Consider the following 100,272-nt stretch of genomic DNA (forward strand, 5'->3'; position numbering starts at 1 on the left):
AACATTCAGGCAAAACCCCCAGAGAGCACAGAGCATCAGCAGATATGTTTAAAAAGAATTCTGAAGAGGTTCTTTATTGATTAATTTAGTTTCCATTTTTTGACGAAATGTTTGTAAAAGATAACTTAAGCTTATGGGCGAAGGATTAAAAAAAAATGTAAAAAATATTCCGTACAATATCTTATCTGTAAATTTGCCAAGGACGCATTTGAACAATAATACATACTTAAATTTAACATTACATTTTATACGTATGACACCGGACCTACTTTGTAAGATGACACTTAGCTATTTTAAAACACAGTTGTAAAAGTATAATATTATACAATGGGAATAAACTTGAATATTTTTGAGAAGAAAGAAGTTGAGAAAATAATTAATAAGGATAAACCAAAATATATTCTCCTAACGGTATGGGAACTTTTGCTGATGGGTTTGGTTGTCTATATACAATATTTTTTAAGAGCTAAAGAAATAGCTTATTCAGAAAACGAGACATTTTTATTAGGAACACTTCCAAGCTTTTTTGGTGCTGCAGCATTTGTTTCAGTTGTATTTATTTATCACAAAATATATAAAACCTTATTAGGAACATACAAACTACAAAAGAGCATCTATTTTTCCTTTGCATTTACATTTATTGGATTTTTTTTATGGGAGATAATACGAATGGGATTGTATCCGTTTGATATATACGATATTATCATGACCTTTGCTGGATGTACCCTATCAACTATTTTGATTTTTGCACTTTTTTATAAGAATATTAAACTGTAAGTGTTAAGTTATAACAACTTGCACCAACTAGTTTGCTTGCACAAGAACTTACTAAAATAAGCAGAATTATCAGTAAGGATTTTATACTATTAATATAATAGTAAATACCGATCCAGAGACCCATAAAGACAGTTGCGGGTTAGAATACAGATTTAAATCGAGGAAAATCTTTTATAGCAAGTAAATATAAAGAATGACCATTAAAAGAACAATAAGACCTGCAGGAATGAAAATATAAAGCTTAAAATTGTAAAGTTAAATTTTCATATTACAAATTAATTAGAAGAGTACAACACTTAAAAAAGTGCCGAAATTTCTGATCATTTATTTTGACATCGAATAATTATCATATTCTCCTTTAGAAATATGTTTAAGATTTATACGGTTGTACTTCATTAAATTTTCAGGTAAAACATTACTATGTCTAAATTTTTCGTTCATTTCAAACAAATAATAATCAGAATTAATTTTGATTATAATACCATCATTTTCTTTCTCATCTCCATTTACCACACTTCCCTTTCCAGTGTCCAACCACGTTGCAAAAAGAAACCGTAGCAAAACCAATAAAGATGCATCAACACTAGTATAACACTTACTGCCCGCATAAAAGCCATAATCTTGGCTAAACCTCTTAAATCATCCTCTCCCTGCATTGCTATTAATTTTAATATTTAGACGTGAATTTAAGGGTTCTAAGGAGTAACTATAAGAATGTAGTACTCAATGGCGGTGCATGGCATTACTTGGATAGATGTATCCGAATGTTAAAATAACGGAAGTCCTCCTCCGCTATAATATTCATTGGAATTTTTACATCTCTTTCTTTTCTCCATCATGCAATACTCTATAGTACCTGTTGTTTTCAATCAACAAGCCTTCCGACTTTTGGTTAGGGATGGATTTTGAATAATCTTTCGGATGTTTCACATCAATTCCTATCACTCTTTGTTAAATTTACCATTCACTTTGGACTGAAGTGTATGCCCCACCACTATCGATTTTGCATTAAACTGTTTTAATCCTTGCTCTACATCTTCTTGACTCAAATCATCTTTAAAATATCCTCTGTACCAAGCGATACCTTTGTTCGAAGAAATTAATAACTGCTCCAGGCTTTTTCCAGAATTAGGATAGTATGGTTTGTAGTAATTGTTGCGAATAATTTGATTTACTTCATCTAAATTCGTTTTGTGTTTTCCTAAATCTGGGTGTATTCCTCCATGTGCAAAGAGAATTCCGTTAATTTTTTCGATGGAATTTTTACTCGACATCCATTTTCCAAGAAACGAATTTGTGCAATACAAGTCGGTTTGTTGTTTCTTTAAGATAGAGGAAACTTGATAATACTTCGGAGAAGTATTATCAAAATTTCCTTGCATATTTTTCAACTCGTGATTTCCCAAAATATAATGGACAGTTCCGTTTTTTTCTTTTGCTTCCTGTTCTAATTTATAAATAAACCAAAGTACTTGTGTAGTCGAAAAATCTCTATCTACAAAATCCCCGAGTAAAACCAAATGTCCGTTCCCAAATGTCCAATTTAATTTTTTGTCAATTACTTTATTGGTAATCAAAAAATCGCGGAAAGTCTTAAAACCGCTTTCAATATCGGAAATCGCCAAAATTTTAGCATTGTCGTTATAAGTATTTGCCGGAATTTCAATTTTGCTATTGATGGTAAATTCAAAACGGGTATCATCTAATGGGAAATAACAATAAACAGCGATTTTTGAATTGGAAGCATATTCTTTTTGGTCTAAATAAAACCCTTTATCTTGATTTCCTCTGATATAATTTACCGCTATTACACTGTCATTTTTGCTAAATACATAAGGTCCATCTTTATCCCAATTCATCATTTCAGGGTTTTCTGCATAGCGAAAACTTGCACCGTGATACAACCCGAATGAAATGGTCAAAATTCCAAGTATTACAAATGTTGTAATGATATGTTTCAGATATCTGAAAATTCTCTTTTTCATAGTATTTTAATTTAATTTTCCGCAAACCTAAAAATGATGATATCGTTCTTAAAACCTTTGTGATAAACAACCTCCGTAGATTGATAAACAATATTTACAAGAACATAAAGTGCTTTCATCACTCGTTTTCATCATTTCAAAACCCAATCCTGATTGTTTGTCAACACGTTTGCAGAGGCTTATTTATAGTTGTAATATTGCTGTATGGTATTAATAAGAAGAAATATAAAATGGATTGTAACTGTTCTTTTGACAATAACAGCTGTCCCCCTTTTTATCACCACTTATGAAGTGATTTTTGCTGAAAGCAAATCAGTACAATTTTTAGGAAATTATCATCCGAAAGTTGTGTTTCTTGTGATTACTTATTATTTCTTCTTGTTAGGTTTAGGCATCTTTTGGGTTGTTAGTCAGCTTGTATTGATGTCCAAAATGAAAAACGAAAAATTAAAAGCAGAACTAATGCTTTTAAAAAGTCAGGTTAGCCCGCATTTCTTTTTCAATACGCTCAATAATTTATATGGTTTGGTGGCAAAAGACTCTAAGAAAGCACAAGACTTAATATTGAAACTATCGGATATGATGCGTTACAGTATCTATGAAGGAGAAAAAGAAACGGTTAGCCTTCAGGAAGAAATTGATTTTTTGAAAAACTACATCGAACTCCACAAAATGCGTTATCGTAAAGAGATTTCCGTTAATTTTATTTATGCTGTTGATGAAAACCGAAAAGTTGTTCCTTTGTTATTTATCATCCTTTTAGAAAACGCTTTCAAACACGGAGTTGAAAATTTGAGGAAGAATGCTTACATAGAAATGAACTTGTCAACATCTGAAAACGAGATCTGTTTTAGCATTGAAAATAATTATGAGAAAGCCGAAAGTCAATCAGGAATTGGCTTGAAAAATCTGAAAAGAAGGTTAGAATTAATTTATCCCAACCAACACGAGTTGGCTTTTTCAATCACAGAAAACGAATATCAAACTCAGTTAATTTTAAAACAATTATGATTAGATATTTAATTATTGACGATGAACATATTGCCCACGACATCATAAAAGGATATTGCGATTTACTGCCAAATATGCAATTAATGGAAAACTGTTATGATGCATTAGAAGCCTTTGAATATCTGAATAAAAACCAAGTGGATTTGATATTTCTGGATTTAAACATGCCGATTTTGAAAGGTTTTGCATTTCTGAAAACGTTGAAAAACCCTCCCAAAGTGATCGTAACCACCGCTTATCAGGAATTTGCCTTGGAAGGATACGAACACAATATTTCTGATTATTTGCTTAAACCATTTGGTTTTGAACGCTTTTTAAAAGCCATCAATAAGGCGTTTGATACTTCTGTTAGTCAAAAAGTTGTTATTTCAGAAAGCAGTATTCATTCAAATCGAATATTTGTGCAGAGCAATAAAAAACACATTCAACTGGAAGTTGAAAGCATACTTTATATTGAAGCAATCGGAAATTACACCAAAATACTAACCACCAATGAGAACATTACCATTCGTGAAAAGTTCTCTGCTTTTTTGGAGCAATTACCCAAAAACGAATTTGTACAAGTTCACAAATCTTTCGCAGTTGCAGTAAAACGCATTAATAGCATTGAAGGGAATGTTATATTAATAGGGAGCCATAAAATACCTATTGGCAAAATATACAAATTAAACATTCTTCAGCTCTTAAAGTAAAATTTATAACTTTGGACTTCTTTTCGTCCTTTCTTAGTTTTTACAAGGTTTATTTAATTTTTATACTTCAATATTTGTCGAATTGAAATCAAATGCCCGAGCAAAACCAAAGGAACGATAAAGGTTGGCAACCAACTAAAAGGGAAATGCAGTATGGCTATATTCGGTTGGTCAAAAGCAAATTTTTGTACAGGAGATGGTGCGGATAAGAAAGCATCTATCACAATATTTAGCAAAAGACCGAGACAGATAAAATTCCAAATCAAAATTAATTTTCGCCTGATTTTTCCTATAGTCAGAAAAAAGTATGCAATTATTGGTGCTGATATTCCTGCAAGTATATCAAAATTTCTTCCCTCAAAGGTCATCAGTTCGGGGATTGCTTTATTTAGAAAAAGCCAATACAAAACCAATTCCACAGGCACTCTTACTATATTTAGATAAGTAATATTTATTAAAGGTAAGCTGTCAATAAACTGTCGCCCTTTTTGATTTGAAAACAAGCCTATTATTGTCAATATTGCCGGTAAAATTCCAAATAATAAGATCTTAGGTGGAAAAAAATTAATATTTGAGCTATAAATATTTTGAAGTGTCAAAACAGCCTGAATAGCCAACCACAATATTAAGCCGATTAAAATTTTAGTTGAGTACTGTTTTACATTTCGGGAATTGGATTTTTTAACAGTCTGGTAGAACAATAGAAGTGTTACAACTGTTGTAAGTCCGAAAATAAACGGAATATATAAGGGCAGGTTTTCTAACATTTTGATTTTAAAATCGCAAGTTATAAACATTTTTTTTTAATTACCTTTTCATAAGGCAAGAAAACCTGAATAGACAGTTTATTACTTTTCCTTGTCTTTCCTTTTCTTGGTCATCTGATTTGCAAAGCCCTTCCTCCTCTCTGCTCTTTGCACTTCCTGTAATAAACCGCCTAATGCTCAATCAAAATACTTTCTATCTTTGTGCTTGATTAATATCTAAAAAGGGCGTGGTTCTTTCACAATAATTCATCTGCATGAGTGATATACATTAATTAGGTCTCTTCCTTTAAAAATCAACAGCCTAATTTACTGCTTAATGTTACTTGTTTAGTCCATTATCAGCAGAAACTTCATTTAACAGAAGCTACAGTCCCCATCACTATTCTTTTTGCTGATTCAGATGCTATTATAAGCCCCCCTACAAGCATAATTATGTCTTTCAGCACCAATCTTCCGGCTGCTGATAAATAAGGAAAACCATAGTGAGGTGTTGGAAAATCGCCACCCAATTGAGGTACAAAAACTTCCGGTGTAGTAATGAGGAATGAAAGTGTTACCAGAGACATAGCAGCAGTCAAAAGACCACCCCAAAAACCAATCTTAGGAAACCAAATACCCAGTAAAACCAGAATTCCGATTGTAATAATAACTGATCCCAAACCATAAGAAAAAATATAGGTGTTATTTTGATTATGCCAGTCTATATTTTTTTGAACTGTTTTGCCTTCCGGATTCTTGTAAAGGGTGTATTCTCCAATTTCCTTTCCTTGATCGTCAACTGTTCTTTTATCAGTATTATGATAAAAGAAACTCATAAAAGGACTATTGATTACAAATAGGACAATTCCGTCCGCTTCGTACGGAAAGGCTTTCAATCCACCAATCCATACCATCACTATAAATATGGCAATACGCATGAAATTGATAAATCTATTTTGAGAATTGATAAACAGGTTTAGAAATATTTCCATTATGAGTATTTTTAGAATTTTTTCAAAAATACAACAGTGCTACATGCTTAAAAATGGACAAATACGTTTATTACATAGATTTTTTAGCTACAATGGAAATGCCGACCTTTTCTCGAAAAGTTTTAGGGGATACGCCCACTTCTTTTTTAAAATACCTACTGAAATAAAACTCATCTTCAAAACCCAGTTCTGCTGAAATTTCTTTAATGCTTTTATAGGTTAGATGGAGGAGCTTTTTTGCTTCAAGAGTCAGACGCTCCTGAATAAGCTTCGAAGGAACTTTTCCATAATGTTTCTTTACTTTTTTGCTAAATACATTTACAGACAAACCATATTGTTCAGCATAGAAGGAAACTGATTTTGAAGTAGCAAAAGATGTGTCAAGCATTGCTTTGAAATTTAGAATGTCAGACTTGTTGGAAAGTATTATAATATTTTTGCTATCGATCTGTTTCTCCCTGCTAGATAGCGCAAGTATAAGTTGAAGGTATGACCTGACAACAGACAAATCATAATTTGTACCAGCATTACCAATTTTTTGAACCTTATCGAAAAGCGTACTGATTTCATCAAATAAAATATTATTAACAGCAATGTAAGGCTTATCGTATATGTTATTGAATAATATACCATTACAAGCAACTTCTGCCTTATGATATTCTATACAATAAAAATCACCATGAAACTGTAGAAAACGAATGTTTTTCAAATTTTTAGAACCCCAATTTAACAGTTGATATGGCGACAGAAAAAGTACATTCTTGCCTTGGATATCATACTCATTAAAATCAAGCGAAAAAGAACTATCACCGTCTATTAGAGCAATGAAGTAAGTAGGTTCATTGATTATAGGAATGGATTCGGAAGCACCGAAGCAGGATATTTTGATAGTAAAATCCAATAGTTAATAGCGTTGTATGTAATTAAGTAGCCAAATTTAATTATTTTGTTGAATGAACGCGCTATTGACTTTGTCTTTCTTTTTCTAAATACGCTTTCTTTTTTTTATTTTAAAGTTTGCACGACATGCTGTAAATTAAACGACTGTGGTGACACTTTAGATAGAACTTGAAGAAGCATAGCTATGATATTGAACTTTTTAAGAAGGTTATTAAAATGTAGGATAACCTCCGTTCCCATAAAAATTTATTAAATAAACATAAGGTTGGGCTTTAGATAAAATAGCAAAAGTTTTCAAACGCCATAAATTACATCAACACTTTTAATACCTCCTAAAGTTTCTGAAAAAAAAAGAAGAAATTTTTGTTGCTTCATATATTATATCGTAATATTGCAATATAATTATTTTTTACAATGGGAGCTACAAAGACTGACCACTTTACCGAACAACAGAACTCTATAGCTACGATAGCAAAAGCTTTAGGACACCCTGCAAGGATTGCCATTATAGAATATCTTGTAAAAGTAAACAGCTGTATTACCGGCGATATTGTGAACGAACTGCCACTTGCCCAGCCTACCGTATCGCAGCACTTAAAAGAACTGAAAAACGCGGGATTAATCAAAGGATCAATTGAAGGTAATTCTGTATGCTACTGTATTGACGAAAAGGTTTTTATTTTACTCAACCAATATTTCTCAAACATCATAGGTACAGTTACCGATCAAAACTGCTGCGCCTAAACTTGAATACAGCCAGCAGTAACAACTTTCATATAGAACTTGGATTTATACACTAGAAGTAAGTTACTTTAAAAAATTGGCAAAAAGTTATCGTAATATTGCATTATAACTATATATATTTAAAAATGAAATTATCTAAAATCAAAAAACTATTGCCCATATTAGACAATGTTGCATTTCAATTAGAAAACGGAAATTTTGTACCGGAACATTTTCACGTTACCGAAGTGGGACAAATCACTAAAAATTTTATTGATTGTGGCGGTGTAATCCGTACCGAAAAAGTAGTAAACTTTCAGTTGTGGAATGCGGACGATTTTGAACATCGTTTAAAGCCAACCAAGTTACTAAACATCATCAAACTATCTGAAGAAAAATTGGGTATTGAGGACGCTGAAATTGAAGTGGAATATCAGAGCGAAACGATTGGTAAATACGATTTGGATTTCAATGGAAAGACATTTGTATTGAAAAATAAAACAACTGCTTGTCTGGCTCAGGATACCTGCGGGATTCCTTCTGAAAAGCAAAAGAAAAATTTGGCTGAATTACCTGTAAACAATGCGAACACGTGTACACCAGGAGGTGGTTGTTGTTAATACAATTTTGACCGATGATACCGATAGCTGAAATAACAAAACTCTTTTTAAAGCTTGGCTTTATTGGCTTCGGAGGCCCGGCCGCACATATTGCTATGATGCAGAAAGAAGTGGTACTGAAAAGAAAATGGATGAGCGAACAGCACTTTCTGGATTTGTTGGGAGCTACTAATCTAATTCCCGGGCCCAACAGTACCGAAATGGCGATACACATTGGCTATGACAAAGGCGGTTGGAAAGGCTTAATTGTTGCGGGACTGGGCTTTATTTTACCAGCAGTATTCATTACCGGGATATTTGCCTGGGTGTACCAGAAATATGGTCAATTACCAGAAGTACAGCCCTTTATTTATGGCATAAAACCTGCAATCATCGCTGTTATCATAGGAGCTGTTTTTCCATTAGCGAAGCAATCTGTCAAGTCCACATTATTGGCAGTTGTAGGTATTGCTGTTTTAATGCTGTCATTATTCGGCATTAGTGAAATCTATCTGATGTTTGGAGCGGGATTACTGGCAGTGGCCTTGTATTACATTCAGGACACAAAAAATACGTTCCAGAGTTTTATCCCGCTCGCATTCTTACAAATTACACAAAGCTCCTTACTGTCTGAAACAAATACCAAATTGTTCTGGATATTCCTTAAAATTGGTGCTATTCTCTATGGAAGTGGTTATGTTCTTTTCGCCTTTTTAGATACGGAGTTAGTAACAACGGGCTTACTCACCCGGCAGCAATTAATGGATGCTATTGCAGTTGGGCAGTTTACCCCAGGTCCTGTTTTTTCTTCGGTAACATTTATTGGCTACCAGATTAATGGATTATCCGGAGCAGTTATCTCAACGATTGCAATTTTTCTGCCCTCATTTGTATTTGTTGCCTTACTCAATCCTTTGGTCAAAAAAATACGCAATTCAAAAGCATTATCCGCTTTTTTGGATGCAGTCAATGTAGCATCTGTTGCTATTATTACCGCCATTTGTTTTACAATGGGTAAAGAAACCATTACCGATTGGCGGACTATATTAATTGCATTCATCGGTGCGGTTGTGGTATTCAAATTCAAAAAAACAAACAGTGCATTTATTGTTTTAGGTGGTGCATTATTAGGTTACATTTTACATCAGTTTTAATTTAAAAATTTCATTATCATGTTTTCTACATTATCAAACACAATCGAACAATTAAAACCCGAAAACATCAGCGAAGAACGTAAAACCTTATTACAACCGCTGATAGATTTTGTACAGCAAAAATCAGACAATCATCAAGCAATAAATATCAATTTCATCTGTACGCATAATTCACGCAGAAGCCATCTGTCGCAGGTTTGGGCACAGGTTGCAAGTGCGTATTTCAATATTTTAGATGTACATTGTTATTCTGGCGGTACAGAAGAAACGGCCTTATTTTCAAAAGTGGCAGAAACATTGACTAATCAGGGCTTTAGCATCTTCAAAATAGCAGCAACCAATAACCCTGTTTATGCTATAAAGTACAGCGACAATGCTTTACCTGTAATTGGCTTTTCCAAAAAATATGACAGTCCCTTCAATCCTGTATCGGCGTTCGCAGCTATTATGACCTGTTCGCAAGCAGATGGCGGTTGTCCTTTTATTGCCGGGGCCGAAAAGAGAATTCCTATTACATTTGAAGACCCGAAAATCTCTGATGGTACAGATGAGCAATCGAAGATATATGCAGCAAGAAGTTTGCAGATCGCTGCCGAGATGTTCTATGTTTTTTCAATGATTAATAAGTAAGCGATGCAGCCAAAATTAAAATTCCTCGATCGTTACCTCACCTTATGGATATTCCTTGCTATGGCAATTGGTGTGGCTTTGGGTCATTTCTTTCCCAATATCTCTAATGTAACCAACAGCTTATCCGTTGGCACTACCAATATTCCGTTGGCAATAGGTTTAATATTAATGATGTATCCGCCATTGGCAAAAGTTGATTATTCCTTATTGCCCAGGGCATTTAAGGATAAAAAAGTAATTGGTATATCCCTATTGCTGAATTGGGTGATCGGCACAGTACTGATGTTCGGATTAGCCGTTTTGTTTTTACGGGATGAGCCCGATTACATGACAGGCTTGATACTGATAGGTTTGGCAAGATGTATTGCCATGGTAATTGTATGGAGCGACCTGGCAAAGGCCAATAGAGAATATACCGCGATGTTGGTCGCTTTAAACAGTATCTTTCAGATATTTAGTTACAGCTTTTTGGTATGGTTATTCATCAATGTGTTACCTGCAAAATTAGGATTAGCCAATTTTAATGTAAGTGTATCCATGAAAGATGTTACCGAAAGCGTATTCGTCTATTTAGGTATTCCTTTTCTGACAGGTTTTTTAAGCCGTTATTTTTTGATAAAATCAAAAGGTGCAGAGTGGTTTAATAGAAAATTTGTTCCAGCCATTTCCCCTATTACCTTGTACGCTTTGCTGTTTACCATCGTCTTAATGTTCAGTTTGAAAGGTGATAAAATATTGGAGTTGCCCATGGATGTAGTAAAAGTGGCGATACCGCTAATCATTTATTTTGTACTGATGTTTTTTGTAAGCTTCTTTATTAATAAATCTCTTAAAGTTCCTTACGACAAAAACGCATCCATCGCATTTACGGCTACTGGAAACAATTTTGAATTGGCAATCGCCGTAGCCATAGCGGTGTTCGGCATCCATTCGCCACAGGCATTTGTGGGTGTTATCGGTCCATTAGTAGAAGTGCCGGTATTGATATTGTTGGTGAGGGCGAGTTTGTGGTTGCAGAAAAAGTATTATAAATAAAATGCAAAACACTTTATTCTATTTTTGTAATTTGTCTAAAATTTAAAAATGCCGGAGCAATTGGATAACTACTACCTGACCAAAGAAGAGCCCAATAAAAGTTGTTTGCTAGCCTTACGGAGTATCATCTTGGGGCAGGACGAAAACATCACTGAGACAAAAAAATATGGGATGCCTTGTTTTTGTTATAAAAAGAAGATGTTTTGCTATTTGTGGACCGATAAGAAAACGGAAGAACCATATCTCCTTATGGTTGAAGGAAAATATCTTGACCTTCCCGAATTGGAACAAGGCAACCGTTCCCGCATGAAGATTTTCAGGGTAAATCCCAGTAAAGATTTGCCTGTCAAAAACATTAAAAAGATTTTGAAAGCTGCACTGGATTTATACAGGGATGGTACTTTAAGAATTAAGAGCTAAGATTTATAATAATGTGGCTTTTATTTTTATCTGAGCATAATTTATTAATAAGAAAATGGAGAGGGAAATTTGTTACTACGAATTCAGGTTTTTCTTTGTTTGTTTCGAATAATTTCTATAAAATAGTAACGATATACGATGCTTTTTTTACGGATATAAAAACTATTAACTTTTAACTTTGTTTTATGGAAGATTTACTGCACATAACCGAATTTATGTCATCACCTGAACTTGTAAAAAAATTATATGCACACAGTATAAAGAAAAACTACACAACAGGAAGCACCATACTGAATGAAAATGCCAATATCCGATCGATTCCAATTGTAACAAAAGGTATCCTTAAAGTATTAAGGACAGAAGAAGACGGAAGAGAAATTTTACTTTATTACATTAAAGCAGGAGAAAGCTGCATTATGTCTTTTTTAGGCGGAATGCATAATGAAACCAGTAAAGTGAAAGCTGAAGTAGAGGAAGACGCTGAGATCCTTTTTCTACCAGTTGAAAAAGTGTCATTGTTTATTAAAGAATACCCTCAATGGTTGGACTATATTTTCAGACTTTATCATAAGCGATTTGAAGAACTTCTGGAAATGGTGAATGCCATTTCTTTTAAAAAAGCAGATGAACGACTACTAAACCTTCTAAAAAAGAAAACAGAACTAACCCACTCTGAAACCATACACACAACCCACGAACAGCTGGCTAATGAACTGGGGACATCAAGAGTTGTTGTTTCGAGATTACTAAAGCAATTGGAAGAAGAAGGTTTTGTTGCATTGGGCAGAAATAAAATAACCTTATGTAACTAAAGTTGCACACAACTTTTAAAGACTGTTTAATTTTGCCTAAAACATCATTCAAAATGAACAAAGACTTAATCCTACGCGAAAAACTCGCCCTTGAACGAACCGTACTTGCAAACCAGTCTACCTTTCTGTCCTTCTTACGAACATCTCTGTATTTTCTTATTGCCGGTATTAGCATCAACAATCTGACTGCCACCGAATACGGAAACGTTATCGAGATTGTTTTTATTGTAATATCCCTATCGGTACTTTTTACAGGAATTCTTAACTATTCTAAGCAAAAAAAACGAATAAGTACCGCACAAAAACACATTGGAGATTACAAAATGGAATATTTAGAAAGATAATTTCCTTATGTAACAAAAGTTGCTGTATGAATGGATACAAGAGATGAAATTTGTACTATTAAATTTTAAGAGATGAAAATAGAACAAATTTATACAGAATGTCTGTCACAAGGTGCATATTACATTACTTCTGATGGTGAAGCTGCCATTATTGACCCATTGCGTGAAACGCAACCCTATTTAGACCGTTTGGGAAAAGACGGCACAAAGCTCAAATATATTTTTGAAACCCATTTCCATGCAGACTTTGTAAGCGGACATATTGATTTGAGTAAGAAAACAAATGCTCCTATTGTTTACGGAACAACTGCCATGCCGGAGTTTGAAGCCATTGTAGCAGAAGACAATCAGATTTTTGAACTGGGTAGTATAAAAATAAAAGTTCTACACACACCCGGGCATACAATGGAAAGTCGTGCTTTCTGCTGATAGATAAAAGCGGAAAAGAGACCGCTTTGTTTAGCGGAGACACTTTGTTTCTGGGCGATGTGGGCAGACCTGATCTGGCACAGAAAGCAGCGAATACGTCGCAAGAAGAATTGGCTGGAATGCTCTACGAAAGTCTGTACAATAAAATTTTACCCTTACCTGATGATGTTATAGTTTATCCGGCCCACGGAGCTGGCTCGGCTTGCGGAAAAAATATGATGAAGGAAACAGTTGATACATTAGGTAAGCAAACGAACTATGCTTTAAATCAATCCAGCAAAGCAACTTTTATTAAAGCTGTAACAGACGGACTGCTACCGCCTCCCGCCTATTTTGGCGAGAACGTAGCAATGAACAAAAAAGGTTACCGTAGTTACGACCAAGTGCTAGCACAAGGAATGAAAGCACTTGCAATAGAAGAATTTGAAGCAATGGCAGAAACAAAAGGGGCATTAATTTTAGACACACGAAACGACAATGATTTTTCCAAGAGCTTTATTCCGCAATCGGTAAACATTGGTTTGAGTGGTGATTTTGCACCCTGGGTTGGATCAATGATTGTAAATGTAAAACAACCGATATTGTTGGTAACCGATACAGGAAGACAACATGAAGCAGTTACACGCCTAAGCCGTGTAGGTTTTGACAACATATTGGGACATTTGAAAGGTGGATTCAAGGCATGGAAAAAAGCAGGAAAGAAAGCAGATAAAATGTTTAGAATTTCAGCAGAACAATTTGCGGTAGAATTTAAAATTGGTACAAGTAAAGTTATTGACGTTCGCAAAGAAAGCGAGTACGCAGCAGAACATATTGCAGAAGCCTACAACAGGCCATTGGAATATATAAACGACTGGATTAAAGACATTAACACACACGAACATTTTTATGTGCATTGCGCCGGCGGCTACCGAAGCATGATTACAGCCAGTATTCTGCAAGCCAGAGGGTACAGAAACTTCACAGAAATAGCAGGAGGATTTAGTGCTATTGCAAAGACGGATATACCCAAAACTGATTTTGTATGTCAAAGTAAAGTATTCGTATAAGTAAGAAACTAATTACATTAAAAGCAAATAAATGTTAGAAATTATCAAACAGCCCTGGCCTTGGTATATAGCGGGTCCGCTGATCGGTTTAACCGTACCGGCACTATTAATTTTAGGAAACAAGTCGTTCGGGATCAGTTCCTCACTTCGTCACATCTGTGCCTCGTGCCTACCCGCCAATATTCCGTTCTTCCAATACGACTGGAAAAAAGAAGTATGGAACCTGTTTTTTGTATTCGGAATATTTTTAGGAGGCGCAATAGCCATAAACCTATTGTCAAACCCTAATCCAATTGATGTGCATCCTAAGTTAGCCGAAGAGTTGACGGAATATGGGATCACCAATTACAACAATTTAATTCCTTTAGACATTATGAACTGGCAGTCGCTTTTTACACTTAAAGGTTTTTTAATAATGGTGTTCGGAGGTTTTTTAGTAGGCTTCGGAACCCGTTATGCAGGTGGCTGTACAAGCGGACATGCCATTATGGGATTGTCTAACCTGCAGTTACCGTCACTGATTGCCACGATAAGCTTTATGATTGGCGGTTTCATTATGGCGAATCTACTATTACCCCTTATACTATCACTCTAAACTAAAATCCAATGCAACAAAATAAAGAAACAAATAAAGCCTTTGAATTACATACATTAGATACAACATGTGTAACAGAAAGTACGTCTAACATTAAATTTAAAAACAATATAAAATATCTGATTGTAGGTATATTTTTCGGCATCGTTTTCGTAAAAGCAGAAGTAGTCAGCTGGTTCCGTATACAGGAAATGTTTCGATTACAGTCATTTCATATGTATGGGATAATAGGAAGTGCCGTTTTGATTGGTATGATATCCGTTTACATTATAAAAAAATTCAAAATAAAAACTATTCACGGAGAAACACTAGAATTCCATGCTAAGCAATTTAACAAAGGACAGATTTATGGCGGGCTGATCTTCGGTTTCGGTTGGGCTGTAACAGGAGCCTGCCCGGGTCCTTTATTTGCACAAATAGGAACAGGTGCAACCGTTATTGCAGTCACGCTTTTCAGTGCCATTGCAGGTACGTGGGTCTACGGGTATTTAAGGGAAAAGCTACCTCATTAATTGTGAATTTCATAACTAAACATATTAATTTTTAATTTCATTAACTAAGATATCTGCTAAAAGAAAACACATGGTTATTTAGTAACTGCTCATAAAACATATTAATAAACCTATTAATTATGTAATCAGGTTACAATCTAGATAAAAGTATTTTTATATACCAAATAAAAGTAATTACGCGTAATAAATAGGATAAATCTTTAGCAATAAAATTAATTAGTATATTTATACACTTATTATTATATAATTATTATATTTACGTAAAAATAGAGACTGTTACATTAGGTAACTAAACTAGAAGTATAAATGTTAACTGAAAAATTGTAAAATGAGTAAAGCAACCTTATTATTTCTAAACGCATTAAGCCTTTTGGCTACCATTGTTTTAAATTATCTATTGAACTCCGGTCTGATGAGCGGGGTCACAATGAAAACAATTTCTGACAGGTACTACAACCTTTTTACTCCAGCGGGCTATGCGTTCGGTATATGGGGTATCATTTATCTGCTTCTGGTTGCTCACATAATTTACACAATCTATCTTTATAAAAAAGAGATGAATACTTCCATAATAAATGCCACAGGAAAACTGTTTATTGGTAGCAACATAGTGAATATATTGTGGGTCTATTGCTGGTTAAATGATCTTATAATGCTCTGTGTAATCTTGATGGCTTTACTATTGTATCTGCTAATGAGAATTCTGATAAGAATCCAGTCGATCAAACGCCCTGTTTCCTTAAGGAATTTATTAATCAGCTGTCCGTTCGCACTCTACTCGGGCTGGGTTTCCGTAGCACTGATTGCAAATATTTCTGCTCTGCTTACCAAATTAAATTGGGATGGATGGATATTAACCGAAGTTGTTTGGACAATACTACTAATTATAGTTGCGGGAATAATAAGCATTTATGTAAGCTGGAAATATAATGTTGCCGCTTTCGGTATGGCCGTACTTTGGGGCATTTGTGCTGTAACTGCTAATAACTTTGGAAAAAACTTCAATATTACCCTTACTGGTATACTTACATGTATTGTAATTTTATCAGTATCCATATACATAATAACGACAAAAATAGACCCTGAACTAAAGGTCGATTGATTTGAAATTTAAAAATTAATATAAATTTTAATACAATTATTATGAAAAGAAGAACATCCTTTAAAAAAAATGCCGGCGCAGCACTTGCACTTGCATTCTTATCACTGACGATTTCATGCAGTGATGACAACATGCCAAATGTTGAACCGCAGCAAAAAACAATTGCTGCTATTGTTAGTGATAACAGCAGCTATTCCCTTTTAAAATCCGCAGTAGTCAAAGCCGACTTAGCCGAAACATTAAGCGGAACCGGACCATTTACTGTTTTTGCACCGAACAACGAAGCTTTCATGGCTTCGGGAATAACACAAGAGGCAATTAATAGTATGGCAGCAGCAGATTTAAAAGACCTGCTTCTTTACCATACGCTTACAAGCAAAGTGACAGCAGCTAATGTACCTGCCGGGCCAAATGCCGAAGTAACCTCCGCAAACGGGGATAAACTATATCTTACAAAAGATAGTAGAGGTGTTTTTGTAAACGGCTGGAAAGTAACTTCAGCTGATATGGCTGCTTCAAATGGAGTAATACACGCTGTGGAACGCGTTCTGATGCCACCAAAAGGTACCATTGTGCAGATGGCTCAAGCAAATGCAAACCTTACATACCTTGTTGCCGCAGTTTTACGTGCAAGCCAAGGATCTACAAATGTTGCACAAGTTTTATCTGCTGAAGGAAACCTTACGGTTTTTGCACCAAGCAACCAGGCATTTATAGATGCAGGTTTTCCCACAATTGCCTCAATACAGAGTGCAGATCCTGATACGCTTGCTTCCATCTTAACCTACCACGTACTTGCAGCAAGAGCTTTTTCATCAGATTTATCAAATGGTCAGTCTCTTACTACCGTAAATGGAGGCACGCTTATGGTTGCTTTAGGAAGCCAAGCAACAGTTAAGGGTAACGGTAATGAAATGCCTTCTGTAATCACATCTTTTAATATGCTTGCGACAAATGGTGTCATTCATTTAATTGACCGTGTTTTACTTCCTTAGTTTAATTTTTAATTGTTGATTAAAGGCAGGTATTTTAAAGATACCTGCTTTTATCTTATATGTAAGAATGCAAATATTTAAATAATTCTATAATGTTTAAAACTAATTAGATATAGAGATTTTGTGCAAGTGACACATTAGTCTTATAATACGTGAGCAGAAGATTCTTTTAATATCATCAATTCTTTGAAACAGACTGCTAATAATTCAGATATTCATATTTGTAGCAACAGTACATTTATACTATTCAATATTACGGCATTTACGGAATAAAAAAACTGAAAACGCAACTGCAACACCAGTATTTGTAATTAAAATATTTTAATACTAATTGAATTAGTATTAAAAAAAAACTCTACTTAACCGTCTAAACAATCAAAATTTAAAGACACTATCTTCTATCTGAATTTGCCTTAAGTAGAATGTATCCTGCAGTACCGGCTATTATTGAAGTAAGCAAAACAGAAAGTTTAGCTTCTGATACGAACAAAGGATTCTGAAAAGACAGTATGGAGATAAATATGGACATGGTAAAACCTATACCTGCCAACATACCTACACCTATAATGTGCATCCAAGTACTTCCTTCTGGTAACGAAGCTATGCCCAATCTGCGGCAAACCCAAGTTGTAAGCAGTATTCCCACAGGCTTTCCTAACATAAGTCCGAAAAAGATTCCCAGACCCAGCGGAGCAGTTAGTCCGTGCAACATTTCTGCCTGCAGCGTAATATTCGTATTTGCGAAAGCAAAAACAGGAATTATCAGAAAGTTTACAGGTTTAACAAGTGCATGTTCCAACCTTTCCAATGGAGACTCCACAGTGGTATCGTTGGTAGGAAGCGTCATTGCAACCATAACCCCGGCAATTGTAGCGTGAATACCCGAATGATGGACAAAATACCAGATAAAGATACCCGGTATAAGATATAAGTACGGATTTTTAACGTTGAAACGGTTCATCAGTATCAGAACAGCCATTCCCGCAGCTGCGTACCCAAGATACGATAATTCTATACCTTCGGAATAAAAAAACGCGATTACCAGAATAGCGATCAGATCGTCTACGATTGCAAGTGCTGCAAGGAAAATCTTCAGGCTTGCAGGAACTCTTTTATCAAGCAGGGATATTACAGCCAGTGCAAAAGCAATATCGGTTGCCATAGGAATTGCCCAACCGTGTATGGTTTCAGTGCCACTGTTAAATGTATAAAAGATAAGAGCCGGAACAACAGCACCGCCAACGGCGCACAAGATCGGCAAAAGGGCTTTCTTTGGCGAAGAAAGTTCACCTTCGACAATTTCCCTTTTTATTTCCAGACCAACCAGCAAGAAAAAAATTGCCATCAGCCCGTCATTGATCCACATAGATACGGAATAATTAAGATGAACGGATCCGCTTTCAAAACCAACAACAGTATCCAAAATATTCTGAAGACCTTCCGCCAGTGGAGAGTTAGCTACTGTAAGGGACAGTATAACACAAAGAAAAAGGAGTATACCTCCGAAATTATTTGATTTTACAAAGTCCTTGAACACATTCAAATTAATCTTATCGCTCATTTTACAAAGAATTTTTCATTTAAAAGTTCCTCAAAGATACCATTACCCTTTGAAAGTTTTCCTATTTATCTGTACTATCTCCTTTTACTTTGGAATTCCAATAGTCGGCGTTTTCGAGATTAAGCACAGAACTATCGAACTGCGGATCCTTACCGGCAGCTTTCTGTGTTTCATAATCACCCGCTATAGCAACAGCCTTTTTATAAAGCAGCAGGATGGCTATAAGATTGATCCAAGCCATAAGTCCCACGCCTATATCTCCCAATGTCCACGCCAATTTAGCAGATTTTAAACATCCGAGGCATACAGATCCAAGTATTAAAATCCTTAATGCCCATATACCGTACTTTACCTTTTTACCCTTTAACAGAAAATCGATATTCGATTCTGCAATATAGTAATAGGCCATGATGGTGGTAAAGGCAAAAAACATGAGGGCAACTGCAACGAATTCATTTCCAAAGGAAGGAAAGTGCACACTGACGGCGTTTTGCGTAAAAGCGGTGCCCGCTTCGACTCCCGGAATATTTTCCACTATAAAGCCCGAACCTTCATCAAGTACGTTGTACTGGTTGGTAAAAAGGATCATAAGTGCCGTAGCCGTACATACGAACAAGGTATCTACATATACCGAAAACCCCTGAACGAGTCCCTGTTTGTAAGGATGTGACACTTCAGCAGCAGCAGCAGCATGCGGAGCGGTTCCCTGCCCGGCCTCATTGCTGTATATTCCCCGCTGTACACCCCAGCTTATTGCTGCACCCACCATACCGCCAAAAGTAGCGTCGAGACCGAATGCAGATTTAAAGATCAGCGAGAACATCTGCGGAACTTCGGATATATTCAAGCCTATGATCACCAGCGCCATCACAATATAGGAAATCGCCATAAACGGAACAACTACTTCTGCGACCTTACTGATCCTTTTCACCCCGCCGATTATAATTAGCGCAAGCAGCAGGCATACAGCGATTGCTGTATGAAGGGTACTAAAATTAAATGCCTTTTCAACTGCCAGTGCAATACTGTTACTTTGAACGCTTGGAAGCAAAAAACCGCAACTTACTACCGTTATGACGGCAAACAACACTGCAAAAGGCCTGCTTTTCAAGCCTTTTAAAATATAGTATGCAGGACCTCCCCTGAACTCACCCTTACTTACTTCTTTATAGGTTTGGGACAATGTAGCTTCTATTACTGCAGAGGCACTTCCCAAGAAAGCGATTGCCCACATCCAGAAAACCGCTCCAGGCCCGCCCATCGCAATAGCTGTAGCAACACCTGCGATATTTCCCGTACCGATGCGACCGGATATAGCAAGCGTAAACGCCTGAAAAGAAGAAATTCCCTCATCGGATTTTTTAGTACCGAACAACAACCTGATCATTTCCCTGAAGAGCCTGACCTGTGGAAACCGCAGTTTAAAACTAAAAAAAAGTCCTGCACAAAGGCAGAGTATAACCAAAGCGTTACTCCACACAATCTCATTTATCCAGTAAACAATCGATTCCATTTATATTTATTTTTTACTGATCCAGCCCAATATCGTGTTTGTATTTCCACTATTCTCATACATGCGTACAGATAAAAAAAAAGCTGATTTGAACAAATATAGGCACTTTTAAACAAAATATACATTCCTACTAAAGGCAATCATCAAAATAACTTTAACTATCTTTTATAAAAAACATACACGCCAAAATGGATAAAACCGACAAAAAACAGTCTTTCTTAAGCCACCTTGAAGAGCTAAGGTGGTTATTTATAAGATGTTTCACAGGAATAGTTATCTGTTCGATCCTTGCCTTTATATTTAGCGACTTTATTTTCGACCAGATTATATTCGCACCGAAAAACACAGATTTTCCTACTTACACCATCTACAGAAATCTGGCTGAAACTTTAAGTATGGATACGACTTTGTTTGCTACGGAGTTCAATTTCGAACTTCAGAACAGAAAGATGGAAGGCCAGCTGTCCGTATTGATATGGACCTGCTTCAGTTTTGGCGTTATGGCAGCCTTTCCGCTAATTATGTTCGAATTCTGGAAATATATAAGCCCTGCTCTTTATAAAAATGAGAAGAAATACGGACTGCTTTTTTTATCATCTGCCAGCCTTCTTTTTTTTATCGGTGTACCTTTCGGATACTATGTCATCGTTCCTTTATCAATCAATTTCTTTAGTGGTTTCAGTATAAGCGATGTCATAGAGAACCAGATAGACGTAAATTCCTACATCTCATTGGTGCGTACTACCCTTTTAGCTTCCGGTGTAGTTTTTAACCTTCCGGTGATTATTTATTTCCTTTACCGCACAGGTCTGATTTCAACTGCTTTTTTAAAAGAATACAGACGGTATGCCTATGTGATTATACTTATTGCATCAGCCGTAATAACGCCGCCTGACATTTTAAGTCAGGTGCTTCTCTTAATACCTATGACTATACTTTATGAAGCCAGCATTTATCTGACAGGTACCTTTCGCTTAAAAACAGTATAAAACCGCTATACCAAATATTGAAACTTTAAAGATTAAGATCAACAAAGTAAATTTTCCGGTGTTATTTTACTAACATATCGCTAAACATTATATTTGCAAAAAAAATCATGAGATCAACAATAGAAATAAACAGCTACATAGAACCGTTGAAGAGCAGCCTGGCAAGACATACACTTTATGAAAAGATAAAAACCCTAGAAGACCTTCAGGTTTTTCTGCAAGTACATGTTTATGCCGTTTGGGATTTTATGTCGCTTTTAAAGGCGCTGCAATCAAAACTTACCTGTACAACAAGCCCTTGGTTTGCTTCACCTAACCCTGAAGTACGTTATCTTATAAATGAGATAGTGCTTGCGGAAGAATCGGACTTAACCCATGACGGTAAACGTTTAAGCCATTTTGAGATGTATGTGGAAGCCATGAAAAAGAGCAATGCCAGTACAGAAACGCTTGAAAAGTTTCTTGATACTGTAAAAGCAACAGACATATTCAGTGCGATAAAGTCAAGTGAACTGCACCCAAACATCAAGGAATTTCTCACATTTACCTTTGAAGTGATAGCAAACGGGAAATCACATGAAATTGCTTCAGCATTTACTTTTGGTCGTGAAGACCTTATCCCCGGAATGTTCACCGAGATGCTTAAAGAATTCAAAGCAACTTTTCAAGAAGCCGATTTAAGTGAGTTGGTGTATTATTTTGAACGTCATATCGAACTGGATGCCGATGAGCACGGTCCCATGGCTTTTGAAATGATTAGTATTTTATGCGGAGAAGATCCTGTAAAATGGGCAGAAACAGCAAAAACTGCCAAAGAATCGCTGGAAAAGAGAATAAAGCTGTGGGATGCCATCGAAGAAATGATTCAGCAACAATAAATCTTACTGGTTTTAAAACATTTAAATTTAAGTAAGTATTCTACAAGCTCAATTATATAATAACAAAAACCCGTGAATACGGGTTTTTGTTATTTATGCAAAAAGAGATACACTTAAAATTTAAAACCAAAACTAAAAAAAGTGGAATTCGGATTCTATTTTATCTGCCGCTTTCTCAGGCATATCATGCAAGCTGCAGAGCTGTCTGAAAATTAACGCAACCTGTGTAACTTCCTTTATAATTCCGTTGGCATCTTTTACACTGAACTGATCCGCAATTAAAAGCAGATCTTCTTTTGTAATTCCAGTCCGTTTTTTATTAACAGACAAAGCCCTTGTAACCCTGGTATAGTTCAGCAGGGCATCCAAAGGATATGTTAGATCGTACGCGGGTGCCAGATACCATCTGTCCTCCTGCTTATTATACATAAAAGAAAAATTCTTTAAATGGTCATCTGTATTTGCAAACACTAAATTAAAAACCATTCTTCTAAATAGCTGCCTAATATCTTTATGTGGAACCCGCAAGTCATTTGCCAGTAGGAAAAGATTCTCGTAAGAAGAATGCTCAGGTACGGTAAAGTCCCAACCAGTCATTCCTGAGGCGGTTAACACATGAATCTTTTCCCCCTGCTGCCTATCGAACCGTAACGTAGCAAAATGCTTATCTTCGATAAGTTTGGAAGGCATGATATCAATACCTGCAGCTACTGCCATTTTATAATAAATATATTCTACCTTTTCTTTTGAATACGTTTGATTTTCCTCAATACACAGCTTTATCAGGTAATGATTATACTCATTGGAAGTCACCAGATCACCGGGTATAAGATTGGCTGTTAACTTATGTTCTGAAATTAAAACTTTGGGTCTTGCCCCACCTGCAGACGTACCTATCTTAAAAATATTTAGCAAAGCGATATCTGTTAATCCTTTCTCTTCAACTGAAGTTTTCAAATCTAATACCTTTCGTACCACTTCGGTAATTTCACCGATGTTTATCCCTGAGCTCGAGTCCATTTCTTTTGCAGGAGCAAACTCCAAGGCGCCCATTGCTCTTTTCCCTACGTAGGTAAGCTGCTCTAAGGGTGATATACTTTTCAAGTCTTTACGGGCAGATTCCAACCATTCCCTAAATACGATATTCCCAAAATAATCAGGAAGCGAATCGGCAATCATGGGAGGCAGTCCTCTAAATGTTTCTCCTTCAAACTCTGAAAAAACCTGTACAATTGAAGTCCTTTTGATAATATAGGGAAAAAGTCTCTTGTAAATATTCAAAGCGAGAAATTCCGGGTTGTATTGAAAAGAAGCTTTTCTCCTGTTTTCATCATACCCGATCTTTGCAATTTCCACTCCTTGGAAATACAGTTCTATTACTTGATTTTCCGCCATAATTAATAAAGTGATTTATTTTCGTCCAGATTTCCGATTTCAGATAATATAAACCTATTCAATGATTTCATCTGATCAAAGTGCTGTATAACTTTCAACAGTGTTTCCAACGTTGCATTTTCACCGTTCTCCAAATTTGTAATGGTATATCTGGAAAGATCAAGTGCATCAGCTAATTCCTGCTGAGTTAACTTTTCAGATTTACGCATGCTCCTGCACCATTTTCCAATGGTAGTCTTCACCTCTTTTATCGTTATAAAATCCAACATAAAATGTTTGTTATAATAAACAAATATACAAAATATCAACAATAAGTGCAATATAATAAACATTTATAAAATAATAGAGATATGAAGAGCTATTAAAAATCAGAAAAGTACTTTGTAAAACAAGGAAAAGTTTATTTTTGCACCTTCACTAAATAAAAAATATCATGCAAGAACTAATCGGAAAAATCAACGCTGAAATGGCAGCGTTTAACGAAGATGCACAATTACAATCAGAAAAAGCAAACAAAGCAGCAGGAACAAGAGCCCGTAAATCAACTTTGAACCTTGAAAAACTTTTAAAAGAATTCCGTAAGATATCTTTAGAAGAATCAAAAAAATAATAAAAGCTCCCAATGGGAGCTTTTATTAATATAGGATCAACAGGAGACACAATTGCAAACTGACTTATGATTGTAAAATCATTTTTTCAACCTTTTCCTTCAGTAACTGAAATCCTCCAGGTTTGACTTTTCTTAAAATCTTCGTTCTTAAAAGATCTTCGAATTCAGATCGATGTACAGATGTACCTACTAAAAGGTTAACAATTGAATTATTTTTAATATGAAAAATGCTGACACATTATCAAACTTTATTAATATTTAAATAGCTAAAATGACCTGGTGTACGGCAACCATGCCACTGCTCTTTTAAATTGTAAATGAGAAAAGTGATTATAAGCAGTAATAATTAAACAAAAAAATATAATTAAAAAAAAACGTTTCTTGTAAAAGGAAAAATATATTCTTTGAAAATTTATTTTCCAACTACCTTTTTGCAACACATTGGCGATGTATCTGTCCCCAATTGGCAAGGGTTGCAATTACCGGTTTTACAGATTCGCCATATTCGGTAAGTTCATAACTTACCATCACGGGTTGTGATTTACCCACGGTACGTTTAACCAAAAAATTGACTTCCATTTCCTTTAATTCCCTGCTGAGCATTTTACCTGATATACCCTCAACTTCCCTTAGAATATCCGAATATCGTTTTGCACCAAACAATAAACAGGCTACAATTGAAATTTTCCATTTTCCGCCCAATACATACATTGCGTCATGCACGGCCCTTATAGAGTGTCTGCACTCTTCTGAAGAATGCGGTATTACTGTTTTTGTGGTTACCTGCATGTTACTATTACTTTTTGTTTGTTAGTGACAAAAGTATACAAATATTTTGCAACTTTGACAAAAATTAAAAAGATATGCAATTAATAGAAAACCTTAAGTGGAGGTATTCCACAAAAAAATTCAGTGACAAAAAAATTAGTGGAGAATTGATTGACCAGATTATAGAAGCCACCAGGCTTTCTGCATCTTCTGCGGGGTTACAACCTTTTCGCCTTATTGCAATAGAAAATGAGGAACTTAAGAAGCAACTTGGAGAAGGATCTTTTAATTCGCAAATTGCAGAGTCATCGCACTTATTGGTTTTTGCTGCATTTGATGGAATTACATTAAACCATATTGAAGAATACATTGAGCAGATTGCCCATGTAAGAGGAATTAAAACAGAAAATCTGTCGGAATTTAAAGTAGCTTTAGTAAATAATATACTGCAAAGAGAAAGACATGAAAATTTTGTATGGGCATCGAGACAGGCTTATATTGCATTGGGAACCGCATTAATTGCTGCTGCGGAACTTAAAATAGATGCTACCCCAATGGAAGGTTTTGATGGCGAAAAGTTTGACACACTACTTAACTTAAAAGAAAGAGGACTTAAAACTGTTGTTATATTGGCGCTTGGCTATAGAGACACGGAAAAAGATGTGTTTGCAGGATTTACCAAAGTAAGACTTGACAAACAAAAGTTTGTTACCTGTATAGAGTAAAACCTATCTACGTTTGAAATTATGAATGATACCAACAAAGTTATTGACTTATGAGAATATCGAGTTATTTTAATGCTATGGCTGCGCATTGACAGCAGTTAAAATTCCATCGTAATTAGACCGTTCCTTCCGCAAATGAATGTAGTATTACAGTATTGTTTTTATTTTATGGGAATGAAAAATTGGTACTAAATGAACAATTTAACCGCTGACCCGATAAATTGGGACTCTATTGTAATTTGCAGCAGGGATATTTTATTTTGAAATATTGATTTTTCGTTATCCAATAAGACACCTTCCATTAATAAAATGCTTAAAAATATCAATTAATACATTTGGGATTACAATCTAGTCTTTACTATTTATACTTATGGTTTGAGCTATTTAAATATTAAAGACGAACAATGTTCGTCTTTAATATAATGGATTTACTTTATTTAGAGCTTAAATAGAGACGTTTTGCAATTATAGCAACATTTTAAATATACCGCTTACATATTTGGCCTTAAAATCATTCCGCCGTCGATCAGGATTTCAGTTCCTTTCACAAAATTAGCCGCATCATTATCAGATAAATAAACAACAGCTTTAGCAAAATCTTCTACAGATCCCATTTTCTTCAACGGAATTTTATTAATCATCTAATCATTCAAACGTTCCAATACTTTTTCATCCAATCCGGGTTTGGTAAGTAATTCAGTTTTGATTGGTGCGGGGCTTACAATATTCACACGGAGTTTTTGCAATAAAATTTAAAGCTGCGTACTTTGCTGATAAACCGAGCGGTTTGGTTTCTTATTTTTTTTATCTAAAAAAAACTAAGACGACGTAAATGAATAAATCCAGAAGTGCTGAACACATTTAAATTTTGGTAACTATATACAATAATACACAAAAATCAAAATAACTTAATATGTCATTAAGAATTAGGAAAAACGGAGCTATTGTTTGTGGTGCTATGAGTTTACCTCAGGAAGATGATACTTATTTAGATGATAATATTCATTATTATTTGTCAGTTTTAACTGAGGCAATAGTACCTTTTATTTTATAAAAACAGCTGCTACAAGCCAATGATACCGGTATTTAGATAAAATTAAGACTTGTACGATGTAGCGGCACAACTATTGGAATGTTATCATTAGTTTTGAAGAAAAGAATTTTACACACTCATTGCTTTGGTAGGTTAATGAGTGTGTTTTTTATTCCGTTTATAAAATTACCTATTGAGTAAAAATAATCTGCAAGTAGTGTGACTGTAAAAATAAACACCCAGCTTATAGAAAAGCCGGGTGTTCAGTGAGATATTATTTAAACCTGTACTTGCATGTACAAATTTATTTTTCCTACGATTTTTAAAATCTTTAAGTTTTCTTCGCTATGACTGCGAAATCTTTTAAAATCTTCATTCAATTTTTGTAGCAAACCCTCCCTTATCAGCATTAAATCTGTTTCGGTAAACATTGTTTGTATAATTTTTTATAAATATACGTATTTTAATTTGAATTATCTTACGTTTTTTAACTTAATGTCTTGATTTTGTATAACAATTTTTGATATTCCTATTGAAACAACAGTCACTATCTTACATTTTACCATAAAGCAACAAGCGTTTGAAAGAATAAATCGCAGGAAATTTTGAGAATGTTTTTTCTATTCTTTTTTTGTATTCACCAATGAAAATTTCGGATTGTTCTTCTAATAGTCTTTCCATATACGGAATCAGTGCAGAACCAGAAATAAAATCAAATAATTTCTCAGCATCATCTGCAATGATCGGATATACTTTTTGAATAATCTGAATATCCTTTAGACCACCATCAAACATAATTTGCGCATATTCGTCAATGCTCAGCATCGTCGGTTCTCTTTTCCAACCGTTGAGGAACTCACTGTATAGTTTTTCCTGAACGAGTTCAAGAAGTATTATATTGAGAACATTGTGAGCCTGCATGGGCATTTGAATTGCAAATTGTCCGTTTTCAGTAAGATGTGAAATTAAATTTGGAAATAACTCCTCATGATTGTCTGACCATTGAAGCGCCGCATTGCTAAAAATAAGATCGAATTTTTGATTGTACTGAATAAATTCTTCTACAGAAGCCAATTTGAAATCCAGTTTTTCAGTTTTAAATTGTTTACTTTTCGCAAGCATTTCCGCAGAAGAATCAATCCCGATAAAATTCGCATTATCAAACTTTTGTGAAAGAATATGGGTTTGTTCGCCTGTTCCGCAGCCTATATCAATTGCAGTTTTAATATTTTGTGGAGAAATAAATTCAGTCAAATCAAAAAACGGTTGGTAGCGGATGTTTTTAAACTGGTTGTATGTTTCAGGGTTCCAAGGCATGGTATACGATTTTAGGATTAGACGATCTTACTGTACAATATACAAATTTCAACTCAGTCCAAATATAATATGGTGTTTGATTCTATTTATTGGTCAATTATTTTTTAATTTAAAAGCAACTTGAATTATTAATGTTTTTATATTAAATCAGCAGATAGAGATGAATCGTTCAGTGATTCCATACCCAATTAAAAAATTCATATCGTTTAGTTAATAGTACATTTTATTTTTAATGATACTAATCTCCATGTTTTCTACTTGTCTGCCCGTTTGTCAAGCAAGGGGTGACAGCAAACTGCTATTTTTAGTTTGGATGTATTGGTTCTCGACTGGGCTAGAACTGACGTGGGGTTGTTTATATGTGTGATGTTAGGTGTTAGGTGTTAGGTGCGGGATGCCAGATGTTATGTGCCTTGTCAAGCAAGGGTTGACAGCAAACTGCTATTTTTAGTTTGGATGTATTGGTTCTCGACTATCGCTCGAACTGACGTGGATTTGGAGTTGTTGAGCTGTTTGATTTTTATATCTTGGAGATTCCGGAACAAGTCCGGAACAAGTCCGGAATGACAGTAAATAGTTAAGAAAATGGGCAGTTCGACAGGATCACTTACCGCAGAGTTCTCGACTGGGCTAGAACTGACGTGGGGTTGTTTATATGTGTGATGTTAGGTGTTGGGTGCCTGGTGCTAGGTGCGGGATGCCAGATGTTATGTGCCTTGTCAAGCAAGGGGTGACAGCAAACTGCTATTTTTAGTTTGGATGTATTGGTTCTCGACTATGGCTCGAACTGACGGGGTTGTTGAGCTGTTTGGTTTTTATATGTTGGAGATTCCGGAACAAGTCCGGAATGACAGTACATAGTTAAGAAAATGGGCAGTTCGACAGGATCACTTACCGCAGAGTTCTCGACTGGGCTAGAACTGACGTGGATTAGGAGTGTTAGAAATATTTGGCTTCGAGATCTCCATTGTTAGTAATCGATACCTTTCTGTTTTTCTCTTCTTTTACGCCCAGGCTTTATTTAACAGCTTGGAAGTCGTGACGCGAACCAAGCTACTTAAAGCTTAAATACCGCTTTTGATTCGTGTGGAATGAGTCATTGTGTTTTTTGATTTTAAGTGGAATTAGTAAAGAGGGAATTAAAAAAAGTGATTATGAATACTTAGTTTTGAGAATTAAGATTGAAAAAAGAATGCTATACAGCTTTGAAATCAAAAGTAAATTTTTGTGATGCTAAAATAAATTCTCCATTAATATTAGAGTGCGAGAGAAACTTCACACAGCCTACCCTAAATTAATGTTATATTTGCGAAAACATTTAAAATGAACAGAAAATTTATTATTCCGATTATCGGTATAGTTTTTTAATCTGGTTTTTAGCAACTTTGGCTTTCCGCATTGCCGGACAATATTTTTTATCACAGAGTCGCCAACTATACTTACTATCTATACTTACTATCTATACTTACTATCTATACTTACTATCTATACTTACTATCTATACTTACTATCTATACTTACTATCTATACTTACTATCTATACTTACTATCTATACTTACTATTCTTTATTTAACTTTAATTCCTGTATTGGCAGCAATTTCGGTTTTCACTTTCAAAAAATTCAAACTATCAGGACTGTACGTCTTCAAAGTAAATTAGACACTTAAGTGTAAAAACTAACTAGTAGTTTTTTAGAATTACATTAGTTTAAATAATGGTTATGGCGAAGTAATTACCTGCCAGAACCAGCATTACCAAACAAGCTAATATTATAAATGTATGGATAAGATAGGCAACCAGGCTTTTTAGAACCACCCATGATAATTTAACATGACTGAAGAACTGGCTGTTTGTCCACAAAATAAGCATAAAATCGAGCGTTATTAATATATAGTTCACCACCGAAATAAATCCCGGATGTGCTGAAAGCATATAAAATACCGGAAGAAACAAAATGTGGACTACCAGTCGCTGACTACTTTTAAAAGCTTCAAAGATAATGAGTTCAGAAAAGTTAAGCCAATTAACCTTAAATGCGGTTTTTGTTGCAAACGTGAAGACCGGTATTGTAAAAAGAACGTACCACGAATAATACTTCATTACCCGTTCCATATGATGTATGGATTCGCTGTTTGTAGTACTTATTATTTTAACATCTGCCAAATGGTAGATTAATGCATATACGGTTGCCAGTATTATGGAAAGTGACAAAGGACGAAAATGCCCTACCCTTTTACCTGCAATGTAATTGCGTATTTCTTCACCAGGTTTTTGAAACAGCCTTTTTAAAGAGTAACTGATACCTTTATCGTAATGCAGAATACCGTGCTCTACATCTTCCATAAGAAATGACCAATCGATTCGATGCGTTTTGGCCGACTGACCGCAGGTATTACAGTAATTGCCGGTAAAAAGGCTGTTACAGTTTTTACATATTTTTTCCATAAATGCTTTATTCCCGGGTTAGCTAACTTGAAAAGAAGATGTGCTTTTACATCTAGACCTTTTATTTACTGTACAACTACACTTTCTTTTATGTCAAAAGTACAGTTAGGATCTACTAAAGATACAGAAGCTATAACGGTGTATGATCCCGCCTTAGCATAAGTATGCGAAGTTGAAGTTCCTGTAACAGTTTCTGTTATTCCGTCACCATAGTTCCACTTAATTGTATTCTTTAAAGTATGCGTAGTACTGCTGTACGTAACGTTAAGGTTCACCGTTTTTGAATTTTCATTTGAAATTTCATGGTGCACATTTGCAAAGAGTGATTGCCCGAAACAATCTGCAACATGCTCTGACTCATCTTTACTACATGCGGTAATAAATAGAATCACTATAGAAAAAAAGCCAATTATTCTCATAATTATATATAGTTAGGGTATTTTTAACTGCTTCTATTCAGTAATCTTTTTGTATTCAAAACTTCCCAATTGAGGATATGTCATAATACGTTTTTCTGCAGTAAAATAATCAATCTGAAACTTTACTGGAATCAGTGCATTTTTAATTACCAGTTCTTTATTGTCTTTAGAAAGACTCCATTTTCCGTGATGTAGTTCGTCTCCGATCTTGCTGTCAAATTTTCCGTCTTCCATAAAGATCTGATATACCTGATCAGTCTTAAAATAGTCTTTAATATCTTTTTCTTTGTTGTTGTGAGTCCATTTGACCAACTGCCATTTACCGACAAGTTCTTTTGAAGTTTGGGCAGTTACCGTGCCTGCTGTTAGAAACAACGTCATAAATAATAATACTATTGTTTTCATAATATTTAGTTTTTAATTTATATTAAATATACAAATTATTATCAAAAATTGAGATATAACTTAAAAAGTTAATTTAAAATTTAAGTAAAGTTACAAATTATACAAATTTAACATTTATATAAAAATAAATTAACACATTATATTATGGGTGATAGTTTTATGCAAACATTTTGCTATTAGGAACCTGATTCAGGATTTTAAGAAAATGACCAAAGCAAAAATAATTTTTACCAGAAACCCAGTTATTAAGGTTAACTCACTAATAAAATAGTCTCTCTAGAAAGATACGAGCAATCTTAAAAAGTGAGTATATTCGTTAATAGTTAAGTTGTGCGATATTATGAATAACATTACGCTAAAAGAATTAATCAAAAAAATAAGATCAAATGAATTCGTATATTATAAAATTATTATTCACTATCTCAATTGTAAGTATATTAATGTCATGTAAAACAAACAAAATATTAACTGATACAAGTAAAACTTTAAATGATGCTGATATATATGTTGTAGGATACGAATATAATGATAGTAAGTTTGAATCTTCAATAGAAGAGATTGCAGACGAAGTAGGCATGAAACACGTAGCTAAACTATGGAAAAATGGAGAAGACATTGACTTAGAAAGCAATGAACTATATTCAGATGCAAAATCTGTAGTTGTAAACAACAATGATGTTTATATTGTAGGATCTGTTATACTTGATAATGAATATGTTGCAACTATTTGGAAAAATGGAAAAATACAAAAATTGACAAACGGTAAAACTGCTGCTCATACCAGTTCTTTGTTTATAGACAATAACAACGTTTATATTCTTGGTGCCCAATATAATACAAAAAATTATGCTATTAAGCTATGGAAAAATGGTGTTTATACTGATGTAACAAATGGTGAAAACCCAACGAATGATGCTTCGATTTTTGTATATAAAGGAGATGAATATATATGTGGACACGAACAAAGTGGAAATAAAAACAAACATTACAGAAATAACAGTGTAGCAAAAATCTGGAAAAACGGAAAACCACAAAATCTTAGCAATGGATTAAATGATTCTTATGCGCTTTCTTTATTTGTTGATAATGGTACCACTAATGTTGTAGGATATGAAATAGAAAATGATAAATATATAGCGAAATTATGGAAAAACGGAAAATCTCAGAATTTGTCTGATGCTTAAACAATTCCTTTGCAAGATCAATATATATTTGGAACAACAATACATATATTATTGGCAGTGAGAATATCAACGGTATTGAAGTGGCGAGATTATGGGTTAACGGAAAAGTACAATCTATTACAGATGGGAAACACCACGCTGTTGCGAATTCGGTTTTTGTAAAAAACAATACTATTTACATAGCAGGATATGAAAAAAATGACAATGATAGAGATGTGGCTAAATTATGGATAAACGGGGTGGCTAAAAACCTAACTGATGGTACAAAAAACGGATATGCACATTCTATTTTTGTTGAAATTAAAAAATAAAAAACGAAGCGTGTGCTACTAGTCTTGTTTTAAAATATGCATAGGAAGAACCAGGTGGCACAGTACAAACTTGAAATTGAAAACAAAAAAAACAGAATACCGCCATTTTAAAGAAAGCTACATAACCGAAACTATAAAAGAAATAGGTCTTAAAAGAACATTAAAGCAGACCTACTGCTGTTTTGACTATTGATCGAAACCTTACCAACAAACGACATTCGATCTGCTTTATAAAGAAACTGATCTATTGGATTACGTGGTTAAAGATCATTCGTTCTGCTTAAAAACACATTAAAATTGTGAATATCTATTTAAAAAACACCCTTTACTTCATCACTTTTAAACCTATCTTTGCCATCCTAAAAAAATAAAGAAATGAGTGCAACATGGTATGAATGTAAAGTAAAATATAGAAAGTTAGATGAAACCGGAAAACAGAAAGTAGTTACAGAACCCTATTTAGTTGATGCTTTATCTTATACAGAAGCTGAAAAGAGAATTAACGAAGAGATGAAAGCTTTTATTAGCGAAGAATTTAAAATTACCAACATTACTATGGCGAATTATGCAGAAATTCATCCATTTGAAAATGCAGATCGTTGGTTTAAATCTAAAATTTCGTTGTTGGCTTATGATGAAGAAAGCGGTAAAGAACGAAAAACTAATTTTTATTTGCTGATACAAGCCAATGACGTAAAAGAAGCCTTTGATAATACCATAATTATCATGAAAAACACAATGGGTGACTTTACCATTCCTACTATATCAGAATCGGCGATTGCAGATGTTTTTCCTTATTTTAGTGGAGAAGAAGGTGATGCAGAAAAATTAGAACAATTCAATAACTTAAAAAATGCCAATTTAGAAAACGATCAATGGAAAGAAAATAAAGATGCCGCATTGATTGATGCGTTAGAGGTTTAGAAAATAGATTATTTTGATACTTCTGAATCCTTAATAAAAAAGTTAAAATGATAATTTAAACCTGCTCTGTATCGATTTAAGAGCAGGTTTTAAAACTGAAAATAAAAAAATTTCTTTTTCTAATTACATAACTTCAATCACCAACTGACTATAAAATTACTTTTACGATTTAATAATAAACACAAAAAGTCAGTTACCAACCATTTTATTCTTTAACAGTAGCTTTTCCGGTAACGTTAAAAAATGTATAGTATAGGTTTATATATACCCCATTTGGAGCTGTACGAAGCATAGAGCTGTATATCTCTCGCCGGTAAGCCAAATCTATTCTTGCCTGACTGTTAAAAATAAATTGTACGGCGGGAGTTATATCCAAGAAAGATTTACCGTTTTCGTTTATGGTCTGACCAGCAAACTCCAACATTAAATTTATGTTTGTCTCCTTGAAATTTTTATATTTCTTTGGATAAACCAACCTACCGAACGAAAGAGTATAATTGGTAGCATTATTACCAAAAGAAACAGGGAAATCATGATCAGGATGATTATCTAAAGCTTGTTCATAACTGAGCGATGAACTGATTGCTAATTTTTTGATAAGCTTAGTTGCAATTATCCCGGCTTCATATCCTGTATTATGCCCTAATATTTCTATTTGTTCCTGATGTATGTCAGCTCTGTTAAAACTATACCTTCCATATGCAGCTATTCTGAAATGGCTATTTAAATCGTCTGTTGAATAAAAGCGGTATTTAGCCATAAAGCTCCCTCCTTCTAAGTACAGTTGGTTGCTTCTATTACTAACAAATGCAGAAGTACGAACCATTAAATTTTTATCTAAACCGTACGTTATTTCGGGCATTAAGTGATAATTGTATCCCGAGACAAACTGCTCTTTAAACATAGACTGCATTAAATTGACCGCAAGTGATTTTGCAGGAACATTGCTAGCAGGATCTGTAATAACAAATAGCTCCTGGGCATTTAACCTTTGCAAAAACAACACTAAAAAAACAAAGACTATTTTCTTCATCAGTTTAATACTTTTACATGAAAGTCAGTCTCGTTTTCCTTTGAATACGATGCTATTTCTTTATAATTTTTTACTGCTTTTTTATATTCCTTATCGGTTAGGTATCCTTTATCTAGAACTTTAAATTTTGTAGCCTTCTGGCTTTTAGCTTTACCATCGATTATAATATAATTGTTTTGCTTAATGATATCTGTTGTTGTTACAATAAAACTTCCGACAAAAAAACCTGCTTTCTCAACTTTTTCTTTAAAAACTCTAGGAGTTAACTCGTTACCTTGTTTAAGGGCAACAGTAAAGGTATTTGTATTGAGATCAGTGTCAATTTTTTCTACTCCCGGAATTGTTTCCAGCTGTTTATAAATTGCATTGGAACACATTGAGCATGTAAGACCCGTAGCCTGTAACTCGATTTTTGACATTTGCGCTTTGCTTATCACAGTGCACAATAAAAAAAATGCGGTAAATAAGCCTTTTAGATTAGCGATTTTAATATTTTGATTCATATTCTTATATTTTTTATCAGACAGACAGCAAGGTTATAAACTGACATACAAGTTATATATCTTCATACCCAAGTGATGTCTATTAATGTAGATTAATTTAATTATAATTTAATACCCCTAAGATTCAGACTGCAACCTTCTGTTGTACTGGCAGCAAGCTGGTAATTTTGCGTACACGTCATCAGGTGCGTAATATTTATCGTTATCATACCCAGCCGACGCTATACGTTTTAAAATTTCTTCTTTACTGGTTTTCTGTTCGTCAAAAGTAAGGATGGCTGTTTTAGTATCTTTGTTCCAAACTACATTGGCAACATTCTCTACATTGCCCGCTTTTTCTATGGTTGTTTTACACATTCCGCAATTACCGTTAATATTAACGGTTTCTTTTTTGGTATTTTTAATTTGTGCAAAAGTGTTTGTTGCTGATAGTATTAAAGAAACTACCAGCATTATTTTTACTATTGATTTCATTTTGGTAAATTTTAATTAATGATATAATTAATAGAGTCGACAAAAGCTAAATTAGCTTTCGACCAGACATAATTATGGCTGTTAAATAAAAGTTTAGCCTATTTTTGGTGGTTGCCAAATAGAAAAATACCCCGAAGAATAGTAAGTATTTTTAAAGTCGAAATTTTGCTTTTCTGTATCTGCAAAATGGTCTTTTGTAATAAAATAACTACGGACAGGCACGCCAAAAAGGGATAACGATGTACCCGTTCCACATTTACAAGAACTGTCACTGCACTTACCATTGCAGTCACTTAAAGATTTGTCTTTTTTGCATTTTTTTGTTTTGCAACAAGATTTTTTCTCCGTTTTTACAGATGTTTTTTGCAAACAACATTTCTTTTCAATACCTGTTGCTTTTTTAGCACAAGCATAAGTATTGTTTGGTATTACGATAAATACCAAACACAATAAAATTGTAAAACCGATATGTTTAATCAAATTTTTCAATAAAACGAAGTTATAAAATTTTTCTTTCTGTATGACGGTTTTATATTTTATTTAATATTAACTCTAATAGAAATATCTTGTTTCGAGATCTCTATTCCAGTAACAGTTAGATTTCGTTTTTTTTTCTTTTACGTTCACGCATTATTTCGCAGCTTCAAAGCAGTGACTCGATCGCAAAGTCTGAACGAAGTTAATCTTACGGTTTGAAAGATCAAAAAGAAACAAAAGTCTCTTTTTAATTTTTACTGTTCGGGTTTTCCACCACCGCCGAACTGACGGGGGCGTTGCAGTTGTAGAAATATCTGGCTTTGAGATCTCCTTGTTATTGATAGATATATTTCGGTTTCTCTGTACTTTTACACAAAAAGTATCAACTACGAGCCTAACTGAATAGATCTGATTACTACACAAGATAAAAGCGAAGTAATCATGATAACTAAAACAAAATAGTTACGCTTGAATAAAAGTCTTTTTGTTGCGGCGATCTTTTAATCGGTCGAAAATCACTTTTAAAGCTACCAAACCGCAGTTCGGCAGGCTATTAGATTCAGAAAGTACAAAGTTCACGTTTTGCGTTTGGATAGAAATTTGTATTTTAGTTAAAGTTTCGGTTTAAAAGTGTCAACATCGCAAATTCTCGAAAAGTTAGCCGTCATTTCAACCAACAATACTCAACATCAAACTATGGAAAACAAAAAAAACAACATTGAGAGGATTAGCAACCGTTAGTTTTTTTGCCGACAATTTGCAGGAAGCAAAAAAATGGTATACCGAATTCCTAGGAATCGATCGGTATTACATTTTTCCCGATAAGGAAAATCCCGCTTATATCGAGTTTCGTATTGGAGATTTTGAACACGAGTTGGGTATTATTGACAAGAAATACCAGCCTAAGTTGGCTTCTGATAAAATAGGTGGTGCCGTTGTGTTTTGGCATGTGGACGATATAAAAAAAACATTTGAAAAGTTAGTAAAAATGGGCGCCACGGAATACGAAAAAATAACCGAAAGAGAAGACGGATTTATCACCTCTTCAGTTGTTGACCCCTTTGGCAACATTTTGGGTATTATGTACAATCCACACTATTTAGAGATTTTAAAATCTATGAACCGATGAGAACAGTAGCTCAAAAAATGGGTATCAAGGAAAAAACATCTGCCTATTTTGAAAACGCTCCCAAAGAAGCCGTTGAAGACATGCATCTACCTGAAATCAATATATCAAAAACCTTAAAAGGCGAATTTGATTACATTCACTTTTTTGCCAAAACACAGGCAGAACAGACAAAGATTTTTCCGAAACTAAAAGAGCATCTAAAGCTAGATGGAATGCTTTGGATATCATGGCCCAAAGGTGGACAGTTGGGCACCGACCTCACTTTACCGAAAGTTATTCAGATAGGTTACGAATTCGGTTTGGTAGAAAGTACCTGTTTAAGCGTTAATGACACTTGGTCGGCATCAAAATTTACACATCCGAAGAAAGGAAAAATATATAACAACAGCCACGCTAAATTAAAATCGAGAACAACGAATCGTTAACATGAACTGTGTAAAAGCAGAACTTATTGAGTACTTTTATAATTACATTAGTTTTAAATAACGGCAATGCAGAAGTAATTATCTGCCAAAACCACTATTACAAACAATATTATTAATGAATAATTAAAAAAATGAAAAGTTATTCTTTTAATGTGGTTATAGAAATAATTGGAATTAATCCTTATGTTCAAATACCAGATATCATTCTTACAGAGATTTTCATTCAAGCTGGTAAAGATAAAGGGCATATCCCAATTAAAGGAACAGTAAATGGATTACCTTACTTACAAACTTTAGTCAAATACAAGGGCATTTGGCGACTTTACATAAATTTAACTATGCTTAAAGATTCGCCAAAACGCATTGGAGAAACCATTGAAGTCACCATTGAATATGATCCGTCGGACAGGACAATAAAGCCACATCCTAAATTCATTGAAGCGCTAAACAATAATGAAATAGCAAAGTCAAAATTTGATAGTTTATCTCCTTCTGCAAAAAAAGAAATGGTGCGTTACATTACCTTATTAAAAACAGAGGAAAGTAGAGACCGAATAATTGAGAGAGCAATTAATTATCTGTTGGGAAAAAGTACCTTTATTGGAAAAAAAATGCTTAAATAAAGCGTATATCAAAAACCTCATTAAAAATTAATCTTAGAAAAAATTAGTTCATGTACTTGCATAAATTTGTAGAATTAGCAAAAGAATTTTTGATGTATAAAGGTTACAAAGTTGTTGGTACGGTTAATAATACTGTTGAATAAAACAGAAATAAATGCTTTGACCACTTCCCTATTCAACTGTCTCTAAAAATAAAAGTAGTACCAAAGTTAAGTTTGTTTTATCAATAAATAACATATTAAAAATCCTTTTATACTAAACGTCTACAACATTTTATAATTAAATTAAACCAACTTTTATTAAAAATTTTTTGTTCAAAACAAAATTACTATTACATTTGTACTATACAATTTGTATAATACATATTATTTAGTATGAAAAATGAATTAAAATTGACCGAACTTTTATCTTCTTGGGAAGACACATACAAAAAAGGACAATTAACCTTGTGGATTTTCCTTTCATTACAAGAAGGCACAAAGTATGTAGATGAAATAAAAGATTTTGTAGAGACCAAATCAAACGGAACCATTACCTGTGAAGAGCAAAGCTTGTACCGTGCATTAAGGAAGTACGAACTAATTGAAGTATTAAAACACGAACTTCGCAAAGGAAACAAAGGACCTGACAGAAAATACTATTATCTGACCGATTTGGGATCAGAACTTTTTAAAAAGTTCGTTGACAGAAACATCAATCTGTTTTATTCTGAAGAAATTAAAAAACTTTTAAAACCATAAATTATGAAAACGATCATACCCTACTTATTAAAGTTTGCTGTAGCAGCTACTTTTTTAACCATAGTATTCAGATATTTTTTAAGCTATGGTATAGATAACAAATCTGCAACTATCATTGCACTATCTGCAGTGTTTTATGGAACTGCTATGTTTATAAGCGGATGGTATTTTGGAAGAAAAGACGGAGAATACCTGCCCATTTACGATGTTGGTTTTAGATTTCATGCCACAACCTACCTTGTACACAACCTTATTTCTGTTTTGTGGTTCACTTTTAGCTTTAATTCTAACTATGAAAAATTGCAGATAATATACAGCACAGCATTAATCTGGGGAATACTGTTAATTCTACATTTGATCTTTTATTTGCGTGCAAGAAAAAAATCGATCAATAACCTGTATAAGGAAGACCTTTTTGATTAAATAATAAGTAAACAGACGTTACCAGCAATATCATATTGAAATGCAAAAGCAAGAAAGGATATCAATTTTAGAACTCAGTCAACAGTAATCGGGCTAATTAAATGTCAAAATATTTAACTAGCGTAGCAGTCTATCATTACAAATAAAGCTAAATTTGCTGCACCGGGAAAATTTTAGAAGATTTATAAATGAGCAAACAATATCAGATAACGAAGAGCTTTAACCATTTTGAATGGATCGACATCTGTAAACCGGATAAAGAGGAGCTGAAAAAAATAGCTGAAGCATATCAGTTGGATTATTTCCAGATCAAAGACAGTCTGCAGCCGGGTCACCTACCTAAAATAGAGATCCATGACCGATATACTTTTATTGTACTAAGGGCTTTCACTGCAAATTTTAAGACCGGAGCAAGCACCGTTCCCGAGCTTTCTAACAAAATTGCCTTTTTCTTTAATAAAGAAAAGTTGATCACTATTCATTCAACTGCGTTTGCATTCTTAAACATTCAGGATAAATCTTTCACTTCGGTAGAAGAGCTATTACTCCATATCATTTTTAAAATGGTTAATTCTTATGAGCAGCCTTTCGAAGAACTGGATACAAAAATAAGTGAACTTGAAAAAGTAATATTTTTAAAAGACTATACAAAAGTTTCTATTGAAAACCTTTACTTTTTGAAAGCGCAGGCACGCATTACAAAAAAACTGTTACAGATTTTTCAGAATGTAGTAAACCAGATTCAGGTAAAAGATGAGCAGAGAACAGCACAACAAAATATAAAAGACCATCTTTTAAGCTTGATACTTAGTTACGATGAAGTTCTGGAAGATGCCAATAACCTGCTAAATTCGTATCACAGTGTAAATGCGCAGAAGAACAATGATGTTATGAAGCTACTTACCGTTTTCTCGGCCTTTTTTCTGCCGTTAACGTTTATTGCAGGGATTTATGGTATGAATTTCGATTATATGCCAGAGCTTGAATGGCATTTGGGCTATTTTGCCACACTTACCGTAATGCTTGTAATTGCAATTATAATATTTCTTTGGTTCAAGCGAAAAAAGATTTTATAGGATGGTAAAATTGATGATTTGCATGTTTTAAAAACCGTTACAAAGTGAAAAATATGATTAGTTATTTTCTGACTTCAATCGCCTTAAAATAACATCACGTAAACGCTCTTCATTTGCATCGCCCCACATTCCCAACGCAGCAATTACAGGAATTACCGTTTTACCAAATTCCGTCAAACTGTACTCTACTTTTGGTGGCACAACCGCATAAATCTTTTTAGTAATCAATTCGTGGTCTTCCAATTCTTTCAATTGAATATTTAAGACACGTCTTGTTGCATCGGGAATTTTTCGTTGTAACTCACTGGGGCGCTGATGTCCTTGATCGATAAACCACAACAAACGGATTTTCCATTTGCCGTACAGCACTTCCCCTATTAAATCTAAACCACAATTCAGATTTGGTAAAATCTTTCTTTCATACATAAGACAAATGTAAACCTATGTTCCAAATTGTGCAATAGGGGAAAAATTTATCCCTATCTGAATCGTAATTCCGTACTTGTCCAAACTGTTTTTATACCTCAATTTTGCCCTATAAATAATTCTTAAAAATGGAACAATTTAATTTCAACAATGAATTATCGGGCAAAATTGCTTTGGTAACAGGCGGAACGAAAGGAGCCGGAAAAGCAATAGCAGAAAGACTTTTACAGGCTGGCGCAACCGTCATCATCACGGCAAGAAACGCACCCGAAACAGAAAACGGCAACCTGCATTTTATTACTGCTGATTTAAGTCAGGCAACAGATGCACAAAAAGTAATCAGTGAAGTACTTACAACTTATGGCGGACTGGATATTTTGGTGAACAACCTTGGTTCTTCAACCACTCCTGCCGGTGGCTTTGCTGCATTATCGGATGAAGATTGGGAATTGACCTTACAAGCAAATTTGCTTGCTCCTGTTCGATTGGACAGAGGATTTTTACCACAAATGATTGAACGAAAAAGTGGTGTTATCATTCACATCGCTTCCATTCAGGGTAAATTACCGTTGTATGATTCTACTTTGCCTTATGCGGCATCAAAAGCTGCTTTGATCAACTACAGTAAAAGCTTATCGAACGAAGTAACACCAAAAGGAGTTCGTGTGCTCACTGTTTCTCCGGGATGGATCAATACCTCGGCATCGAAAGCATGGCTGGGTGAAATTGCAAGAAACGCGAACAGTACGGTAGAAGAAGCACAACAAGGTGTAATGGATGCTTTGGGCGGAATTCCTTTTGGCAGACCTGCCGAACCAGAAGAAGTTGCTGAATTGGTTGGTTTTCTTGTTTCACCAAGAGCCAGTTATTTAACAGGAACTGAATTTATAATCGATGGCGGAACCGTGCCAACAATTTAATAATATTAAAAACTTAAAAAATGAACTTACCTAAAGTAATTGCAAAATTAACAGAAGCGCAAAACAATTTTGACAGTGTTGCTTATGCAGCATGTTTTACAGAAACTGCCGTTGTTTTTGACGAAGGCAAAACACACAATGGGAGAAAAGAAATAGAAAACTGGATTGACAAAGCCAATAGAGAATATCAGGCTACAATGAAGCCGTTATACTATAACGAAACCGAAAATATCTTATCAGCAGAAACTTCAGGCAATTTTCCGGGAAGCCCAATTGTATTGAATTACCATTTACAGATAATTGACGAATTGATACAATCATTGAAGATTACAGGATAAATTGAAATGGCTATCTTAGCCATTTCTTTTTGCTTAAGAAAAGAAGTTTTAAAATCACCACAAACAATAAAATCAGATCTAAGAGTGTCTTATTGTACAGCTATTGTAAATATGCAATCCGAAGAAAAAAAGGCTTTGCACAAAAACTATCACGACAACCACTATGGTTTCCCAATCCACGATGAAAACGAGTTATTTGGAAGATTAATTTTAGAGATCAATCAGGCCGGATTGAGTTGGGAAACGATTTTGAAGAAAGAGCAATCGTTTAGAAATGCTTACAGCAATTTCAATATCGAAAAAGTTGCAGCATATTCCGAAGCAGACAGAGAAAGGCTGTTGGCTGATGCAGGAATTATTCGCAACAAACTAAAAGTAAATGCCGCAATAGAAAACGCAAAAGCAATTCTTCTTTTGCAGAAAGAGTTTGGTTCTTTTGAAAAATGGTTAGCACATCATCATCCAAAAACCAAAGAAGAATGGGTTAAATTATTCAAGAAAACATTCCGCTTTACAGGAGGCGAAATTGTTAACGAGTTTTTAATGAGCATTGGTTACCTTCGCGGTGCCCATGATGATGATTGCCCTGTTTTTAAGGAAATTTTAGAACAAAAACCAATGTGGACGAAATGATCATTAGAAGAAAAGAAAGATAGCATTACAAAATTAGTACATCTTAATAGCAAACAACAATAAGAGCATTTTTGCATGCTCTTAAATCTTAATAATACTCTATTTACAAAATATCAGTCCCTCCTGCTCTTTTCAACTCTTTTTGGAGAAGAAGGGAATATGATATTTTTTATTTATTCTGATTCTACTTTTGCTGCTGCTGGCAATGCCTTTTAAAAAAACATATCACTAATTAAAATTAAATCATTTAATAACGATCTATTTTGTTTTCGTAGGACGAACTTCTACTTTACTTGGCAAAACATTTGGGTTCATTTTTAATAAGTCTACAATCATTTGTCCTAAATCTGAAGGCTGAATTTTCCATTCATCTGCTTCGTTAGGAATATGTTCGTTAAAGTGCGATGTTACAGAACCCGGCATAATGGTTGTGCACTTTATATCGTAATTACGCAAATCTAACATTGCAGCCTGTGTAAAACCAACTACACCAAATTTTGATGCATTGTAACCTGCCCCCTGTGCAAAAAAGTTTGTTCCTGCCAATGAGGCGATTGAAAAATAATATCCCTTGTTTTGTTTTAACTGTTCTACTGTTGCTTTAAGCGTATGGAAGGCTCCTGTTAAATTGGTATCTATCATGACATTCCAATCTTCCAAAGACATTTCGTCGACCGGTGCAAATTTTCCCAACCCTGCATTTGCAATAACAATATCCAACTTGCCGTAGGTAGCAATGATTTTTTCGACCGCTTTCATTTCATCGTCAAAATTTCTAACGTCTGATTTCAAAGCCAATATATTTTGATTTCCTAATTCCTCTTTAGCCTTTTCAACAGCATCGATATCTCTACCCGAAATTGCTACTTTAACTCCGTTTTCCAGCAATGCCTTTGCAATGCCAAAACCTATCCCTTTGGTTCCTCCGGTTATGTAAGCCACTTTGTTTTCTATATTCTGCATTTTTATCTATATGGTTTTAATTATATCAATATTTCATGTATTGTAAAGGTATCTAAATATTTACTATTAGTTCGTTAACCGGATATGTAAATAAAATAAGAAAGTTAAAAATATCAAAATTTTATATGCGCGCATACAAAATTAGTATCTTTGTACTTCATAAGTGTTTTTTTGGTTATTAAGAGGTTGTATGTTTTTTACTGCAACCTCTTTTTTTGTGATTATATTTCACCAAATAATTTGAGTGATTTATTTTCTAAACCGGAAAAAATACACAGCAACATATCTACGAAAAGCTCATGAGCAAAGCAAAAGAGAAACTTTTCTAGACGAAATTATCTATAAGTAAAATTGCTAATGAACTGGGATTTGAGCATTCACAGTCTTACGGTACTCTTTACAAATAGACAACGAGTATATCTCCATTGGAATTCTTGCAGTCTTTAATTGATTACAGCTAAAATCGTAGAAAATTGAATAAAAATATTTTATTTTAAGCACATATTGTTATCATAGTCAATTTTATATTTTTGTAAAATGAAAGAATTCAAAGACTTTAAATCTTATAATGAATACCTTGGTTTAAACAAACCTCTTGACAACGACATTGACGTTGGTTTTTACGACCCGCCAAATATGTTGTCGAAGTCGGAGCCAATTTCGGTGGATTTTTACAGAATTTCTATTAAAATAAATCTTGTCAATAAAACAACGCCAAATAGAGAACCGATTACTGCTGTGTTTTTCAACAGTCCTAATCTGGTTGTTCCTGCTGGTTGGGATGTGGAACCAACTTACAGCGGAATGTATCTGCAATTATCAAAGAAATTTATTGAAGAAAATCGTTATTTATTTAAAACGTATTTGGATTATGGACAACACGAAGCTTTGTATTTAACGAATGAAGAAGTGGATGAAATTGCTGCGGTTTTTAAACTGATGATGAAATATTACGAAAGCGAAAAACGAAATTTCAATGTTTTGTTGTCTTATGTAAATGTGTTGGTGTCGCTGGTAGAAGCGTATTATAAAAGACAATTTTCTACTGACCCAAAACAATACAATCACATCGTAACCGATTTTCAACAAAGCATTATCGATTATTACAATCAACCGGTTTCGCAACTTCCGAATGTGCAATATTTTGCAGATAAGTTAGGATTAACCGCAAATTATTTGGGCGATATTGTAAAACATTTTACACAGAAATCAGCTTTGGAAAATATTCACGATTATATGATTAAACGAGCCAAAGAATTATTGCTTGAAAATCAAAAAATGAACACAACCGAAGTGGCTTATGAATTGGGGTTTGAATACCCTAACTACTTTTCAAAATTTTTTAAAAAACAAGTGAATCTTACACCAAAAGAATTTAGATTGCAAGCGATGGGTAAGAATTGAAAACATGCGGAATTCGCAGCCCGACTTGAACGGAGCTCTTTTTGTGAGGAGGTACGACGAGCAAAAAAGCGGGAGTGGAAGGCGGATTAAGCTGCCCAAATAAAAATTATAAATACTCTTATTTCAGAACGTTTTTTTCGTAATCAGTAATTTGTTTCTTTTTTTGTAGTAATCTGTTTCCGTGGGTCGCAATGCAAGGATTTACCTTTGTCTTATCATTTTAAAATAAAAATATGAAAGCAAAAATCATAATCATAACATTGGTGGCAATAGTATTCGGAAGCAATTTATTTGGACAAACTAAACCTTCAAAAGAAAATTCTAAACAGAAAACGGTTTTATTAATCAACACTCATTTGACTTATCCAGGCTGGTCTGAAGGGAAATTGAATGCTTCATTTTATAAGGTCGCCAAAGACTTTTTCATTTCTAAAAATTACAAAATTTTGGAAACAAAAGTTGAAAATGGTTACAATCCAGATGAGGAAGTTGAAAAACATTTGCAAGCCGATATTGTCATTCTGCAAACGCCCGTGAATTGGGAAAATACGCCTTGGATTTACAAAAAATATGTAGATGAAGTTTTTAACAGTGCATTGAAAAGCAAAACATTCCTTTCCGGCGATGGTCGTTCAGAAGCCGAAGGTTCAAAACAATACGGAATGGGTGGAAAAATGCAGGGCAAAAAATTTATGATTTCTGCCACTTGGAATGCACCAAAAGAAAGTTTCAACAATCCTGAAAATCCACTTTGGAAAGGTAAGTCAGCCGATGATGCTTTGTTTAATATAGCTGCAAACTATTTATTCACGGGCTTTGAAGTGGTTCCCGGACATTATTGTTACGATGTGTATCACAACAAACACATCAAGGAAGATTTAGAAAATTATCCTGCCTATTTGCAGAAAGTGTTCAACATTAAATAAATTTATTCAATAGCAATTACAATGAAATCAAATAAAAAAGTACTCTTAATCAATACTCATTTAAACTATCCAAACTGGTCGGAAGGTTTATTGAATGACGCTTTCCACCAAAAAGCAAAAGAATTTTTCCTATCCAAAGGACTTGAAGTTTTAGAAACCAAAGTAGAAGACGGTTACAATGCAGACGAAGAAGTAGAAAAACATTTGGAAGCGGATTTTATCATTTTGCAAACACCAATAAATTGGTTTGGTGCACCGTGGATTTACAAAAAATATGTGGATGAAGTTTTTAACAGCGGATTGCACAGTGCTAAATTTCTTTCAGGCGATGGCAGAACCCGTGAAGATGCAACCCGACAATATGGAACAGGCGGAAAAATGCAAGGAAAAAAGTTTATGGTTTCTTCCACCTGGAATGCACCGAAAGCAAGTTTCGACGATCCCAACCAAATACTTTTTGAAGGTAGAAGTACGGCAGATGTTCTTATTCAAATTACCAGCAATTATCGTTTTTGCGGTGTTGAAATCGTGGCTGACTATAATTGTTTTGACATTTTCAAAGATGGCGACATTGTAGGATGTTTGGAAAATTATCCGAAACATTTGGATAAAAATTTGATATAAGTGCATCATTTCAAAGCGGTTGATCTAAAATAACAGCAATTATAAAAGGCTGGAAACCATAAGATAAAGATTCTTCGTTACTTAAGTTTAAACCTTAAAATAATGATTTAAAAAAAATAAGCAACTAGGTTTATAAAAACACAGTTGCTTATCCTTAAAAAAGAAATTGTTATGAAAGTATAAATATATCATTTAAATCACTAAAAACCAGTTAAAAGGAAGCTAAATAAAAGTAAAATAAGAGTTTTTAACAGAATTACATCTATATTTTTTAAAAAACTAAAAGCTAAGGTTATCTTTTTTTTCTATGACATATGCTTTTACTCCTGCTATTTTTCCATTTTCAAACTTCCAAACATCGCAATAATCATAGTGGGTATCAGCTCCATCTTTACTCTTTAAAGTTATCTGACCTGTAACGATTACAAAATTGTCTTTTCCCACCGTTGTATCAACAGTAAACACAGGTGGTTCCCAATAAAATTCCTTCATGTAATTTAGAACTTCCATTTTACCCGATAGTATTCGATCACCAATAAAAACCCATGTGGTATCTTCTGTACAATAGGCTAAAAAGTTCTCGTATTTTCCTTTTTTTACAAATTCGTTTGCTTCATGTAAAATTGCTGCGTTACTCATATTTGTTTGTTTAATTGTTAGATTGTTTAGTTGATTGTAAAGGAAGTTGTTATAGAATGACTTCCTTTAATTTTATCAAATAAATTTATCATTGCCGTTTCAAATAATAAAACGTGTAATTAAAACGATTGAATGGTTTGTAACTAAAAACATTCAACACAACACATGTAAGCTATTATATAATTATAGTTAAGGGCATCAATACGTATCTTTTATTGATGCCCCTAATTACTAAAATAAAAAAGATTTATACCTAAAGATACAAAACATACGCTATTTACAAAGTTAACGAAGTTATAAAATACCGAACAAAACATTTCTCAAGTAGGTTTTATACTGAAATTAACACCCTAAAACCGTCATTAAATTGAATTAAGCTGTTAAATGAAATGTCTTTTAAACGAAACTACAATAGTTTTATAAGAAATAAACATCAGCCGTTTAATTGCTATTCAGATATTCTGTCTTATAATCTCCAATGTGTTGTTCGCTTAATTTAATCATCTTTTTGTTTCTAAAATAATTAGCTACACCGTAAAGCAACAGCATAAAAGAAATGATAAAGAACGTCCACATTACCAAATGCGTTTCGGAAAATTTAAAAAAACTATCTATAGAAAGACCTGCTACGAAAAAATACATTGCCGTTCTAACAAATGCCAGCAAAGCGGTTTGGTTTGCCAAATGTGTACGTTGAAGTGCTAATTTTTCTCGTAAAATAAGATCTTTATTCATAATTGATTTTTTAAGCCCCGTTCTACAAAGATAGCAACATTCATTTGAAAATCTATTTTGAATGTAAACTGCAAGATTCGTGTATTATTAGAATTCTTTCAGGCGCGATACGTTATCTTTGCAAAAAAATATCATGACTTCAATAAACGAAATAAACAGTTACATACAGCCCCAAAAGGAAAAACTCATCAACCATTCCTTATACAAAAAGATTGTTACCATTGCCGATTTGCAACAATTTCTAAAGGTTCATGTTTATGCCGTGTGGGATTTTATGTCGTTGTTAAAAGCGTTACAATCAAAACTTACCTGTACAACAAGCCCATGGTTTGCTTTTCCCAATCCTGAAGTTCGTTACCTTATCAACGAAATTGTTCTTGCAGAAGAATCTGATTTAACTTTAGACGGAAAAAGATTGAGCCATTTTGAAATGTATCTGGAAGCTATGCGCAAAAGCAATACCGATACCGTACAAATTGAAACCTTTTTAAAAAGCGTACAGGAAACAGATATATTTAATGCGATAAAATTGAGCACGCTTCACCCAAATATCAAAGAATTTCTAACATTTACTTTTGAGGTTATTAAAGCAGGCAACCCCCATGAAATAGCCGCTGCATTTACTTTTGGGCGTGAAGACCTGATACCGAATATGTTTACAGAAATGCTTAAAGAATTTAAACTGCGTTTTAAAGATACCGATCTTACCGATCTTGTTTATTACTTTGAACGCCATATTGAACTGGACGCAGACGAGCACGGTCCCATGGCATTTGAGATGATTGCCTACTTATGCGGAAATGATGCTGTAAGATGGAATGAAACTGCACAAACAGCAGTTACATCGTTAGAAAAAAGGATAAGATTATGGGATGCGATTGAAGAATTAATTGATAAAAACAGTCATTAAAATTAAAAATATTAAAGTACGATACAACAAAACCGATCATCTGGATCGGTTTTGTTATTAATTGCGATAGCTATCGTATTCTTCTTTTGATATATTCCGTAAGCTGATTTGGTTGTACCGCTTTAAATTGTCAAAAAAAGCAGTGTTTTTTTTAAACCTCATCATTCATTTCAAACAAATAATAATGCGAGTTAATTTTTATCAGCACGTTTTTACTGTTTGCTGTAGCAGCATCTACTGCAGTACCTTTATCTGCCCTTATTACATAATAGCCGTTATTAATCAGGTGGTAACCGTTTTCAAATACAGTAATAAAAGTAGAATCGCCTGTGTACGTTTTTAGTTTTTTCATAGCTTATTATTTTATTGTTGTTACCTAAAAACACAACTTTTACAACTAAAATTTCTTTTAAAAACAAATACTTAAAACTGTTTTGTATTGAATTTTACATGCCAATGTGACACAAATTTTGGTAAAAGGTATAAAGTTTGCAGCTTAAATTACGATTTAACACAAAACAATGATATATGGAACCTAAATTTAAAATTGGAGATGTTGTGGAATTAAACAGTGGCGGACCACAAATGACAATTACCGTTGCAGAAAATATACACGCGGTAACAAGAAAAAAACTACCATTTAAAGGAATTGTTACCACTGTTTGGTTTGAATACAACAGTAAATTTGAATCGAAATTTCCACAAGATGCTTTAAGTCTTACAAAAGAGAATTAATTGAACTACTATAGATCTAGAAGCTTTATTTTAAATTACATAAAAAACACTTTCAACATTTTGAAAGTGTTTTTTTTTTCTTATAAATTTATTGTCTCTTATTACTTTTTATTAATAATGCCAATGCAAAACCCACACCGGCACCTATTAAAACTTTCTTTTTAAACGAACTGTGGTTTTTCAACTCTGGCTTACCATAAATTCTTAAAGGTTCTTTAGATTGTTGCAATATATTTCCTTGTACATCTGGTCCTTTCTGAAAGTTCATCATCATACGAACAAATGCAAACGCTGCGTAACTGAACGGTTTTGGGAAAATACGATAGATTGTTGTGATAAGTCTGGAACTAAAATCAGGATACACATCAGATTTAGGATCCCCAGCAAGTTCTAACATTGTTTGTGCCGTAAGGCGTGGATCTGAAGCTAATGGAGAAATACCCATTTTAAAACCAGAATATTTTGCAGAGTGCAGATTACCGGTAGAATTTTGCAGTTGCGGATAAATATTACAAATATGAATATCATTATGATTAGATACTTCTGCCCGAAGACCTTCCATCATTCCTTTTATACCGTATTTTGACGAGGAATAAACAGCACTGAACGGAGCAGGCATCATTCCACCTATAGAAATATTATTTATAAGAATACCGTACTGCTGTTCTTTAAAGATTTTTATGGCGTTGTACGCACCGTGCATGTATCCGAAAAGATTTGTTTTAATTACCTGCTCATGAATCTCCATAGGTATCTCTTCGAATTTGCCATTTGCCATAACTCCGGCGTTGTTCACCCAAACATCTATCCTACCAAAATGTTCCAAAGTTTTTTCAGCGATTTTTTCTACGTCTTTTGCAACAGATACATCAGCAGAAATACCTATAGCAACGGCTCCCAAATTAGTACAAATATCTATTACTTCATCAATTCCATGTTGTCCGCGGGCAACCAACACTACTTTGCAACACGCTGCTGAAAAGGTTTCGGCAGCTGCACGCCCTACTCCACTGCTTGCACCTGTAATTACAATTACTTTACCGCCAATATTATTTTGTATGTGCTGTTTCGTATCCATAGCTATAGTTTTTAAATAATAAAACATTTATTGTGCCACTACAGCGCTTTGTAAGCTAAAGAACCGGCATATATTAACATATGTAATTGTTTGTTTTATAATTATATAAAGCAACTACGCAATAATGAGAACACTATTAGCAACTTAAGTAGTTTGTAATTAACTAAATTAAAGTGGTTATTATAAAGTAGGTTTCTAACGATTTTAACTTGAATATATGTAATTTACAGATTGCTATAGCAATCTTTTTACAAAGATTTTTCCTGCTAACATTTTTTAAATCAGCAGTCAGCGCATATTCAATGGAAGTTTGAATACCTCAATCAAAAAAAACCACCCGTTAAGGGTGGTAATTAAGTACTGTTGTCTACTGTAAATAAATTTAGATAGAACGCTCGTCCCAATCCCTAATTTCACGCTCGATATCTTCGCGCGTTCTGCCAGATTTTTCCTGCATTTTACCTAACATTTCTTCGTATTTTCCTTCTGCAAAGGCTTTATCATCATCAAACCATTCACCGTATTTTTGTTTTACAGCTCCTTTAACTCGGTTCCATTTTCCTTCCATTTCTAATCTGTCCATAGCAATATATTTTTATGATTAAACTTGCTTTGGTAAAAACAAAAACGATGCAAAAATTACTTCTAGGTATCCAAATTTAGTATCATTTACATCATATTTTTTGTGTAATACTGCTCAAGTAAATATGCTACAAGACTATAATGTAAAGCACATAAACAACATTATATCTAGGATAAAAAATGTTACAACAATAATTTATTTAGTTTATTTATATCTTTTTAAAACTGTAATAATAATAATAATATTAATACACAATTTATACTATTTCGAATATGTACATTTTGTAGAAATTTTAACCAATTACTCTTTTACGGTAACAGAAGTGCATGAAAGTTAAAATTCCGTCATACGGTACTCTTAAAACCATTTGATTTACCATAAATTTACCGTTATATTCCCCAATCGCACCGGCGATTAAGTTTCCGCGGACTGTACGAATAACCCTTGCGCCCATCGTTTCGTAATAATTGTTGAAAACAAATTAAACTGGGGTTTATACTACTTAGCTTTGAAGCTTTTGCTTTTTTTAGCTTTTTTACCTTTATTTAGCCAAATAATAAACCCTGTTACCGGTAATGAAGCACAAACCAAAGAAGCTAAAAAGTACAGAATCTTTGTAAAAATACCGCCAAAAGAACCTGTATGCAGGTCGTAATTCATGCCTGCAAACCAATCGCCTGCCATTGTTTCATTAGAACTTTTTATTTTAGCGATCTGCCCGTTATTTTTATTAAAATAATACCAAACAAAACTTCCGGTTCTGTTTTTAAGTATACGTACCTGAATATCGTGCAAATCTTCGTTCTTTTTTAAACGAACAGACATCATATCTGCAAATGGATGCTTAGCAAGGGTATATACTAAAGCATTATCTAAGCTGCTCGCCTTTTGTTGTGGAACAGTATTAAAAAAAATTGTTTTAGCAGGTTCATTCGTACTTAGTTTATTAAAAGAATTACTGTAAAATTCTTTTAAAGAGGGGTATGAAAAAAGCAGACCTGTAAAACCTAAAAGCAGTGCAAAAAGCAAACTGTAAAATCCTAATACATTATGCAAATCATAATTAAGCCTTTTCCATTTTACACTGAAATCAAAACTAAGACCTTTCTTCAGTGTTTTAAATTTCCACTTTTTTGGCCACCAGAGTACCAAACCTGTTACCGTTAAAATTAAAAACATAATTGTAGAAACAGAAACTACCGTATGCCCTATTTTTTTTCCTAGAAGTAGATTCATGTGCAACTGCAACACCAATTGAAAAAACTCGGTTTTAGAATTTTCTATCGCCTGCACTTTTCCCGTATAAGGATCAATAAAAACTCTTTTGTTATATTTAAAGTAAGCTGCGTATGTTAATGCTTCTTCATTGGTTTTAACGGCTCTAAATATCCAGGTTCTGTCTTTTGCAGGATATAAATCAATACGGCTAACTTCTTCACCATCTGGTAACGCATTTTGTGCAATTGCGGTAAGTGTTGATAAAGGCAAAGCTTGCGCTGATTGATTGTTTACAGACTGTTGTGCTATATAATACTTATCAGGATAAAAGAGTACTTTTAAATCGTCATGAAATACATATACACAACCTGTAAGGCTGACAATTAAAACAACCAATCCAGACAATAAACCCAGCCATTTATGCAGCCATAAAACGCTTTTTTTTACCATTCGCTAAAACTTAAAATACACATTTAAGTTAGCAACTGTGCCTGTTCCATGAACATACTCTGCGTCTAATGCGCGGTATTGGCTTACGGTTGGATAATAACTTCTGTTAAACAAATTTTCTATACCCAAACTAACGCGCCATTGATTATCGATTTGATAACTTCCGGAGAAATTAAACAAGCTAACGTCTTTTACCGAACCTTCACTATTATTGTATTTTCCTTTTTCGTTTAACTGAAAACGATCACGAGATCCTGTAAATACCCAAAAAAGATTTAAATTCCATTTATCTGTTGGTTTGTAGGTTACAAAACCAGTGGCTTTAGCAGGTGCAATACGTGATCCGTTTAAATAAATCTCTGTTCCATTATCTAATTTTGCTTTTCCTTCTACATAAGCGTATGTACCACCAATAGTTAGGTTTGACGTTAAGCGTGCGACTAAAGCTACTTCGAACCCTTTTACTTCTTCCGGTTCGCGTTGAGGCATTAAATATCCGCCTACATCAACCAAGTTTACACCAAGGTCTGATGTACTGATGTAATACGATGCAGATAAATTGAAAATACTGTATCGGCTTGAAAAACCAATTTCGTAATTATTTGTGATGATAGGATCTGTTGCCAGATTACCTATGGTGTTTTCTGTAGCTCTTCTTAAAATCCTTCCTAATTCGTTAATTGCAAAACCTTGTGAAAAACTTACAAACGGATTAAAATAACCGTATTTGGTATAACGTAAACCTGCGTTAAACATGGTAGCGCTGTAAGGAATTTTTCCTCCGGAAACAAAGATGCTTCCTTCGTTACCCGGACCTGTTGCAATGGTATTAAAGTCTTTTACTTTTACATCGGCATTTTCGTATCTTATACCCCCTTTAAAAATAAGGTGCTCAAAAAAGTCGATACGTAATTGTGCGTAAGGCGCAATATTCACCATATTCATTTTTGGAATGTAAACGCGACCATCTGTTAATTCCTGATACGTTACATCGTTTAAAATATCTAAACCATAAGTAACTTCAGCACTTATTTTTTCGATGTTAAATGGAGTATTAAAATTAATTCTTAATCCTTTTTTATCAGAATTAATCATTGTTTGTCCTGGGCCGTACCAAGCTGTTCCAGCAGCCACATATCTATTCATAGAGCTAAACGTATTCATATACGCGGTAACATCGAACTGCGTAGTACCGAATAAATTATCTTTTGAATACGTTAGCATTGCATTATGATTGTAGGGTGTACCTGCCGGTTTTCCCGGTTCTTCACCTGAAACACCAATTGTTGGTGATTGTCTGTACACTCCGTTTTTACTTATATACTTTGCATGTTGCGTGCTACCATAATAGTTGTACATAGCACTCAATGCTGAATGATCGCTAATCTGATAGCCTAACTTTAAAAACCCGTTGTATTGATATGAATTAGACAAACCGTCTGTTTGTCCCAATGGCAAACCGTCTGCATCTCTTTGTAAACCGGTGTAATCAACACTTCCGCCAAAAGTATAATCCCAACGATTTTTTTTACCGTTAAAATACTGTGCTACACGGTACCCCAGTGTTTCTTTTCCATGCAAAGGATTTACCGATGTACCAACAACCGTTTGTCCGCCAAAAGCTTTTTCGTCTTTATTCTTTTTTGTGATGTAATTGATAATTCCACCTCCGGATCCGTTTCCGTAAATAGAAGTAGCCCCTTTTATTACTTCGATACGTTCAATAACCAAAGGGTCAATAGTACGTAAATCTCTTGCCCCATTCATTAAAGGAGTTGACTGCGGAATACCGTCTACCAATACCAAAACAGCCCTTCCTCTTAAAGTTTGACCAGAATTAGTTGCTTTATTTGTTGATGTGCCCAAACCCGGTACAGCGTTTCCTAAAATTGCTGCAAGATTGGATGTGATATTATTTTGAGATTGAATGTCCTGCTGATTTAATATGGTTACAGATGATGGAACCGTTGAAATATGTTCTGGTTTACGACCTGCCGTTATGATGATTTCATCGAGCTGGCTTTCATCTTCAACCAAAAAAAATTCAAAAAAGGTCTGATCAACTTCAGCCGGAATTGTAACAAACTGTTCTTTGTACCCATCTGCCACAAACCACAAGGTAGTATTAGTTATCTTACTTTTTTCTATCTGTGCAATTCCCTGCGAATCTGTTGTTGCAATAATGCTATCATTCTGTGTTATTAAAACATTTGGCATTGGAGCTTTGTTAGACGAAACCTGAAATTGAATGTTTTGCGACCATGCATTTTGAAAGCCGGAGATTAACAGTAACAGCAGTATAGTGTATCTTAAATTGCGGGATGTTTTCAGGAAATGACTAACAGTTTGAACGTCTTTCATTTTTGATTTTATTTAGATTTGTTAAATTTTACGCAAATATATATTTTATAAAAATGCCATTAAAACTTCTTGTTGGTTATTTTTATCAATTCTAAATAAAAATGATAAAAGCCTACTTCAAAAATAAAATGGTCTTTTGTATTCACTTTTCTGTAAAGAAAAATATATCAGTTTACGACGGATCTTAAGCAGACGCTGCTATCTAAAGAGTTTTAAAGTATTATAGAACAATTGTTCTTAAAAGATAAAAGAGAATGCTTTCGCATCCTCTTCCTTTATTACTGCTGTAACATTTTCTGTATTCCGGAATAATGATTTTTACCGTACACAACAACTATTTTTTTACTGGATGATTGTTTGATCTGTTCTACAATATTTTTATTTCTTTTATCTAAAACAATGCTTTCCAACATATACTTTTGCAGGTCTTTATTTACTTTACCACAAGTGTATGCGCCGCTTCCCAACTTCGAATTATAATCGCACTGACTTAATTGAACTATTCCCTTTTCTTTTTCTAATTCAGAAATTAGAACAGACATAGGCAGATCTACTGCTTTTGAATTTTTTGAAGTAATTCCCAATTCGGGATAATCCGGCTGGTCTAACAAATCGTATTTTACAATGTAATCAGAGAAAGGCTTCATTTTAGAATACTCAACCAAAGGGTCAATGCCCATCACCTTTCTGAATTTTAAATAATTTACAGTATCGTTTTCTTTAATTATCCTTTCGCTTTTTCTTAAATAAAGACCTTCGTACATCACGAAAAAACCTTCATTCTCTAAACTGTCGATCTTTGATTTAACATCTTCATAGTATTCTTTTGTACCCAGATGTATCATATTTAAAAAAACAATTTTTTTATCATCATATTCTAATGGTTGAAGAACAGCTTTGGTGTCTAATACTCCATTCTTTTTTAAGGCAAAATCAACGAGTTTGCTTGCACACGAACTTAATACGATAAGCGGTATTAAAAGTAAAAGTTTTTTCATAAATTAAATTTAAAAATATCTAATAAATATAGAGGATAATTTCGGATTTTTAAGCTAAAAGTTATAGAAGTATAAAATTGAAAAAACTTACTACTGCCTTAAAAATCAAACTTGAGTAAATATTCTTACGCCTATCTTTTGTAATTTAGTCTAATGAAACCCAATCTATTTTAATGAATTATCCTAATATAAAATGATTGGAAACAAGTAACCCATCTAAAGTGCGAAAACCGATACAAAATGAACGCCTTAATAAATAAATTCAAAGAATACGGGAACTTATCACCTGAAATTGAAGAGGAACTGAATAACTATGTTAAGTGTAAAACCAGACAAAAAGGCGATTTCTTTTTAAAACAAGGACAAATTGTTTCTAGTTTATTTGTTATTGAAACGGGTCTTGTGCGCGCTTATTACATTAAAGATAACCGGGAAGTTAACTCCTGGTTTGGATTTGAAAACATTATTTTGGGTTCTGCATTTCCAGTATTTTACGATAAACCATCTTATGAAAATATTCAATTTTTAGAGCCTTCAACTTACTACTATATTACAAGTAAAGATCTGAACGATTTGTACAAAAGGTTTCCGAAAATGAACACCATTGGCAGGAAAATAGCTGAAGAAATTTGTGTTATTTTAGAAGAACGCATTGGTTCGCTACAAACCGAAAACGCAGAGCAACGCTATCATTCCTTACTCAAATTTCAACCCGATGCCATCCAGCGTATTTCATTAGGTCATATTGCATCGTATTTAGGTATCACCCAAGAGACATTAAGCCGCATAAGAAGAAAATAACGATTTTGACTTTTGTCAAAAAAGTCGATTTATATTTCAGCTTCCTTTGCATCATAAATTAAAATAGTTTATGATACTAATCACGGGAGCATCAGGAAATTTAGGAAATGCCGTAATAGAAAACTTACTAAAAGAAGTTACAGCAAGCAAAATAGCAGGTTTATTCAGAAATGAAGACAAAGCAAAAAGCTTATCAGAGCAAGGTGTAAATGTCCGAATTGGAGATTATTCGAACAAAGAATCACTTGCAAAAGCGTTTCAAGGCGTGGAAAAATTACTGCTAATTAGCAGCAGTGGCGATGATGCGTTGACAGACCATAAAAATGTAATTGATGCCGCAAAAGAGGCAGGTGTTGAACAGATTTATTACACCAGCGGGGCGTTGAATAGAAATATTGCAGATTCGAAATTAGGTCCTTTGGTAGACTCTTATATCACAACCGAAAACTATATCATTGAAAGCGGAATAACTTATACCATTTTTCAGAATGGCTTATATTCTGAAACCATTCCGTTTTTTGTAGGCGAAGAAGTTTTAGAAACGGGAATTTATTTACCTGCAGGAAACGGGAAAGCAAGCTTTGCAACAAGAACCGATATGGCAGAAGCGATTGCAAATGTTTTAGCGAGCGATGGTCACGGTAATAAAACGTACATCACATCGGCTCTTCCCTCCTACTCATTTAAAGAAATCGCAGAAATGTTTTCTGAAGTATCAGGAAAAACAATTTCATATACAAATCCGGCACCCGCTGATTATGAAACACAGTTAAGAGCATCTGGTATAGATGAAGGCAGTATCTGGTATGCAAAGCTTCTGGCAGCTATTATTAAAAATGGCGAATATGAAATTTTTTCTTCAGATTTAGAAAAATTATTGGGGCGTAAACCAACAGATTTAAAAACTTATATAAAACAAACATTGTTATCTTAAATTGTTATGAAATTTTTATATCTCGCTTTAGCAATCATTTTAGAAGTAACCGGTTCAGGCTTTATGAAAGTATCAGAAGGGTTCTCAAAATGGCTTCCAACCAGTATTTTCGCAGTAGCATACATTAGTAGTTTCTATTTTCTTTCGTTAGCACTCAAAGCTATACCGTTAAGTACGGCTTATGCTATCTGGGCAGGTTTAGGTATTGTGCTTACAGCTGCTGTTTCGGTGGTGGTATTCAAACAAAAATTAGATTTACCAGCAATTATTGGAATTGCTTTTATTGTTGCAGGTGTTGTGATTATGAATTTCTTCTCGAAAACGGCTCATTAAAAAACAATATATTCTCTTTAAGATTCGCTGTTTTTTACATCAAATAAAATACGACCTTTGAAAAATGAACCTTTCACCCTACCCAACCATAAAAAACGACAAAGTTTTACTACGACAAATTACTTCCACAGATATACCGGCTATTGTAAGTATTTGTTTTTATGATGCTTTGCAAGCCAAAACAATTGAAGAAGCTACTGCAATGCAGGCAAAAATTGATAAGGATATTGTTGATGGCAACTCGATACATTGGGGTATAATTAATAGTACTACAAATGAAATTGTAGGAACCTGCGGTTATTACAGAGGTTTAGACAAAGGTGAAGGCGAATTGGGCTGTGTACTGCTTCCGCAATTTTACGGAAAAGGTTTTATGACAGAGGCTATGAAGCTTGCAATTGATTACGGGCTGAACATTATGGGTTTAAAAAAGATTTGGGCAGTAACCACAAATGAAAATATAAAAGCAGTAAAACTTCTTGAACGACTTAATTTTGTTAAGACAGCAGATTTAGAAGACAACGAAGTTGAATACCAGTTAAACAATTGAACTTACAGACTACAATAGTTAACCCTTAAAAATGATTCAAAAGAAAAGCGGACAGTTGTCCGCTTTTAATCAATTATTCATAATATTCTTTTGATAGTAAACCAAACCCTATTTCTGATGTTTGTTAATCATATCAATAACTTCTGATCTTTTTTTGTTGATACGTGTTTCAATACGGTTCAACAATTCGTTTTCTTTACCTGCTTCAAATTTTAAATCGGCGTCTGTCAATTGTGAAAACTGTTCTTTTAACTTTTTTGACGATGCATCCCAATTTGTAATTTTGAAACCTTCTTGTTTTGGATTATTTTCCATGGTAAATTATTTTGTCACAGCTTAAATGCTGTTATGTAAATGTAGGGCTATATAACTGCAGTCATCACAATAGTATGTTAATTAATTGAAAATCAAATAAATAATAAAAAAAACTTATCAAGTACTTTCTTTCGCAAACAGCATTTACAGCTGGTATCTGTTAATAATACTGATCATTTCTGATTCGTATTTATTCAAACGCCTTGAAATCCTTTCCAAAAAATCTTTTTCTTTTCCTTTTATGTAATCTATATCAGTAAGTATAAGTATTGGAAACTGCCGTTGCAAACCTGCAGCAACTTTATTCCAGTCGGTAATTTTTAAAACTTCTCTTTTAGGATATTTTACCATAGAAAATTTAGCAGCTGTAAATTAAATACGCGCTTTGTAAATATAGAATTAAAATAAGCAATTAATCACAATATTCCCTACTTACTTTTTAAGTATTTTTCTGATAATATATGATCATTTATGCGTAAAGCATCTCTTTGGTGTGTAAAATTATCTTGTTGTAGAATTTTAAGTATAGACGTATCCAATATGTGAATTGAAACAAAGTTGCATCTTACTTACTAATTTATAAAGAAGCACATTAATAATGAAAAAGAAGATATATTAAAAAAAAGACTGATAAATTTGGATGAACTAAAGTGATCTTAATACATGAATACAAAACTAATTGTAATTACAGGAGGTCCGGGCGTTGGAAAAACAACACTTCTTAATTGTTTAAATAACAAAGGTTTCATAACTGTTCCGGAAGATGCAAGACAAATAATTAAAGAACAGATGGAAGCTAACAGCGAAGCTTTGCCTTGGAAAAACAAAACATTTTATGCCGAATTAATGTTGAAAGCATCTGTTGATTCTTATAAAAAAGAGGTCAGAGAAATTTCCTCTCAGACGGCTTTTTTCGACAGAGGTATATTGGACGCAATCTGTTATATGCAGATGGAAAATATACCTGTATCAGAAGAATGGAACGCTCTTGCAAACACATATCGATATTATCAAAAGGTCTTTATACTGCCGCCGTGGGAAGAAATATATGAAACCGACAGTGAAAGAAAACAGACTTGGGAAGAAGCTGTATTTACATTTGAAAAAATGAAGGAAACCTACTTAAAGTTCGGATACAACATCATTGAAGTTCCAAAATGCGGTGTTGAAGAAAGAGCAAAATTTGTACTAGATTCTATTAAATAGTTCTTTTAAAATTATATGTTAGCGGTTATATTTTAGTAACTGTTTACAATTACAGTCGGTTTACTTTATCCGGGAATTTATCTGCAAAAGCCGAAATAAGCTGCATGGTATACGAACTACTTTTACAGCGTGTTAGGAAATTTTTCAATTGTTCCGGATCTGTTATTGGCTCTTCATAGGGAATATATCCCATACCGTAAAAGTGTCCTTCTTGTATCCAGATACAGCTGCGCTCGTTGTTAGTTCTGCCCTTATCCAAAATATAGTAGCTTGGTTTTATTTCTGTTACAAATTCTATCGCTTCGTGTACCAATTCGTTGTGCAGAGCTAACGAAGGCAAATCAGACTGATCCTTTATAGGAATACCTTCACTTTCTGTATTTACCGCATATTTACAAAAGCGGTAATCCAACGCAAATTTGTCTTTCAGGTTGCGCAGAAAATTCACTCCTTCGTTTACAGAGCCAAAAAACTCTATACATTTCTGCAGTTTGGTGACCTTACCCACTGCAAGGTACCTGTAACCGTTGCGTGCGGTATATTGATAGAGTCCGTACTTTGGTTCGAACCTTTTGAGGGCTGTGTTGAAAACTGGCCACAGCTTTTTGATTTCGTTATATTCTAAAAGCAGTGCCATGAGTTCGGTAGCACATACTTCAAAAGAAATACTATGAATATCGCGTAAAAAATGTTGTCGTTGTGGCGTGATTTTATGTCCAGAAAAATGCGATGCCACCCTTTTTTTAAGGTTTATAGCCTTGCCCACATATACTACCTTTTTCTGGGCATTGTAAAAATAATACACACCCGGTTTTTGCGGCAGGGATTCAAAATCAGCAGGAGGCAGATTTGGCGGTAACCGCTGATCTGGTGCTGTTTTTTTTATCATTCGCGGTATTTCCCCATTGTCGTCATTCTGTATAAGCAGTGACAAAAGTACTGCGGTGGCATCGGCATCACCGCCGGCACGATGTCGGTTTTCAAGCGAAATATTTAATGAGCGGCAAAGGTTTCCAAGGCTGTAAGAAGGAAGATCGGGATTTATTTTGCGTGCCGCACGTACGGTACAGAGTTTGGTGGCATTCCATTTAAACCCTGCCTCTTCTAACTGATGGCGAACAAAAGAATAATCGAAATTGACGTTATGAGCCACAAAAATACGGTTTGAAAGCATGTTAAACAGTTGTTCCGCAATTTCTTCGAACAACGGTGCATCACTTACCATTTCATTAGATATTCCCGTAAGTGCGGTAATGTAAAGCGGAATGTGCTGTTGGGGATTTACAAGTGTTTCCCAGCGATCTATAACTTCTGTACCATTGTGTATGATCACAGCAATTTCGGTAATTCTGCTTGTACCTGCATTTCCACCTGTAGTTTCGATATCCACCACCGCATATTCCGTTCTATTCATTTGTCAATCAGTACCGTTAATTTCTTTTATGTATCTGTTTCAAATTTACAATTTAAAACAAACTTTTCGGAACACTAAATGTCGTTTTACTTTTTTAATAAGCAGTACTTTACTTGATGCCCCTCTGAAAGGCAAAATCTATACTCCAGATTATCTCTTTAACGTTTTTAGCGGCGGAGTGTCCCCCCAAACACTGTTGGTTTTAGCCCACAAAGATCAGAAACGACGTAAACAGCGTTAATTAAATTACCTCTTTCGTAACCCATTTTTCTACAACTGGAGCCTCGTAATCTGCCATCATATTTAAGAGCTCATCAATATTATCACTGACAAGAAGCATTTGTTGATTAACTTGCTTCAAAAAACCATTACTAACCATCTTTTCAATTAAAGATAAAAGTTCATTGTAAAAGCCATTAATATTTAATACAGCAATAGGTTTTTTGTGTAAGCCTAACTGCGCCCAAGTAAGCATTTCAAAAAACTCTTCAAGTGTACCATATCCTCCAGGTAATGTAATAACTCCATCAGACAGTTCATTCATTTTTGTTTTTCTTTCGTGCATTGTTTCTACAATGATTAATTCACTCAAGCTATTATGAGCAATTTCTTTACCTCTTAAAAAGTTTGGTAGAACTCCAATTACTTTCCCGTTACTTTCCAACGCGCCATTTGCAACGGCTCCCATTAAACCAACATTTGCCCCTCCGTAAACTAAATCTATATTTCTTTCTGCTAATTTTTTTCCAAGTTCATATGCTTGATCTTCGTATTGTTTAATATTCCCGAAACTTGATCCACAAAATACAGTTAACGACTTCATATTTTAATTATTTAAATGTGTGCAAAGATAATTGGAACCAACAAAGATTAAAACCTATATCGCAGCTGATTTTGGAGAATAACCGTATTTGACTTTGAAGGCATTAGAAAAATGCGCGAAGCTTTCAAATCCCACTTCTAAAAAAACAGACGAGGGCTTTTTTCCGTTTTTCTGAATCTGATAATGCGCCTCTTTCAATCTTGTATCATGTAGCCATCTACCAGGAGAATCTCCAAATACCTTCTTAAAATCGCGTTTAAATGTGGCTAAACTTCTACCCGTTAGCATAGCAAAATTCCATACCCACATTGAACTTATAGTTTGCTAACATAAACTTTTCTAAATCAATTTTATGTGGCTGTGAAAAATCAAACAAAAAGTCTTGTAGTTTCGGGTTTGTATGCAGCAGAATTTCTATCATTTCCCGAATCTTTAATATAGATAAAGGATGGTGAGGTTTGAATTGTTCTCGGGCATGAAACGATAGTGATGATCCCAAAGAATCAAATAACCTATTGTTAGAAAGCAAGAAGTTTTTAAATTGAGTTTGTAACTGATGTGGAACCACAATACTTTTTTCCAAGGCGTACTGCCTAAGTACATCTTCTTTTAAAATAAACAAATATGCATTGTAGGCCTGTTCTTCTGTTGGTTTTTTTGTGGCTTTTACAAATTGATGTTTTCGAACAAGGTAAATTTGTCCGGGTTGCGCAATTATTCTCTGCTCCGATGTTTTTCAAAAGTCATCTCACCCGAAAGTTGAAACAAAAGAACATGTTCTGTTAGTATATTATCGTATTCCGTTTGCTTATCAGTATTAAGTGAGTAAACGATGGCATCTGAAAATATGTTTGACATGACTAAAGAATTATTTCTGGTGGTAAATTTACCATTTTAGCGCTCATCAACCACAATTCCTGTTTCAAATTTTCGTCGTGTACAAGTAAGCCTGGTTTTGGAAATGTAATCCTGCCTCTTACTAGTGATGCATAGTTTTTGCCTGCTGGCAATTTGATTTTTCCGAGTGCAAGATTAGCCAGAACTTCACCTGAATGTTTTGCAGTATTCATATAAAAGACAGGATTAAATCTGCTAGCGAATCGAAAGATTGGCCTTAACAACTTAACAAATGCCTTCATCATTTTCGTTTGTTTGCCCATTAAACCAGTATCGCCCGTTAATCCCGGATTGTATGCAATTATCTGCACTTTAGATTCTTTGTAAGCTATTATATATTGTATCTGCTGTCATGATGTTACATAATTTGGTGGCTGCGTAAAACGCCATACCTTTTGGGCTACTATCATCTGGAAAAGCCAACTTGCTAATATCAATTGTTTTTGGTCCAAATGAAATAACTTGGGCATCGTGCGAATCGCTGGTAGTGATCAACAGCTTACCATCATCGGCTACATAAGGCATAAGCAGTCTAGCTAATAAATAGTGCGATAAATGATTAACAGCAAAAGTTAGATTGTAACCATCGGGACTTACTTCGCTGTTTTCCCTGCTTGAACACCTGCATTTAGTATTAATACATCTATTTTCTGTGGGTGAATGTTCTGCTTAATATTTTCTGCGAATGATCTTACGCTGTCTAATGAAGATAGATCTAACATCAACGTCTTTGCTCCGTTGGGCAATACTGTGTTACCATTCCTTGCACCAACAAATACCGTGGTGTCTTTTTTCTCTCTAATTGTGTTTAAAGCTTCAGCACCAATCCCACTGGTGCCACCTGTCATTACTATAATCATACCTTGAAATTTTATAAATACAAAGTTCTTTAAAAATGAAATAGTAAAATATCGCTAGAAGCTCATTTTGTTTGTCTTAAAAGCTCAATTTTGAAGTTTACGATCTGATTAAATTGTAATGAATTTATTAGCAAGAGAACTTTAAACCAACTTACAGTAGAAAAGTTAGAAAAGAGAAGTATTTAAATATCTAATATATTTATCCAAATCAAAGAGCATACCTAAACTGAAAAGATCCATAGTAATTCACAGGCTGTCCGGGATAATAATATCTTGGTGCGCTGTTACCAAAACCTGTGGCATTCACCAGCACCATTGAAGCATAGTGTTCGTTAAAAATATTGTTTATTCCTATGCTTACCGATAAAGACAATGCACTTGTAAGCTTACCCTGCCAATTCACAGCGGCATTGCACAGACTGTATGAATCTGTAAAAAGAGCATTGGCATCATTCAAAGGAATTTTGTCAACAAAGAAATAATCTGCTTTTAAACCGAAACCATGCGGCAGATTGAACATAAAACCACCTGCAAACTGATTTTTAGGTACTCCGGTAAGATCATTTCCCGAGAAATCCTGATCGTTCTGTTTAAAATCGTGGAACATAAAATTACCCAATGCAGCCGACACAAAAGGAATAATTCGTGTTTTATCCCCCAACTGCCACTTGTACTGCGCCATGAATTCCAACCCCATGTGAACGGTACTGCCCGCATTTACCCCCACATACTGGTCTTCTAAAACACGGTGCGCCACCAACAAATCGTTTGCCTTCATTCGGTAAAGAGCAGCTTCTGCATAGAATCTTTTATCGGCAGAAAACAATTTAGTTCCTAGTTCCACACTGTAGCCGTTTTCCGGTTTGATCGATGTATTAACCTGTCCGTTTTCGTCCATTGTTTCTTCGATTGAAGGCAGAGAATAGCCTCTGCCGACCGAAAGATAGACTGTTTGCAGTTTTGATGGCAGATACGACAATGCGATCTGCGGAGCCCAGATTCCGTTGTAACCATAAGGCGTATCGTAGGCATTTTCAAGCGGATACTTCTGTTGCAGTACGAACGATGTTTTATTGTAGTTAAGTCCGGCATTCAGCTCCCATTTTTCCGAAAACACATACCGAAGCTGACTGTAAACATTTACAAAATTCCGGGTTTGAGACAGACGGTTTTTATCTGCCCCTGCCAAACTTCCCTGTCCGTTATTTTCCAGATACAAATTCTCAAAAGTTGCCGCATCATATCCATCCTGAAAAAACTCAACTCCCACCGTTGCCTTTAAAAGTTTACCTCCTAACTGCCAACTGCCAACAAACTGCGACCGTGCACCAAATGTTTTGGTATTCTCCTTTAAAATATCAAAAGGTCGTGGTTCGTCACTGTCTTTCAACGAATAAAAAAAAGATGTAGCTGAGGTGATGTTTTCATGAAAAGAAAAATCGTAATTTAAACCAATGATGAAATTTTTGTATGCTTCGTATCCTTTTGCATCTTTCCAGTTGGTAGCCGCCGCTTTGGGATTGTTTAAAAACGTTTCCCGATCAATTGAACTCGGTATATACGCCTTAAGCGAAGTGTACTGCGACAAGTACGTTAGTTTTGATTTTTTTCTTCGGAACGCATCGCCCGTTATGGTTATGCCTTCGCGGTAATACGAACTGTTTTCGCGGTATCCGTTATTTTCAATCTTATGGTATCCCACATTAAAACTATAAGTATCGGCACCCGATGATACAAAAAGCTGATTTTTTATCAGTCCGAACGACCCAACCGTTGCAGAAACACCTGCCTGCATTTGTTCAGGATCGGGTGTTTTTGGCTGAAGCAAAACGGCTCCACCCAAACCAGCACCGTACACACTTGAAAGCGGTCCTTTAATGATATGAATATTTTGTAGGAATTCCAGATCGATATCTTCAATTGTTGTTTCACTGTTCCCACCAGTAAGAGGAATATTTCCAAAAAATGCACGTACTTTATTAGTGCCGTAAGGCGTTCGCGCACCAATTCCACGAATAGAAAGTCGGTTGGTATTAAAAGTACCCGACTGCATAAATACACCCGGTACGGTATTGAGTATCGGTGCCAGTTCTACCCTGTTATTGCTCTGTAAAAGTCTTGTATCTAATTTGGCGACCGAAGCAGGCAGCTGAAAAATACTGTCGGAAACCTGCAACGGATACATTTGCGGACCGGATGTACTAATCACCAAATCTTGCAATAAGGTGGAATGCAGCGAATCTTGTGCCCGTGCCTGAGTAATTCCGAGCACAAAAACAACCATTAATAAATTCCTCATAACTAATACAAACTAGTTACCCGTGTAGGAGATGCGCCACAGTACATTTCCGCTATCGTCGTTTACAAGCAGCGAACCATCGGGAAGATTCTTAACCGCAGACGGTCTTCCGTAAACTTTCGCCTTCTCATTATCGGCAATAAAACCCGTCATGAAATCTTCTGGCGGACCAGTGGGTTTTCCATCTTTAAAAGGAATGAATACCACCTTATATCCTGAGAAGGAAGATTTATTCCATGAACCGTGTTGGGCAACAAAAATACCGTTTCTGTATTTTTCTGGGAATTTAGATCCTACATAAAACGTCAACCCTAAAGAAGCCGTGTGGTTCCCCACCGCAACATCGGGCACAACCGCCTGCTTTACCAAATCGGGACGCATACCTTTTAATCTTGGATCTTCTATGTTACCAAAATACGAATAAGGCCAGCCGTAAAAAGCTAATTTCTGCACTTTTGTTACATAATCTGGCACCAAACCGTCGCCCAAATTATCGCGCTCGTTTACAGCCGTCCATAATGAACCATCCACCGGATTCCAGTCCATACCCACCGGATTTCTCAAGCCCGAACCATAGATAATTTCTCCGGATCCGTCTAAATTAACCTCTAAAATAGCAGCTCTGCGGACTTCTTTTTCCAACCCGTACTCGCCGACATTACTTGCAGAACCAACCGATATATAAATTTTAGTCTGCTCTTTATTGGTAATGATGTTTCGCGTCCAATGATTGTTGTATCCGCCTGCAGGAAGCTCCACTATTTTTCGTCCATTACCCTGCAGTTTCTTATCGCTAGACTTATAAGGATAAACATACAGACCATCACTCAAGGCGACATAAAACTGATCTTTCACGATTAAAGTACCGAAAGGAAGTTTTAAATTATCGGCAAACACCTCCCTTACTTCATAGCTGCCATTTTTATCGGCATCTCTTAAAATGGTAATTCTGTCTGCACTGTTAAAAGTATTCGATTCGGTTACGAATAAATCGCCGTTTGCCGCTATGTATGAAGTACGAGGGTTTTTAAGATTTGCTGCCAAGCGTTCCACCTTAAATCCGGCAGGTACTATTGGCAGTTGCCCTTCGGGCCAATCAGCCATTACATGTCTGAATGTTACGGATTCTGTAGCGTACGGAGGCGGCAGTTTAAGCGGTCCCACAGTAGTCATTACCGTTACGCTGTCTTGTTTACTGTACTGCTGTTTTTCTTTTTCGGAAAGTTCTTTAATTTTTTGAGCATGCGCAACACTTACGCAAAAGCACGCCAATGCAATTGTTGTAATTCTTTTCATAGCAATAATTATGTAGTTTAAAATAGCAATCTGTATAAAGTTACAGAAAACCTCGCAGTAAAAAAATACTTTTCGGTAAAAGCGTCCTTGTTAAATAAGAATAAAAAAGACTGCAACATCAGAATTTTGTTAAATATTCCTGATGTTGCAGTCTTTTTAAGAGATTATAAAATTACGGATTTCACTCCGTATCAATTCATATTATTTACCTGCACTGTTAAGAATTTCCATATCTTCCGAATCCAGTTGCAATTGTGGTGCCTTAAAAATGGTTTGCAACTGGTTTTCGCTGGTTGCACTAACAATAGGTGCCGTAATTAAAGGATTTGTCAGCAGCCATGCCAAAGCAACTGTTGCCGGTTGGGAATTGTGTTTTGCTGAAACCTTATCCAATGCAGCCAGAACCGCTTTTCCTTCCGCATTAAAATACTTTTTAATTCCGCCTCCTCTTGCTGTTTGTTCAAAATCGGCTTCTGTTCTGTATTTTCCGGTTAAAAAACCTGATGCTAAAGACCAGTATGGAAACACACTCAATCCGAATTTTTCTACTAACGGAGCATACTGTGTTTCAAACTTTTCTCTTTCTACCAAATTGTAATGAGGCTGCAATGCTACATACTTCGGCAGATTATTCTTTTCTGCGACCTCAAAAGATTCCATCAGCCTTTCGGGCGAAACATTAGACGCCGCTATGTATCTGACCTTACCTGCCTTAATAATTTCATCGTAAGCTGCCAAGGTTTCTTCCACCGGAGTTACGTTATCGTCAAAATGCGTGTAATACAGATCAATGTGATCGGTACCAAGGCGTTTCAGCGATTCGTCAACAGATTTAATAATGTGCTTTCTGCTGATATCAAAACCGTGTTCCTTGGTTTCGGATCCCACTTTTGTAGCCAGCACGATATTGTTTCTGTTCTTTCTTTCACGCATCCATCTGCCGATGATTTCTTCGGACTGACCGCCCGTTCCGTTTACCCACCAGGAATAAGTATCGGCAGTATCAATGAAATTAAATCCTGATTCGGTAAATCTGTCCAAAATATGGAACGATTCTTTTTCATTCAATGTCCATCCGAAAACATTTCCGCCAAAATTTAAAGGAGCTATTTCAAGATCGGTATTACTTATTATTCGTTTTTTCATCCTTTTTATTGTATTGATTTTCGTAAGAAAATTAAAATTTCTTACAGATCAGATTCCATCACTGCAACGGTAGTATTTTCTGCGTTATTCAAATAAAGCGTTGTTCCTGAAGTGATGTATGTAGATGCTTTTTGTAGAGCTTCGCTAAACTGCGTTTCGGTTTGCATAGATCCGCATGCCATTTTGGTTGATATAATTTCGGAAATTTTTACGCTGTTGTTCCCCGAGAATTCTACTTTGGCATCAAAGCCGTTACATCCCAAATTACCCGATGCTTTTTGAAGACCATCAAATTTTATATACGGCTGATTTCCTGCAGTACTGTCTATAACCACTTTTGTTCCGTTGAGTTCTTTTAGTTTCCATTCTTTACCCAGCAGTTCTTTTGGATCGGCCGTAACTTCGGTAGTTTCAACAGTTAATTTTTCGGTGGTTTCCTGTTCTTTTTTATCGGCACAAGCGACTAACGCAAGCGACATCATTGCTATTAAAAGATTTCTTTTCATCATAGAGTATTTATTTATATGATTTATAAAGATACAAAATTTAAGAAAAAGAACCTATACTTCGATCTACTGCATTGCACAGTTATTGATTACTTTAAAAATATAATAACTAAAAAATTATGATTTCTCATTCATTTTCACTTTTAAGATCCAATTTATAGCTCATAAGTAAGTTTTTTAGTTTTAATTTAGATATAGAGATTAAAATACCTTACTCTTAAAAAATTGTCAGATAAATACTATTAGACTCCAACTTTCATGTAAGCAGAATATCTTTCATTTTGAATTGTAAAACACTTTAAATGTTTCATTTTTCCATTTTAACATGCATCAAACTAAAACTTATTTGATTGGATATATTATTTAAATATTATCAAAATTTAAAAACTTTAACCTACTGATATTCAACAAAAATAAAGCTTCCATAATAATTATTTAATTTTGTTAAAAATTAACTACCTTTACTAACGGTAATAATCCACTAATATCTCACCATAATATGTTTACAGAAGCTGATTTAATTTTAATAAAAGAGTGCTTACTAAAGAGAGTAAATGAAAATCTAAAAAAGTTTAGGAAGTACAGCGAAGCAGATTTAAATAGTTTGAAAATCGTTGAAAAAATTAACTTATTTGTTGGTGTTAAGCAAGCTTAATATGTCTTAACCAAAATTGATGAAAATTAGATCATTAGCGACACCTTACTTTCAATTGTTATTTAATTAAAGTCAATGTGAGAATGATGGAAAATCCCCCTATCTCACAGTATACAAACGCTTTAACGGAACGTTGAAAGTAACAGGTGCCCTTTTTATAAACTACCATAAAATTCCACAACTACCAACAAATACAAACTGTTTGGAACACAAATATTGAAGAATCAGCACACGAATATGTCTATGAACACTGCAAATTTACAGGTTGAAAAGCGCTTTTTTAAACTAAAATAACCATTCCATTAAATGGTTCCATTGTTTGATAATTTATAGATATGATAATTTTATCATCTTCAAAACTGCCAACTGCACCTGATGGTGAAACACATCCTTCTTCATTATCCATTAATACTTCGCCAATTGCAGTAGCTTTCATCTCATTATCGTATATTGCTACCCACGAATTATCAATTTTCTGAAAATCTTCTCTCTTAATTATAATTTTAGACATGTTACAAAGTTTGATTGTTATTAAAGGTAGACAAAATAACAATGCAAATAACTCACTATCAAATATTATAAGCTATCACAAAACAGCCAAACGAATAAAATTTAAGATGAAGGTATAATTAATTGCCAGAAGCTTATTTAAAGCTATAGCTGGCATTACTTTTGGTGTACTAAAAACACCAACATATCTTTCCACATGCTATGAAAAACATTTTTATACACTTTGCAATATTTTTGATTTCGATCCAGATAAATGTTTTTGCTCAAAACATGAAAATAAAAGATAATTTCAATTATCTTGTAAGAGAAGAAACTGGCGATTTAAATGCAGACGGTAAAAAGGACAGCGTTACTGTTTATATGGATACCATTGATAAAACGTATCCTTTAAAACTGCAAATTTTTCTATCGCAACCAAATGGAAAAACGGCATTAGTAGTTTCATCAACTCAAATTATAGAACCGCAATACCCTGCCGAAAAACACGGAGAATACAACGGGTACCAAATTCCGGATTTTAGAATTGAGAATGGATATTTATTGATGTGGAGTGAAATTAAAGGAGGAAATATTACTTACAAATTTAAGTATCAGAATGGAAATTTTGAATTAATCAATGTAGATAAATTAACGAATAATGCAACAAAAGGATATATTGACGAAAATACCTTATTTACCGAAACTAAATTTGATTTGATTACGGGATTGAGAATTGAAACTGATGATACGAATTCAGAAAAAATACTGAAGAATAACACTCGAAAAAAAACGATTTTGATTAGACCCTTACCTAAAATACAGGATTTAAAATTTTCTGACAAAGATCGCTACTAAAAAAATATGCTGAATTTAACCACTGCCAAAGAATTTTGGTAATTTTTATGAATCGCCAAGCAATTTTGTTTTGGGATGTTTGATCATACCGCCAACATGCATAAATAAATCGGGATAATATTGTTTAAAAATGGCTTCTTTTTCAAAGAACAATTCTATTAGAACAGAAATCAACTCTAACCGATTGGTAAAAGCATAGGCACGAATAAAATCTATTTGGCTGATTCTAATTTTATGCTGGGGTACTTCCATCCATTCATTAACTAGCTGAAAACCTTTTTTAAATACAGCTGCATCAGGATGTTTAGAATACGTTTGCAACATTTCAAAACTTAAAGCATGAGTGAATTCGTGTAAAGCAACATCTTTACCATCTTGATTATAATAAATATCGCGTTCATATTCATCTAAAGCCAACATAATGGTTTGCATTTTCGGATTAAAATGTCCGGTGTGGGTTTCATCTAAATGAGGAAAATATTGAGCTGTTGGATAAACAACGATGTTATTAAAAGTGTTGATCAAAAAATTATTATAACCCAAAGTAAGCTTTACATAACTTGCTGCAATTGAAACTTTATGTGCGTTGGTTAAGGGTGCATTTTCTTTGCATACAAAAGCGTATTGTTTTAGAAATTTTAAAATACGTTTGCTGAAATTAATCTTAAACTTGTGAGGCAATTGATTAAAAATGGGAAAAACTTTAGAAATATCAGCTGAAAACTGATGAATAAGTTGTTCTGGAGCAAGTTTCAACTGAAAATTTCCATTAGTTGTATTTAAACGGTAACGATCATAAAATAGACGAGAGCCTGTAAAAAACATATTTTTTTATCAAGATACTAAAATCTAAATAAATTTAAAAATTATACCTTCTAAATGTATATCATATTAAACAGATTCTTCTTTTGTTGGATTTTAATTTATAGTTGTTTTTAAAGTTTACTATTTTTAAATTTAAGCATGTAAACTGTTCCGAACAAACAGATAAATGCCGAAACATATATAATAATTGGTATACGATCTATATAATCTTGAAAGTACCAGCCTGCAAACAAAGCACCAAGTCCAATACCAGCTTCCATTGCAATATACATGGTAGCCATTGCTTTCCCCCGTTCATTTGCCTTACTAAAATCTATAGTCCATGCATTAAGAGCCGGAGAAAGAATTCCGGTTGCTATTCCATACATCAAACCACCAATAATTAATCCTGTTTTTGAGTCGATAGAAGCCAAAATAAGTAAAGCAAAGATTAAAAGTATCAAACCTAATTTTATTACCAAAACCCGACCTTTACGATCTGATATTTTCCCTGCAAAAAAACGCACCATCATTGATGATATGGTAAAAACGATGAAGAAAACGCCTTTATTCTGAATACCTAAATGTGTTGTCCAATCGGGAATTAAAGTAAGTATAGAACCATAAGCAATGTATGAGAGAAAGGTAATTAAGGCCGCCGGTAAAGCATCTTTAGCAAAAATATCGCTCTTTGAGATTTTTAACAGAGAAAGAGAAAACTTTTCTTTTTGTTGTAGTGTTTCCTTCATATTGAACAAAATGGCAATAGACAACAAAGCCAAAACAGACGAGCAATAGAACATAACATTGATAGATGAATATAGTGTAATGGTACTGCCCAAAGCCGGACCCATAGCCATACCTATGCTAAAACAAATACCATGCAGCCCCAAGGCTTCGCCCCAACGCTCATGCGGAATAATATCTGCAATGTAAGCTGCGGTAGCCGTAGGTTTAAAACCAGTGGAAAAACCATGTACCAAACGTAAAAATAAAAATCCGGAAACGGTTGTTAATAACGGATAAAGTATTCCGCAAACAAAACAAACTATAGAACCAACAGCCATAATTGGTACACGCCCTATTTTATCTGTCAGTTTACCACTAAAAGGTCTGGAAATCCCTGCTGTTAAAGTAAATAAGGCAACAATGAATCCTTTGTACTCTCCTCCACCCATACTGCTTAAATATGCCGGTAACTCTGGAATCATCATGTTAAAACTCGCAGAAAACAACAGCGAACTTAAACACATTAATATAAATTGAGGATTGTAAAGCGGATCCGAACCCTGTTTGCTTCTAATAGCAGAAAACATATATACTTTTTTTGCAAAGGTACTTTATCTCCTTTAAAAATAACTAAAATCCGAATCTAATCATCCAATCCTTAAAACTACTTGGAAATAATAATTTTATTGTTTGTAAGACTGCTATATCCAGACTGCATGTTATCTTGATTATTTCCGTTATGATATGAGTCGGAAGGAATGATTCCGATAGAAACTAAATATTATACATTCCAGTAAATGAAAACTTTGAGATGATTTAAAAATCTACATTGTTGATCATCAAATATTGAAAACTACTATTGGAAAAGAAAGTATATAAAGGAGGAATTTAACTTTTGGCACTTTAGCGTATCCATATTTTTTCATGAATGCTTCCCTTATCTGTATGTATAATCAACAAATAAATTCCGGAAGACACTCCGCTTACATCCAGCTGCCTATTCGTGGTTTTGTACATTTTTACTACCTTCCCACTAATATCCAGCAACCGGATACCTTTAATTTCAAAATTATCCTGATAAGTAATGTTTATAATCTCATTTGCAGGATTAGGAAATATCTTAAAGTTTGCTTTAAGAAGATCTTTTGCGGTTGACAGCGGGGTAAAATGAAACTGCAGTTCATCAAGCGTTAGAAAATGAGCCAATTCACAGCTGGTACCGCCAGAGCCATATCCTTTTGATTCAAACCATATACTTACCGAATCTGGTACTACCGAAGTATTGGGGTAATTTACAGACAAGGAAAAAGGCTGGTAAATATCGGACTTGGTATAAGTCAGAGAATCATGAGTTAACTTTTGTGCAATACCTGCTACATTTTGATAGGTAACGATATGCAGTAAGGAATTTTTTTTCAATGTATCATTGGCAACAAAAGAATCGACCTGATATTTATAAAAACCCGAAACACCATAAATTTTACTATTCAACTTTACTTTGGGTATTTTAGTATAAGTATATTCTGTACTTCCCAAAGCCATTACCCCCTTTGAGCCGTGATACCACATACTAATAATAGCTGCATATGTTCCACTATAAGCGTCGGTAGTACGCATAATTCCGTGTACCCTTGCCGACCAAGCGTCTATTATCTGATTATCGGGAACACTACCAGCCATAAAAACAGTTTCGGCATTTTGTATTAGGTAGGTATGGCAGTTTAAGCCGGTTGAAGAAGCAGAAAGACTGGTAAAAGTTGTATTACCTGACCAGTTCTCAAACCCCAGATTATAATTTTGACCGTATGAAATTACTGCAAACAAAACAGTAATTGCAAATAAACAAATATTTTTCATAATCATTAAAACAAACACACTAATTTAGTAAAATAAAAGATATATTTTTATTTTAAGACAAAAAAACCTAACAAAAGATTTACCTTCTGCTTTCGATGATTTTTTTTTGGTGAACCTGTAAAATGATCGGAACAACCTTTTGCGTTTGGGAGACGAACAAATAAAATTAGCAAACAAGCATAATAGTGAATTTTGAAGGAATGCTGACTATTTTGACTTTTAGCAAAATGTATGTCCTACCAAAATACAGTTCACATCTATAATTCTAAATATAAAACTCCAAGTTCCAATCTTAATCACACACAATTTTGTGTATAAACAGTTAAATACTCAAGTTAATCTGAACATAAAATTAAACATTCGCTGTAATAGTATCGCGCTATTCTATGATTTTCAAACTTTTGAATTGTAATTTAGTATCATTTTTTCACAATTATCATAATAACATAAACATGTTATTAATTTTTAAAAAACAGCGAAAAATTGTTATACAACTGATATGTATTTTATTTAGCTTTATCATTCTTACATTTTTCCAATTAAAATACTACGAAAAAAACCTGTGAATGTAATTAACTTTACTTACAGGTTTTTGGATGAATTATTATATTTGAAATTTCACTGTAAGATTAAACAGTGAATGAGATTGAATGTTAACTATATTTTTTTGTGATTCTAATTTTTCATTTTCTAGAAATCAGTCGGTTTATATATTTTTCCTGATTGTATTTTCAGGAATAGAAATAATAACTTCTACTCCTTGTTCATTGCTGTTAAGGGTAAAAACAGCCTGGAATTTTTTCATTCTGTTTTTCATATTATTAATTCCCAATGTATTTTGTTTGGAAATTAAACCAAATCCTTTTCCGTTATCCTTTATAATAATACATAATTTTTCTATTTCCTTATAAATATATAAATCTACCTGCGATGATTTGGCATGTTTAATAATATTTGTAAAAGCCTCCTGTATTACCCTGATTAATTCTGAACGAAATTCTATAGAGGTATTTACAAGTGAATAATTATCGATCTGTAAGTTAAGCTTATAATGGTTTTCGGGAAACGCTATTTGCCCCAGATGCGTTATATATTGGTAAAATATTTCTTCAGTGGGTAGTTGAGCCGTTTCAAAAAGATCATGGCTTTTTTTTGTACATTTTTAAATGCTGAATTCATCATATCCGATAACCGGGTTAGTTCTTCCCTTTTCCCTTCTTCTACAACATCCATAATCTGCAAATCAATATTATATTTAATCGCCGCAAGGGTTCCTGCTAAATCATCATGAAGGTTTTTTGAAAGACGTTCTTGTTCCTCTTTCCGCACTTCAGATTCAAACTGTTCCATTAATGTAATCTGGATATTGGCAGTTTCATTAAGGTCTTTGACTGCTTTTTTTATTTTTCGGTCTTTTAAACGCAATAGAATGATACTAACTGCAGCTACTACCAGCAAAAGCAGGCTTATTAAAATGATCCACAAATTCCTCTTCTTTTTTTCAGCCTCACTTCTTTCAAAAGCCAGCTTATGATGTTCTGCTTGGGTTTGTGCGTAAAGCAAATTATCCATTTCTTCTGCCTGCTCTGCCTGTACCTTTAAAGATTCAGCTAATGCAATATTTAATAATTCAGAAGCTTTTTCGTGGTTTCCTCTTATATTTTCTAACCTCGATTTGTACCTATTAAGTTTAACGCGCTGATTTTGGTCAAAATCAGGAATTTTTCTCAATTCCTCAATATAAAAAAAAGCACTGTCGGCCATTTTTATATCCAGAAAAAAATCTGCTTTCCAATCTAACAGGTTATAAGCGTATTCATCACCAATGATGTTCCCCTTTTTTAGCAAGCTTTCTATATTATTTAATGATAACTGTACAGCCTGTTTGTTATCAAGACTGCTTGCCCTGTAAAAATCAAAAGTCATAGTATAAAAATCAAGAACTTCTCTGGAATTTAATGAAAGTTCTGAATCTTTTTTAATGTTCTGAATTAAGGAATTAGCCAACTTAGTTGCTTTCTCTGCTTTTAGGATGTCCTTCTATCAAAATAGATACTGATAGCAGGATCTAAAATACGAAGTGCATCCATTGATTCCCAATAATATTTTTCAGGATTCTTTTTACCTTTTACATACAAATCCTGAAAAAAATTTTCATTTTTTTCGTAGGTTTCAATCTGCTTATCTTGCCTGTCTGTTAATCCATAAATAAACATTTTAACAGATAATTCAATAAAAGAGCGAGAATTGCCATCAATTTTATTTTGTTTGTTTACCTTCTCGGTATAAAAAATAGAGGCTACCCACTTACCGGATAAATACGCATTGTTCAACAAAATAATATAGTAATCACTTCTATATCCGCTATACTCGTCTTTACTCCATGCAATTTTTTCGTACTGCTTAAGATGATCAGACATTTTAGAAATACTGTAATAAACACCCTTATCTAATTCCGAAGCTGCCCAAGAATCAACCAGAGACATATAAACAGTATCATGCAGTTTACCGTTTACATACTTCTCTGTTATTTTTTTTAAATCATTATTTTTTTTTTTTTGGGGGGGGGGGGGGGGGGGGGGGGTTGGCTGTATTTTTGTGCATAAAATGTTGTTACACTACATAATGTAAAACATAAATAAAGTACTTTTTTTATCATACCTCTAAATTAAAAGACTGCTTAAATATATAACCTTGACTATTCATCAATTTAAAAACTTTTTTAAAATTAGATTATTCTTATTTATTATTGATAAAAAAAAGACCAATAAATAAGAAAATTATAGCTGTGTTATCAAGCTATTTTTGTTAATTTTGAATTGGGCTAATATGAATCAGGTAAAATCTATTCCCCTAACATGATTGTATCAAAAATTAATGGTAATGAAAAGTCTATAGCTGTAATCTTAGATGATCATAAGATTTTTGGAGATTCCTTTTTAATGACCCTTGATAAGTTAAATCTTTTTAAATCTGTAAAGGCATTTTACAATGAAAAAGATTTTCTACATTTTGTAAAAGCTAATCAAAACGATCCTCTTTTTTTATTTATCGATTATTATCTTAAAGATCATAATTCTCTGGAAATTATTAGTACCGTTAAAAAATTAAGTAGGGAAATTAAGATTATAGTTATATCCAGTTTAACGAATCCACAACTTGCAAAAACCATTTTTGACTATGAGCCCGATGGTTTTATAAGTAAATCATCACCTGTTGATACCATTGTGGAATGTGTTTACGCAATTAACAACAGAAAAAGTTATATCTGTTCAGAAATCAAAAATATAATACGTTCGTTTGAAGAGTCCAAACAGATACCTTTTACAAAAAAAGAACTTTATCTTCTTAACTATTTTGCGCAAGGCCTCTCTATAGATCAAACTGCAGACAAGGTTTTTTTAAGCAGACATACCATTATTGCTCACCGTCGAAAAATGATGGAAAAAACCAATACCCGTTCTATATCTGAACTTTTAGCATATTGCAGACAATTAGACATCATTTAGTTTTCAAGTATTATGAGAGCACTATCATTATTTTTCCTATTAAATATTTCCGTATTATCTGCACAAAATAAAGATTCGGCTCCCAATTCCTACAAGAAAATGCATACAGAATATGTACGGGAGAAAACTCACGATACCGTTTATATGCGTAAGGTTAAGGAATTAAGCACAGATATTCTCTTTCAGGGTTTGTATATAAAACCTAATGAGTTGAGAGAATATTTAAAAACTTATGAAAAAATTGCCTTTTCGAACAAAGAATATGAAAAGTACCGCATTGATTACTACAGAATGTTTTTAAGCAATGCCGCTTTATTTCAAAAAAGAGGCGAAGCCATGTATTTTGCAGAAAAAGTAACAAGGGAATATGCTTTACAAAACCAACATTCGTTAAGTGAATCAGCACATAAAATCAAAATCTTTGTTACAAGTGCGAATATTGAAAAGGTTATAGAGACATACAACAAAGAAAAGAAGTTCCTTAAACGTATTCCCTATCTCCTGTCAAAAGACAGTATCAATTCAAATATTGCAATTGATGCTTTTCACATACTCTCACCGGTGAGCGCATCATATAATCAGTTGGGTGATTCTAAAAATCTTTCTGAAATATATAATCTTTCTGTAAAAATAATCAATGAACTTAAAAAAAAGAATTTAGACAGTAATGATCTATTTTCTATGGATCTTCATTTACTGGAACAGAAGTTTTTTATATCTTTTGTTAACAAAGATTACAAAAGGTGCAGCACCATTCTCAACGAGATTGAAAAATTAAAAAATAATTACAAAAGCAAAACGGATATCACCTGGCTTGAACATGCGCTTACTGAATGGAAGATAGATTTTTATTTAAAAGCCAATAAAGTTGACAGTGCGCAATATTACATAAAAAAATATAACGATCTCCCTCAAATTTCTCAAGATATAAAAGAACGCATCTTATCTTATTCCGCCCAAGTAAATTTTATTAAAGGGAATTATAAAGAAGCCTATCTGCAACTGCAAAAAGCAAATGTTATTGGCGACAGTATAAAAACAAACCTAACCGGTGAACTTGACGATTTACTGTATTCTTACACCAAAGCCGAAGATACACAGAATGCTTTAGTACTGGCAGAAAAAACTAAAAGCAATCAAAGACTGTTGTTTATTTGTATTTCTATTGCTTTTGTTATTGTAATTTTCTCGATAATATGGTTTAGAGTAAGAAGAAACAGAATTATTCAGAATAAAATTGCAAGTTTAAACAATATTGCCAACATTCAAATAGCTACTATGGAAGAAATGACTTTTCAGGCAGTAAAACAAGAACAGATTCGTTTGGGCGAAGATCTTCACAATTCAACAGCTTCAAGCCTGTCTGCCATAAAATATCAAATCGAATCTCTTTTAATGGAAAATGATTCCATTGACTACAAACCACAGTTAACAACAATATTAAAATATGTTACTGATGTTTACAAACATACACGTAGTAAAAGTCATGAATGGTATTCTTTATCAGAAAACAAGGCCGAAGTTTTATTCTACCAACAAGTTTATACCAATCTTGAAATGTTTTTCCCTTCTAATCATTACAATAAAAAAGTAGAAATAGATCAAAATGTGTTAGAGGATATAAGTTCCGCTAAGAAAATAGAACTTTTAAAAGTAATACAGGAAGCATTGTCAAACATTATTAAACATTCAAAAGCACGTACTATTTCACTAATGATTTTTAGAGAGAATGACAACTCATTTGCGTTAATAATCAAAAATGACGGTAAATTTAATACGCAAAAAGAAAGTAATGGTTTAGGCATAAAATCTATAATTTCCCGAATATCCACTATGAAAGGAAATGTAAAGATTAATACACAAGATGGTTTTGAAATTTATATAAATATACCTATCAATTAAGCATTTTTTTATGCTTCACAAAAAATCTGTTCTTTTTTCCATTTGGCAACGGTATTTCTGCTTAATTTAAAATGAGATGCCAGCTGAATATTATTCAGTCCGTGTTCTTTCTGATATTTAAGGATATTTATCACCGTATCTTTGTCATACGCCTTAAACGACTGATTCTTTTTTAAAAGATCTTTACTCTTCTTATTAAAAATCAGCTCGTTTAAACGAATTACATCTAAAGATTCAATTATGGGTTTGTTCAGAATGCTTTCACATAATTGTTTTTTTTCCGGATATTTTTTGTCCAGAAGATCGGTGTAAATTTTCTTATAATTCGGTATCATTTTTGTTCGTATGCTTTTGAATCCAACGAGTAACCGTTGTTATGGGTATGTTATATTCTTTTACAATTTCACTAACGGTTTTTTCTTTGTTTTGAAAAAGCTCTACTATAAATTCTATTATTTCAACAGTGTAAATATTTTTTTTAAATCTGGGAACTTTGCTGTCCGGATTTTTATTTTTAACCAGATACGTAGAAGAATACAGCATCAAGTGTTGTGAGTACAACCTGAAAAGATCATACTCCAAAAGCTTACTCCACAACAAAAGCAAATCGGAACTCAAATCTTTAGATTCATACATCTTCTTTATTTCGCCGTGTGGCTTTTTTAAGAATTTAACTATACGATCCTCATCTATATCTTTTTCAAGAACCAGATTTAAAATAATCTTACCAATATGTATATCTTTAAAATTATAGTGCATTTTGTAAGTAATTGTTTTGTTTTTTAGAAACCTAACCACATAATATGCCCAATTGTTGTGGTTAGGTTTTCTATAGCTGTTATGCAATAAATTATGAATCTAGAGTTGTCCGATATGGTGCTATACCAAATTCAAATTTTGTTTGTGAAGACGTAATTTTCCTTATTAATTAGACCTTTGCAGTATAACAGTATGATTGATTTACAACATGTTAAATTAACAGAAAAGAGAAGTAAAAAAAAATAACAATAATTTGCTATATTTTTAGAACCACTAATGTAGTTCCAAAAACTCTATGTCCATATTTAGAACACGATGTAAACTTAGTAGCGAATTTTATAAATACCGGAAACATACATCTGCAACCATTTTTATTAATATCTTTTGTTAACGAAATTTTCAATACATTTAAAAAACAAAAAAACGTCACAACGAGGTAACGCCTGTAAACTTTGAATACTTTTCTGACTTTTATATCTCCATAATAATAAATTCTGATCTATGGTTTGCCTGATTTGCTTCTTCGAAGCATATTGCTAAATCAGCTGTTAAAGACAATGAACCACGCGTTGTATATGCAGTTGCATTTAGTGAGTATTGCCAACCAAACTCACCCTGCGGGTAAACAATGACTTCTCAATTATTTTATTATACATAAATTCCTGATTTATCAACTTAATATTTAGATTGGCCATAACTATAACATAATTCAGTTTAACAATTACAACTGCATTTATCAGTACTTCTATAAGTCCTCGGTTATTAATACAAACTACCTACAGATATTTGCTATAAATCTTTTTCTGTTCAATTTTAAAACTAACTATCGAGTTGTATATGCTTTTTGCATTCAGTGAGTGTTAACAATAAACCTCACCCTATGGGTGTACAATCACCCTCAAAATATTTTACCATCAGGCAGTAATTAGTTCAATACCTGCTTTATCGGCTTTGTACTTTATCTTTGTTAGCAGTTCATGATAACTCCAGTTACGCAATAAGAATTGTTCCTCCCTTACGATATCCGAGTTTTCCTGCGCATCTAAAAGCACAAGCGTCGCTGCCTTATTTTCTATGCAAAAATCAATCAGCCTTTTACTGTATTCATGCAACCGTGTTTTTATATAATTACTTTCAGCATCGCTAAACCTCTCTAGCGCTTTTAACTTTCTATCTCTGCCCTTACCACCTTTGCAATAAGGTACTCCCGACATGGTTCTGGCACGCGCAGCCTGGATCGCCAGTCTTCTGTGTAAAAATTCTTCCTTGTTGCCGATCTGTAACCTATTCTTACCGATTTTAACAGATATTGGATATTCTATCGACAACGAAGCTTCTGCAACGATTTCAGGTTTCAGGCTGTGATCTTCTTTAGGAATTTCAAAAACCGGCAGCCAGAATATTTTTCCCTTTTCAATTTTAATTTTCGACCTGCAAAGTTTTACTTTCCCAATTATAAGCTGTTCCAATAGTTCGTGTTTTCCGAAAGAACCCCTTCCCAAATAGGTTTTTAAAGGAATTTTAAATAAGCGGAAACAATACGCTTTTTTCTCTTCATTGTATTGGAACTGCCTAAAACCTTCTGTTCCAAAAGGGAAAGCCATGTTTTGTTTGAAATTCTGTAATGAGCGGGTACCGTTCAAATAATCCATATAGTTATTTTTAAATGCCCCCATAAGTTCGTAATTAAGATAAGCAAGTATGTTAACCGGTATTTCTCCTTTAAAACGATTACTCAACATCCTATAAATACTATTGCTGTACGAACACTGCAAGATACCTTCGGTGTCCTTCTTTTCATCTACCAGTTTGTATTTTACACCTTCAGACAGATAGAGAAAATCTTTTATCATTATCTGCACATACAAATGACTCACAATAAGGTTTGCTGCACGAAGGCTTCTGTCCTGCCATCTGTATAGTATTTTCTTTGCTTCTTTTCTTTCCTCAGCCGTTGGCAGATCTACCGTTAACCGAATTTTCCGTACTAGTTTCATTGTTGTCTTTTCCATAACAGAAAGTATTATACTGATTGGTTCTGATGTTGATTTGTGAACTTATAGGCGGCTATAAATTCCTCTTGTACCTCTTTCTGGGTAAGGTTGAGTTCCCGTGCAATTGCTGCAAACGAGCACTTCATTTCGATCCGTAGTTTTAATACCTGAGACTGTCTTTCGCTCATGGTTTGTACCTTATATTCAGATTCAGCCTTTTCTTTTTTCCTTTCAAGCACAGTACGCCGATCAACGATTTTTTTAATATCTTCTACTGCCCGTTGTACCTCGTTAACGGTTTCCCTAATACCCTTACCTGTTACCTGAGCAATTTCTTTGTACCGGAAACCATATTTCAAACAAAGATTGATAAGGTTCCTTCTTTCCGGACGAATCAGCGGTAATACTTTATTTAACTGATCGAATAATTCTTGCTGTGAATCCTGATCCTGCAAATTCACAACTGAATCTGCCGGATCATATCCCGCCAGATAGTCCTTATAATTTTCGTACTTCTCAAACGAACTGACGGTTGTTCTGAAAAATTGGTTCCTTGGTTTGTAATAATGCTCGTAGCAGCTTCTTTTCATCACAAATCTCAGGAAAAACAAAATATGCATAGGATCTTCTATCTTTTCACGATAATTCCATAATTTTAAAAAAGTATCCTGTACCAAATTCTCTACAATAAATTCGTCATCAATTATCTTTCTGCCTAACCAAAAGATCCTTCTGTTGTATTGGGCATGAATTTTTCCTAAAGCAGCGGGATCGCTTTTTTTTAATAATTCAAAATTTTTTTCCAGCATAATGGGGTGATTTTTTAATTATACTCTTTTTTAATCGAATTAGGCTTCAGTCTCTTTCGATTTTCATTCTCCATAATTCGTAATTGATATATTCGGTTTCTCTGTACTTTTCATGCCCGAAAAGTACCAAAAGTGCTTTTATTGCGGCGATCTTCTAATCGGTCGAAATTCACTTTTGAAGCTACCAGATCGAAACGTCGCTACGCTCCCCGATCTGCTTACGCTCCAGGCAGTGTTTCGACGCTCGATTAAAACCTCATACCGCTGAGTTTCTAGTCCTTTTTCAATTTCAAATCAAAACCCTAATACTGTACAATTCCCGATTTAAAACCGACATTATTTTTTCAGCGAACGTCAAATAAGTGGAAATTTCCGTGAATAGAAATGCTGTTTGAGAACTTGTTCGAGTTTATTTCTTTTAGGAAATAAGACTTTATTTGACCGTTGAAAAAATAGAGTCTTGATCTTTTGTATCTTTTACATCAAGTTAAAAGTTAAAGAAAACTGGCAAAGCAGAATTTTCTTTAATCTCTCTTTTTTTTTTTTTCAATTATCAATTGACTATGCACTCTGTCATGCTGCACCTGATGCAGCATCGCATCTAGTTTTCCGCACAGTTTGTAATCTTGAACAGAGTGAAAGATCTCTTTCGATTCTCAATCTCCATTGTTCCTGATTTATACACTTCGGTTTTTCTATTCTTTTGAAAGATCAAAAGAATCAAAAATCTTTTCTTTTAATCTTGCCCCAGTTCAAAAACAGTTGAACTGTTCCTCGTTCGCTAGATGATCGAATTTCGCTACGCTCCGATCATCTTACGCTCTCATCGTCGGCTCAACTATCGTTTTATGAACTAATGGCGCTTTAATCCTCCTAATTATACTATTCAATTTTCAATCAAAAATAAGATAGTACTATTTCACTTAATCATGCTGCACTACGATGCAGCATCTAATTCAGTTTTTCAGTTTCAGAATTTCTATTGTTCATTTGCCTTGATGCAAAACGAACCAAAAAATCAAGACTTTACCTTTTCAACGGTCAAAAAGTATTTTTACCGTTTGTTTTTAATTTGTTATCTTTAACTGTTTTTTCTTCTTAAAAACAGCGATTTTTCCTTTTTTGAATTTTCCGTATTTTCTGACTAAATTGAAATATTTAGAATAATTTACTGTTTTTTATTGTTTATACCGAAAATCTAGTTCATGCTCTATCTATGCTTTATCCATACAGTATCTACTTAGTATCCCCGCTGTTGAGATTTAGAATATTTTTCGGTTTGGCATTTTGTCAAAATGCTTCAAAATCATCTCTTTTTCTGTACTTTTTACAGACAAAAAGTACCAAAAGTCTTTTTTTGCGGCGATTTTTTAATCGGTCGAAATTCACTTTTGAAGCTACCAGATCGAAACGGTGCTTTACACCCCGATCTGATTACGCTTCATGCAGCGGTTCGACGCTCGATCAAAACATCATACCGCTGGTTTACAGTCAATCCTTGTTTTCATTTAAATTCTTCAGCTTGTTACTATTCTATTGTCAGAGCCTGTTTTAACTTAATAGCGCTTCATTTCCTACTTAGACTATTTTGTTTTCAATCAAGAACTCTGCACTATAATAAGTATTACTGTATTGTAACGCTGATAATATTATTCATAATAATCTTTTTGAAGCTCCTGCGTTACGACCTTATTAATTAAACATTTGATTTGGAAAATAGAAATAAAGGCAATACTTTTAAAGTGCGAGTTTATAAGTTAAAATGTCCTATCTCTATGGTGCCAAAGCAATAAGGTACACTATATACGGCGTTGGCTTTTGTGTATGACGAACTATTGCAGTTCTACCACACGGTAAGCCTGTTGCTGTTATATAACTTTTGGTGCAGGAGCAACAAAAAGGAAAAGTTCAGTACCGCATTAAGGCGGACGGGTTATGGCTGTATGTACAAATTTCGTTCTCATAAATTAAGATTTTATGTGGTTATGGAACGATGTTTACGGAGTATGAATAATTCTTTGCAGAAAAAAGCAAGGAACGGTTTCACACTTTAGTACCGAGGGCGACCAAACCCAGCTTTAAAACCTAAAGGTTAAAAAGTTACTACCTAAAGCATATGTGAAAACCGCCCATGCCGTATACGAAAGTACAAAAACTTTTAAGACATGGAGCGATTTCACGATACTCTCGATAGTAAAATTGGTCGTTTCGATTCGAGATAACATCGTTTTAATTTGTCTTTGCAGACTCATTATCAATTCGCTAACACAAATATAACAATATTTTTTAAAAACCCAACAAGTTGGGTTAAATATTTTAATAAAAATGATAAAAGAAATTATTTTTGAAACTTCGCAATTTGATTTTGACTTAATTAATCATATTAAGCACTTACGTAAAAGCAAAGGTTATACACAGGATGAATTGAGTCTAAAAATGGGTGTTGCTAAAAGTTTTGTAAGTAATGTAGAGTCATATACACAACGCCACAAATACGCTACCCGTCACCTGACCCTTTTAGCTAAAGCCTTTGGTTTTAATAATATTTCAGATTTATTGAAGTTTCCTACTCCGGGATACGATAAAATAAAAGTAACGGTACAGCAAACTTATAATGAAACAGGAACTAAAGTAATCAAGAGCGAAGTAATGAAAATTGAACCTATTAATTAAAATATACTTAAAAATTTTACAATACTCTATATTAAAAAACAAATGGAAAAACCGCAGAAAACTCAAGTTTTGAAAGTAATTTCAGGTTAATATTTATAGTATAGATAATCATAAAAACTTCAGATACTAAATGTTAGCTGTAATTTTTAAACAACAGGATACAAAATGAAATTAAATACAATTCTATTACTTTTGCTGCTGACAAATTCACTTTTCGCACAGAAAGCAAAGATTGAATTCTTACCCAACCTGCCGTATGACAAGTACGAACTTAAAACTAATCAAGATACTACAACATTCTATCTTTCCGTAACATCGAGTAAATCTAATTTGCCCTTAATTGTATATGTGCAGGGTTCGGGAATGAATTCTCTGTTTACAAAATATCAAAACGGACAAATAAGACCTGAATACGGACATATGACATGGTATAATGCAGGCCAGGAAAAATACCGGATATTAGTTGTTGAAAAACCTGGAGTAAAGTATCTACAATCAGGACCATCTAAAAATTTTGACACCAAATTTTCCCTCGAAAGTTTTAGTAATAGTATTGTAAATGCTATTAACTATACCACCCAAAATGAAAAAATTGATACAACTAAAATTCTGATTGCAGGACATTCTGAAGGTGGAATTGTTGCATCAAGGGTAGCTAACCTCATGAAAAACAAAATTTCCAACGTAGCCGTTATGGCAGGAGAAGGTCTTTCCCAATTGTATAGTTTATATAAATTTGCTGACGACGGAACATTTTTTAGTACAAAAGAACATAATATGCCTACTTCCGAACAAAGGATAAAATACCTCACAGATAAATGGAAAGATATTTTAGCAAATCCCAATAGCACTGACAAAATGTTTTGGGGATTTACCTACTTACGCTGGTCAAGTATGTTAAAAACTTCAGTAATTGACGAACTGGCAAACTACAATGGAAAAATATTAATTATACAGGGGACTTCAGACAAAGCTGTACATCCGGAAAATGCTATTTCTTCTTACACAGCTTTGCTATCTAAAGGGAAACAAGTAGAACTTAAAGTCATTGAAAAAGCGGACCATTCTTTTAATATTTCTGATAAACCAGATATTGACGGATGGAAGTCTGCCATTGAAGATATAATTAAATGGTTTAATTAATAAAAACTATGGCTAATAATTAATATTCCGTGTTGTCTGCAAAACAAGGTAAAAGCCTGTTGTCTAAGATATTCCAGCAGTAATTTTAGGATTACTGCTTTTTTATTACTAAGTATCCAGAAAATCGACCAAAAACCTATTTACTTGCTATTTAATTTTGCGATGTTTAATCGTTCACTAGCAAAAAAAACATTCTATCTGGTTTCAGCATCAATAAGATTACCATTTTTATATTAATATCGAAAATAAAAAAAGCGCTACCAAATGGTAACGCTTTTAAAATTCATAAGGTTCTCTGATTCTTACATCTCCAGAATAATAAACTCTGATCTGCGGTTTGCCTGATGTGCTTCTTCGCTGCACTTCACGCCGTCTGCACATTCGTTAATCAACTGACGTTCACCGTAGCCTTTTGCGCTTAAGCGCGATGCTTCGATGCCTTGTGAGATCAACCATTCTCGGGTTGATTTCGCTCGTCCGTCTGATAACTTGTCGTTGTATTTGTGTGATGCACGACTGTCGGTATGTGAACGGATGTCGATCTTCATTGTCGGGTATTCTTCCAACACCGCCAATACTTTCGCCAGCTCTGCTGCTGCATCAGGACGGATGTTGTATTTGTCCAGATCAAAGTAAATCGGGTTCAGTTTTAATACTTTAAACAAGTCGTCGCCTTTCTTCACCGGAGTTTTCACGCGTTCCAATACAATTGTATGTTCGGTTACGCCGCTTTCTTTGTTCATCTGCACAAAGTCTTCTTTGGTGGTGTACTCGTTCTTTTCTACTTTTAAACGGTAGCCTTCGCCACACTTGAATTCGTTGTTGAAAACGTAGCCGTCGTTCTGGTAGCGGTTGCTTGTTCCCAGTTCAGTGTACAATCTGTCGTACAACGTTACGTTGGCATCGGGTATGATGTTTCTTGTTTTAGAATCTACTACCGTTAACAATAACTTCTGAATACACTCTAACTGCAACGCTTTGCTTTCGTAAAAACTGTAGATATCGTCGTTTCCTTTACCTCCGTCACGGTTACTCGAGAAGAAGCCTTGTTTGGTGGTTGGATTGATATAATACGCAAAATCGTCTGCATTGCCGTTGATTGGTGCGCCCACGTTGTGGATCTCGCTCGGATTGCTGTTTCTGTCTAACTTCGTAGCATAAACATCTAATCCGCCTAATCCGATGCGTCCGTCGCTTGAAAAATATAATTCGCCTGTTTCGGTTACATACGGAAAGGTTTCACGCATTTCGGTGTTGATCGCCGATCCCATGTTCACAGGTCCGCCAAAGACTCCCGATGGATGGATCGCTACCTGCCATAGATCCGATCCTCCGAATCCACCCGGACGATCGCTTGAAAAATACATCGTTGCTTCGTCCTGGCTTAAGGTTGGGTGTGCCGTATTGTATCCGTCCATATTGAACGATAATTCGGTTACATTCTCCCACTTGCCTTTTACGTTTTCTGCGCGGTAGATTTTTAGGTTGGTGTTTTTGTTGGAATCGTACTTTCTTTCGTTGTCGATGTAGTTGTTTCTGGTGAAATACATCGTGTTTCCGTCTTTGGTTACCACTGCCGTTGATTCGTTCAAAGGTGATTTTACCTTGCCTTTTAATCGGGTTACCTTGTCGTCTTTTGTTGCGGTGCTGGCTACACTGTACAGACTGGTAAAGGCATCGCCCGTCCAGGTGTGTTCGCGTTTGTGCAAGCTGCCCGTGTCGCGGGCGCTGGTAAAGTACAGCTGGTTGTTGTGCACGTAGCTGCCGTAATCGGCGAACTGCGTGTTGGTTGCCAGGTTGTTTACCTGATCGTATCGGCCGGAATTTGCCTGAATCTGCTTTTTAAGTTCGGCTTCGTTCTTTCTTATCTGTGCAATCTGCGTGTTGCTGCCTGCTTTGCTTACAAATTGGTCGTAATAGCTTTTGGCTTCGGTTTCTTTGCCGGTGTGCTGCAAGGTTTGAGCATAGCGGTAGTAATACTCGCTTGCAGGTGCTTCGCTTGCGTATTCGGTAAATAAGCGTTCGTAGTGCTTTTCGGCTTCGGCATAACGTGCGTTAAAGTAGTAGGCATCGCCTAACTTTTCTAACAAATCTTTGCTTACGTAACCGCGTTTGGCTACTTTTTCGTAGATGCTGATGGCATCTATATATGCCCATTGGTCGTGTTCTTTATCGGCTTTCTTTAAGCCTGCCTGTGCCTGTGCGCCCGTGTTCCCCAGTAAAAAGGCGGTGAACAAGGCGGCTGTGTATATCCCTTTTTTCATATCCTTTGGTGTTAGAAGAAACGCGGCGAGTTCACGCGGCGGTATTTGTTAAACAATTCAAAGCGTACAAAGATCTCGTGCGAGCCGTTGTTGTAGTTGCGTAATGCTTTTATGTCGCTGTCGTAGCTGTAACCTATGAACATGCCGTCGGTTACCTGGAAACCTACCAAGGCACTCCATGCGGCATCCCAACGGTAAGCCCCACCAATGGTGAACTTGTCGTGGACCAGGAAGTTTCCGGTGATGTCTGCCTGTAACGGTGCGCCTTCTACTGCTTTTAATAAAAAGGCCGGTTTGAACTTCAACGTAGGGTTGATTTCAAATACGTGACCTGCCATTAAGTAGTAGTGCATCTTTTGCTGCATGGTACTTTGGATGTTGTTGTTGTATCTTGTACTTTCTAAAAAGCTTGGTGCCGAAAATCCTACATAGCTTTTTTCGGTATGCCAGTAGATACCTGCACCGATATTCGGTGTGAACTCGTTCTGTACATCGTTTAAAATCTGCGGATCGTTAGGGTTGTATTTGTTAAGATCCGAATACGCTACATTCAGTAAATTCGCCGATCCTTTTAATCCGAAGCTTAATTTGCTGCCGCGGTTGTTTAAATCTAACGTGTACGAGAAATCTACGCTTAACGTGTTTTCATCCATAACTCCCAAAGCATCGTTGACAAAGCTTACTCCAAGCCCGACTTTACTGTCGGCAATCGGGGTGTTTACCGAAAACGAGTTCGTCGTTGGTGCGCCTTCCAAGCCTACCCACTGGCTGCGGTGTAGTCCGAAGATGCTTAACGCTCCCCTGCTTCCTGCATACGCCGGGTTGATGTTGATCGTGTTATACATGTAGTTCGTGTACTGTGGGTCTTGTTGGGCGTGGGCCGATGTAAAGCTTACTAAAGCTAACAAGGCCGTTATTATTCCTGTTTTTTTCATTGCTTTGTGCTTTAATCGTTATTTTCTAAATGTAGGTAACCTACTTTTTTAACCCACTGGTTTTGTCCGTCACGATCGTACAGATATTCCACTACGTAGTAATATGTTCCTGTTGGTAGTTTTTCACCTTGGTTGACAATGGCTTTGCCTTGAGCGGTTCCGTTAAACACGTTGCCATTGCTGTCGTAACTGTGTGTTTCGTATACCTGGCGTCCCCAACGGTTGTAAATTTTTACATTGTTGTTTGGAAACTGGTTGATGTTGTCGATGATTAAATAATCGTTCATACCGTCGCCATCTGGTGTTACTCCGTTGTAGATGACTACTTCGCCCGGATTGATCAGTGGTTTTTTGATCGTTCCTAAAGTAAAGATTCCGAATCCGTCTACTTTTACTGGTGTGGTTACTGTTTGGTCGGCATGATTTACGATACCGCCTTCGTCTACCCACAGTTTCTGGTTTTCATCCCAGCGTACTACATGTAGCAGATCAGGGTTCGCCGTAAAACTTGGTGGCGTGGTACGTGTATCCCATGATAGGGTTACAATTACCGAATTGTCGGTTTTTACGCTTTGGTTGATGATCCAGTATTCTTTATCGTCTATTGCCTGCAGTACGCCTGTTCGGCTTGCATGCGGGTATTTGCTGTTGGAATTTTCAAACAGGTATTCGCCCGTGTAGATCTCTGATTCTTGTGCGGGTGCAGAGATGCCTGCAAAGCGGTAGTATCCACCATCACCAATTGGATATTTAAACCCTTCGTTGCCGTTTTTGGTGACTTCACCGTTTACGTGGCTGCGGTCTGATGTGTTGATGTGTCGTGCGCCTTTTAAAAATACAAAGGCTCCGCCTTGGACTTTGTCCATTAACACAACCCCGTTCATAAGGTTAACGGTACCGGCATTGGCGATATCGTTGGTTAAATGAAAGCTGTGCTCTGCGCCACTTTTGTTGAACAGCACGTCGTAAAAGCTGCTTGGTGAAGTTCCTTCGATCTTCTGCATGCCCGGCATCAGTCCTTCAAATACCACATAGCCTGTACGGCTGTTGGTGGTATAGCTGAAAAGACCTTCGTTATTGTAATGTCCGTAAAAGTGCATCGACCCGTCGTTCAAGACATCGCCCGTGGACTCGTTCTTGAAATCGAAATAAGTCGATACCTCGGTGCCCGGATCTACTTTTAATATCCCCTGGTTTACTGTTTGGGCACTGCCTAATAAAGGCAGTATTCCAAACAGGTGTATATATGCTTTTTTCATAGGTTCTCTATTTATTCAATCTTGAACTTGTTAACACTTCCGTACTTATTTAAGTTCTAAGATAATTTAAACTAATGTTCTATCTCCAATAATTCCAAACCAAACCGTCAAATACTGCCAGTGCTTTTCTATTGGTGTCATAGCACATCATTCCCGGATAAGGGCTTTTTACATTTAAATGCGGATTAGAAATTTTAGGTAAAACCAGGGCTTTGTTTGCAGATTCCAATACCAATACACCGTCTACCGTTGTAGCTCTGGATCCTATTACCGTTTGCTTACCGTTGTTAACAGTACCACTATATGGCGCAATGGGTACTGTTCCGGCAATATCGCCCACACCGGAAAGATTTACCCAAGCTCCATTTTGATACATTTTTAGTATTTTGGAAACCTTATCAAATAAAAACGTTCCATTTGCCGGAGTAGCGGGTAAGGTCTCTACTGCAGGCAGAATAATGCCTTTGGTAGTACCCGATGCAAAATCTAAAACCGAAGATCCGTCTGCTGTCTTTTTTCCTATAGCTGTTTGGGCAGTAGCTGAAAAGCAAAGTCCTAAACTTAAAATTGATAATGTGAAGTATTTTTTCATGATAATTAATTAGTTGGAGGATTACAATCTTTTTCTAAACATTTCCAGATAATTCCATTATATAGCTTCACACATGATGCGGCGATATCATAAATCAACATCCCTTCTACAGGGCTTGTGATCGCTGCAGAAGAACTTACTCTGGTGATTACAAAACCTTTGTTTTTCGATTCAATCACTATATGACCATTATTCACATTCGCTGGCCAACCTGTTGTACCACCGGTAAAGCCTGCTAAATCAGAGATTCCTGTTAAACTTGGTTGACCTGGCTGATCGAACGCACCAGGTTCTGTGCAACCATTTGTATTAATATCTGTTGCCTGATTATTGTTTAAATTATTGTCTACTATGCTACTTGGTGGAGTCACAGTAACTGTATTTATCAAATCTCCAGTAAATACAGGGGGAACTGAAACTGTAATAGTATAAGTAACTGTTCCATTTACAGGTAAGGATATCAAATCATTAATTGCTCCAATTTGAGTACCTGTAACTGTTGTAGCGCTACCTGTCGAAGCAACGGCTGTGTAGCTAACATTAGCATTAGGGATACCTGCCGGCAAATTATCTAAAACATTAGCATTAAGCACTCCAAAAGGGCCGTTATTTGTTATTACTACCGTATACACCTTATTTGTTCCTGGTGTATAAGTAGTAGAATTATCTGTTTGTGTAACAGAAAGATCAGCACTAAAAGTAATTGGAGCAGTAACACAGTGAGCTCCATCGTTATTCCCACTTGCCGGGGCACTTGAAATATTTGTCCTGGCTCCCGTTGTTAAATTAAATTGAAAAAAATCTCCAAGATTATTGATACCGTAAATTCCACCTGTGCTTGATCCAAAGAGCGCACCGAAAGTGGCTGCTCCAGGAGAAGTCCCTATAAAAGTAACATTTCCATTTGCAGGGTTAATAGAAAACAACCTACCATCGGTTCCTACACCATATAATAGTCCTGTAGGTACACTATATGCCAAATCAGATGGAATCGTAGATTGATTTAGTACGATTGCCGTGGCTGTCTGTGTACTGATATTTACCTTATATAAGGTAGAATTAGCTCCTACGGGTTTGATATAGTAGTTTCCAAGGTTATCTATCTCCCCACTATTATAGTTAGTTGTTCCTGTTACAGCGGGCAGACCTGTAATTGCTCCCATATCTGTAATTACACCCGAAGCATCAATTCTAAGAAGGTCGTTGCTAAAAGTCTTCATCGCATAGATATAACCATCGATTGGATTAAAACCAGAAGCGTTGTATTGATATCCTGCTGCGGAACCTATGATAGGGAAAGAGAAAGGGTTTGTGGAAGTGACCACATTATACAGCCCGGTATTAGCATTTTGTAATAAATACATTTGATTATCACAATTAAATGGAATTGGAGATACTACTAGACAAACATCACCAACGTTATTGCTAATGCTATCACTTATATTTGTGATATTCGCTGCTGTATTGGTAAATGCCGCTGGGTTACTGTTGCAATTTGCATTTCCCTGGCCGGGCATATTGGTTACATTAACCGTAATTGTTGCAATAGAATTGACAGCCTGACTATACCCTGTTACCACAATAGAATTACTTCCGCCAACTGCTGTTACCGTACCGCCTGTCAAACCTGTAACAACTACGTTAGGATTTGTTGCCAAGCGTAAACCACTAGGTAGATTGTCTGTAAAGGACAGATTCGTTTGGGCTATACTCGCTGCATTAATATTGTTTAATGTGAAAGTATAAGTAGCCGTTCCACCCGACGGAATGTTGGCAGGTGATACACTTTTGCTAAGAATTGTAGGGGGCGTTAAAGAAGCTGAAAAATTATCGAAAAGATAGTAAACTGCCTGTTTATCTGTTATTACAGTTGCTCCAGGTCTGAACTGACCTATGGTCATATACTCTTCACCTCCCACCGCTGTATATTCTAAGATAACCTTTACCCAAGCATTTCGAGATGCAGCACCATAAACATTTGCATTACTTGCAGGTATCAAGGTTCTTCCACTTCCAAAACTATTTACTATAGAAGCAGCATTTCCTGGAGGTGCAGCTTCAATATTACTATTAGTTGGTGAGACGGTAGAAAATACAGCTCCTAAAAATCCTTGTTCCGCACTAGGAAGGTCAACATACGAAATATCCGAAGGAGCAAATTTTGCAGGTGAAGTAGTACCATACAAATGTGCAACATAAAAGGAAAAACGGTAGGTTACTCCTGCTACCAAGGGAGCTGAAAGCTTATTTGTAAGATACTCTTTATAACGGGTAGTGGAACCATTATTATAATTCAGCTCCATGAACGCACCGGCAAAACCACTTCCGTTTTGGGCAGTTAATACCAGAGGGGCTAATGTCATACTTGTACCACTAGGAGGTGTACAGACATTCATATAATCAGTACTACCAAATGTAGTAGGCTGTGTCCAACCTGTAGCCCTAATTAGCTGACTTTGTGCTGTAGGACAAGATGAAAATGTCTCAAAATCAGGATTGATAATGCTTTGTGCATTAACAACTGATCCGAAAACCATTAGTGAACTACATACAAGATATGTAAACAGACGAATAATTATTTTAGCGGATCTATTTATTCTCCTCTGGCTAGAGGAGATATTTAACAATTTAAATGAAGTAAAGCTTTTCATAATTTACACTTTAAATTGCTCTTCCATTATTTTCGGGAAGAGCAGGATTAATTGAATGTATTTCTAACTGAATTTGTTTATTGCTTAATTAATAAGCTTTCCAGTTTTTTCAAGCGTTCTTCCAATTCGTTTGTCTTGTGTTGAAGTGCGTCAATTTCAATATCTTTTTGGCTAAGTGTATCGTTCATTTCGATCACGTGCAGATACAACTCTTCCAGTTTCTCTAACTGTTGCATTGAAAGCTGGGTTAAATCAATAGTATATCCATTTTCGCCTACAGTAATTTCGCTAATTGGTGTAACACCCGGTAAATGTTTATTGGTTTTAATAAACTGAGCCACTTCTTTTAAAGATTTGAATTTATAGTCTTTGTAGATTTTAGAGAAACCATTGAAATAGTCTTCGAATACATAATCGGCATACACACTGTTGGTAGTCCAAAGCTTACCTGTTGTAGAGATATCTCCAGCTACGTGTAATAAAGGTTGAATGGTTGAGCCACCTACCACAAATGATGGGGCTGTTGTTGCACCAATGGCTACTTCGCCTGTTGGTGTTATGCGCATTCTTTGGGCATTATTGGTTAGGAAAGATAAAGGCGTAGTTCCTTCTGTTCGTATATCTAAGCCAGTAGTTCCTGTACCTCTTGCAGCAATCTGACCTTTAAGGTTATTATCAGCATAAACATCTACAATAGAGTTTCCTCCAGTAACTGTGATAGATCCTCTAGTAGTTCCTGTAGCTGTAACTCTTCCTTCGGTTGCATTGGTAGCGATCAATACACTACTACCTGTTCCGGCAAAAGTCAAATTGTTGTTTGCTGTAGTTACCGTTCTTGCGCCTGTAAGTGTACCATTTGCATTATAGATGTTAACAGGAGTTGCAGGTAAACCTGCCACAGTCCCTAATACACCATTAGCATCTGCCACTACTGTTCTGGTAGCTGTAAAGGTTTGATCTTGACTTGAGGACTCATCTCCTGCAACCGTGGTATTAATAGCATTAGTAGCACCATTTAGCGGAAGGTTTCTTAATCTTGTAATTCCAGCATTGTCTAATTGTTCCGAAGGGGTATCGGTATTCACACCAACATTCCCTGTACCTGTAATACGCATTCTTTCTACTCCCGAAACACCACCTGGACTTGTTGAAAATGTTATCGGAGATGGATCTGTTGTTAGATGGGTAGCTATAGCTAATTGTCCAACTGCCCCTGTTGCTGTTAAATTAACCTCACCAGTTGGAAAAGACTGAATATCAAAGCGGTTATAAGTAGCTCCAGCACCTGAACTCGCATAGATATCTGCATCCCAAGTCCCTTTTGCTTCAGTGCCAATACGACCATTATTATCAAAATAAATATCTCTTTCTGGTGAAGTAAACCTCAAGCTTTTTCCATCTAAATTTACTACTCTGTTACTTGTTAAAGTACCGTTTGCATTGTAAATATTAACAGGCGCCGCCGGATTCCAAGCAGTACCATTCCAAGTCATTACATTTCCTGTAGCGGATCCAGGTGTTAAGCCCAAAGTGTAAGGGCTAGCCGTAGTTCCTGCACCAGCACGTGTTAAACCGCCATTTGTAGTAGCATTAGTTACTTCGTTACCAATCACACCATCTACTTCTGTTACAAGTCCATAAGGACTTGCCCACACCATTTTTCCTGTTGCAGTCTGGGTCATGACCTGACCTGCAGTACCAGTGGTTGTTGGAAACCAATATTCCCCTGTTTGAACAGCTGCGGCATCTCTGAAATTAAAGCGTACCCCGTTTGCTTTTTGAACGAAAATCTCCGAACTATTGTTAAGCGGGAACGGATCGGCTGCTCCATTAGTATTGGTATGTCGTAAGCGCAAACCATCATTTTGCAACGATAAAGTTGAACCAAAATTGCCTGAAACATTATAACTTTCCATAAAAAAGTTACCTGTATTTTCAGCTCTTACAGCAGATAAGGAATTGCTTCCATTTAAAGATGACATTTCTGATTTAATATCAGAAGCCGCAACTGTATTTGTAGTTGTTCCTGAAACTCCTTGTAATATTGCTCCTTGAGCATTTGCCGATGCTATTCTATAGTTAGTTGGTGACGTTAACCAATAGTGCATAGCTCCATTCGGATTAACAGGATGACTAATTTCTGTACCATAAGCAACTCCACCAGCAGCTGTAACCTCTGCTTTGAAATCTCCTTTTACCTCCATTTTTTTGGTTGAAGCTGCAGTACTGAAATCGCCTACTGCCACACTACCTGTCTGGTAAATGTTTTGAGAATTGGCCGTAGCTTCATTGGTAGTAGCTTGTTCACGCCAAGGCTCTGTCTTAGCATCGGCGCCTGTTGCAACACGCACCCATTGCGTACCATCGTTATAGTAGTAGCCCGGTGTTACATTGTTTGGTGCCGTACCTGCTGTTGCCGTGTTATACACTGTCATACCTGCAACGTGTGCTGCCAATGGTGCAAAGCTGTTTGTTGCGGTTAAACCCAGACGAGGAAGTAAAATACCTTTATTAGCACTTTCTACTTCTAAAGCTGCATTAGGGTTAATTAATGTAGGGTTATTCCCTATTTTTTGCTGTGTTACCTGTGCAAATCCTATTGATGCAGTTCCAAGACCAAATGCAATAAGTGCTGCTATATTTCTAGTTACTTTATTCATAACCTGTATGTTTTTATTTATAATAATAGTAGAGATTTTTATATTTCAGAGGTTAGAAAACAAAGGTTAAACCTCATATTTTCTTATAGTTAGAACTTATTAGTCTATCTTATACCAGTTTGTTCCATCACTCTGAATACGCATAGTACCTTGTACGTTGAATTGGTTAAAAGTTACACCGTTGGCTAAAGTTATCTGTTCGCTTAACGTTATAATATTACCTGATCCGTCCATTTTACGCAGAATTAATATTCTACCATTATTATCACCAGCAGCAGGAAGCGTAACTGTTAAGCCCGAACCGGAAGCATCAATTAACAAAGTGTCATCGTCTGCACTAACGGTGTGGCTTGCACTAATGCTTGCTACCGTATTTGCCTGTTTATAATATGCACCGCCATCTGTACCTACTGTAATCTCGTTACCTGCATCGGCACTTACTACCTCTGCCGTTGTAGGGGTACCGCGTTCAGGAGTATAAGTAATAACACCTGTAGCATCGTTCTGAACCATTGATGTCAATGTCTCCTGTGCTTTTACCAGATCCCCTAAGTTTAGTACAGTGCTTACTCCGCTCTCGTCTACATAGGTAAATAAGCCTGTGGTTGGGTTTACTGCTACTGTGGTTACCGTTTCGAAGTTGTCTACAACATCCGATAAATCGATCGTTTGTGCAGTACCTGCTTCGTTCGTGTACGTTGCGATACCTGTTGCTGCATCATACGTAAGGTTGGTTACCGTTTCGTTGGTGGCTACAACGTCTTCCAGATACTCCTCTATCGTGGTATAGGTGTTGCCGTTCACCGTTACAGGACCACTGTTTACAATGTCGTTGAACTGGTTTACGATAGACGCCGGGATGTTTACCGTGGTTACCGTGCCGTTCTCACTTGTGTAAGTGTACGTGCCGTTGTTGTTGTCTACCAAAGTGGTTACTGTTTCCTGTGCTTTTACCAAGGCAGCTAAATCTAAACTGTTGGTTACTCCAGCTTCATCTATATAAGTAAATAATCCTGTGGTTGGATTTACTGCTACTGTAGTTACTGTTTCGAAGTTGTCCACAACATCCGATAAATCGATCGTTTGTGCCGTACCTGCTTCGTTCGTGTACGTTGCGATACCTGTTGCTGCATCATACGTAAGGTTGGTTACCGTTTCGTTGGTGGCTACAACGTCTTCCAAATACTCTTCTATCGTAGTATAGGTGTTGCCGTTTACTGTTACCGGTCCCGAATTGACGATGTCGTTGAACTGGTTTACGATAGACGCCGGAATGTTTACCGTGGTTACCGTGCCGTTCTCGCTTGTATAAGTGTACGTGCCGTCGTTGTTGTTAACCAACGTGGTTACCGTTTCGTTTGCTTTTACAATGGTTGATAAGCTTGCCCATTCTACATCGCCTGCTACATTGGTGATCAACATAGAGTTGGCTGCGCCTTCTTTGATCGATACTTGGTATGGATCGATTGCTGTGCCGCTTCCCGTTACATCGATAAAGTCACTGCCGCCAATGGTGATCGCTTCGTTTG

Annotated in this window: 106 protein-coding genes and 4 pseudogenes; 49 read left to right on the forward strand and 61 right to left on the reverse strand. The window is 35.0% G+C overall.

From position 1 onward, the window contains the following. Positions 1 to 327 precede the first annotated feature (327 nt). Positions 328 to 777, forward strand: a complete 450-nt coding sequence (locus F0460_RS04480) for a hypothetical protein (RefSeq protein ID WP_150010698.1) — start codon at positions 328 to 330, stop codon at positions 775 to 777. A 324-nt stretch (positions 778 to 1,101) separates the two neighbouring features. Here F0460_RS04480 and F0460_RS16130 read toward each other — a convergent pair whose 3' ends face one another. From F0460_RS16130 to F0460_RS04490, 3 genes and pseudogenes are all read right to left on the reverse strand, one after another. After that, on the reverse strand, positions 1,102 to 1,311 hold the full coding sequence (locus tag F0460_RS16130) for a hypothetical protein (RefSeq protein ID WP_190304108.1): 210 nt from the start codon (positions 1,309 to 1,311) through the stop codon (positions 1,102 to 1,104). Continuing rightward, positions 1,299 to 1,433: pseudogene (locus F0460_RS04485) on the reverse strand (YWFCY domain-containing protein); the annotation flags it as partial. The pseudogene F0460_RS04485 and the gene F0460_RS16130, both read right to left, overlap by 13 nt. Before the next feature lie 285 nt (positions 1,434 to 1,718). Continuing rightward, on the reverse strand, positions 1,719 to 2,762 hold the full coding sequence (locus F0460_RS04490; RefSeq protein WP_223810763.1) for a metallophosphoesterase: 1,044 nt from the start codon (positions 2,760 to 2,762) through the stop codon (positions 1,719 to 1,721). Between the two features lie 204 nt (positions 2,763 to 2,966). On the opposite strand from F0460_RS04490, the gene F0460_RS04495 reads away from it, so the two are divergent. Next, positions 2,967 to 3,773, forward strand: coding sequence for a sensor histidine kinase (locus F0460_RS04495; RefSeq protein ID WP_150010700.1), 807 nt, complete (start codon positions 2,967 to 2,969; stop codon positions 3,771 to 3,773). Further along, positions 3,770 to 4,465, forward strand: coding sequence for a LytR/AlgR family response regulator transcription factor (locus F0460_RS04500; RefSeq protein WP_150010702.1), 696 nt, complete (start codon positions 3,770 to 3,772; stop codon positions 4,463 to 4,465). Before F0460_RS04495 ends, F0460_RS04500 begins: the two co-directional genes overlap by 4 nt. A gap of 53 nt (positions 4,466 to 4,518) precedes the next feature. Here F0460_RS04500 and F0460_RS04505 read toward each other — a convergent pair whose 3' ends face one another. From F0460_RS04505 to F0460_RS04515, 3 genes are all read right to left on the reverse strand, one after another. Then, the gene (locus tag F0460_RS04505; protein WP_150010704.1) at positions 4,519 to 5,232 is read right to left on the reverse strand and encodes a hypothetical protein; all 714 of its coding nucleotides are present in this window, start codon (positions 5,230 to 5,232) and stop codon (positions 4,519 to 4,521) included. Positions 5,233 to 5,582: 350 nt separating this feature from the next. Continuing rightward, positions 5,583 to 6,203 carry a DUF417 family protein gene (locus tag F0460_RS04510; RefSeq protein WP_150010706.1) on the reverse strand — a complete coding sequence of 207 codons (621 nt, stop codon included), beginning with the start codon at positions 6,201 to 6,203 and terminating at the stop codon, positions 5,583 to 5,585. Positions 6,204 to 6,273: 70 nt separating this feature from the next. Beyond that, positions 6,274 to 7,104: a helix-turn-helix domain-containing protein gene (locus tag F0460_RS04515; protein WP_150010708.1), complete on the reverse strand. Its 831-nt coding sequence runs from the start codon at positions 7,102 to 7,104 to the stop codon at positions 6,274 to 6,276. Positions 7,105 to 7,517: 413 nt separating this feature from the next. On the opposite strand from F0460_RS04515, the gene F0460_RS04520 reads away from it, so the two are divergent. The 13 genes and pseudogenes from F0460_RS04520 to F0460_RS04580 all read left to right on the forward strand — a co-directional run bounded on the left by F0460_RS04520 (position 7,518) and on the right by F0460_RS04580 (position 17,502). Further along, positions 7,518 to 7,847 (forward strand): ArsR/SmtB family transcription factor, encoded by a 330-nt coding sequence (locus F0460_RS04520; RefSeq protein ID WP_150010710.1) that lies wholly within the window; start codon positions 7,518 to 7,520, stop codon positions 7,845 to 7,847. A gap of 125 nt (positions 7,848 to 7,972) precedes the next feature. Continuing rightward, a complete protein-coding gene (locus tag F0460_RS04525; RefSeq protein ID WP_150010712.1) occupies positions 7,973 to 8,446 on the forward strand; it encodes a DUF6428 family protein in 474 nt (157 codons plus the stop codon). A 14-nt stretch (positions 8,447 to 8,460) separates the two neighbouring features. Then, positions 8,461 to 9,579, forward strand: a complete 1,119-nt coding sequence (chrA, locus tag F0460_RS04530) for a chromate efflux transporter (RefSeq protein ID WP_150010714.1) — start codon at positions 8,461 to 8,463, stop codon at positions 9,577 to 9,579. A gap of 18 nt (positions 9,580 to 9,597) precedes the next feature. After that, positions 9,598 to 10,209 (forward strand): low molecular weight phosphatase family protein, encoded by a 612-nt coding sequence (locus F0460_RS04535; protein ID WP_150010716.1) that lies wholly within the window; start codon positions 9,598 to 9,600, stop codon positions 10,207 to 10,209. Positions 10,210 to 10,212: 3 nt separating this feature from the next. Then, entirely contained in the window at positions 10,213 to 11,244 is a 1,032-nt protein-coding gene (gene arsB, locus F0460_RS04540; protein WP_150010718.1) for an ACR3 family arsenite efflux transporter, read from the forward strand. Between the two features lie 48 nt (positions 11,245 to 11,292). After that, the gene (locus F0460_RS04545; protein ID WP_150010720.1) at positions 11,293 to 11,664 is read left to right on the forward strand and encodes a DUF1801 domain-containing protein; all 372 of its coding nucleotides are present in this window, start codon (positions 11,293 to 11,295) and stop codon (positions 11,662 to 11,664) included. A gap of 185 nt (positions 11,665 to 11,849) precedes the next feature. Then, complete coding sequence (locus tag F0460_RS04550) at positions 11,850 to 12,476, forward strand: Crp/Fnr family transcriptional regulator (RefSeq protein WP_150010722.1); 627 nt, start codon at positions 11,850 to 11,852, stop codon at positions 12,474 to 12,476. A 53-nt stretch (positions 12,477 to 12,529) separates the two neighbouring features. Further along, positions 12,530 to 12,820, forward strand: coding sequence for a DUF202 domain-containing protein (locus F0460_RS04555; protein ID WP_150010724.1), 291 nt, complete (start codon positions 12,530 to 12,532; stop codon positions 12,818 to 12,820). A gap of 72 nt (positions 12,821 to 12,892) precedes the next feature. Next, positions 12,893 to 14,298 (forward strand): annotated as a pseudogene (locus F0460_RS04560) (MBL fold metallo-hydrolase). A gap of 31 nt (positions 14,299 to 14,329) precedes the next feature. After that, positions 14,330 to 14,893, forward strand: coding sequence for a YeeE/YedE family protein (locus F0460_RS04565; RefSeq protein ID WP_150010726.1), 564 nt, complete (start codon positions 14,330 to 14,332; stop codon positions 14,891 to 14,893). 11 nt (positions 14,894 to 14,904) lie between these two features. Then, the gene (locus F0460_RS04570; protein WP_150010728.1) at positions 14,905 to 15,405 is read left to right on the forward strand and encodes a DUF6691 family protein; all 501 of its coding nucleotides are present in this window, start codon (positions 14,905 to 14,907) and stop codon (positions 15,403 to 15,405) included. Positions 15,406 to 15,733: 328 nt separating this feature from the next. Next, positions 15,734 to 16,507 carry a tryptophan-rich sensory protein gene (locus tag F0460_RS04575; RefSeq protein WP_150010730.1) on the forward strand — a complete coding sequence of 258 codons (774 nt, stop codon included), beginning with the start codon at positions 15,734 to 15,736 and terminating at the stop codon, positions 16,505 to 16,507. 41 nt (positions 16,508 to 16,548) lie between these two features. Next, on the forward strand, positions 16,549 to 17,502 hold the full coding sequence (locus F0460_RS04580) for a fasciclin domain-containing protein (protein ID WP_150010732.1): 954 nt from the start codon (positions 16,549 to 16,551) through the stop codon (positions 17,500 to 17,502). A gap of 391 nt (positions 17,503 to 17,893) precedes the next feature. Here the strand turns inward: F0460_RS04580 and nhaA are convergent, their stop codons facing one another. Both nhaA and F0460_RS04590 read right to left on the reverse strand, forming a co-directional pair. Next, positions 17,894 to 19,063, reverse strand: coding sequence for a Na+/H+ antiporter NhaA (nhaA, locus tag F0460_RS04585; RefSeq protein WP_150010734.1), 1,170 nt, complete (start codon positions 19,061 to 19,063; stop codon positions 17,894 to 17,896). A gap of 61 nt (positions 19,064 to 19,124) precedes the next feature. Further along, positions 19,125 to 20,576, reverse strand: coding sequence for an alanine/glycine:cation symporter family protein (locus F0460_RS04590; protein WP_150010736.1), 1,452 nt, complete (start codon positions 20,574 to 20,576; stop codon positions 19,125 to 19,127). Positions 20,577 to 20,764: 188 nt separating this feature from the next. On the opposite strand from F0460_RS04590, the gene tatC reads away from it, so the two are divergent. Both tatC and F0460_RS04600 read left to right on the forward strand, forming a co-directional pair. Further along, positions 20,765 to 21,565, forward strand: coding sequence for a twin-arginine translocase subunit TatC (tatC, locus tag F0460_RS04595; protein ID WP_150010738.1), 801 nt, complete (start codon positions 20,765 to 20,767; stop codon positions 21,563 to 21,565). Between the two features lie 107 nt (positions 21,566 to 21,672). Next, the gene (locus tag F0460_RS04600) at positions 21,673 to 22,443 is read left to right on the forward strand and encodes a DUF3050 domain-containing protein (protein WP_150010740.1); all 771 of its coding nucleotides are present in this window, start codon (positions 21,673 to 21,675) and stop codon (positions 22,441 to 22,443) included. 132 nt (positions 22,444 to 22,575) lie between these two features. Here the strand turns inward: F0460_RS04600 and F0460_RS04605 are convergent, their stop codons facing one another. Together F0460_RS04605 and F0460_RS04610 are read right to left on the reverse strand one after the other, a co-directional pair. Further along, on the reverse strand, positions 22,576 to 23,838 hold the full coding sequence (locus F0460_RS04605) for a type II toxin-antitoxin system HipA family toxin (protein WP_150010742.1): 1,263 nt from the start codon (positions 23,836 to 23,838) through the stop codon (positions 22,576 to 22,578). A 2-nt stretch (positions 23,839 to 23,840) separates the two neighbouring features. Further along, positions 23,841 to 24,080: a helix-turn-helix transcriptional regulator gene (locus tag F0460_RS04610; protein WP_223810764.1), complete on the reverse strand. Its 240-nt coding sequence runs from the start codon at positions 24,078 to 24,080 to the stop codon at positions 23,841 to 23,843. Positions 24,081 to 24,271: 191 nt separating this feature from the next. On the opposite strand from F0460_RS04610, the gene F0460_RS04615 reads away from it, so the two are divergent. Continuing rightward, positions 24,272 to 24,448: a histone H1 gene (locus F0460_RS04615; protein ID WP_150010746.1), complete on the forward strand. Its 177-nt coding sequence runs from the start codon at positions 24,272 to 24,274 to the stop codon at positions 24,446 to 24,448. A 423-nt stretch (positions 24,449 to 24,871) separates the two neighbouring features. On the opposite strand, the gene F0460_RS04620 is transcribed toward F0460_RS04615, so the two are convergent. Further along, entirely contained in the window at positions 24,872 to 25,237 is a 366-nt protein-coding gene (locus F0460_RS04620; RefSeq protein ID WP_150010748.1) for a winged helix-turn-helix transcriptional regulator, read from the reverse strand. A 74-nt stretch (positions 25,238 to 25,311) separates the two neighbouring features. Here F0460_RS04620 and F0460_RS04625 point away from each other — a divergent pair, with 74 nt between their 5' ends. After that, positions 25,312 to 25,941, forward strand: coding sequence for an NAD(P)H-dependent oxidoreductase (locus F0460_RS04625; protein ID WP_150010750.1), 630 nt, complete (start codon positions 25,312 to 25,314; stop codon positions 25,939 to 25,941). Between the two features lie 491 nt (positions 25,942 to 26,432). Here the strand turns inward: F0460_RS04625 and F0460_RS04630 are convergent, their stop codons facing one another. Beyond that, a complete protein-coding gene (locus tag F0460_RS04630) occupies positions 26,433 to 26,582 on the reverse strand; it encodes an SDR family oxidoreductase (RefSeq protein WP_150010752.1) in 150 nt (49 codons plus the stop codon). 272 nt (positions 26,583 to 26,854) lie between these two features. Here F0460_RS04630 and F0460_RS16135 point away from each other — a divergent pair, with 272 nt between their 5' ends. Continuing rightward, positions 26,855 to 26,995: a hypothetical protein gene (locus F0460_RS16135; RefSeq protein ID WP_190304094.1), complete on the forward strand. Its 141-nt coding sequence runs from the start codon at positions 26,855 to 26,857 to the stop codon at positions 26,993 to 26,995. A 531-nt stretch (positions 26,996 to 27,526) separates the two neighbouring features. On the opposite strand, the gene F0460_RS04635 is transcribed toward F0460_RS16135, so the two are convergent. The 4 genes from F0460_RS04635 to F0460_RS04650 form a co-directional block, all read right to left on the reverse strand. Further along, the gene (locus F0460_RS04635; protein ID WP_150010754.1) at positions 27,527 to 28,291 is read right to left on the reverse strand and encodes a methyltransferase domain-containing protein; all 765 of its coding nucleotides are present in this window, start codon (positions 28,289 to 28,291) and stop codon (positions 27,527 to 27,529) included. Positions 28,292 to 29,999: 1,708 nt separating this feature from the next. Then, positions 30,000 to 30,737 carry a DUF3667 domain-containing protein gene (locus tag F0460_RS04640; protein ID WP_150010756.1) on the reverse strand — a complete coding sequence of 246 codons (738 nt, stop codon included), beginning with the start codon at positions 30,735 to 30,737 and terminating at the stop codon, positions 30,000 to 30,002. 65 nt (positions 30,738 to 30,802) lie between these two features. Continuing rightward, entirely contained in the window at positions 30,803 to 31,156 is a 354-nt protein-coding gene (locus F0460_RS04645; RefSeq protein WP_150010758.1) for a PKD domain-containing protein, read from the reverse strand. Positions 31,157 to 31,189: 33 nt separating this feature from the next. After that, positions 31,190 to 31,561 (reverse strand): DUF5004 domain-containing protein, encoded by a 372-nt coding sequence (locus tag F0460_RS04650; protein ID WP_150010760.1) that lies wholly within the window; start codon positions 31,559 to 31,561, stop codon positions 31,190 to 31,192. Between the two features lie 386 nt (positions 31,562 to 31,947). On the opposite strand from F0460_RS04650, the gene F0460_RS04655 reads away from it, so the two are divergent. The 3 genes from F0460_RS04655 (at position 31,948) to F0460_RS04665 (ending at position 33,980) form a co-directional block, all read left to right on the forward strand. After that, a complete protein-coding gene (locus F0460_RS04655) occupies positions 31,948 to 32,745 on the forward strand; it encodes a hypothetical protein (RefSeq protein WP_150010762.1) in 798 nt (265 codons plus the stop codon). A gap of 80 nt (positions 32,746 to 32,825) precedes the next feature. Further along, positions 32,826 to 33,056 carry a hypothetical protein gene (locus F0460_RS04660; protein ID WP_150010764.1) on the forward strand — a complete coding sequence of 77 codons (231 nt, stop codon included), beginning with the start codon at positions 32,826 to 32,828 and terminating at the stop codon, positions 33,054 to 33,056. 375 nt (positions 33,057 to 33,431) lie between these two features. Beyond that, positions 33,432 to 33,980, forward strand: coding sequence for a DUF4494 domain-containing protein (locus F0460_RS04665; RefSeq protein WP_150010766.1), 549 nt, complete (start codon positions 33,432 to 33,434; stop codon positions 33,978 to 33,980). Positions 33,981 to 34,185: 205 nt separating this feature from the next. On the opposite strand, the gene F0460_RS04670 is transcribed toward F0460_RS04665, so the two are convergent. The 4 genes from F0460_RS04670 to F0460_RS04685 form a co-directional block, all read right to left on the reverse strand. Beyond that, the gene (locus F0460_RS04670; RefSeq protein ID WP_150010768.1) at positions 34,186 to 35,013 is read right to left on the reverse strand and encodes a hypothetical protein; all 828 of its coding nucleotides are present in this window, start codon (positions 35,011 to 35,013) and stop codon (positions 34,186 to 34,188) included. Next, complete coding sequence (locus F0460_RS04675; RefSeq protein WP_150010770.1) at positions 35,013 to 35,516, reverse strand: heavy-metal-associated domain-containing protein; 504 nt, start codon at positions 35,514 to 35,516, stop codon at positions 35,013 to 35,015. The genes F0460_RS04670 and F0460_RS04675 overlap by 1 nt, the downstream gene beginning before the upstream one ends. Positions 35,517 to 35,633: 117 nt before the next feature. Further along, entirely contained in the window at positions 35,634 to 35,990 is a 357-nt protein-coding gene (locus tag F0460_RS04680) for a heavy-metal-associated domain-containing protein (RefSeq protein ID WP_150010772.1), read from the reverse strand. Positions 35,991 to 36,083: 93 nt separating this feature from the next. After that, complete coding sequence (locus F0460_RS04685; RefSeq protein ID WP_150010774.1) at positions 36,084 to 36,470, reverse strand: hypothetical protein; 387 nt, start codon at positions 36,468 to 36,470, stop codon at positions 36,084 to 36,086. A 715-nt stretch (positions 36,471 to 37,185) separates the two neighbouring features. On the opposite strand from F0460_RS04685, the gene F0460_RS04690 reads away from it, so the two are divergent. From F0460_RS04690 to F0460_RS04715, 6 genes are all read left to right on the forward strand, one after another. Further along, positions 37,186 to 37,596 carry a VOC family protein gene (locus F0460_RS04690; RefSeq protein ID WP_223810765.1) on the forward strand — a complete coding sequence of 137 codons (411 nt, stop codon included), beginning with the start codon at positions 37,186 to 37,188 and terminating at the stop codon, positions 37,594 to 37,596. Further along, positions 37,593 to 38,021, forward strand: a complete 429-nt coding sequence (locus F0460_RS04695) for a hypothetical protein (RefSeq protein WP_150010778.1) — start codon at positions 37,593 to 37,595, stop codon at positions 38,019 to 38,021. The genes F0460_RS04690 and F0460_RS04695 overlap by 4 nt, the downstream gene beginning before the upstream one ends. A gap of 131 nt (positions 38,022 to 38,152) precedes the next feature. Then, positions 38,153 to 38,644 carry a YdeI/OmpD-associated family protein gene (locus F0460_RS04700; RefSeq protein WP_150010780.1) on the forward strand — a complete coding sequence of 164 codons (492 nt, stop codon included), beginning with the start codon at positions 38,153 to 38,155 and terminating at the stop codon, positions 38,642 to 38,644. Positions 38,645 to 39,018: 374 nt separating this feature from the next. Beyond that, entirely contained in the window at positions 39,019 to 39,384 is a 366-nt protein-coding gene (locus tag F0460_RS04705; RefSeq protein WP_150010782.1) for a PadR family transcriptional regulator, read from the forward strand. Between the two features lie 3 nt (positions 39,385 to 39,387). Continuing rightward, positions 39,388 to 39,807, forward strand: a complete 420-nt coding sequence (locus F0460_RS04710; protein ID WP_150010784.1) for a hypothetical protein — start codon at positions 39,388 to 39,390, stop codon at positions 39,805 to 39,807. A gap of 188 nt (positions 39,808 to 39,995) precedes the next feature. Then, positions 39,996 to 40,883, forward strand: a complete 888-nt coding sequence (locus F0460_RS04715) for a CorA family divalent cation transporter (protein WP_150010786.1) — start codon at positions 39,996 to 39,998, stop codon at positions 40,881 to 40,883. A 57-nt stretch (positions 40,884 to 40,940) separates the two neighbouring features. Here the strand turns inward: F0460_RS04715 and F0460_RS04720 are convergent, their stop codons facing one another. Further along, positions 40,941 to 41,309: a winged helix-turn-helix transcriptional regulator gene (locus F0460_RS04720; protein WP_150010788.1), complete on the reverse strand. Its 369-nt coding sequence runs from the start codon at positions 41,307 to 41,309 to the stop codon at positions 40,941 to 40,943. A 128-nt stretch (positions 41,310 to 41,437) separates the two neighbouring features. Here F0460_RS04720 and F0460_RS04725 point away from each other — a divergent pair, with 128 nt between their 5' ends. The 3 genes from F0460_RS04725 to F0460_RS04735 all read left to right on the forward strand — a co-directional run bounded on the left by F0460_RS04725 (position 41,438) and on the right by F0460_RS04735 (position 43,200). Then, a complete protein-coding gene (locus tag F0460_RS04725) occupies positions 41,438 to 42,229 on the forward strand; it encodes an SDR family oxidoreductase (protein ID WP_150010790.1) in 792 nt (263 codons plus the stop codon). A 20-nt stretch (positions 42,230 to 42,249) separates the two neighbouring features. Continuing rightward, a complete protein-coding gene (locus tag F0460_RS04730; protein ID WP_150010792.1) occupies positions 42,250 to 42,567 on the forward strand; it encodes a nuclear transport factor 2 family protein in 318 nt (105 codons plus the stop codon). Positions 42,568 to 42,678: 111 nt separating this feature from the next. After that, positions 42,679 to 43,200 carry a DNA-3-methyladenine glycosylase I gene (locus F0460_RS04735; protein ID WP_150010794.1) on the forward strand — a complete coding sequence of 174 codons (522 nt, stop codon included), beginning with the start codon at positions 42,679 to 42,681 and terminating at the stop codon, positions 43,198 to 43,200. Between the two features lie 258 nt (positions 43,201 to 43,458). Here F0460_RS04735 and F0460_RS04740 read toward each other — a convergent pair whose 3' ends face one another. Continuing rightward, positions 43,459 to 44,163, reverse strand: a complete 705-nt coding sequence (locus F0460_RS04740) for an SDR family oxidoreductase (RefSeq protein ID WP_150010796.1) — start codon at positions 44,161 to 44,163, stop codon at positions 43,459 to 43,461. Positions 44,164 to 44,700: 537 nt separating this feature from the next. Between F0460_RS04740 and F0460_RS04750 the strand changes: the two genes are divergently transcribed. The 3 genes from F0460_RS04750 (at position 44,701) to F0460_RS04760 (ending at position 47,117) form a co-directional block, all read left to right on the forward strand. After that, the gene (locus F0460_RS04750; RefSeq protein WP_150010798.1) at positions 44,701 to 45,567 is read left to right on the forward strand and encodes a helix-turn-helix domain-containing protein; all 867 of its coding nucleotides are present in this window, start codon (positions 44,701 to 44,703) and stop codon (positions 45,565 to 45,567) included. A 233-nt stretch (positions 45,568 to 45,800) separates the two neighbouring features. Further along, a complete protein-coding gene (locus F0460_RS04755; RefSeq protein ID WP_150010800.1) occupies positions 45,801 to 46,493 on the forward strand; it encodes an NAD(P)H-dependent oxidoreductase in 693 nt (230 codons plus the stop codon). Positions 46,494 to 46,514: 21 nt separating this feature from the next. After that, positions 46,515 to 47,117 carry an NAD(P)H-dependent oxidoreductase gene (locus F0460_RS04760; RefSeq protein WP_150010802.1) on the forward strand — a complete coding sequence of 201 codons (603 nt, stop codon included), beginning with the start codon at positions 46,515 to 46,517 and terminating at the stop codon, positions 47,115 to 47,117. Between the two features lie 279 nt (positions 47,118 to 47,396). Here F0460_RS04760 and F0460_RS04765 read toward each other — a convergent pair whose 3' ends face one another. Both F0460_RS04765 and F0460_RS04770 read right to left on the reverse strand, forming a co-directional pair. Then, positions 47,397 to 47,756 (reverse strand): nuclear transport factor 2 family protein, encoded by a 360-nt coding sequence (locus F0460_RS04765; RefSeq protein ID WP_150010804.1) that lies wholly within the window; start codon positions 47,754 to 47,756, stop codon positions 47,397 to 47,399. A gap of 441 nt (positions 47,757 to 48,197) precedes the next feature. Then, entirely contained in the window at positions 48,198 to 48,491 is a 294-nt protein-coding gene (locus F0460_RS04770; RefSeq protein ID WP_150010806.1) for a DUF202 domain-containing protein, read from the reverse strand. 133 nt (positions 48,492 to 48,624) lie between these two features. Between F0460_RS04770 and F0460_RS04775 the strand changes: the two genes are divergently transcribed. Beyond that, positions 48,625 to 49,401 carry a DUF3050 domain-containing protein gene (locus F0460_RS04775; RefSeq protein ID WP_150010808.1) on the forward strand — a complete coding sequence of 259 codons (777 nt, stop codon included), beginning with the start codon at positions 48,625 to 48,627 and terminating at the stop codon, positions 49,399 to 49,401. 151 nt (positions 49,402 to 49,552) lie between these two features. On the opposite strand, the gene F0460_RS04780 is transcribed toward F0460_RS04775, so the two are convergent. Beyond that, the gene (locus F0460_RS04780; RefSeq protein ID WP_150010810.1) at positions 49,553 to 49,753 is read right to left on the reverse strand and encodes a hypothetical protein; all 201 of its coding nucleotides are present in this window, start codon (positions 49,751 to 49,753) and stop codon (positions 49,553 to 49,555) included. Between the two features lie 176 nt (positions 49,754 to 49,929). Between F0460_RS04780 and F0460_RS04785 the strand changes: the two genes are divergently transcribed. Next, positions 49,930 to 50,136: a DUF2158 domain-containing protein gene (locus F0460_RS04785; protein ID WP_150010812.1), complete on the forward strand. Its 207-nt coding sequence runs from the start codon at positions 49,930 to 49,932 to the stop codon at positions 50,134 to 50,136. 88 nt (positions 50,137 to 50,224) lie between these two features. Here F0460_RS04785 and F0460_RS04790 read toward each other — a convergent pair whose 3' ends face one another. The 5 genes from F0460_RS04790 to F0460_RS04810 form a co-directional block, all read right to left on the reverse strand. Then, a complete protein-coding gene (locus tag F0460_RS04790; RefSeq protein WP_150010814.1) occupies positions 50,225 to 51,214 on the reverse strand; it encodes an SDR family NAD(P)-dependent oxidoreductase in 990 nt (329 codons plus the stop codon). A gap of 382 nt (positions 51,215 to 51,596) precedes the next feature. Then, positions 51,597 to 51,797: a CsbD family protein gene (locus F0460_RS04795; protein ID WP_150010816.1), complete on the reverse strand. Its 201-nt coding sequence runs from the start codon at positions 51,795 to 51,797 to the stop codon at positions 51,597 to 51,599. Positions 51,798 to 52,295: 498 nt separating this feature from the next. Further along, the gene (locus F0460_RS04800; protein WP_150010818.1) at positions 52,296 to 53,465 is read right to left on the reverse strand and encodes a PepSY-associated TM helix domain-containing protein; all 1,170 of its coding nucleotides are present in this window, start codon (positions 53,463 to 53,465) and stop codon (positions 52,296 to 52,298) included. A gap of 3 nt (positions 53,466 to 53,468) precedes the next feature. Then, complete coding sequence (locus F0460_RS04805) at positions 53,469 to 55,826, reverse strand: TonB-dependent receptor (RefSeq protein ID WP_150010820.1); 2,358 nt, start codon at positions 55,824 to 55,826, stop codon at positions 53,469 to 53,471. A 278-nt stretch (positions 55,827 to 56,104) separates the two neighbouring features. Next, positions 56,105 to 56,824 carry a hypothetical protein gene (locus F0460_RS04810; protein WP_150010822.1) on the reverse strand — a complete coding sequence of 240 codons (720 nt, stop codon included), beginning with the start codon at positions 56,822 to 56,824 and terminating at the stop codon, positions 56,105 to 56,107. A 240-nt stretch (positions 56,825 to 57,064) separates the two neighbouring features. Here F0460_RS04810 and F0460_RS04815 point away from each other — a divergent pair, with 240 nt between their 5' ends. The 4 genes from F0460_RS04815 (at position 57,065) to F0460_RS04830 (ending at position 59,442) form a co-directional block, all read left to right on the forward strand. Beyond that, entirely contained in the window at positions 57,065 to 57,625 is a 561-nt protein-coding gene (locus tag F0460_RS04815) for a Crp/Fnr family transcriptional regulator (protein WP_150010824.1), read from the forward strand. Positions 57,626 to 57,695: 70 nt separating this feature from the next. Next, positions 57,696 to 58,559 carry an SDR family oxidoreductase gene (locus tag F0460_RS04820; protein WP_150010826.1) on the forward strand — a complete coding sequence of 288 codons (864 nt, stop codon included), beginning with the start codon at positions 57,696 to 57,698 and terminating at the stop codon, positions 58,557 to 58,559. Between the two features lie 6 nt (positions 58,560 to 58,565). Next, entirely contained in the window at positions 58,566 to 58,892 is a 327-nt protein-coding gene (locus tag F0460_RS04825) for a DMT family transporter (RefSeq protein WP_150010828.1), read from the forward strand. A 64-nt stretch (positions 58,893 to 58,956) separates the two neighbouring features. Beyond that, on the forward strand, positions 58,957 to 59,442 hold the full coding sequence (locus tag F0460_RS04830; RefSeq protein ID WP_150010830.1) for a GNAT family N-acetyltransferase: 486 nt from the start codon (positions 58,957 to 58,959) through the stop codon (positions 59,440 to 59,442). A gap of 108 nt (positions 59,443 to 59,550) precedes the next feature. On the opposite strand, the gene F0460_RS04835 is transcribed toward F0460_RS04830, so the two are convergent. Then, complete coding sequence (locus F0460_RS04835; RefSeq protein WP_150010832.1) at positions 59,551 to 59,757, reverse strand: hypothetical protein; 207 nt, start codon at positions 59,755 to 59,757, stop codon at positions 59,551 to 59,553. A 144-nt stretch (positions 59,758 to 59,901) separates the two neighbouring features. Beyond that, positions 59,902 to 60,108, reverse strand: a complete 207-nt coding sequence (locus F0460_RS04840) for a hypothetical protein (protein WP_150010834.1) — start codon at positions 60,106 to 60,108, stop codon at positions 59,902 to 59,904. A 312-nt stretch (positions 60,109 to 60,420) separates the two neighbouring features. Between F0460_RS04840 and F0460_RS04845 the strand changes: the two genes are divergently transcribed. Further along, a complete protein-coding gene (locus tag F0460_RS04845) occupies positions 60,421 to 60,963 on the forward strand; it encodes an AAA family ATPase (RefSeq protein WP_150010836.1) in 543 nt (180 codons plus the stop codon). Between the two features lie 49 nt (positions 60,964 to 61,012). On the opposite strand, the gene F0460_RS04850 is transcribed toward F0460_RS04845, so the two are convergent. From F0460_RS04850 to F0460_RS04895, 11 genes and pseudogenes are all read right to left on the reverse strand, one after another. Beyond that, on the reverse strand, positions 61,013 to 62,377 hold the full coding sequence (locus F0460_RS04850; protein WP_150010838.1) for an exonuclease domain-containing protein: 1,365 nt from the start codon (positions 62,375 to 62,377) through the stop codon (positions 61,013 to 61,015). 241 nt (positions 62,378 to 62,618) lie between these two features. Further along, the gene (locus F0460_RS04855) at positions 62,619 to 63,200 is read right to left on the reverse strand and encodes an LOG family protein (protein WP_150010840.1); all 582 of its coding nucleotides are present in this window, start codon (positions 63,198 to 63,200) and stop codon (positions 62,619 to 62,621) included. Positions 63,201 to 63,254: 54 nt separating this feature from the next. Then, positions 63,255 to 63,509 (reverse strand): helix-turn-helix domain-containing protein, encoded by a 255-nt coding sequence (locus F0460_RS04860; protein WP_150010842.1) that lies wholly within the window; start codon positions 63,507 to 63,509, stop codon positions 63,255 to 63,257. Further along, positions 63,475 to 63,921: pseudogene (locus F0460_RS16430) on the reverse strand (AraC family transcriptional regulator); the annotation flags it as partial. The pseudogene F0460_RS16430 and the gene F0460_RS04860, both read right to left, overlap by 35 nt. Positions 63,922 to 64,060: 139 nt before the next feature. After that, entirely contained in the window at positions 64,061 to 64,408 is a 348-nt protein-coding gene (locus tag F0460_RS04865) for a hypothetical protein (protein WP_150010844.1), read from the reverse strand. A gap of 1 nt (position 64,409) precedes the next feature. After that, on the reverse strand, positions 64,410 to 64,622 hold the full coding sequence (locus tag F0460_RS04870) for a hypothetical protein (protein WP_150010846.1): 213 nt from the start codon (positions 64,620 to 64,622) through the stop codon (positions 64,410 to 64,412). 68 nt (positions 64,623 to 64,690) lie between these two features. Next, positions 64,691 to 64,957, reverse strand: coding sequence for an SDR family NAD(P)-dependent oxidoreductase (locus F0460_RS04875; RefSeq protein ID WP_150010848.1), 267 nt, complete (start codon positions 64,955 to 64,957; stop codon positions 64,691 to 64,693). Positions 64,958 to 65,165: 208 nt separating this feature from the next. Next, positions 65,166 to 67,256 (reverse strand): TonB-dependent receptor, encoded by a 2,091-nt coding sequence (locus F0460_RS04880; RefSeq protein WP_150010850.1) that lies wholly within the window; start codon positions 67,254 to 67,256, stop codon positions 65,166 to 65,168. A 12-nt stretch (positions 67,257 to 67,268) separates the two neighbouring features. Beyond that, positions 67,269 to 68,552 (reverse strand): PQQ-dependent sugar dehydrogenase, encoded by a 1,284-nt coding sequence (locus tag F0460_RS04885; protein WP_150010852.1) that lies wholly within the window; start codon positions 68,550 to 68,552, stop codon positions 67,269 to 67,271. 201 nt (positions 68,553 to 68,753) lie between these two features. Next, complete coding sequence (locus tag F0460_RS04890; RefSeq protein ID WP_150010854.1) at positions 68,754 to 69,698, reverse strand: aldo/keto reductase; 945 nt, start codon at positions 69,696 to 69,698, stop codon at positions 68,754 to 68,756. Between the two features lie 41 nt (positions 69,699 to 69,739). Continuing rightward, positions 69,740 to 70,207 carry an META domain-containing protein gene (locus F0460_RS04895; protein WP_150010856.1) on the reverse strand — a complete coding sequence of 156 codons (468 nt, stop codon included), beginning with the start codon at positions 70,205 to 70,207 and terminating at the stop codon, positions 69,740 to 69,742. Between the two features lie 496 nt (positions 70,208 to 70,703). Between F0460_RS04895 and F0460_RS16140 the strand changes: the two genes are divergently transcribed. Next, a complete protein-coding gene (locus F0460_RS16140) occupies positions 70,704 to 70,859 on the forward strand; it encodes a hypothetical protein (RefSeq protein WP_190304095.1) in 156 nt (51 codons plus the stop codon). A gap of 280 nt (positions 70,860 to 71,139) precedes the next feature. Here the strand turns inward: F0460_RS16140 and F0460_RS04900 are convergent, their stop codons facing one another. Further along, positions 71,140 to 71,370 (reverse strand): hypothetical protein, encoded by a 231-nt coding sequence (locus F0460_RS04900; RefSeq protein WP_150010858.1) that lies wholly within the window; start codon positions 71,368 to 71,370, stop codon positions 71,140 to 71,142. 269 nt (positions 71,371 to 71,639) lie between these two features. Between F0460_RS04900 and F0460_RS04905 the strand changes: the two genes are divergently transcribed. Next, positions 71,640 to 72,203 carry a hypothetical protein gene (locus F0460_RS04905; protein ID WP_150010860.1) on the forward strand — a complete coding sequence of 188 codons (564 nt, stop codon included), beginning with the start codon at positions 71,640 to 71,642 and terminating at the stop codon, positions 72,201 to 72,203. Positions 72,204 to 72,248: 45 nt separating this feature from the next. Here the strand turns inward: F0460_RS04905 and F0460_RS04910 are convergent, their stop codons facing one another. The 6 genes from F0460_RS04910 to F0460_RS04935 form a co-directional block, all read right to left on the reverse strand. Further along, complete coding sequence (locus F0460_RS04910) at positions 72,249 to 73,028, reverse strand: zinc-dependent peptidase (protein WP_150010862.1); 780 nt, start codon at positions 73,026 to 73,028, stop codon at positions 72,249 to 72,251. Positions 73,029 to 73,138: 110 nt separating this feature from the next. After that, positions 73,139 to 74,323, reverse strand: coding sequence for an MFS transporter (locus F0460_RS04915; protein ID WP_150010864.1), 1,185 nt, complete (start codon positions 74,321 to 74,323; stop codon positions 73,139 to 73,141). A gap of 316 nt (positions 74,324 to 74,639) precedes the next feature. Continuing rightward, positions 74,640 to 75,593 carry a T9SS type A sorting domain-containing protein gene (locus F0460_RS04920; protein ID WP_190304096.1) on the reverse strand — a complete coding sequence of 318 codons (954 nt, stop codon included), beginning with the start codon at positions 75,591 to 75,593 and terminating at the stop codon, positions 74,640 to 74,642. A gap of 706 nt (positions 75,594 to 76,299) precedes the next feature. Then, positions 76,300 to 76,698 carry a sensor histidine kinase gene (locus tag F0460_RS16435; RefSeq protein WP_150011410.1) on the reverse strand — a complete coding sequence of 133 codons (399 nt, stop codon included), beginning with the start codon at positions 76,696 to 76,698 and terminating at the stop codon, positions 76,300 to 76,302. Next, positions 76,680 to 77,519, reverse strand: coding sequence for a sensor histidine kinase (locus F0460_RS04930; protein WP_150010868.1), 840 nt, complete (start codon positions 77,517 to 77,519; stop codon positions 76,680 to 76,682). Before F0460_RS04930 ends, F0460_RS16435 begins: the two co-directional genes overlap by 19 nt. A gap of 101 nt (positions 77,520 to 77,620) precedes the next feature. Further along, positions 77,621 to 78,079 (reverse strand): hypothetical protein, encoded by a 459-nt coding sequence (locus F0460_RS04935; protein ID WP_150010870.1) that lies wholly within the window; start codon positions 78,077 to 78,079, stop codon positions 77,621 to 77,623. 372 nt (positions 78,080 to 78,451) lie between these two features. On the opposite strand from F0460_RS04935, the gene F0460_RS04940 reads away from it, so the two are divergent. Beyond that, a complete protein-coding gene (locus tag F0460_RS04940; protein WP_150010872.1) occupies positions 78,452 to 79,102 on the forward strand; it encodes a response regulator transcription factor in 651 nt (216 codons plus the stop codon). Positions 79,103 to 79,114: 12 nt separating this feature from the next. Beyond that, positions 79,115 to 81,004: a sensor histidine kinase gene (locus tag F0460_RS04945; RefSeq protein ID WP_150010874.1), complete on the forward strand. Its 1,890-nt coding sequence runs from the start codon at positions 79,115 to 79,117 to the stop codon at positions 81,002 to 81,004. A gap of 8 nt (positions 81,005 to 81,012) precedes the next feature. On the opposite strand, the gene F0460_RS04950 is transcribed toward F0460_RS04945, so the two are convergent. The 4 genes from F0460_RS04950 to F0460_RS04965 form a co-directional block, all read right to left on the reverse strand. Further along, entirely contained in the window at positions 81,013 to 81,339 is a 327-nt protein-coding gene (locus tag F0460_RS04950; protein ID WP_150010876.1) for a helix-turn-helix domain-containing protein, read from the reverse strand. Then, on the reverse strand, positions 81,323 to 81,763 hold the full coding sequence (locus F0460_RS04955; protein ID WP_150010878.1) for a transposase: 441 nt from the start codon (positions 81,761 to 81,763) through the stop codon (positions 81,323 to 81,325). The genes F0460_RS04950 and F0460_RS04955 overlap by 17 nt, the downstream gene beginning before the upstream one ends. Before the next feature lie 914 nt (positions 81,764 to 82,677). Continuing rightward, positions 82,678 to 83,775, reverse strand: coding sequence for a hypothetical protein (locus tag F0460_RS04960; RefSeq protein WP_150010880.1), 1,098 nt, complete (start codon positions 83,773 to 83,775; stop codon positions 82,678 to 82,680). 11 nt (positions 83,776 to 83,786) lie between these two features. Continuing rightward, the gene (locus tag F0460_RS04965) at positions 83,787 to 84,566 is read right to left on the reverse strand and encodes an RNA polymerase sigma factor (RefSeq protein ID WP_150010882.1); all 780 of its coding nucleotides are present in this window, start codon (positions 84,564 to 84,566) and stop codon (positions 83,787 to 83,789) included. 2,325 nt (positions 84,567 to 86,891) lie between these two features. Between F0460_RS04965 and F0460_RS04970 the strand changes: the two genes are divergently transcribed. Continuing rightward, complete coding sequence (locus tag F0460_RS04970) at positions 86,892 to 87,239, forward strand: helix-turn-helix domain-containing protein (RefSeq protein ID WP_150010884.1); 348 nt, start codon at positions 86,892 to 86,894, stop codon at positions 87,237 to 87,239. A gap of 165 nt (positions 87,240 to 87,404) precedes the next feature. Continuing rightward, positions 87,405 to 88,382, forward strand: a complete 978-nt coding sequence (locus F0460_RS04975) for an alpha/beta hydrolase family protein (protein WP_150010886.1) — start codon at positions 87,405 to 87,407, stop codon at positions 88,380 to 88,382. 302 nt (positions 88,383 to 88,684) lie between these two features. Here the strand turns inward: F0460_RS04975 and F0460_RS04980 are convergent, their stop codons facing one another. From F0460_RS04980 to F0460_RS05010, 7 genes and pseudogenes are all read right to left on the reverse strand, one after another. Then, complete coding sequence (locus F0460_RS04980; protein WP_150010888.1) at positions 88,685 to 90,646, reverse strand: OmpA family protein; 1,962 nt, start codon at positions 90,644 to 90,646, stop codon at positions 88,685 to 88,687. An 11-nt stretch (positions 90,647 to 90,657) separates the two neighbouring features. Next, entirely contained in the window at positions 90,658 to 91,581 is a 924-nt protein-coding gene (locus F0460_RS04985) for a PorP/SprF family type IX secretion system membrane protein (RefSeq protein WP_150010890.1), read from the reverse strand. 11 nt (positions 91,582 to 91,592) lie between these two features. Next, a complete protein-coding gene (locus tag F0460_RS04990; RefSeq protein WP_150010892.1) occupies positions 91,593 to 92,840 on the reverse strand; it encodes a gliding motility-associated C-terminal domain-containing protein in 1,248 nt (415 codons plus the stop codon). 79 nt (positions 92,841 to 92,919) lie between these two features. Next, positions 92,920 to 93,432, reverse strand: a complete 513-nt coding sequence (locus tag F0460_RS04995) for a hypothetical protein (RefSeq protein WP_150010894.1) — start codon at positions 93,430 to 93,432, stop codon at positions 92,920 to 92,922. 5 nt (positions 93,433 to 93,437) lie between these two features. Then, positions 93,438 to 95,969: a DUF11 domain-containing protein gene (locus F0460_RS05000; protein ID WP_190304097.1), complete on the reverse strand. Its 2,532-nt coding sequence runs from the start codon at positions 95,967 to 95,969 to the stop codon at positions 93,438 to 93,440. Between the two features lie 191 nt (positions 95,970 to 96,160). Further along, positions 96,161 to 98,743 carry a tropomyosin gene (locus F0460_RS05005; protein ID WP_150010898.1) on the reverse strand — a complete coding sequence of 861 codons (2,583 nt, stop codon included), beginning with the start codon at positions 98,741 to 98,743 and terminating at the stop codon, positions 96,161 to 96,163. 99 nt (positions 98,744 to 98,842) lie between these two features. Beyond that, positions 98,843 to 100,272: pseudogene (locus F0460_RS05010) on the reverse strand (hypothetical protein); the annotation flags it as partial.

The sequence above is a fragment of the Paenimyroides baculatum genome, from assembly GCF_008629655.1.
Lineage (GTDB): Bacteria > Bacteroidota > Bacteroidia > Flavobacteriales > Flavobacteriaceae > Flavobacterium > Flavobacterium baculatum.

Coding starts and splice junctions, on each gene's coding strand:
- F0460_RS04480 (WP_150010698.1), top strand. CDS start 328: ATGGGAATAAACTTGAATATTTTTGAGAAGAAAGAAGTTGAGAAAATA.
- F0460_RS04490 (WP_223810763.1), bottom strand. CDS start 2,762: ATGAAAAAGAGAATTTTCAGATATCTGAAACATATCATTACAACATTT.
- F0460_RS04495 (WP_150010700.1), top strand. CDS start 2,967: ATGGTATTAATAAGAAGAAATATAAAATGGATTGTAACTGTTCTTTTG.
- F0460_RS04500 (WP_150010702.1), top strand. CDS start 3,770: ATGATTAGATATTTAATTATTGACGATGAACATATTGCCCACGACATC.
- F0460_RS04505 (WP_150010704.1), bottom strand. CDS start 5,232: ATGTTAGAAAACCTGCCCTTATATATTCCGTTTATTTTCGGACTTACA.
- F0460_RS04510 (WP_150010706.1), bottom strand. CDS start 6,203: ATGGAAATATTTCTAAACCTGTTTATCAATTCTCAAAATAGATTTATC.
- F0460_RS04520 (WP_150010710.1), top strand. CDS start 7,518: ATGGGAGCTACAAAGACTGACCACTTTACCGAACAACAGAACTCTATA.
- F0460_RS04525 (WP_150010712.1), top strand. CDS start 7,973: ATGAAATTATCTAAAATCAAAAAACTATTGCCCATATTAGACAATGTT.
- chrA (WP_150010714.1), top strand. CDS start 8,461: ATGATACCGATAGCTGAAATAACAAAACTCTTTTTAAAGCTTGGCTTT.
- F0460_RS04535 (WP_150010716.1), top strand. CDS start 9,598: ATGTTTTCTACATTATCAAACACAATCGAACAATTAAAACCCGAAAAC.
- arsB (WP_150010718.1), top strand. CDS start 10,213: ATGCAGCCAAAATTAAAATTCCTCGATCGTTACCTCACCTTATGGATA.
- F0460_RS04545 (WP_150010720.1), top strand. CDS start 11,293: ATGCCGGAGCAATTGGATAACTACTACCTGACCAAAGAAGAGCCCAAT.
- F0460_RS04550 (WP_150010722.1), top strand. CDS start 11,850: ATGGAAGATTTACTGCACATAACCGAATTTATGTCATCACCTGAACTT.
- F0460_RS04555 (WP_150010724.1), top strand. CDS start 12,530: ATGAACAAAGACTTAATCCTACGCGAAAAACTCGCCCTTGAACGAACC.
- F0460_RS04565 (WP_150010726.1), top strand. CDS start 14,330: ATGTTAGAAATTATCAAACAGCCCTGGCCTTGGTATATAGCGGGTCCG.
- F0460_RS04570 (WP_150010728.1), top strand. CDS start 14,905: ATGCAACAAAATAAAGAAACAAATAAAGCCTTTGAATTACATACATTA.
- F0460_RS04575 (WP_150010730.1), top strand. CDS start 15,734: ATGAGTAAAGCAACCTTATTATTTCTAAACGCATTAAGCCTTTTGGCT.
- F0460_RS04580 (WP_150010732.1), top strand. CDS start 16,549: ATGAAAAGAAGAACATCCTTTAAAAAAAATGCCGGCGCAGCACTTGCA.
- nhaA (WP_150010734.1), bottom strand. CDS start 19,063: ATGAGCGATAAGATTAATTTGAATGTGTTCAAGGACTTTGTAAAATCA.
- F0460_RS04590 (WP_150010736.1), bottom strand. CDS start 20,576: ATGGAATCGATTGTTTACTGGATAAATGAGATTGTGTGGAGTAACGCT.
- tatC (WP_150010738.1), top strand. CDS start 20,765: ATGGATAAAACCGACAAAAAACAGTCTTTCTTAAGCCACCTTGAAGAG.
- F0460_RS04600 (WP_150010740.1), top strand. CDS start 21,673: ATGAGATCAACAATAGAAATAAACAGCTACATAGAACCGTTGAAGAGC.
- F0460_RS04605 (WP_150010742.1), bottom strand. CDS start 23,838: ATGGCGGAAAATCAAGTAATAGAACTGTATTTCCAAGGAGTGGAAATT.
- F0460_RS04615 (WP_150010746.1), top strand. CDS start 24,272: ATGCAAGAACTAATCGGAAAAATCAACGCTGAAATGGCAGCGTTTAAC.
- F0460_RS04620 (WP_150010748.1), bottom strand. CDS start 25,237: ATGCAGGTAACCACAAAAACAGTAATACCGCATTCTTCAGAAGAGTGC.
- F0460_RS04625 (WP_150010750.1), top strand. CDS start 25,312: ATGCAATTAATAGAAAACCTTAAGTGGAGGTATTCCACAAAAAAATTC.
- F0460_RS04630 (WP_150010752.1), bottom strand. CDS start 26,582: ATGATTAATAAAATTCCGTTGAAGAAAATGGGATCTGTAGAAGATTTT.
- F0460_RS16135 (WP_190304094.1), top strand. CDS start 26,855: ATGTCATTAAGAATTAGGAAAAACGGAGCTATTGTTTGTGGTGCTATG.
- F0460_RS04635 (WP_150010754.1), bottom strand. CDS start 28,291: ATGCCTTGGAACCCTGAAACATACAACCAGTTTAAAAACATCCGCTAC.
- F0460_RS04640 (WP_150010756.1), bottom strand. CDS start 30,737: ATGGAAAAAATATGTAAAAACTGTAACAGCCTTTTTACCGGCAATTAC.
- F0460_RS04645 (WP_150010758.1), bottom strand. CDS start 31,156: ATGAGAATAATTGGCTTTTTTTCTATAGTGATTCTATTTATTACCGCA.
- F0460_RS04650 (WP_150010760.1), bottom strand. CDS start 31,561: ATGAAAACAATAGTATTATTATTTATGACGTTGTTTCTAACAGCAGGC.
- F0460_RS04655 (WP_150010762.1), top strand. CDS start 31,948: ATGAATTCGTATATTATAAAATTATTATTCACTATCTCAATTGTAAGT.
- F0460_RS04665 (WP_150010766.1), top strand. CDS start 33,432: ATGAGTGCAACATGGTATGAATGTAAAGTAAAATATAGAAAGTTAGAT.
- F0460_RS04670 (WP_150010768.1), bottom strand. CDS start 35,013: ATGAAGAAAATAGTCTTTGTTTTTTTAGTGTTGTTTTTGCAAAGGTTA.
- F0460_RS04675 (WP_150010770.1), bottom strand. CDS start 35,516: ATGAATCAAAATATTAAAATCGCTAATCTAAAAGGCTTATTTACCGCA.
- F0460_RS04680 (WP_150010772.1), bottom strand. CDS start 35,990: ATGAAATCAATAGTAAAAATAATGCTGGTAGTTTCTTTAATACTATCA.
- F0460_RS04695 (WP_150010778.1), top strand. CDS start 37,593: ATGAGAACAGTAGCTCAAAAAATGGGTATCAAGGAAAAAACATCTGCC.
- F0460_RS04700 (WP_150010780.1), top strand. CDS start 38,153: ATGAAAAGTTATTCTTTTAATGTGGTTATAGAAATAATTGGAATTAAT.
- F0460_RS04705 (WP_150010782.1), top strand. CDS start 39,019: ATGAAAAATGAATTAAAATTGACCGAACTTTTATCTTCTTGGGAAGAC.
- F0460_RS04710 (WP_150010784.1), top strand. CDS start 39,388: ATGAAAACGATCATACCCTACTTATTAAAGTTTGCTGTAGCAGCTACT.
- F0460_RS04715 (WP_150010786.1), top strand. CDS start 39,996: ATGAGCAAACAATATCAGATAACGAAGAGCTTTAACCATTTTGAATGG.
- F0460_RS04720 (WP_150010788.1), bottom strand. CDS start 41,309: ATGTATGAAAGAAAGATTTTACCAAATCTGAATTGTGGTTTAGATTTA.
- F0460_RS04725 (WP_150010790.1), top strand. CDS start 41,438: ATGGAACAATTTAATTTCAACAATGAATTATCGGGCAAAATTGCTTTG.
- F0460_RS04730 (WP_150010792.1), top strand. CDS start 42,250: ATGAACTTACCTAAAGTAATTGCAAAATTAACAGAAGCGCAAAACAAT.
- F0460_RS04735 (WP_150010794.1), top strand. CDS start 42,679: ATGCAATCCGAAGAAAAAAAGGCTTTGCACAAAAACTATCACGACAAC.
- F0460_RS04740 (WP_150010796.1), bottom strand. CDS start 44,163: ATGCAGAATATAGAAAACAAAGTGGCTTACATAACCGGAGGAACCAAA.
- F0460_RS04750 (WP_150010798.1), top strand. CDS start 44,701: ATGAAAGAATTCAAAGACTTTAAATCTTATAATGAATACCTTGGTTTA.
- F0460_RS04755 (WP_150010800.1), top strand. CDS start 45,801: ATGAAAGCAAAAATCATAATCATAACATTGGTGGCAATAGTATTCGGA.
- F0460_RS04760 (WP_150010802.1), top strand. CDS start 46,515: ATGAAATCAAATAAAAAAGTACTCTTAATCAATACTCATTTAAACTAT.
- F0460_RS04765 (WP_150010804.1), bottom strand. CDS start 47,756: ATGAGTAACGCAGCAATTTTACATGAAGCAAACGAATTTGTAAAAAAA.
- F0460_RS04770 (WP_150010806.1), bottom strand. CDS start 48,491: ATGAATAAAGATCTTATTTTACGAGAAAAATTAGCACTTCAACGTACA.
- F0460_RS04775 (WP_150010808.1), top strand. CDS start 48,625: ATGACTTCAATAAACGAAATAAACAGTTACATACAGCCCCAAAAGGAA.
- F0460_RS04780 (WP_150010810.1), bottom strand. CDS start 49,753: ATGAAAAAACTAAAAACGTACACAGGCGATTCTACTTTTATTACTGTA.
- F0460_RS04785 (WP_150010812.1), top strand. CDS start 49,930: ATGGAACCTAAATTTAAAATTGGAGATGTTGTGGAATTAAACAGTGGC.
- F0460_RS04790 (WP_150010814.1), bottom strand. CDS start 51,214: ATGGATACGAAACAGCACATACAAAATAATATTGGCGGTAAAGTAATT.
- F0460_RS04795 (WP_150010816.1), bottom strand. CDS start 51,797: ATGGACAGATTAGAAATGGAAGGAAAATGGAACCGAGTTAAAGGAGCT.
- F0460_RS04800 (WP_150010818.1), bottom strand. CDS start 53,465: ATGGTAAAAAAAAGCGTTTTATGGCTGCATAAATGGCTGGGTTTATTG.
- F0460_RS04805 (WP_150010820.1), bottom strand. CDS start 55,826: ATGAAAGACGTTCAAACTGTTAGTCATTTCCTGAAAACATCCCGCAAT.
- F0460_RS04810 (WP_150010822.1), bottom strand. CDS start 56,824: ATGAAAAAACTTTTACTTTTAATACCGCTTATCGTATTAAGTTCGTGT.
- F0460_RS04815 (WP_150010824.1), top strand. CDS start 57,065: ATGAACGCCTTAATAAATAAATTCAAAGAATACGGGAACTTATCACCT.
- F0460_RS04820 (WP_150010826.1), top strand. CDS start 57,696: ATGATACTAATCACGGGAGCATCAGGAAATTTAGGAAATGCCGTAATA.
- F0460_RS04825 (WP_150010828.1), top strand. CDS start 58,566: ATGAAATTTTTATATCTCGCTTTAGCAATCATTTTAGAAGTAACCGGT.
- F0460_RS04830 (WP_150010830.1), top strand. CDS start 58,957: ATGAACCTTTCACCCTACCCAACCATAAAAAACGACAAAGTTTTACTA.
- F0460_RS04835 (WP_150010832.1), bottom strand. CDS start 59,757: ATGGAAAATAATCCAAAACAAGAAGGTTTCAAAATTACAAATTGGGAT.
- F0460_RS04840 (WP_150010834.1), bottom strand. CDS start 60,108: ATGGTAAAATATCCTAAAAGAGAAGTTTTAAAAATTACCGACTGGAAT.
- F0460_RS04845 (WP_150010836.1), top strand. CDS start 60,421: ATGAATACAAAACTAATTGTAATTACAGGAGGTCCGGGCGTTGGAAAA.
- F0460_RS04850 (WP_150010838.1), bottom strand. CDS start 62,377: ATGAATAGAACGGAATATGCGGTGGTGGATATCGAAACTACAGGTGGA.
- F0460_RS04855 (WP_150010840.1), bottom strand. CDS start 63,200: ATGAAGTCGTTAACTGTATTTTGTGGATCAAGTTTCGGGAATATTAAA.
- F0460_RS04860 (WP_150010842.1), bottom strand. CDS start 63,509: ATGTGGGTATGGAATTTTGCTATGCTAACGGGTAGAAGTTTAGCCACA.
- F0460_RS04870 (WP_150010846.1), bottom strand. CDS start 64,622: ATGCCTTATGTAGCCGATGATGGTAAGCTGTTGATCACTACCAGCGAT.
- F0460_RS04875 (WP_150010848.1), bottom strand. CDS start 64,957: ATGATTATAGTAATGACAGGTGGCACCAGTGGGATTGGTGCTGAAGCT.
- F0460_RS04880 (WP_150010850.1), bottom strand. CDS start 67,256: ATGAGGAATTTATTAATGGTTGTTTTTGTGCTCGGAATTACTCAGGCA.
- F0460_RS04885 (WP_150010852.1), bottom strand. CDS start 68,552: ATGAAAAGAATTACAACAATTGCATTGGCGTGCTTTTGCGTAAGTGTT.
- F0460_RS04890 (WP_150010854.1), bottom strand. CDS start 69,698: ATGAAAAAACGAATAATAAGTAATACCGATCTTGAAATAGCTCCTTTA.
- F0460_RS04895 (WP_150010856.1), bottom strand. CDS start 70,207: ATGATGAAAAGAAATCTTTTAATAGCAATGATGTCGCTTGCGTTAGTC.
- F0460_RS16140 (WP_190304095.1), top strand. CDS start 70,704: ATGTTTACAGAAGCTGATTTAATTTTAATAAAAGAGTGCTTACTAAAG.
- F0460_RS04900 (WP_150010858.1), bottom strand. CDS start 71,370: ATGTCTAAAATTATAATTAAGAGAGAAGATTTTCAGAAAATTGATAAT.
- F0460_RS04905 (WP_150010860.1), top strand. CDS start 71,640: ATGAAAATAAAAGATAATTTCAATTATCTTGTAAGAGAAGAAACTGGC.
- F0460_RS04910 (WP_150010862.1), bottom strand. CDS start 73,028: ATGTTTTTTACAGGCTCTCGTCTATTTTATGATCGTTACCGTTTAAAT.
- F0460_RS04915 (WP_150010864.1), bottom strand. CDS start 74,323: ATGTTTTCTGCTATTAGAAGCAAACAGGGTTCGGATCCGCTTTACAAT.
- F0460_RS04920 (WP_190304096.1), bottom strand. CDS start 75,593: ATGAAAAATATTTGTTTATTTGCAATTACTGTTTTGTTTGCAGTAATT.
- F0460_RS04930 (WP_150010868.1), bottom strand. CDS start 77,519: ATGACTTTTGATTTTTACAGGGCAAGCAGTCTTGATAACAAACAGGCT.
- F0460_RS04935 (WP_150010870.1), bottom strand. CDS start 78,079: ATGTCTCTGGTTGATTCTTGGGCAGCTTCGGAATTAGATAAGGGTGTT.
- F0460_RS04940 (WP_150010872.1), top strand. CDS start 78,452: ATGATTGTATCAAAAATTAATGGTAATGAAAAGTCTATAGCTGTAATC.
- F0460_RS04945 (WP_150010874.1), top strand. CDS start 79,115: ATGAGAGCACTATCATTATTTTTCCTATTAAATATTTCCGTATTATCT.
- F0460_RS04950 (WP_150010876.1), bottom strand. CDS start 81,339: ATGATACCGAATTATAAGAAAATTTACACCGATCTTCTGGACAAAAAA.
- F0460_RS04955 (WP_150010878.1), bottom strand. CDS start 81,763: ATGCACTATAATTTTAAAGATATACATATTGGTAAGATTATTTTAAAT.
- F0460_RS04960 (WP_150010880.1), bottom strand. CDS start 83,775: ATGGAAAAGACAACAATGAAACTAGTACGGAAAATTCGGTTAACGGTA.
- F0460_RS04965 (WP_150010882.1), bottom strand. CDS start 84,566: ATGCTGGAAAAAAATTTTGAATTATTAAAAAAAAGCGATCCCGCTGCT.
- F0460_RS04970 (WP_150010884.1), top strand. CDS start 86,892: ATGATAAAAGAAATTATTTTTGAAACTTCGCAATTTGATTTTGACTTA.
- F0460_RS04975 (WP_150010886.1), top strand. CDS start 87,405: ATGAAATTAAATACAATTCTATTACTTTTGCTGCTGACAAATTCACTT.
- F0460_RS04980 (WP_150010888.1), bottom strand. CDS start 90,646: ATGAAAAAAGGGATATACACAGCCGCCTTGTTCACCGCCTTTTTACTG.
- F0460_RS04985 (WP_150010890.1), bottom strand. CDS start 91,581: ATGAAAAAAACAGGAATAATAACGGCCTTGTTAGCTTTAGTAAGCTTT.
- F0460_RS04990 (WP_150010892.1), bottom strand. CDS start 92,840: ATGAAAAAAGCATATATACACCTGTTTGGAATACTGCCTTTATTAGGC.
- F0460_RS04995 (WP_150010894.1), bottom strand. CDS start 93,432: ATGAAAAAATACTTCACATTATCAATTTTAAGTTTAGGACTTTGCTTT.
- F0460_RS05000 (WP_190304097.1), bottom strand. CDS start 95,969: ATGGTTTTCGGATCAGTTGTTAATGCACAAAGCATTATCAATCCTGAT.
- F0460_RS05005 (WP_150010898.1), bottom strand. CDS start 98,743: ATGAATAAAGTAACTAGAAATATAGCAGCACTTATTGCATTTGGTCTT.